Raw genomic sequence first — 115,343 nt, 5'->3', positions numbered from 1 at the left:
CGCGGGTCGAAATTCGTTGCGGTCCGAGAATTCCTCTCGTACGTTGTCGAAAGGTGCTGGACAGGGCGATCCGGTATAAGAGATCGGAACATCAGTGATGGATAGTCCGGTCATGGCATACGAATACGGACGCGTTCGGTTGGTGAGGCAATTCATGAGTGGGTCTGGATGCTCCGGAGCGCGGGCATGATTCTGAAATATGCTGCGCGATAGCTTTAAGTGGACGTAGTCGGGCTCTGTGTGCGCGGCCAAAATTTGCTTTCACTAAGAGTTGTCGGACGTTCTCATCCGTGAGCGTCGTTGGGAAATCGAGTTCCTGATAGCGACGACAGTGTGTGCGCTGTCTTCGGGATGAAGGATCATCGTTTGTATTGTGCGATCCCTGTGGTGTGGTGCCATGCTCCGGCCAGGAAATACTGTGCTCATGCAGGGGATTCGATGGCGACAACGGCCGCGGTGATGATCACGGAGGGGGTTCGACCTGCGCGAGTGTGCACGGGCCGGCAAATCAGGACGTTCTCCGTCCGAGTCTGAATGCCATCGTGCGGCGATGTCAGGGCGTGCGCCGTTCCATCATTGCTCCGTTGCCCCTGCGATCGGTGGGGCGTCGATATCGCATAAGGAACTGGATCTGTGAGCCGAAAGTTTGCTCGAGTATTAAATGTGCAATAGTTTCCGGGAGGGAACGGCCTCTTCGGTGCGTTCGCTGTGCCACAGGACATATATGGGATCGGTATCGCGGTTGATCGGCTGCGATGCCGTGATTCTGCGCGCGGACTCGAACGTGCGGTAGAGTTCCCGAGCGTGAAAGTGGGCGCAGGAAAACGCACAGCGTGGCGCACGTTGTTGCCGACCGTGGCAGTGCTGATGCTGATCAGCAGCTGCGCGGCGAACCCGCCGCCGCCCATCGAGAGCACCGACAGCCCGAAGACCACGCCGGTGAAACCCGCGGAGACGACGGTGGTCGTCGCGCTGGACACCATTGGAACGGCCTTCAATCCGCATCTGCGGTCCGACCAGTCGGCCGCCACCTCCGCGATCGCCTCGCTGGTGCTGCCGAGTCCGTTCCGGCCGGTCCCGAGCCCGACCACGCCGGGGACGACGGCGTGGGTGCCGGACTCGTCTTTGCTGGTTTCCGCCGATGTCACCGCGCAGGAACCTTTCACGATCACCTATCGGCTGCGCAACGAAGCGTCCTGGTCCGACGGGGCGCCGATCGCGGCCGAGGACTTCCGATATCTGTGGCAGGAGATGATCTCGGAACCGGGGGTCGTCGATCCGGCGGCCTATCGGCTCATCTCGGATGTGAACTCGTCGGCTGGTGGCAAGACGGTGACCGTCGTGATGTCGCAGCCCTATCCCGGCTGGCGGGAGCTGTTCACGGATCTGCTGCCCTCGCATCTGTTGAAGGACGCTCCGGGCGGGTTCGCCCGTGGGATGAACGGCCAGGTGAGCGGCGTTCGAGTATCCGGAGGACCGTTCGGGATCCGATCGGCCGACCCAGGACGGGACGAGATGTTGCTGGAACGCAACGACCGCTTCTGGGGTACCCCGGCCATGCCCGGCCAGATTCTGCTGCGCCGCGGCGGCACGACCGCTCAGCTGGCGGGCTCGCTCCGCACCGGCGATGTCCAGATGGCGCTGGTCCACGGCGGCGTGGCGACCCAAGCTCAACTCGGTGCGATTCCCTCGGTGCGGACCGCCATCATGCCGCAGTCGCGGGTGCTGCAACTGGTGCTCAACGGGCGCAGAGGCGAACTCGGTGATCCGCGGGTCCGGTCCGGGGTGCTCGCGTTGCTGGACCCAGCGTTGCTGGCGGCGGTCGGTGCGCAGACCGGTAACTGGGTGGAACCGGCGCGCGCCCAGGTGCTCGCACCGTCCGACCCCGGCTATGTCCCGACCACTCCGCCGAGGCCGTCCGCGGACGAGGCTTTCGCTTTGCTCGCCGCCGCGGGTTTCGGTCGCGCGCCGGAGCCGCCGCCGGTGACGTCGCCGACCTCGCCCGCGCCGCAGCCGAGAACGATCGGCAAGGACGGTAAGCCGCTCGCCGTGCGGATCGGCGCGGCCGACAAGGACGCCACCGCGCTCGCCGTGGCCAACACCGCCGCCGACCAATTGCGTAGCGCCGGAATCGACGCGACGGTGCGCAGCGTCGCCGCCGACGAGCTGTACGGCAAGGAATTGATCGACGGCACGGTCGACGCGATCGTCGGCTGGGAGGTGGCCGGTTCCGATCCGGCGACCGTCCTGGCGTCCCGCTACGGCTGTCCACCGCCCGCGCTGCCGGAACTCACCGGAATCGCGCAGGCCATCGCCGAGGCCGCCGCGCGCGCGCCCAGCAACCTCTCCGGTGTATGCGATCCGACCCTGCAGCCCGCGTTCGACGAAGCGCTGCGCGGTGTCGAGGTGGGCCGGGTGCTCGCCGATGCCGAGCCCAAGCTGTGGGCCATGGCCACGGTGCTGCCGATCGTGCAGGACAACGCCGTCGCGGTGTCCGGGCCACGGGTGGACGGCGCCTCGCTCAGCGGCGCCATCCAGGTCGGCATCTTCGGCGACGCCTCCATGTGGCGCAGAATTCCGTGACCGCCGCGGCGACGGGCGGACTGCTGCTGGTGCATGCCCACCCCGACGACGAATCCATCACCACCGGAGGCACGATCGCGCACTATCGCCGACTTGGTGTGCCGGTCACCGTGGTGACCTGCACCCTCGGTGAAGAGGGCGAGGTGATCGGCGAAGAGTGGGCGCAACTGGTCGCCGATCACGCCGACCAGCTCGGCGGATATCGGATCCAGGAGCTGACCCATGCGCTGTCCGCCCTGGACGCGGCGCCTCCACTGTTCCTCGGCGGGGCAGGGCGCTGGCGCGATTCCGGCATGGCGGGCACCCCCGCGGCGAATAGACCGAGGGCGTTCGTGCGGTCCGGCGACGAGGCGGTGTCGGCCCTCACGGAGCTGGTGCTGGAAGTGCGGCCGCGTGTGGTGGTCGGTTACGACCCGAACGGCGGCTATGGCCACCCCGACCACATACGGGCCCATGAGATCACCACGGCCGCCGTGCACGCCGCTGCGGTCGCGGGCTGGAACACCCCGAAGTTCTACTGGACCGTCACCGACGCCGACATGCTGCGCGTGCACACCGCCGCCCTGGCCAAGCGCACCGTCGACGGGTTGCCCGGCGGGCTGCCGCCGGGCTGGCGGCTGCCCGCGGACGGGGAACTTGCGAGCGTGCCGAGCCACACCGTGACCACGACGATCGACGTCTCCGACGCGCTCGCGGCCAAGCGCGCCGCGTTGCGGGCGCACGCCACCCAGGTCACCGTCGCGCCGTCCGGGCGCGAGTTCGCACTGTCCAACAATGTCGCTCAGCCGGTACTGCCGGAAGAGCACTTCATCCTCGTGCACGGCCGGCGTGGTCCGGTCGGGCCCGACGGCCGTGAGCACGATCTGTTCGCGGGTTTGGACTGACCGAATCACGCCCGAGTGAGTGGCGCGCGTTTCACCTTGTCCGGACAATTCGCGCAATGAACCCCCGCTTTCCGAAGTACCGTCGACCTGCGCGGATTCACACGCTCCGGGTTGCTGTCGCGACGGATCCACGCGACGGGTACCGTTCCCGTGATCTCGCGATATCGATGTGGAAGGTTCAACTTCATGACAGCGGTCGGCGATAAGGCTCACCTCAGCATCGAGGACCACGGATACCACAAGAGTCTCAAGCCGCGGCAGCTACAGATGATCGCGATCGGCGGCGCCATCGGCACCGGCTTGTTCCTCGGCGCGGGTGGACGGCTCGCCAATGCCGGACCAGGACTGTTCCTGGTCTACGCAGTGTGCGGATTATTCGCCTTCCTCATTCTGCGGGCGCTCGGTGAGCTGGTGCTGCACCGGCCTTCGTCCGGTTCGTTCGTCTCCTACGCACGCGAATTCTTCGGCGAGAAGGCCGCCTTCGTGGCCGGCTGGATGTACTTCTTGAATTGGTCGATGACCGGTATCGCCGACACCACCGCGATCGCGCAGTACTTTCACTACTGGTCCGGGTTCGGCCATGTTCCGCAGTGGGTGCTCGCGCTGATCGCGTTGGTCCTCGTGCTCGGCGTCAACCTGATCTCGGTGAAGTGGTTCGGCGAGATGGAGTTCTGGGCCGCGCTGGTGAAGGTATTCGCGCTCAGCGCGTTCCTGATCGTCGGCACGGTCTTCCTGCTCGGCCGGTTCACCGTGCAGGGCGACTCGACCGGCCCCAGTGTGATCACCGACCACGGCGGCCTGCTACCGACCGGCATCATGCCGCTGGTTGTGGTGGTCTCCGGTGTCGTGTTCGCCTATGCCGCCGTCGAACTGGTCGGGACCGCGGCGGGTGAGACGGAGAATCCGGCCAAGATCATGCCTCGTGCCATCAACTCGGTGATCGCCCGGATCGCGGTCTTCTACGTCGGCTCGCTGGTGCTGCTCGCGCTGCTGTTGCCGTACACGAAGTACACCGCCAAGGAGAGCCCGTTCGTCACCTTCTTCACCATGCTCGGCGTGCCTGGTATCGGCAGCGTGATGAATCTCGTCGTCCTGACCGCCGCGTTCTCCAGTCTGAACGCCGGCCTGTACTCGACCGGACGCATCCTGCGCTCGATGTCGATGAACGGCAGCGCGCCGAAGTTCACCGGCGTGATGGGCCGTAACGGAGTTCCCTATGGCGGCATCCTGCTCACCAGTCTGATCGCGTTGGTCGGCATCGCACTCAACGGCGTCGTCCCGGACAGTGCTTTCGAGATTGTGCTCAACATGGCCTCGCTGGGCATCGTCGCGTCCTGGGCCACCATCGTGCTGTGCCAGCTGCAGCTCTGGCGCTGGTCGACGCAGGGACGCATCGAGCGGCCCGCGTTCCGGATGTTCGGCGCGCCCTACACCGGCCTGCTCACCCTGCTGTTCTTGTTCCTCGTCGTCGTGCTCACCGGATTGGACTATCCGGTGGGGACCTGGACAGTCGCGAGCCTCGCGCTGATCATCCCGGCGCTGATCGTCGGCTGGTTCGCTACCCGAAAACGGGTGCTGGCAATTGCCGAGCAGCGCACGGGCTACACCGGCGAGTTCCCGGTCGTCGCGAACATCCCGGTGGACGGAGAGAACTGATCGTGCGCGTGGAAACGCCGGAATAGACTCGGGCCTATGTACAACTGGCAGCTCCAGGACGCGATCGTGGCGTTCGTCGACAGCATGAAGCCGCACTGGCCGGCGCAGCACGACCTGTACATGACAGTGCTGTACGGCTTCGTCGACATGCAAAGCCACCTGCTGACCCTCCTCGGCTATCCGCCGGTACCGTGACAACGAAGGTCGACGATTACGCGGGCGATAGCGCCGCCGTGGAATCCGGTGCGGGTCGCATCCTGGACGCGCTGGCACCGGTGGTCCTCGTTCTCCTGGTCCTGAACGGCCTGATCACCCTGTTTCTCGAGGTCTTGTACCTGCCGACGTATCTCGGAGCGATCGCCTTTCCGCTCTCCGGCGTCCTAGCCGGGGGGGTTAACCTCCTGCTCGTCCTGGGGGCACGTTCGGTTTCCCCTCGCACCGCGGCCATGTTCCTTCCGCTGCTCGCATGGACGCTCGGCTTCCTGATCTGCGCGAGCACCGGCCCGGGTGGCGACATCATGCTCGGCAGTGATTGGCGCACCGTGCTTCTGCTGTTCTGCGGGCTGGTGCCGCCCCTGGCGTACATCTACTTCCGAATGAACTCCGGTTTGTTCCGTAGGAGCTGAGCAGCGGGTTCCTGGAATTCAACCGAACTCCACCCCGGGGTGGCCACGCCGGACCGTCCCGGTGGGTCAGCGCGCGCCGAGCTGTCCCGGCGTGACGGCTTCGATGAGTTCCCACGCCGCGTCGAATGGAATATCGACCACCGAATAGCGCTTCTTGCCCGCGGCGGTCGCCGCGACCACCGTGGCGAGTCCGGCACGCCGCTGGAAGAAGGTCTGCCGTACGGTCCAGCCGATCACACCGGGCGCCTCCAAACAGTCCCGCTCTCGGTCCAGCGATCCGGAGCGGGTGATCAACCAGGTGGGGGTGGTCGCAGTGGCGGGCAGCACGGTGTGCCCGAGACCGCGGTAGCGGTCCTCCGCCAGCGCGATGGCGATCGGAATGGGCAGGCCGGGTACCAGCCACCACCACGGCGAATAGTCGATTCCCGCAAGTGAAGAGCCGATCAGCACCACTGCCACTACGACGAGCGGAAGGAGCGCGCGGGTATATCGGCGGCGCCGGGCCGCAGGGCCGTGCGACGTCAGCGGCGCGCTACCGGGTGCGCTGGAAGATTGTGCGTCGCGGATGGTGACAGGGCGTTGTGCGGGGGTGCTCAGTGCCGCCTCGGAGAGCGCTTCCGCGCCGGTTGCCGGGTTGCTCGGTACCGCATCCGATTGCGCTTCTCGGCCGGTTGTCGGGCCGTTGGGTGCGTTGTCTGATCGCGTTCCTGCGGTTGCCGGGACGTTCGGCGCCGCATCCGACCGTGCCCCCGCGTCGGTGGCCGGACACGACGCGGGCGAGTCGAGCTGCCGTGTACCGCTTGCCGCTCCTTTCGATGTGGTAGAAATTCCGTTGTCCCGCAGCGCCTTCGGCGCGAGCAGGTGGCTCAGGGTGCGCTCGATGGCGCCGCGCGGGGCTTGGGGCAAGATCTTCTGACGCGGGTTCTCGCCGGTCATGATCGCCTCCAGCTGGGCGGCCGCGGCCAAGCGCAGCAGCAGCGGCTCCTTCACTGTCGCACCGCGCAGCCGGGCCAGGTCGAGCGTGATTTGCCGGGTCGTGAAAAGACCGTGGCGTAGTTGCATGGTCTTTCCGTTGTCGGTGACGCGGAGCCCGAAATAGGTGGCCAGATAGTGCGCGCAGGACGAGGCGCTGACCACGATGACGACGGTGAGCAACAGTGCGGCACCGGCAATCGCCAGCACGAGGGCGCTGCCGTTCTCCACGTTCTGCACCGCGTCCGACCGGAACACTATTTCGCCGAGTCCGTACTGGAACGCTACGCCCACGATCGGCGCGATGATCGCGAATCCGGTCAGCGACAGCGGCGCGTACCGCACCCACCCCGGCTTCCAGTGTCCGATCTCGCGCACAGGGGTCCTTGCTGTCGCGAAACCGCTGTCCGCTTTCTCCGGCAGTTCGGTTCGTTCCTCGTCCTGCGCCGCCGACCCCGCGGTGTGCGCGAGCAAGGCCGTGCGCAGCTGCGGCACCACCCGGGCGTTCAGTGCGTCGAGCTTGAACTTCTCCCCCGAATCCGCTTGCTGACCGGTCCCGATCGCCAGCACGGCCAGCCCAAGCACCCGGTGCAGCAGATCCGCCTCGATGTCCACCGACCGGATCCGCGACCTCGGCACGGACAGCTTCTTACGCTGCACCAACCCGGTCCGCAGCTCGACGTGGGTCGGTCCGACCCGATACGTCGTGGTGAACCAGCGGGTGAGCGCGAATCCCACGATCAGTGTTATCGGGATGATGCTCCACACGTGATTGCCGCTGCTGGTGCCGAGGATCACCGAGCCGATCAGCACCGGGATGAACTTCACCACCTCGGTGATCGGATGGACCAGCAGCATCCGTTTGTCCAGCCGCAGCCATGGCTGGTCGGTCCGCGCGGTTTCGGTCACGACCGTGCCTCGCTGACGCTCACTCACGTCGCATCTCCGCGGTGCTGGGCGGCGATCCGGGTCAGGCGCGTCACGGTCTCCTCGGCCACGGGGAGGTCGAGGGCGCTGATCTGCACGGCGCCGGCGGAGGAGGCGGTGGTCACGGTGACCGTAGCCAGCCCGAGCAGGCGTTCCAGCGGGCCGCGTTCGGTGTCGACGGTCTGCACCCGGGAAATCGGCGCAACCCGGTTCTCCTGGGTGAGCCAGCCGACCCGGGTGTACACCGCATCGTCGGTGACCTCCCAGCGGTGCACCGCGTACCGCCACCACGGCACCACGGCGACGTTCAGCGCGGCCGGCACAAGGGTCACCAGCAAGATCCCGAGTTGCCAACCCCGATGCCCGGAGTCGACCAAGGCCCAGATGATCTGCGCCGCGAACGGAACCGCCCAAGCCAGCGCGGCCTGCACTGTCCACAGGAGCTTCGCCTTCGGGCTGGGGCGCCAGGCCGGATCGGCCATGATTGTGCGCGGCTGCGGCATAACTGCCATGGTTGCACGACCACGCGCCGGTGGGCGCCCGCAAACATCGACAGGTCAGCGTGACGCTGTGCGTCCGCGGGAACAGCCTCTCGGCGAGGGATCGGCGCCCGCCGTCGCCGATGTCTGTTCCGCTGTACGGCAAGGGCTGGCGCGCCGTGCGTTTCGACCCGCCCGGTGCGGGTCTTCGGAATAGCCGTCGGTGCTGCACAGTTGTCAACGCTCAACGGTGCCGCGCGTCCCGCTCGGGTTCCGTTGTGAGCGGATCCGTCGACCAAGTGGATCGTCGGCTTCGCGTCACTCACAAGCACTGGAGGGAGACAGTTCCGGATGTGTAGCGCATGATCGAGGGCGTGACCGACCTACCGAACCCGAGCGTCCCGTCCGCACCGCCCAGTACGTCGGCCATGCGCCGGGCGCTGCGCCGGGCCCGCGACGGTGTCACATTGAACGTGGACGAGGCGGCGGTGCTGCTGCATGCGACCGCCGATGACCTGCTGGACCTGTGCCGCAGCGCCGCGCGGGTGCGTGATGCCGGGCTGGCGTCGGCGGGTCGTCCGAAGACGATCAGCTATTCGCGCAACGTCTTCATTCCGCTGACCCGCCTCTGCCGCGACAAATGCCACTACTGCACTTTCGTCACGGTGCCGGGCAAGCTGCGTGCCGAGGGCAAGGGCATGTTCCTCGAGCCCGAGGAGGTCCTCGATATCGCACGCCGAGGCGCGGCCCTGGGTTGCAAGGAGGCGCTGTTCACGCTCGGTGATCGGCCCGAGGATCGCTGGCCGGAAGCCGCGCAATGGCTGGATGAGCGCGGATACGACTCGACGCTGGACTACCTGCGCGCCGTGTCGATCATGGTGCTGGAGGAGACCGGCCTGCTGCCGCACCTGAACCCGGGCGTGATGTCGTGGGAGGAGATCTCGCGGCTCAAGCCGGTGGCCCAGTCGATGGGCATGATGCTGGAGACCACCGCCACCCGGCTGTTCACCGAGAAGGGCAACTGCCATTACGGCAGCCCGGACAAGGATCCCGCGGTGCGGCTGCGCGCCATCACCGATGCGGGTCGGCTTTCCGTGCCCTACACCACCGGCATCCTCGTCGGCATCGGCGAGACGATGGCGGAGCGGGCCGAGTCCATCATGGCGATCCGTAAGCAGCACAAGGCTTTCGGGCACATCCAGGAAGTCATCATCCAGAACTTCCGCGCCAAGGACGACACCGTGATGCGGGATGTGCCGGACGCGGGCATCGACGAGTTCTTGGCCACCGTCGCCGTCACTCGAATCCTGCTGGGTCCAGACGTGCCGGTGCAGGCGCCGCCGAATCTGGTGTCGCACGCCGAGTGCCGTGCGCTGATCGATGCGGGCATCGATGACTGGGGTGGCGTGTCGCCCGTGACGCCGGACCACGTGAACCCGGAGCGGCCGTGGCCGAATCTGGACACGCTGCGGGAGATCACCGAGGCAGCGGGCTATCAGCTGGTCGAGCGGACCTCCGCGCACCCGAAGTATGTGCGCGCGGGCAACCCATGGGTCGATCCACGCATCGGCGCGCACGTCGCGGCGCTGACCGATCCGACGACCGGGCTGGCGAACCCGGACGCGACGCCGGTGGGCCTGCCCTGGCAGGAGCCGGACGAGTCCTGGGAGTCCGCCGGACGCGTCGACCTGAACACCTCGATCGACACCGAGGGACGCAACACCGAAAGCCGCAGCGATTCCGCGCTCAGCGACGGGCCCGGAGGCGCCAGCCTGCGTAACCACGAAGAGACCCGTGCAGGCCGCCGAGCGGACACGGACATCGTCGGCGCTTTCGGTGACTGGGACACGATCCGCGAGCAGGTGCGTGATCTCGCGGCCGCGCCGCCGCAGCGGCTGGACGCCGACGTGCTCGCCGCGCTGCGGGCGGCAGAGCGGGATCCGGCGGGACTGACCGACGCCGAGTATTTGGCTTTGGCCACCGCCGAGGGCCGTGAACTCGACGCGGTGGCCGCGCTGGCCGATCAGCTGCGCCGCGACACCGTGGGTGACGAGGTCACCTACGTGGTGAACCGGAACATCAACTTCACCAACATCTGCTACACCGGCTGCCGGTTCTGCGCGTTCGCCCAGCGCAAGGGCGATGCGGACGCATTCACCCTCAGCGTGGACGATGTCGCGGATCGAGCATGGGAGGCGCACGTCGACGGCGCCACCGAGGTATGCATGCAGGGCGGTATCGACCCGGATCTGCCGGTCACCGGGTATGCCGATCTGGTGCGGGCGGTCAAACGGCGGGTGCCGTCGATGCATGTGCACGCGTTCAGCCCGATGGAAATCGTGAACGGCGCTTCCCGCGGCGGACAGAGCATCCGGGACTGGTTGGTCGCGCTGAAGGAGGCCGGCCTGGACACCATCCCCGGTACTGCCGCGGAGATCCTGGACGACGAGGTTCGCTGGGTACTCACGAAGGGCAAACTGCCCTCCTCAGCCTGGATCGAGGTGATCACCACCGCCCACCAGGTGGGTCTGCGTTCCAGCTCCACGATGATGTACGGCCACGTGGACAATCCGAAGCACTGGGTCGGCCACCTGCGGGTACTGCGCGGAATCCAGGACGAGACCGGCGGGTTCACCGAGTTCGTGCTGCTGCCGTTCGTGCACCAGAGTGCGCCGCTGTACCTGGCGGGCGCCGCGCGGCCGGGGCCGACGAACCGGGACAATCGGGCCGCGCACGCACTCTCGCGGATCATGCTGCATGGTCGAATCCCCAATATCCAGACCAGCTGGGTCAAACTCGGCACCACCGGCACCAGGGTCATGCTCAACAGCGGTGCCAATGATCTCGGCGGTACGTTGATGGAGGAAACCATCTCCAGGATGGCCGGCTCACAGCATGGGTCGGCCAAGACCGTCGCCGACCTGGTCGAGATCGCCTCGGGTATCGGGCGTCCGGCCCGCGAGCGGACCACCACCTACGGTGTGCCGAAGCACAAGATGTCGGCGCTACCATTGACGGTGGGATAATTCCGATGGGCCGTGCTCCGCGGTGATTGCGTTGTGCCTCGGCCACCCGGTCATCGCGCCGTTCACCCGGCCCTGGACTACGATTGCCGGCACACCGTCTGGGGGTGGCCCCATAAACGCGGGCCGCCCGTGATTCCGAGCGCAACAAATGGTTTCGTGAGCACATGGGTAACTCACCGGGTACGCCCAGAACTGAGGCGGTACCGAACGCAGGACCTGAACGAAAATCCCGTGTCATCCCACTGGTACGGCCTGAAGATCCGGAGAGGCGGGGGAGCACATGGGTAACTCACCGGGTACGCCCAGAACTCGGATGGCGCTCAACGCAAGACCTGAACGCAAATCTCGCGCTACCCAACTGGTACCGCCTGAAGACCCGGAGAGGCGGAACAGGCTGCCGCTATTAGGGCAGGCTTACCAGTAGTAGCGTGGGGTGCCGGGATAGGGTTTCGGCGGGCGGACTATCCCGCAGGGCGAGGACAGACTAGGAGAGCGGCAGTGCCGTACATCATCGCTGAACCGTGCGTTGACGTGAAGGACAAGGCATGCATCGAGGAATGCCCCGTGGATTGCATCTACGAGGGTGGTCGCATGCTGTACATCCATCCCGACGAGTGCGTGGACTGTGGTGCATGTGAGCCGGTGTGCCCGGTGGAGGCGATCTTCTACGAAGACGACACCCCGGACCAGTGGAGCGGATACGTGAACGCCAACGTCGACTTCTTCGACGAGCTGGGCTCGCCGGGTGGCGCGACGAAGGTCGGCAAGGTTGATTACGATCCACCGTTCATCAAGGAACTGCCTCCGATGGCGAGTGAATGAGATCTGACGTGTCACCGCGTGGCCGGGTCAGCAGTCTGCTGCCGGATTTTCCCTGGGACACCATCGCTTCGGTGAAGGCGAAGGCGGCGGCCCATCCCGGGGGGATCGTCGATCTGTCCGTCGGTACCCCCGTCGACCCGGTCGACCCGGTGATTCGGACGGCATTGAGTTCGGTCGCCGAGGTGCCCGGGTATCCGACCACGCACGGCACACCCGAACTCCGCACGGCCGCGGTCGACGCGCTGAAGCGGCGTTACGGGATCACCGGTCTCGACCCTGCGGCGGTGCTGCCAGTGATCGGCACCAAGGAGCTGATCGCGGGAATGCCCCGCCTGCTCGGTTTCGGCGCGGGCGACCTGGTGGTCATCCCCGAGGTCGCCTACCCCACCTATGAGGTGGGTGCGCTGCTGGCTGGCGCGCAGGTGTTGCGTGCCGACGGACTGACCCGGCTCGGACCGCAGACGCCCGCGCTGATCTTCGTAAACTCCCCGTCCAACCCGACCGGCCGCGTGCTCGGCGTCGACCACTTACGCAAAGTAGTGGCCTTCGCCCGTGAGCGCGGAGCGATCGTGGCGTCCGACGAGTGCTACCTGGGGCTGTCCTGGGCGGGCCGTGCCGTATCGCTCCTGGACCCCGAGGTGTCCGAGGGTGACCACACCAACCTGCTCGCGGTGCATTCGCTGTCCAAGACCTCCAATCTCGCCAGCTACCGCGCCGGTTTCGTGGCGGGGGATCCCGCTCTGGTCGCCGAGCTGCTCGAGGTGCGCAAACACGCGGGCATGATGGTGCCTTTCCCGATCCAGGCGGCGATGACGGCCGCGCTCAGCGACGACGCGCACGAGGCGCGGCAGCGTGAGCGGTATCGGGCACGGCGTGACGTACTGCGAAAGGCACTGGTGGAGGCGGGTTTCCGCATCGATCACTCGGAGGCGGGCCTGTATCTGTGGTCGACCCGCGGCGAACCGTGCCGGACCACATTGGATTGGCTGGCCGACCGCGGTATCCTCGCCGCGCCAGGCGACTTCTACGGCCCCAGCTCAGGTGCGCACGTGCGGATCGCGCTGACCGCGACCGACGAGCGCGTCGCCACGGCTGCCGAACGGCTCAGCGCAGGCTGAAAGGCCTGGTACGCGAACCTCCACTGACGCCACGCACGCGCTGCGTCGGGCGAGCTAGCCTGAAGTGTATGGACGCTGTCACGGTTGTCCCCACGCCCGGCAACGAGCCGGTGCACTCCTACGCGCCGAGGAGTCCTGAACGGGAGCTATTGCTTGGCAAACTTGCCGAGCTGTACGCCGAACCCGTCGACGTGCCGCTGGTGATCGGCGGCAAGCACAGGCCGGGGATCGGCGAACGGCACGACATCGTCGCGCCGCATCGCCGCAGGCACGTGCTGGGGACCTACACCGACACCACACACTCGGAAGCACATGGAGCCATCGATGCCGCGATGGCGGCCGCGCCCGGTTGGCGGGCGATGCCCTTCGAGGAACGCGCCGCGGTCCTGTTGCGCGCGGCCGACCTGCTCGCCGGGCCGTGGCGGGAGACCGTTGCCGCGGCCACCATGCTCGGCCAGTCGAAATCGGTCCAGCAGGCCGAGATCGACGCGCCCTGTGAGCTGGTCGACTTCTGGCGGTTCAATGTCGCTTTCGCGCGCGGAATCCTGGAGCAGCAGCCGCAGTCCAGCGCCGGGGTGTGGAACCGCATGGACTATCGGCCGCTCGAGGGGTTCGTCTACGCCATCACGCCGTTCAACTTCACCGCGATCGCAGGGAACCTGCCGACCGCACCCGCGCTGATGGGTAATACCGTGGTGTGGAAACCTTCGCCCACGCAGACGTTGTCGGCCTTCTACACGATGCGGTTGCTGGAGGCAGCCGGCCTGCCTCCGGGTGTAATCAACATGGTGACCGGCGACGGTGTGCAGCTGTCCGAGGTGGCGCTGGCTGATCCCCGGCTGGCAGGCATTCACTTCACCGGTTCCACGAAGACATTCCAGTACCTGTGGCAGCAGGTGGGCGCGAATATCCGCCGCTACCATGGCTATCCGCGCCTGGTCGGGGAGACCGGCGGCAAGGACTTCATCGTCGCCCACTCCTCCGCCGAGCCGGACGCGTTGCGCACCGCCCTGATTCGCGGGGCTTACGAGTACCAGGGCCAGAAATGTTCGGCGGCCTCGCGCGCCTACATCGCCCGTTCGGTGTGGCGTGAGATCGGCGACGACTTCCTGCACCAGACCGACCAGCTGAGCTACGGCGACGTCGCGGATCTGTCCAATTTCGGCGGAGCCCTGATCGATCGGCGCGCGTTCGACAAGAGTGCGGCGGCGATCCGGCGGGCGAGAGAAGCGGGCATCACCATCCCGATCGGCGGCACCTACGACGACAGCGAAGGCTGGTTCGTCCGGCCGACCGTGCTGGTGGTGGACAATCCGCACGACGAGTCGTTCGCCACCGAGTACTTCGGACCCATCCTCGCGGTGTACGTCTACGACGACGCCGAACCCGGCTCCTATAGCGCGATTCTCGCCGAGGTCGAGTCGGCGGCGCCGTACGCGCTGACCGGCGCGGTGTTCGCGCAGGACCGCTACGCGATCGAACAGGCCGACGCCGCACTGCGATTCGCGGCGGGCAATTTCTACGTCAACGACAAGCCGACCGGCGCGGTGGTGGGTCAGCAGCCGTTCGGCGGTGCGCGCGCCTCCGGCACCGACGACAAGGCAGGCTCGCCGCTGAACCTGCTGCGCTGGGTCGCGCCGCGCACGATCAAGGAAACCTTCGTTCCGCCGGTGGACTACCGCTACCCGCATATGGGGACATGATGCGCGGCGCGTCGGCGGGCGGGGAGGTGGTGCGGTGAATCCGCTGCGGCCCGTGATCCTGGCCGCGTCGTCGTCGCCGCGGATGAAACGGCTGCTCACCGGGTTTCCGGTCACCGCGGAGATCGTGCGCCGCTTCGTTGCGGGTGAGACGAGGAGCGAGCTTCTCGATGTCGCTGCCGCATTGCTGGCCGGTGGCCGGATGGTCAGCGTGGACTTTCTCGGCGAGAACACCACCGATCGGGCGCAGGCGGAGGCCACGGTCGCCGAATACCGTGCGCTGATCCGGGATCTGGCCGCGCTGGACCGGCCTGCGCTGCCCGGCATCATGGCTACACCCGTGGAGGTCTCGGTGAAGCTGTCGGCGCTCGGTCAGGCGCTCCCCGCCGACGGACCCGCCGTCGCGACCGAAAATCTGCGCGTCCTGTCTGCCGAGGCCGAGCGGGCAGGGGTGTGGGTGACCGTCGACGCGGAGGACCACTCGACCACCGACGCCACATTGGCGGCGGTGCGCGAACTGCGTGCCGAATTCCCCTGGCTCGGCGCGGTGCTCCAGTCCTATCTGCACCGCACCGAGGCAGACTGCCGCGGGTTCACGCGCGCAGGATCGCGAATCCGACTGTGCAAGGGTGCTTATCGGGAGCCGCGGGAGGTGGCGTTCCAGCGTGCGGGCGAGGTGACGGAATCCTTCCTGCGCTGTCTGGATATCCTGATGCGTGGGGAAGGCTATCCGATGGTGGCCTCGCATGATCCGATATCGATCGCCGCTACCGAGCGCATGGCTGTCGAATCTCGCCGTGGCCCAAGTCGATTCGAGTATCAGATGCTGTACGGGATACGGAACGGCGAGCAGCTGCGGCTGGCGCGCGAGGGCTGGGCGGTGCGGGTCTATGTGCCCTACGGCCGCCAGTGGTACGGCTATCTGACCCGACGGCTGGCGGAACGGCCCGCGAATCTCACATTCTTCCTGCGCGCTGTGACTCACAATTCGTGACAGCACCGGAAAGTGGGCAGGGCAGATGCCCTGCCCACCTACCCTCTGGTGCAACGTATCCGACTTTTCTACACCAGTGGTCTACCCAGGCGAAGACGCCTTCTCAGGTCGAAAAGATACGCGTTCAGGGGGAACATCCGTGCTTGTTTGGGCAAACAGGTGTGTATCGCAGCGATGGCCCGCAGCACTCGATCGAATCGGTGCTGGTCGCGTTCGGTCCAGGACATGGCCATCTCGTCACGCAAGTGTTGTGGGAGAAGGCCGGTGACGAAGAAGCGCTGCAGCCTCGCGAAGGCGAACCGGACCGGGCGCGGCACCATCTTCAGATCGATCAGATCGTCGAAGTAGTCCCGGAGCGCGGGCTCGATGCTGCGCTGTGCCAGGTTCTCGTCCCAATACCGCTGGAACTCCGCACGATTCGCGGGCCACATCTCGGGCCGCATCTGCAGCGTTGTCCCGAACCGCGCGCCGTAGCGGTAGAAGGCGTCGGCGGTGGCGGGGTCCATCGGGCCGTGCATTCGGGTGTAGAGGTCTTCGATGCCCCAGTACAGGCAGGCGGCGACCCATAGTTGCAAGTTCGGGTCGAAGGCGTTGTATTGCACCGGGCTCGCCGGAGTGGAGTGCACCGGGCGGTGCGACACGTTGACCGCGTCGCGGTAGGCGGCACGTTCCTCGTCCGAACCCATCAGCGCGACCGCGAGGTAGGTCAGCGTAGTGCGCAGCCGCTTGATCGGGTGCAGGGTGATCTTGCCGCTGTCGACGGTGCTCTCCAGGACGCCGCGTCCGACCGGCCGCAAGCTCAGCTGCATGATCACATTGGCGGTGCCGCCGAGGAAAGGGGCGATTCCGTCCACATACTCTCGAGCGGTTTCCGGGGTGAGAGTCTGGCTCGGGTCCGGCTCGTTCTCGGACGCGGGCAGCGGGGCGGTCATCGTCGACCTCGTCTTTCTGTGTCCGCCCGCTCGCCGCGGAGTGGACGGTGAGAAGATTGATACGACACTCTCTCATTGCTTCGAAGGGGTGTCAACCGCGATGATGGTATGCGATGCTGGCAATATCATCGTTTCGCCGATGCGGATAGGGTGGAGGCATGGCGAGGCTGACGAGACTGCTGCCGCTGGTGCGCGGCGCGGCTCCGGAGGACCGCAATCAGGCGCGGGTGCTGGACGCGGCGTTGCTGGCGTTTCTGGATTTCGGTATCAAGCGCACCAGCATGGTCGAGGTCGCGCGCCGCTGCGGGTTGTCGCTGGCCACGTTGTACCGGCGTTTCGCGAGCAAGTCCGATCTGATCAAGGCCGTCGGGCTGCGACAGACCCGCGAGTTCATCGGGGAGGTCGATGCCGCGCTGCAACGGCAGCTCGATCGGGACGCCGGCGCGGAGGATCAAATCGTCGAGCTGTTCGCCGCGTTCATCACCGGTCTGCGCGGCAACCAGCTGATCCACCGGCTACTGGCGACCGAGCCGGAACTCGTGTTGCCCTACTTGACCACCGAGGGCGCCCCGGTCATCGAACTCGGCCGGGACTATCTCGCCGAGTTCATCACGCGGCTGCAGCAGGAAGGCAAACTGCCGGAATACGATCCGGAGCCCTTGGCGGAAATGATCGCCCGAACGGCGCTTTCGCTGGCGTTGACGCCGCAGACGGTGATCCCACTCGGTGACGACGCGGCCATCCGGCAGTTCGCTCGGGACCATGTGGTGGTGTCATTCCGGGTGCGGTAGCGGTCCCGAGGGGCGGACTGCCGCGTGAACCGCTCAGCGGAAGGACATCAGGCCAGCGGCGATCGCCGGAAGTGCGGCGAGGACGTCAGCGGTCTGCTCGGCAGCGGTGCCGCGAGTGTGCGCGGTGACCGCGAAACCTGGACCGTAGGACGCCGAAGCGACCTCGGACGCACCGAAATCGGACCAGCCCCATTTCGTCCCGAGCACCAAAGGCAATTGCGAGGTGCCCCAATCCTGTCCGGTGCCGCGGGCGGTCGATCCCGCGGAGGCCATCCACTCGAAGATCGGCGACCCTGGATCGGTGCGCAGTTTGCTCGCGAGAAAATCGGACACGTCCGCTGCGCTTGTCGTCCCGGCGCCCCAGTCGGCGCCGGGACGGGTCTCGGTGAGGCCGTATTCGTTCGCGACGGTGCCGACGGCCTCCGGATACTTGGCCGCCATCAGGCTCGCCGCGCCATCGTCGGAATAACGGATCATCCGTTCGGCGAGATCGCGGTCGCTCGCCGAGCCGTCGCCGTGCCGCAACGCGTAGTCGGCCAGATAGAGCTTGATCAGTGACAGAGCCGAGCGCTGCTCGTGTTCGTTCGCGCTGCCCCATCCGATTCCGACGACGGTGCGCACGGAGATTGCCGTGCGGGGCGGTGCGGCGGCTTCGCTGGGCTCCGCGTTCGCGACCGGCGCGACCAATGCGAGGCAAGTGCCTACCGCCAAGAGCGTGATCGCCGTCATTCGATAGCCCATAGTTCTCTCCTGGCTCTTTTTGGTGCGGCGTCAGTTGATGTTCTTCGAGATAACACTGGTGCAGGCATCATAATGCGATACGACACGCGGATGCTGAGAGATTGCTGACTAGGTGTCGTGCGAGGTGGCCGCAGTAGAGCCGTCAGGCCAGGCGGAGGCCGAGTCGTCGCCGGACGCGCATGTCCAGCAGGTAGGCGTTGAAGGGGAACATGCGGACCGGGCGTGGCAGCCTGCTCTCGACCGCGCCGAGCGTGCGCAGGATGCGGTCGAGGGTGCGGTCGTCGCGGTCGTTCCAGGTGAGCCCCATGTGGTCGCGCAGATGCTGTGGAAGCAGGCCGGTGACGAAGAAGCGGTGCAGGCGGCTGAACCCGAGTTGCACGGGGCGTGGCAGCATGCGCAGGTCGATCAGGTCGTTGAGGTAGTCGCGGACGGTCGGGTCGATAGTCGTTTTCGCCAAGTTCTTCGCCCAGTACTCGGCGAACGCGCGCCGGTCGGCGGGCCACATCTCCTCTGGCATCTGGAGGGTCGTCCCCAGTCGTGCGCCGTGCTGGTAGAAGGCATCGGCGGTGGCCTCGTCCATCGGGCCGTGCAGACGCTCGTGTAGGTCCTTCCCGCCCCAGTAGAGGCAGGCGGCGACCCACAGCTGCAAGGTGGGGTCGAAGGCGTTGTAGTGCACGGGGCTCGACGCGTTGGAGTGCACCGGGCGGTGCGAGACTTCGACCGCGGCGCGGTAGGCCGCGCGCTCCTCGTCGCTGCCGAGCATCGCCACGGAAAGGTAGGTGAGTGTGGTCCGCAGCCGTTTGATCGGGTGCAGCATGACCTTGCCGCTGGCGACCGTGCTCTCCACTACGCCGTAGCCGACCGGTGGGGCGCTGAGCTGCATGATGACGTTCGCGGTGCCACCGAGGAAACCGGCGAGGCCGTCGATGTACTGCCCGATATCGAAGGGATCCGGCGATTCGGGGTGCGTCTTCGCGTGAAGTGGACTGATCATCATGAGATCCCGCGCTCATTGAGAAGTCTATGCAACAAGTTACTCACCATCTCAATGGGGTGTCAACCGTCACAGCTGTAGGTCGCGTGCGGCGCTCGGCCGGATGCCGTGACAGTGCGCGGGGTCGGCGCAGTAGCGTGGTCGAATGTCGTTCGGTCCGCCCCTGCTGCTCAGTTCCCTTGATCCGCTCGCCGTCGCAGGCGGAGCGGACCTTCCGAATGCCGTGACGATCGACGGTGCGGCACTGTCGCGCAGCGACCTACTCGGCGCGGCGACCTCCGTGGCCGAGCGTGTCGCCAGGGCGGAGCGCGTCGCGGTGCTGGCCGAGCCGACCGTCACCACCGTGCTCGCGGTGGTCGGCTGCCTGATCGCGGGCGTGACGGTGGTACCGGTGCCGCCGGACTCGGGCACCGCCGAGCTGGCGCACATTCTCGCCGACTCAGGCGCGCAGGCGTGGCTCGGAAAGGCGCCGGAGAACACTGCGCTGCCCGTGGTCCCGGTGCGGCGGCATGCCAGGTCCTGGCACACATACCCCGAACCCGATTCCGCCACATCGGCTTTCGTGCTTTACACCTCGGGAACCACCGGCCTTCCCAAGGGGGTCGTGCTCAATCGCGGCGCCGTGGCGGCGGGTCTGGACGCGCTCGCCGACGCCTGGGCGTGGACCGCGAAAGACGTTGTGGTGCATGGTCTTCCGTTGTTCCACGTGCACGGGTTGATCCTCGGCGTGCTCGGCCCGCTGCGCGTGGGCAGCCCGCTGGTGCACACCGGCAAACCGACCCCGGCCGCGTACGCCGCGGCCAAGGGCTCGCTCTACTTCGGCGTGCCCACCGTGTGGTCGCGGATGGTCGACGACCCGGACGCGGCAAAGCAATTGGCCGACGCCAGGCTGTTGATCTCCGGCAGCGCGCCGCTGCCGGTGCCGGTCTTCGAAAAGCTGCGTGAACTCACCGGGCATGCGCCGATCGAGCGCTACGGTATGAGCGAAACCATGATCACCCTGTCCACCCGGGCCGGCGGCGAGCGCAGGCCCGGCTGGGTCGGCACGCCGGTGCGCGGCGTGCGGACCCGGCTCAGAGATGAGGCCGGCGCCACGGTGCCGCACGACGGCCAGAGTATCGGCGGCCTCCAAGTGCGCGGCCCTATGCTGTTCGACGGCTATTTGAACCGGCCGGAGGTGACCGCCGAGAGCTGGACCGACGACGGCTGGTTCAAAACCGGTGACGTCGCTGCCATCGACCCGGACGGCTTCCATCGCATTGTCGGCCGGGAATCGGTGGACCTCATCAAGTCCGGCGGCTATCGCGTTGGGGCGGGCGAGGTGGAAACCGTGCTGCTCGGGCACCCCGCGGTCGCTGAGGTCGCGGTGGTAGGGCTGCCCGACGACGATCTCGGCCAGCGCATCACCGCCTTCGTCGTGCTGCGCGACGGCGCAACCGAGCGCGCACTGATCGACCATGTCGCCGAGCAGCTTTCGGTGCACAAGCGCCCACGCGAGATTCGGGTGGTGGACACGCTGCCGCGCAACGCGATGGGCAAGGTGCAGAAGAAGCTGCTCGGCTGAGCGCCTCGATCCAACCCTGGCGCGTCCGCTGCCTCGAAATCCGCGGCAGCGCCGAAGCGCTGTCCGACATAGACCCCTACATCTCCGGCGTCTCCCGCCAAATGATCCGCATCCATCCCCACCGCATCATCGCCTTCGGCCTCGCCGCCTAGTGGGCACAAATTGATGGAGCCTGTCTCCACCCGCGCCGGACCAGGTGAAAGGGAGGTAGTCGACTGAGGGCACCGGCGTGCGGTTGACGCGGATCTGTGCTCGAGAACCGTCCCGCGCGGATCCATCGGTAATCCCGACGCACCAACTGATCTCGCGAGCACATGGGTAACTCACCGGGAACGCCTGAAACACGATCGGCACCCAACGTAGGACCTGAACGAAAATCCCGTGCCACCCAACTGGTACGGCCTGAATACCCGGAGAGGCGGAACAGCACTCAGTCGTTGGCGTGCAAATCAGCGTTGAGTTCGATGCCGGTGCCCTTGCGGGGAACGACCTCGACCGCGCCGGTGGTGGAGTTGCGGCGGAACAGCAGGTTGGCGCGGCCGCTGAGTTCGGCGGCTTTGACCAAGGTGCCGTCGGGGGTGGTGACCTTGGTGCCCGCGGTCAGGTAGAGGCCGGCCTCCACGACGCAGTCGTCGCCGAGTGGGATGCCGAGTCCGGAGTTGGCGCCGAGCAGCGAGCGCTCGCCGATCGAGACCACCGTCTTGCCGCCGCCGGACAGCGTGCCCATGATGGACGCGCCGCCGCCGATGTCGGAGCCGTCGCCGACCACGACACCCGCGGAGATGCGGCCCTCGACCATGGACGAGCCGAGAGTGCCCGCGTTGAAGTTCACGAAGCCCTCGTGCATGACCGTGGTGCCCGAGGCCAGGTGCGCACCGAGGCGAACCCGGCCGGCGTCGCCGATGCGCACACCCGAGGGAATCACGTAGTCGACCATGCGGGGGAACTTGTCGATGCTGTACACCGTGACGGGGCCGCGGGCGCGCAGCTTGGCTCGGGTGATCTCGAACCCCTCCACCGCGGCGGGCCCGTGGTTGGTCCATACGACATTGCTCAGCAAACCGAACTGGCCCTCCAGGCTCACTTCGTGTGGCTTGACCAAACGGTGGGACAGCAGGTGCAGGCGCAGGTAGACGTCGTGCGCGTCGACCGGGGCGGCGGACAGGTCGGCGATCGTCGTGCGCACAGCGACCACGTCGACCCCGCGCGCCTCGTCGAACCCGAGCAGTGCCGCGTACTCGACGGGCGCCTCGTCCAGCCTTTTGGTGCCGGTCTCGGCGAACTCGCCCAGCCGCGGGTTCGGGTACCACGTGTCCAGTACGGTCCCGTCCGCGGTCACGTTGGCGATACCGACTGCTGCTGCTCCCTCGATGCTCACGTCACAAGAGATTACTGTGTTTGTTTTGCGGCGCCTTCGAGCGGTATGTTCGCGGCTCTATATGCCCCGAACCGGTAGGTCTCCGCGCCGCGTCTCATGGGAACCAGTGCGGTCGGTAGGCGGCGCGTGGGTGGGTTTGGCAGCTGTTGCCGGGCACCAACGGCAGGTACCCGGTGGCGTAGGCAGCGGGGATCTCCTCCTCGGTAAGCGGGCGGTCGTCAACAGCGCGGAACTGCCATTTTCCGTTCTCGGAGCGGATCCAGCTGTCGGCGTCGATCTCGTAGACGCGCTGCACGGTGCCGTTGACACCGACGACGGCGTACCGGGCTCGAGCGCGCACTTCCTTGCCGATCAGCCACCACCCTCGATCACTGTCGTATTGGTCGGGGACACCGACCTCGCCGAAGGATCGGCCTGAGTCGTCGACGAATTCGTAGCTACTGTCGGGACGAAAGATGACGACGGCGGCCTTCATCCAACCCCTCGCCCGTCGGCCCCAGCGCTTCTGCACCCCTTGGCGGGTAATGCCCATCGCGGACGCCACGTCTGCTATCTGGGCGCCGCATATCATGGCGGCGTCGCCGGTATCACTGATGATTCCGTCGATATAAGTGGAGACGGCTTTTTGCACGGTTAGGCACTTCAGTGTAAAAGGTTCTCTTCTCATCTCCCGTGAGGTTTCCGCTGTGGAGTCGCTCGGTGAAGTCGCTGGGGTCGTTCGGATCGACGAGCCGGATGGCCCAGTCCTGGAGAAGAAGGTTCACTGCATCCCCCAAACCGTCGTTGTCGTCGAAGAACAACGCGGAGTCGAGTTGATCCTTTGGCAGCCAGTGACCGCCCAGCACCCGAACCCGTCCCGCCGCCGCTGCGTCCATCGCCGCCCGCCGCAGTCGCGTCACGTCGGTGTCAGTCAGATCGGTCATCAACCGCGCCTTTCCGCCGTTCGGCTCCGAGGCTTTCGCTACCACTGCTGGACTGTGAGGTCACTCCGTACGGGTAGCGTGCGGCAACGTCGCGATCGGCGCACTGCGGATAATGGTCAACTTGTCTGCGGTAGCTTGCCAGCGCCGGATTTCTTGTGACGACTTCGTTATCGACCCTGGTGACGCCGTCGGCACGGCAAGGTCGTCCGGGTACACCGTTCTTCCCCGGGGCTTCATTTCCCTGCACGACCACTAGCGTGGCGTGTAAGCAGGCACCCCACATCGGTAACCAATAGGTAGCGCGTGTGCAACCCCACCCCTGGCGCGGCGGCTCGCACGATCACGGCGCGGGTGCCATAGGCCGACTCGCCGCGAACGAGGATCTCGCCAGTGCTCCCGGCCGCCCGCGCGGTAGCGATTGCTTGGGCGACCATGCGGCCGAGCCCCTTTTCACCGAGCCGGTCTTGTCGGCACGCAACCGCCTCCTAGCGGTCACCGGCGCTGCGTGCTCGGTACTGATGACCGCCGCCAGCAGCGTCGATGCTGTCCGCGCCTGTCCCCGCGATCTGCGTCGAGCTTCGGCGTCGGGTTCGCCGAGCCGGACCTGATCTGCGGCGCGGCGATCGACACGTGATCCGGGCGGCGGCGACTGGTCCTGGTCGGACGGACCTATTCGGGGGCGGGGCGCGGTGCGGTCGGCGGGCCGTGCGCGGATGCACGGAGCGAACCCTGGATGCGTCGACCTGAAGTTAGTTCGATGCGGTGGGGTGCGCGGGTGCGGGCGCGGGCGGCCGTAGGGTGAGGGGCGTGACCATCGACCTGCATGCCGACCCGATCACGCTGACCGCCGCGCTCGTCGACATCCCGAGCGTCTCCCAGGGTGAGGCGGCGATCACCGACAGGGTCGAGCGGGCACTGCGGGAGCAGACGACCGGGTTCGAGGTGCTGCGGCACGGGAACGTGGTGCTGGCCCGGACGAATCGCGGATTGCCGACCCGGGTGATCCTGGCCGGGCACCTGGACACCGTTCCCATCGCCGACAACGTGCCGGGTCACTTCGCCGTCGGTCCGGCGGGCGAGCGGGTGCTCTACGGGTGCGGCTCGGTCGACATGAAATCCGGCAACGCGGTGTTCCTGCACCTGGCCGCGACCGTCGCCGAGCCGATGCACGATCTGACGTTGATTTTCTATGACTGCGAGGAGATCGCCGCGGAGTTCAACGGGCTGGGCCACATCGAACGCGACCACCCCAGCTGGCTGGCCGGTGATCTCGCGGTGCTCGGCGAACCGTCCGGCGGCTGGATCGAGGCGGGTTGCCAAGGAACGCTGCGGGTTCGGTTGAGCACATCCGGCGTCCGCGCGCACTCGGCGCGAGCGTGGCTCGGCGACAACGCGATTCACCGGCTCGCCCCGATTCTGCAGCGGCTGGCGGATTACCGGGCGCGTGAGGTCGACATCGACGGCTGTGTCTATCGCGAGGGGCTGTCCGGCGTCCGCGTCTCCGGTGGCGTTGCGGGCAATGTGGTACCGGACCTGGCCGAGATCGACGTCAACTTCCGCTTCGCCCCGGACCGCACGGTGGACCAGGCCGTCGATCACGTCCGCGAGGTCTTCGCCGGCCTCGACATCTCCTTCGAGGTATTCGACTTCGCGCCCGGCGCGCTCCCCGGCCTGACCGCCCCCGCCGCCAAGGACCTCGTCGCCTCGGTGCACCGCCACGGCGGCGGCGGTGTGCGTGCCAAGTTCGGCTGGACCGACGTCTCCCGTTTCGCCGCCCGCGGCATCCCCGCTGTCAACTTCGGTCCCGGCGACCCCAACCTCGCCCACAAGCGCGACGAGCACGTCCCGGTCCACCAGATCACCGATGTCACCGCGATACTGCGCAACTATCTCACCGGCGCCGCGCGCTGATACCCGGTGGCCGCTGCGCGGTGGCTGCCTGCTATCGCTCAGGCGGAACTTCGGAGTGCCGGATTCGCCAGCCGGGCCATCGATGCCTCGTTCGTTATCCGATCCCCACTCGCCCTACGACCGCAGAGTGGTGCCAGCCGGCAGACGGGCGACATCTGTGCGGCACCCGGGACCGTTGAGTGGCCCCGATTACAGTCGCCGCTGTAGGGGTTGAGTTGCGTCCTTCCCGCACGCGCAACCGGTCACGCAGCGTGTGGTGGATGCGCTGCCATCCTTATCTGCCACCTTGATTTCCGGCGGTGGCGGATTTTGCGTAAGGCCGCGCGGCTGACCTGCGGCCACGACTGTTACGCCACCGCCGAGTGCCAGTCCGAGTGGTGCCCCCGACGATTCTCGGCCGCTTGCTGGCCCTGCTGGTCGGCTCGACGCGCTGGTCGACACTCTTCTAGTTTTGGGTGCCGATGGGGTGGCGGCGGTGTTGTGGCGTCGTCGTGGGCCACCCTTCTCCTCGGTGGGAGTGCCTCCAGGGAGGCTCCTGCCAAGATGGATGCTGGCCCGAGTGTATCCAGAGGAGGTAGGGCATGCCCTACGAGCGAATCAAGGTCGATTGCGAAGCGATGGACCGCTTGGCGGACAAGCTGAGCTCGGCCGCCGAACACCTCGAGGCCGTGCACTCTCGGGTGCGGGAGGCAGAGCAGGCCAACTGGGGATCGTGGGGAAAAGACAAGGCGGGGCAACAGTTCGCCTTCGGTCCGGATGGCTACATCAAGGGATCGTCGGACATGCAGAACGTGGTCGAATCCCATGGCAAATTCCTGGGCGGAGAACTCTCGACCGGAGTCCGTGACGCGGCAATGGCTTTCCGCGCCACAGAAGACTTCTCCGCGGGAGATATCGGGCGTTCGATGGGCGGCAAGGCGTAAGTGCAGGATACAAAGACCACGCTGGATCGGGCAGCTTTCCGGTCGTAGCGGCGAGCGGGGGATCGGATGACGAACGAGGCATCGATGGCCCGGCTGGCGGATCTGCTGGATACCGTTCAGGCCGGCATGAAATCGATCGAGAAAATGCAGCAGCAGCGGGCCCTGCTGACTGGCGTCGGCACTGCGGCGAACGACCGTGTCAAGGTGACGGTCAACGCCGATGGCGCCGTGATCGAAACCAGGCTCACCGGCGACATCCACAAACTGACCTATGACCAGATCGGGGATGCCGTCACATCCGCCGCGCAGGACGCTATCGCGGAAATGCGGCGCAAAACGGCGGAACTGATGCAGCCGCTGCAGGAGCGCAACCCCTTGGTGCCGAAACTCTCAGAACTGGCTCCGGGTGCCCCGGATGTTTTCGACCTCATTCCTAAACCACCCGAGGCATCGCTCGCGCCGCCCGATTCACCGGATCGGAAGGCCAACGATCCGACATTCACCGACGTCGAGCAGCGACCCGCTGTTTCGCGGTCGCGGGTGGCGGACTTGTCCGGTTCGCCGGATCAGGTGGCTTCGGACGCCGCCGAGTTCACCGACGTCGAGCAGCGACCTGCTGTTTCGCGGTCGCGGGTGGCCGACTCGTCCTGATGAAGTTGGCAGTGGGGGTGTCACTGATGAGGAGTCGCGGGCAGATCGTGGCGTCCAGCAGGCGGCGGTGATATCAACCCTCCACGTCCTGCGGTCTACCAGAAGTATTTCGACAACATGGACCTGCGGCACGCCTTAGCCACGATCCGTGGACCGACGTCGGTGGTGGTGCCGCGGCTGGATTCGGCCGTGACGGGATGCTGGTTGGGGGTAGGGCGTAGGCGCTGGTCTGCGCCGGAGAGGATGTGGGCCAGGACCGTCGATGAGAATCGGCGAACACGGTCTCGATGATGGCGTGGCGGCGGTGGGTGATGTCGGCGTCGGCGGTGGTCTCGGTGGTGTTGCTGAAGAAGGGGTGATACCGCCAGGCCGGGAAGAGCGCGTCCGGGTAGCGGGCGTCTTTCCCCGCTGGACGATCAGTCGTGCGGTGTTGCGTTCTTTGGTGGAAGCGGAAACGGTGTAGGCGATTTCGGCGACCTCAGCATCGGAGAACCACTTACCTCGATGGCGCTTCCACGCCGGCCGTTGAACAGTTCAGTCATCCGCCGCTCCGTAGCAGGTCGATGCTGTTCGCGCCCGCCCACATCCCGCGATCAGCGCGGCCAGCTTCGGTGCCGGGTTCGCCGATCCGGCTCAGAACTGGTACGAGAACCGTTCCTGGGTGAGACGGCTCACCCGATGCTGTTGTTCGGCGACGCTGCAGGATACGAGCGCTCGGTGCCGACACAAGGTGACGCGGTTGTGGACGTTCGTTCGCACCGGAGTGGCTACTACCTACTACCTATTGGCTACGGATGCTCGGATTCCACCTATCCGCCGATACTGATTGTGGTCCCTGTCTGCGGTCGGTGAGATCTGACCGTTTTCGTGGGTTGCGTTGTGCGTTGTGACTAGGAACTGAGGCGATGGCCGGTATGACTCGTGGGGCCGTCGCTGTCGATGGGGGTCTGTTGCTGGGTCCGTTTGTCTGGTTCGCCGGTTCGGGTGGTTGCGTTTCCTGCCGGATTCACCGGTGTGGGGCACTAATGCTTTATTTCGTGGTGGTGGGTGGTCGTATTGTCTTGACGAGTTTACTTGTGGGGATGTTATCGATGGGAAAGTCGCGGGCGGGTGGTGTCCCGTGGGTGTCGGATAAGTGTGTTTTCTGTTTCTTTCAGGTGGGTTTGTTCTGCTGGGTGATGGTGTGGCGGCGGGGTGGGGACGTGGCCGTGGTTGGGGGGTTGTGGTGATTACTTTGGAGGTTCCGGGTTGGTTGGCCGGGATCGCGGTGGTATTGAATTTCGGTGAGGAGTTCCCCGAGGCTCGGGAGGCTGAGTTGGGGGACGGAATCGGGAATTCTTGGCTGGATGGCGCGGTGATGTTGCGGGAGGTGCTGCCGCTGCTGTGGGAGGTCAGGGGTGAGGCTCCGGAAGCCCTCGAGGGGGAGGCCGGGGCCGCGGTCAGGGAGTTGTTGGATGCGTTGTTGAGGGGTGAGTATTCGCTGGATGTGCTGGCGGACGCGATGGAACAGATGGGGCAGTCGGTCCGGGATAGTGCGTCGAGTTTCCAGGCGGCGAAGATCCAGCAGTTGATTTTTGCTGCGTTGACTTTATATACGATCTATCAGCTTGTGGCGTCGTTGATGGCGACGCCGGGTGGCCAAGCGTTGATTCCTGTGGTGGTGCCTGCAGTCCAGGCCACTGGCCGTGAGCTGGTGCGGTCCGCGTCGGTGAAGTTGACCGCGGATTTGGCGGCTGATGCCGCGCGGGCGTCGCTGAAGAATGTGCTGAAGCCATTGCTGAAGAAGATCAATGTGTTGAAACCGTTGTTGAACACGACCGCGGTGTCGTATCCGGCGTTGGGGAAACTCCTCGGTAATTCGGTGATGAAGGGCGCGGCGTTCGGGCTCATTCTCGAGGGCGGCGTTCAGGGCGTCCAGTGGGTGTCGGATCAGCGTGACCGGCTGGATGTGGCGGCGATGGTGAGATCCTCGGTCGCGTACGGGGTCGGTTTCGGGGCGGGGCACCGGGCTGGGGCGGTGATGGGTCGGGTGGTAGCGGGGTGGTCGGGTCCGTGGTTGGTGCGGAAGATGGCGGTGGGGGTGGTGTCCGGGCTGGCGGGGGAGGTAGGGGGATCGGTGGGGGATATCGCGGCGCAGGTAGCGATGGGTGCGTCGCGGATCGATGCGTCGTTCGATCTGCAGATGTTTCTGTCGGGTGCGGGCGAGGGGCTGCTCGAGGGGGCTCACGGGGGCAACCGCGCTCCGGGGTCGATGGATGGGTATCCGGATTTGCCGCTGGTGGAGGCGACCGCGCCGGCGTTGAAACCGGATTACGGGACTCCGGCGGAGGCGAAGGTCCTGTACCGCCAGTTGATGCTTGACGCGCATCCCGATAAGGCACAGGGTGCGGGTGCGGGGCGGGAGGAGGTCGCCTACCGCCAGGAATTCACCTCACGGGTGACCGCGGCGTACACGAGTGTGGATGCGGCGGCGAAGGCAGGCAGGCCGGTAGATCTGGCCGAGCTGAAAGGCTTGCGTAGGCAGTGGGATTCCACGTCGATCCCGCAGGAGAACCGAGCGGCCGCGGCAGGCAGCACCGCCCCATCAACCGGCAGCGGTGGCGCATCGACGGCGACGGACGCGGGTAGGTCCGGTTCGTCGGCCGGTACGAGCCGGGCCGCCGGTGGGACAGGTGCCGGGTTTGCGGGGGCAGCCGATGCAGTCCGTCCCGGCGGCGACCAGTCCACCGGCGGGCCCGGTGCGGTGGTGAATGTTGTTACCGCACAGACAGCTAGCCCGGTCACGCTGAGCGACGGGGGTTTGTCGGCGGGCGACATCGGGCCGGGGGCTGTGGCGGGCCAACAGGTGTGGAATGTCGATGGTAGCGAGGAGGTGGCCGCGCCCGCGTCGCGTCCGGCGCCGATCGTCCCGACAGGGCTGGTGCCGGAGACTGCGGATACGCGAGGCCGCGACGATGTCTCACCGGCGTATACAGGCCGAGTCGACGGGCCCGATCCGCAGCCAGTGGTTCGGGGCGAGGCCGACCCGGGGGATCGGAGCGAACCGGCCGCCGATCCACATAGTGGCGAAACAGATTCGGGGTCGGACCCGGCCCGACCGGTCGAGTCGGTGCCCGCGCCTGCCTCCGGTCCCGTGACGGGTGATGGACTCCGGCAGCGTCCGGGCCGTAGCAGCCGTCGCGACACACGCACGAGCCCGGAAGGCGATGTCGAAGGCGGGACCGCTCCCTATTCCATCCCACACCCCGGAATGTTCGACAACCCGGACAAACCTTTCGATATCACGGCGTTCGCTACTCCCGCGGGCGGACGGGCGTCGGTCCGTGGGGGCGAGGGTGCTACAGCGGTGCCGGATCTGCATGCCGTCCCCGGCTCGGCTGGTGGCGTGGTTTCCGGCCCTGCCGGTGGTGTGGTTTCCGGCGGGGAGGGCGGTCGAACTGTTGAGGGGCGTGTGCCCGTCGCCGGCATGACGGATGTGGTGGTGCGTGGTGGCGATGGTAATAGCGCGGAGTTGTCGCAGCTGGTAGGCGACGGTGCGAAGGATTGCGTTCTGTACGCGTTGCAGATCGTCCGTGAGATCACCGGAAACACCGGGATCGTGCCGGAGTTGGTGGAAGGTGATGTGGCCACGATCGGGGGGGTCGGGTCGGAGAACCTCGCGAGGGCGGCGAGCGCGGATTCGCGTCGAGTGGACTCGTTGACCGCGATGGTCCACCAGGTGAACCTCGAGGGCGGCACGGAATTGGTGGGCGTGGAGTTCCAAGGTTTGGAACACCCAGACATCACGGGCACACATGTGGTCGTGGTGGCCAAGATGGCCAAAAACAACCCGTTCCGTTACGAGCCAGGCACTCTGGTGCTCTTCGAACGGTCCGACGGCGTGGAAACTCGGACCATCGGCTACGACAACGTCCTGGCCTGGGCACGCGAACACGACACCACCACATCCGGTGTCTTCCACACACGCTGGGGCATCGACAACCAAGCCGAACACCCCCTGGCGCCCGGGCAGGAACCCTCGACCCTCCCCGGTATCAACGGCTACACCTCCCTCGCCGCCGGCTACCCACGCAACAACCCACCACCCTCTCCGCGCCGATCGGTGAATTCTGGTCGCACGGCGGGACCGCGGAAAAACCGGGGCGATCGCTTGGCTGCGAATATCGGTCAGTTGGGTCAAGGTGTGGCCGAGCATGCGATCGTTGTCGATTGGGATGCGATTGGTGCGGCATTGGGGGAGGGGGTCCCGGAAGGGCCCGAAACGGTCCGTCTTTCGGTTCCGGAGAGCGTGTTTCGCGTTCTTCCGCGGACTGATTGGTCGGAGGCGACGTCGTCGGACGGCAGGCCGGTGCTTCGCAATGGCAATTTCGAGGTCAGTGTCGGTTGGGGGCTCGCGTCACACGATGATTTGCTGAGCCGATCCTGGGTATCGCCGTCCGGTCTGGCGATCGCCGGCCTGCCCGATCTGTACGCCTGGTTGCAGGATCGGGGCTTGCCGGGGGATGAGCGGATCATCGCCTGGATCCGGGACCGGCTACTCGATCCTGAGCAACCCCCATTGCCGGAGCACATGATCGAGAGAGAGATCGCGCTCGTAGGCTCGACCCTGCCGAAGCATTTGCGCAACGATCCAGACCCCCAGGTGGCTTTGGCCGTGCGGTTGGCCGCGAGCGGGTTGTATACGGTCCAGACATTATATGGGCATCCGGATATCGGCTACTGCTGCACCTACTCCGGCGAGCTGGAGGAGGGAGCGGTCGCGACATATCACAATAGTTTCGACCTCCTCGCGGACTTGCGGAGAATGCAGGTTCAGATCGGTGCGCGCGGCGGTAGCGACCAGGATCGGCTCGATGGCATGATCGTCGTTCCCTACGGGGATATCAGAATTGGCGGCGGTCGAGGCACCGATGAATACCATTCCGGCGCGTTGGTCCGGGCTCATGCGGAAATGCTCGGATACGACAGCAGGCACAAGTGGTCGGGTGATTACGTTCCGGCAGCGTCCACACCGAGCGCCGACCGCTTGCGCGATGCCATTGTGGCGGAGACATTCGACGAGACGACGGGGATGCAAGCCGGGCAATTCGCCGACGACCCGCTGGCGCAGGATGCGTTGGCGATCGATCTCGGAGGAATTTCCGAATCCGGGGCGCTGATGGCTGTGTTCGGAATTGCAGTCGAAGACCTTACGTCCTACAGGTCGTTCTACAAAGCGATACTCATGCGTATGATGCATGCGAAGAGGGTGCGGATAAGTTCCGTGCTGGAAGCTCTGCGACTCATCGATGTAGACCCGCATTATCGAATTCCTGAGTTGGGCATGTCCGTACGCGAGGCGCTGATAGACCGTCTGGTCGGATCCAACCCCGGCGAAATAGGTGGCAACGCCAAATTCCATAATCCGTTTATCGGTTACCAATACCCTCCGAAGTACCTGCTCGAAAATCGGCTTCTACGCGGCATGAATTCAGCCGTGCTGATGACAGTGGGTGAGCGGCTACGCGACGAACTGAACTACACATTCGAGGACGCTTATCGAGATATCGAGCGATACACCGAATTCGTGGATCAGTTGTTGCGAACAGGAAATCGCGACCTACTGGAACTGTACATCGAGGCATCCGACCTCGCAGCCCGTCAGCCCAGCGCCGAGGCCGTCGACCGTGCCGCCCGGACACCGCCGGTGTGGCTGGGCCAAGGCGAGAACACGGTGAGCACGACCCAGTGGGTGACTCACGCCCTCGCCCAGCATCTGACGGACCCGCAGCGGGCGGAACTGATCGAAGGCATGGCCGCTTCCGAGCAGGGACTCGCCGCGGAGCAGCTCACGACCTCGGTCTCGGGGGCTCGGATCTGCCCTCCACCACCCGACCGGCACACCATCGAAGCCGCGCAGCGTGAATTCGACCGCAAGCTGCAAAACCGGTTCGGGGACCGTGGGCCGACCGCACTCGAATTGGAGCTCTTCTACCAGGAACACATGACGCTGGTCGAGCAGTATGCCGTTGTCGATGGGAATATCAGGCGGCTGGCGGGCGAGCTCGGTATGGATGTCGCGCAGCTGCGCGAGCATATGAGAAACGAACTACGAGAGGTACTCAGGGACAAGCCGGTTGCCATACGAGTCGATCAGGATGCGTTGCTGGGTGTTCTCTCCGAGGGAAAGGTCTTATCGCGACGCGCGCCGGGTGGTGAGCGCGCTCTCGCCGAGAACGAGTGGTTCGGGAGCGAACCGATCTACGGATTCGTCGCCGTGGACGGGGTGCGGCCGGCCGGGATCAGCCTGGTCTTCGACGCGTTGTCCGAATTCGGTTTGGAACAGATCTATTTGAAGCCCCATATTCGGGAGCGTACGACTTTTACTATCGGCGACTCGCTCATCCGCAAGTACTGTACGATTCCGTCGCCGCTCACCGATCCACTCGAATGGTCGTATGGTGCCGGCGCGGCAACCCCGGACATGACCGGCATCAACCGGAACTACGGTGATCGGCGTCTCGTCCCTGAGGCACAGTTCCACGGTGACATCACGCATGACGACATCGATTTCATTGTTCTGCACAAGGAGCCGAACGAAGAACTGCGAAGGGCACTGAGGCGGTCCGGACTCGAATGGCGTGTTCTGAACAATGAGACGATTGCCGAGCATGGCAGCCGGCAGGAGCGCGTGGCAGCGATCAGGCGGACCGAGGAGGACCTCCAGTTGCTGCGGCAGGCGCATCTCTACAATAGCGGCGATCTCGAGCTTCGAAGGATGTACCGGGAGTTGGAGCGGGGATTCCTGACAGATCTCGCGCTGCTGACGACATCCCTGGATAACACCGGCCGGGCCGCTCGCGGTGTCTCCGAACCCCAGCCGGACGAGCGCAACCATCTTTCCCCGGACCAGCCGGAAGGGCGGTTCCGCAGGCAGAGCGACGTCGAGATACAAGCACAACTGTTCCATCGCTATCTGACGCTGCGCGAAGCGGGCCGGGTAGCCATCGGGTTCCGCGAGTGGCTGAAACCGCTGGGCCCCGAAGCCTTCCGTGGCGAGAAGGTAATCGACGAGGAGCGGAGCGGCTCTTCGAAGGGCAAAAAAGCCCGGGTGCGGAACCCGCTCCGCCCGTCGGGCCTGGTTGAGCTGGGCCACCGCATCGTGCAGGCTGATCCCGAGATCGGGCCGACCCACGCGGCGTACGTTCTGCACCAGCTGAAGACCCGTCGGATACCGCCGTTGTCCTACCCGTACTCCGTCGATGGCTGGTCTCCGGAGATGACATTTGCTGCGGATTATGCGGTGAATCTGGACGCTGTGGCCACGAGGGTCTGGCTCCATCGCGACGACGAGGGTAGGTGGCGACTGACACGGGTGGGTGACGGTGCCACCCTCAATAACGTGCTGGCGGAACACTTCCGGGATCTGACCGCCAAGACCCCGAAAGAGCTGGTGAAGCGGATCGAAAAGCTGGTGAGCGGCCGGTCCGCGGAGCCGTTGGCGCGTGCCGCCACCGCGGCCGAGCAACTTCCCGGTGGCCCAGCGCACCCCGAGACTGCCGGTGGCGGGCTGCCTTCCGACGGTGGCGTGACCGCGTATCACCAGCCGGACACGGGTGCCGCTCCGGCCTTTTATGAACCCCGTACCCATGAGACGGGCGCTGTTGCCGACGCCATGCGGGAACGCGATCAAATTATCGCCACACATAGAGATCGAATATATGCCCTGAGCGAGACACTCGCTTCATTGGTTGATGAAACCGGCCAAGTTGCCCTGAGTCCAATAATGGCGGGTCTCCGCAATGAGTTCGAGACGCTGCTGAACCAGCGGATAGCCGAATATCTCGACACCGAGAAAGGCGCGCTCGACCAGGCAGTCGGAACCATGCGAGAGGCCGCCGCTCAATCGAGACTGAGCGATATCGACGTAGACGGTCTGGCCGCCGCGCTGGCCTATATGGGGCGCCCGTATGAAGACCATGCCGACGCGCAGAATATGTATCTACGCGAGCGGGGCGCGTCCGCACTGATCCCCGGAGCCAAGAACCGTGTCGCACGCCGACTGCAAGCGTTGGCTCGAGAACGCCTCGATCAAATCGACGCAGAACACTCGATATGGTCGTCGACACATGATCACGCTGACTCGTTTGCGCGGAGTTTGAGTTTCAGTATCATCGAGCCCATCGATAATCTGAAGAGAAAATTCTATGACTATAACGATAATTGGACAATAGCGGTAATGGTCGCCCGCCTGAATGAGCTGCAGGCGGTCGGTATTTCGACGGTACGGCAACAGCTAATCGATAATTGGCACGGCGGGAACCTTTCGCTGGATCCGGTGCTTTCCGATATAGTTCGTGGACTCGCTACCAAGGAAGACGTATTAGCCATATATGATTCTCTTGAGTCGGGGATTGTCTCCCTGAACCTCACCGGTGTTGTCGAAAGTGCTCTTGATGCGACGGATAAAAATGTGGTCGACATGTTTGCCGAACCATCATTGCGAGGACTTGTGTACCGTGAGAGCGAGCGGCAACAAATTGTTGCATACGAGCTTGCTGCCGCACAGCTGCGCAACATCCTCAACTTGACTGACCTATCAACGGACCTGCAATCGAAGGTGATTGAGGCGATGAACAATAGGCCGGCCGACTTCGAGGAGTATGTGGACCCAGCTGACGCGCTGTACCTACACTTCACTCCAAATATTCGCTCGATCGCCAGCACCGGCCAGCTCAAGTCGGGCGCCAGCGAAGAGATCACCAATTTCACCGGAGAACATTCTGCCGGTGTGCACTTCATTAAGCCAGGCGAGTGGCAGGGACACGAAGGCTATAAGCGGTACATCGGCTACGCCATTTCGCGTCGTACCTTCCATGGAACCGAGATTCCAAACGCTCTCGGCGCCATAATCGCAATGCCGATCGGCGCAATTATCGAGACAACACCTTTGCGTAGCGAAGTCAAAATCACCTCATTCGATAACGAGCACCGTGCCAACAATGCAACATTTCGACCGCTGGACAGGTCGGCAGAATACGCCTATTCCCTGGATGACGCCTACATCATCCCATGTTACAGTCTTTCCCAGGTCTCGCCGGAACAATTCGTTGAAATTGATCCGGTAACGGGGCAGTCACACTATCGTCCGGTCGCAGAGCCGATCCGTGAGGCATTTCGCCAGGCCGGATATGATGAGAAGTGGATTGAGCAGCATATTATCGATATCCCCGGGCAGTCGGATATAGGGGGGCCGGGTTTCCTATTGTCTGATATGGATGGATTCAGTCAGCTTTCACCTGAAGATTATGACAAGCTGCATCAGCAAATCGTTATGGCTCAACGGGATATCAAGCAACGCATAGACCGTCGAGGAACCTATCACGAGAAGTTCGTAGCCCCAGCCTGGACGAAACTTTTACAGCAGTTCGAGAGCCTCGATTCTTATGAGGCACCCCAACAAGGCGCCTCGTATGCCTCTACAGGTGCAGCGGTCGAGCGCCTCACTGTTGTGGATGAGGCAGACCTCCGCCATTACGGAATCCGACGCAACCCGGGTCTCGAGGGACAACACGGCCTTGCCCTCGAGGGGCAAGTGCCCAAGGACCCATATCCGTTTCGGATCTCGGACGACCCGGGTGAGTCCGGTGATGACGACTTCTTTGGGGTGTGGGGGACACACGGCGCCGCGGGCACTCTTGTCGGACACATAGATGAACTGGGTATCGAGCGGTTTTTCATGGTTAAGGCAGCGCCCGGGTACTCCCAGGGCAAATGGCAGTTACCTGGCGGCGCACTGATGTCCAAGGAAACACCAGCTCAAGGTTCCGCCCGCGAATTCATCGAAGAGGTTGGTGTCGACCAGGAATACCTGGGCAAATTGCGGCACATCGGCACCCACGTCACCCGCGGTCCAAAGGGATGGAAATACCATGCCCTTGTAGCCGTTGCGCCCGAGCGATTCGATCCGATCATCGACGGCGAAGAGACAGAGGATGCCGGCTGGTTCACCCGCAACGAGCTGACCACCATGGCAGCCAACGGCAGGGTGCACAACTCCCTCACCAGAACCCTCCCCGACCTGCTCGCCCTGTTCGATCGGCGAACCGTGACTGCGGATCGAACCGAACAGGAGGAAACCGACCTTGGTGCTGTTGCGGGGGCGGTTGTCGATGGTTCCGGTGGGGTGGGTGACGGTGCGCAGGAGTGGCCGGATGCTGTTGTGGTGGAGCATCTTCGGGGTGGTCCGAAGAACTGTGGGCCGTTGGTGCAGTGGATCGTCAAGGATGCATTGGGGGATGCGGGCGTCCGGATGAACCCGGCCGCGGTTGATGACGCCCGTATCGGTGTGGAGGGGATGGATCGAAAAGAGTTCGCGCGGGGATTGGATGCGGATTGGCGCGAGGAGCCGTTCGGGGTGGGGGTCGAGGGGTTGGCTGCGGTTGTCGCCCAGGTGCGAGACCGGGGGGGTCTTGTTGCGGGGACGATGGAATTCGACGCGGTGGGTGCGCATGCGTTCGCGGTGTTGGAGGTTACGGAGGAGTTTGCCCGTAGTTATCCCGAGTTGGGATTGCGGGTGGGTGAGGAGGTGGTGTTCGACAACGCCGAGGGTGGTGTGCTGCGTGGGGAGGAGGTGGATGCGTGGGTGCGGCGGGTCGGTGTGTATGCGAAGACGGTGGAGGGGATTGTCCGCCGCCGTGGTGGTGTGGCGGAGATCCCGTTGTATGGCAGGGAACCGTCGGATCGTGGCCCGGTCGAAAAAATCGGCCAGTCGCTGGGCACGTCTGAAGACCAGGTGCGTGCCCTGCTGCGCGAGGTCGAGGGAGGCGAGAAGACCGCTCCGTGGCGAAGTGTTATTTCGGTTCGGACACGCTTTGTTCCTGCTCTTCGGCCAGGTGTCGACGGCCAGTTCGCCTCGCACGAATTGATTTCCTCCGTCGCGCCGGATGACCATCTAACCCAAGCGCTTACCTTGAGGCATGAGGATGTGCATGCCGAAGAGTTCCTCGCAGGTAGAACCCCGGATATTGCCACGTTGTCCGGGGAAGAGTATGTCAGCGCGGGCATCCGGGAAGAAGCCAAAGCTTTCGCCGCGGAATTCGCGCCGAGTGTGGCGTTGCGGCAGCGAGGTTACCCGGTCCCGGAGAGTTGGGCAGAGAAGATCTACACCCCTGCCTACGACCGGGCCGTCGGGGCCGCCCGGCGTGAACTCCCGCGGCGCTCTGACACGGAGCTGACAGCTATCGGTCATCGGGCGGGTGTCCAGGCATTGTACGAGGAACTCGCGAAGCCTCAAGCCAACGGGAAACCCAGCTACTACACCAAGCACTATCGAGACAGCTGGAAGGCGTTCCACACTAACCAGGGCGCCATACAGATGCACACGCCCACCACGCCGGACGTTGCGGAGCAGCTGCGGCAGCTGGCGTTGGCGAGAACCGCCGCGGCTCGAGACCATGTCGCACTGATGAAAGAGGTCGAGACCACAGCCGAGGACCAACTTGCGGCGCGGCTCGAACCGGCATCGGACAGTGACGCGCGCCGCCGGACGCATGGCGACTTGATGCTCCGAGACCTGATCGCGGCGCGCGCACAGGCAGCGGCGCAGGTCCGCGACATCACCCGTTCTCTCGACGACCTGGCCTCATCTGATGTGTTGGATGTATACCTGCGACAGGAGCGCGGCCGATGGCTGAGCGACCATCTCGTCCTGATGGCCGACGACCGGCTTGTCGTCGCCGCCGGGAACGGCGAACACCAGCGGATCCTGGACGAGTTCGAGGCCAGTGGCTCCAGGATGGCGGAAGTGGTGCGGCGGACGAGTCGCCGCGTATACCTGAATGTCGACATCGATTATCGCGGGAGAGTCCGGTACGAAGCAGCCGAGAAACCCGAACGCAGGCGGCCGGAGCACCGCTTGCCGGAGGTCACCTGGCTGAATCTGACCGAACAGGCATCGGCGCAGCGGATAGACCAGGCCAAATTACTGCTCAGTCGGACCGAGATCGGTAAGTGGGCCAAGAAGGTTCTGGACGGGACCACCATCGTCCTGGACGAAACCATGGACGACCGACTTTTCCCGGCCAAGAACACCTTGGTTCTCGACGCCGGGGCCTCCGATGCGGAACTGGCGGTTGCCATGGTGCATGGTGCCTACCACGTCGACCAGGAACGAGTCCGCGATGCCGAAGCAGGCCCACGGAGCCGGATCATGGTGCTGTCGCGTGACGAGTATGTCGCCGGGATGGTCGATGAGGAGACCGTGGCGCACACCGGCGAAATACTGGCTTGGAAGCAGCTCCGGGCAGCGGGCGCAGGGCACGACGTACCGGAAAGCCGACAGGAGCGCATCTTTACAGTTGCGTTCGAGCGTGCTGCCGCCTCGGCACGGCAGCAGCAAGTCCCCGTTTCCGAACTTGACCGAGTCGGTTACGAAGCCGGATTCGCCGAGGTCCGGCAGCTCATCGAGCAGACGGGACCGCGGCGCTCGGGTACAACCTATCCCGAGATCTACGGTGAGGCATGGGACGTTGCACACGGCAAACTGCCGATTCCCCCCGTAGTCCTGCCGCGAAGCGAGTCGGCTGTGGCGGCTCGACTGGCGGAATTGTTCCAGGAACTGAAGTTTGCCGAGAATCGGCGGGACCTCGCGCGTGCTGGACTGGACGGGTTGTCGGATGCCGAGGTGGCGCGACGGGGACCGACGTCGGATGAGCTGGAGATATTGCGCCGCTCGTCGGATCCGCGAGCGCTCGCGATGGTCGAACGCATCGATACCTACAACAGGTGGAATGCGCGCGTCGACCGGCTCCGTGAAGTAGTCGACGCCTATCGGCAGCTGGAACTGATACGCAGCGAGCATGATCGGCTCGCTCGGCAACGGTCTTTCGATCCGGCAGAATTGCTGCCGGACTCGCCGCTCGTGCGAAGCTTGCGCGAGGCTCGGGCCGAGCTGGCACGTGTCTTGGATACCTCCCCGGAGCAGGTGACCGTGGACCGGGCGAAAGCTCTGCTCCGCCATGCAAAACGACCGGTGGGGGATCCGCGTCGACCGAAGGACGCCGACCGGCTGGCTCAGCTGTGCAGGCGTTTTCTGGATGCCGAGCCCCTCGTCCGCGCCGTAAACGCCTTCGCCGATCAGAACGCGGAAACCCGGCGACTCGACCAGCGGATCCACACCCACCCCGGATCAGGCCGAGCCGCCGCTGCCGTCGAGATGAAACCGACAGCACGCAAACGAGCGCCGGCCGCCGAACTCGCGCGGCTGCATGAAGTCGTGATCAAGGTGCCGAATCTCGATCAAGCCACCAGGGCCGCAGTCATCGAGATGGTCGGTGATGTGCTGCGTCTCGACGGCGCCCAGCTCGGGCAGACCGAGGTTGTCGGTGGCGCCCATCGTATCCAGGTCCTCGACGGGGAGGGCCTGCCCCTGACATCGGTCGACATCATGGCTGGACCGGACGCGAGGATAACGGCGCGGATGCACCTGAAGCAGGGCAGTCCGGAGCGGGTTGTCTTCGGCTGGCGCCTGATTCCCGAGATGATGCACGGCTGGCACGACGAAACGCAGGCTGGCCGAGTGTTCACCGCCGTCTCCAGTTGGAGACGGCGGCCGGTGTTCGGTAGTGACGGTGTGCTGACTGCGACAGTGCGCGGTCGCCTGGGCTACCGTGCGATGGATGTCACGGTAACAGGCGATTGGGGCGAGGGCGCTGATGTAGTTGCGTGGAGTCGGGAACAGGGCCCGGAAATGCCGAAGGCGGTCGACCGGCGTGTGCAGACCGTGCCCTCCGACGCCCGCCCGAAGCAGGAATTCCGATCCCAGAGTCCGGCCGAAATCTCAACTCCCGGCGGCGACGCTGCGCGGATTCCGGCGGTGGGTGACGGTGCGGCGGGGTGGGCGGGTGCTGTCACCCCCGCCGAGCAACCCGCCGCCGAGTCCGCCGATTCGGCCCGCCCGGCAGACGGTCGGCAAGGACGGGAGCCCTCCAGCGTCGATGCTGCTGAATCGCCTCGCCACCGGCGGGCGGCGAGCGAGGCACGGGACGCGACAACTCGCTCGGTCAGCGATGTGTATCGGAAGACCTATGAGGATCTGATCGCCGAACGAGCCGAGGCGGCGGCGGAATTGGCGAAGACGGCTGGCAACAGGGACGCCGATCTGGAGAAGAAGTCGGAGGTATACGAACGGGAGCGGGGAACTCCACTGCGGGGTTTGCCAGAACAGGGGGTAATCAACGGGGACCGAGACGATACGGACCTGCGGCCGGCGACGATTCGTTACCGCGAGGTTGCCGCCATGGTCGGTCGGCTCGAGGAATTCGGTGCCGTGTCGAAGGACGCGACGCCGTGGCGCAATGGGTTGTTGGAGAAGCATGCCCGCGCGGTGTTGCGCCGGGGGGAAGCGCTGCGAGTACTGCGGGATGCTGCCGAGGCGGCGGGCGCCGACCTGGTGGCGTTGCAGTCGGCGGCGCGGGTCGAGTCAGAATTGGCCAGGTTGAAGGGGCGGATTCGGGGCCGAGCCTATCGGGAGTTGTCCTCGGCGCTGAGAAGTTATTTCGGCACGTCGGAATCGGTTCGTTCGGCGGAGCGGAACATAGTCGTACACGACGCCGTGGTGGAAAGCCGTGTTTCCACCATGGATCCGAGCGGATCACCTCTCGTGCAACGAATTCAGAGCTTGTCGGCAGACCGGCCGGCAGTGACCGTGGAGTTGAACGGGGGTGATGGGCGGGCGGTGGAGGTGGCCGCGTTGGCGTTGGGGGACAAGCTGCGGGAGTCGGGCTGGCGTGACGAGGATCGGATCGCCGCGGCGATGGAGGTGGTGCGTAACGCCGGACTCGACACGCTGCGATTCGTGGCGGACTTCCCCGCACCGGAGGAGTTGGTCCAGTTCGAAGGCACGGAGGCGTTCGACAGAGCACTCTGGAGTGCTCGCCTCGGATTGCATCCGGAAGAAGTCACCGTCCTGCGCATGGTGTCATCGCCACGGGTGCTATTGACGGTGCGATTGTCGGCGGATGCCGATGTCCGATCGCTGCACGTGTCCGTCGAATGCGATCAATACCGCCCAATGGGGCCGCTCGATGAATCACTCGTCGAAGATCTGGAAATGTTGGTTCCGCAGCACAGTGCCAACGCGGTGGGTGCGGAGGTCTACCGGTCGCTGCAGGGTGCCGCGCGGTCGGGGGTGGAGCCGCACGGGGAAGTCTGGGCGCATTTCGAAGAGCCGCGCGTCGTGGACGAATCGGTGCGGCGTCCCGTCGACGGCGGCCAGGAGGTGGCGTCACCGGACCATCTGACACGGGATTTCGAGGCCAAGAAACGGATGGTCGAGAAACTGTACGACGATCACCATGTCCGGTTCCTCGGATGGGACGAAGGGGACGTCCGCGTGGACGCCCTGGCCTCCGCCGATCGCACATTGCGCGACCTGATCGCGGAATACGGTGGCAGGCACAATCTTCGAGAAGTGCGCTTCGTGTCGAGAGGCGGCGATGAGAAGGGATCCACGAAATCCACGGGATACGCGTATTCCTGCGGGTCCCGTTATGGCGGGAAGGACGAGAATTACTACGCGGTCATCGCGATCGATCGAAGAGCGGTGGTCGACCGGGAATGGTCGGCGGGGGCATTACAGAATGCGCAGGAGAGCTACTGGTGGGGTCGATCGCCGGGGGATTTGATCTCCGATGTCCTACGCCACGAATTCGTCCATGTAGTGGATCAATACCGCCGTATCGTGTTCGACGACAGCATGCGAGAGGGGTTGAAAAAGGCCTTCGGCGTTTATCGCAGCCGCGGGTTGATACCGTGGTACACCGGATTCGACGCTTGGGTGAAGCGGCTTCCACGCTATGTCTTCGTCGACGGTGACCCGGCGAAGGGGTGGAAGGACCCGGAGGTGCTGGCGGAGGGGAGCAAGGCCGGGGCGGTGGACGTGTCGCTGCCGTTGACTGATCCGGCGCGGGTGGTGCACGCGTTGTCGCATCGACTCGACGTGGAAGAGTTCGCGAACACCATGGCGGCGTGGGAGGAGGCGCACCGGGTCGATCGGCTGGGGGTGTCGGCTGCCGGTGAGAGCCGGGGTTCGCTGCGGCGGCTGTTCGCGAATGTGCGCGGCCCGGCGCTCGCCGGCGAGGGTGACGGGACATATCGGCGCCCGGATGTGCCGTGGCCGCATGAGCACAACCTGTGCGGTTTGTTGACGATGCGAGATATCGGCGTTGTGACGGGCAGGGACGATCTCGACGGGTTCGCCACCGGGCCCGAGGGAGTGCTGGTCAGCAGTATCGAGAAGAAGATGGGTGGGCCCAAGCAGGTTTTCACGGATATCGGTGAGGCTGTGGCCCGGCTGCGGGGATGGGGCGCACGGCTCGACGCGGAGAATCCGGTCAGTGGCCGGGAGGTGGAGAATCCGGGCAGCAGCCGGGAGGTGGGGCTTCTGGTGTTCGATCCGACGTACACCGGACAGGGCGGGGAACACGGGGATCTCGGCCACGCGTATTGGCTGGTCCGTCGGGTGGACGCGGACGGAACTGTGCGGATCGAGCAGCGCGACCCGGGCAAGGGCGTGCTCCAACCCAATTTCGTGCCTGCGCGGGAGTCGGCCGGTCGCTTGGTGTTCGGCACGTTCATCGACATCGACAACAACGGCGAGCGGGTGGAAGTCGCCGACGCCGACGGCGTCGTGCGGACCAGCGACCACGACTTCTCTGTCGGCGCGTCCGGGAAGGATCGGCCGACGGGACTAGGGCGCGACGGGGAGTCCACGCCCGGAATCCGAGACCGCCTGGGTCGATTGTTGCGTGGGAAGTCCGCGGCCACGCCGTCGGTGTCGCCTGAGCTGTTGGAGGGGGTGGCAGGGCTGCGCCGCCGCGACGACCAGCGGCTTGCTGAGTTACACCGGGAACTGCGCGCCCAGTTCGCGCGCCCCGGTAGCAGCGTGACGCAGTTGCTCGAGCCCGGATCGGAGACCCGGCGCGGCGTCGAGCGAGAACTCGGCTACTCCCGGCGGGAGCTGGCCGGGCGGCTGGGCATCCCGGAGCAGGATTTGACCATCGAGCGGCGGGTGCAGGAGGAGTACGCCGATCTGCGGCGGCGCGACGACGGCACTGCGGAGTTGCAGCGTGCCGCGGACCGGTTCCTGTCGCTCTACGAGGTCATGCGGAAGGTCGAGGACATCGACCGGTATACCACCCGCGCCCGGCGCATCGACGCGTTGGAAGACGCGCTCTACGGCGGGTATTCGCGCTACGAGCAGGGACTGGACTCGGCCGCACCGGTGCGGGCGTTGGCCAGACAGATCGCGAACCTCGGGGAGTTGGCGCGCCGAGTCCAGGAGACCGAAGACGCGATGCCGGCGATGGAGTTGGTGCGTGACCGGGACATCACCGACGTCTACTGCCTCCGCCCGAGCATGCGGGTGGGGCCGCGGACGTTGGAACAGGTGCGGGCGCGCTACGACGAGACTCGGGAGCGGCTGCGGACGTTGCTGAGCGCGGATCCGGCGGGCATGTTGCTCACCGAGCTGGAGGCGGTGACCCCGAAGCCGTGGCCGACCGGCATACGGTCGGAAAACCTGCTGCGGGAGCAGGAAAGATACGAGCTGGCCGTGTCGTTCGAAGAGTGCAGGCAGGTATTGGCCCTGGTCGAGGCGGTCGAGCAGCGCGACGCGCGACTGCAGGTGCTCACCAGCGAATTCGATCGGCAAATGAAGGCCGCGCTCGGCCCCGCTGCGGCGAACCCGGTCTCCCGAGTCGTGGTGAGCGATGCTCTGGCCAGGCTCGCCGATGTCGCCGTGGCTGAACGGAACCGGTTGGCTACGAGGCTGCGCGGTACCGGCAGGGAGTTCGACCTCGACCCGGCGGCTCTGGACGGTGATGCGCTGGAGCGGCTGCACCGCGATCGGGAGTACGTGGAACAACAGCTGCCGCGTCAGCCGCATGAGCCGGTGACGCCGGCGATGATCCGCGCGCAGGCGTGGCGGCTTCGGGATCAGGGTAGGGACCGGGCAGCGTCCAAGGTGGAAAGCCTGCCACAGCTCAACGAGGTGATCGCGGACGCGACGCGACTGCTGGACGCCCAGGCCAGGATGCGGGACATCTCCGCGCTGCAGGCGGCGCTGCGCCAGGCGCATTCCCGGACCGCGGTAGCCGCACAAGGATTCGAGTCGCGTCGGGCCGAACATGTGAGCCGGTACCCGCAAGACGAATCCGAATTGGCAGGGGCGCTGCAGGATTCGTCCCCGCTACGCGCTGAGTCGGCATCTGCGGTCGGCCGGCGGCGGCGCTCGCTGCGCGCGTTGCTCGAATTGGCCGACAACCATCGGCGTCGCAGTGAACAGGCCGCTGTGCTGGACCAGCGGGCGAACGACCTCGCGGACCTGGCCCGCCGCCGCCACGAAGCGGCGAGCCGCCGCGACCGCGCCCGGGGCGCGCTGCTGGAGTCGGCCGCCAAAGAGTTCTGGAACACCTCAACCGTCGAACTGCCCGAGGTGCTGCGCGCGAAACGTATCGCACTCCAGCGCGAACTCGCCCGTGAGCTGCACACGAAACTGGCTCGGGAAATGGGTGTTCCGGTGCCGGAGACCGACGAGCATGAGCCGCTGTCTATTGCCTTGATCGAGCAGATGGTGACCCAACCCGACGGGGTCAGCCCCCTGACTGATTCCGCGACCGGCAAGCGGGATGGCGATCTGGACGCCAAGGCCAGGGCGGTGCTGGCGCTGGACAGCGTGGTCGACGCCGCGGTCGACCATGCCACGGCCGCCGTGAAAGTCGAGTGGCTCGACGCGGCGTTGCGCACCGGACTGGCCACCCAGCACGCGCAGGCCGCGTCCGTTGATGCGACGGTCGACTACCGGCGCCCGCAAGGCGGTATCGAGCACCTGGTGGCCGAGGGGCCGAAGATCTGCGTGCCGGAGGCGCGGCGGGATATGTGGGCGGCGCTGGGGCAGGAGCCGCCCGAGGGGTTGGTCGAGGCGGATCTGGGTGGGGTGTTGTTGAGGGATGTTCCGGCAGTGGTCGGGGCGGGTTGGGATCCGGCGATCACCGAGTTGGAACAGGTGCGCGATCGGGTGGCGGCTTCCGGGAAGCCGATGGTTGCGGTGCTGGTGTACGGGGGTGTGGACGGGCGTCCGCCACAGTGGGGTCATGCGGTCAATGTGAAATTGGTCGACGGCGTGGTGATGGTGCACGAGTTCGGGGACGATGTCCCGTTCGAGGAGTGGTCGCCGTCCGCGCCTGTGGTTGCGGTGTTAGGGGTGCGGGTCGCGGAAGGCCCGCAGGATCGGGTTGTTTCGGAACTTCCGGAGCATGCCCGGGATTTCGCCGATGTCCGGGTCGGAGTCCGGTTCGACGGAAGCGAAGATCCGAATGACGAACTGCCGGCGGGCCCCGGGCGCGACGACAAGGAGGGTGCGGGGTCCGGTGTCGGATTGGGTGAACACCTGCGGTGGGTGCGTGCGGATACGGCGGCCGAGCTCGAGCGTGGTGGTGTGATCGAGGGGGCGTCGGGGTCCGATCTCGACCTGGCGCTCGAGGTCGGCGGGGTGTCATCGGCTCGGTTGCGGGAGCGTGTCGGCCGGATCGATGTCTTGGCGGCGGCGCTGGGCGAGGCGCATGTGCAGCGGCAGGGGGCCGAGGCGAACCTCACCGTACGTATAGCCGAGTGCCGAAATTTGGACGAGCTGGTCGTTCGACCTGGATCGGAAGAGCTGAACGACATGCCTCGGCTGCGCGACATGGTCCGGGACGATCTCGCGTCGCTGCTCAGCCTGAGGGGTGCCGAGCGTGTCGAGGATCTGCCAGTGAACCCGGCACGGCGCATCGCTGAGGTGCTCGAGGCCGAGTTGCGGGAGCTCGACGCGGTGGTCGTCGCCATCGAGGACTTCGAATACCGCCGAGGCCTGCTCGAGAGGCTCCGGGAGAAAGTCCAGGAGCTCGAGCAGCAGGCGAAAACCATCCGCATGGCCCGGTCGGAGCTCACCGAGGCGCAGACACCGCTCGACTCGACTCGAGGGCTGGCGGACCAGCTGCGCGTAGCCCAGAACAACTTCGAAGAGGACCTGCAGAGGGTGGTCCGGGAATTCGTGGAGCGTCGCGGGGTTGAATTGGGTAGCGAGTTGGATACGGCGCGGCGTGCGGCCGACGGTATTTCCCGGAGGCCGCTTCCCCAAATTCCCGGAATTACCCAGTCGCTCGGCCATCTCTCGATGTCCGACGATGATCTCGCGGAATTGCTGCAAGGAGACTCGCCGACTCGAGTCGAATGGGCGCGGCAGCTCGACGCGGAGCGTCGTGAGTTGGCCCAGATGATCGACGTACCTGTCGAAGGTTTGACCATTTACGAGCAAATGCTCTGGATAGTGGAAGAATTCGACCGTTTCGAGCGAGGAGAACTGCCGGCCGAGACGATCGCGACTTACAAGGATTTTGTGGCACGGTTTCGCGTGATGAACGCGGTGAACGACGTCGACCGCCACAACGTGCGTGCGCGCCGTATCGATGAGCTGGATGCGGCATTGCGAGACAACCGCACATGGCTGGATCAGGCCAGCGCCCAAGGCGTTCCCGGCGTTAGTCTGGCCAGTCGTTTCCACCGACTGGCCGCGCAGGCCCATCGACTCGACCAGGTGGCCGGTAAGCGGAATCGCCTGTCGGAACGGGATCGCGAAATGCTCGGTCAGCTGTGCGAGAAGCATGGCTTCCGGCTGTGGCGATTGCGTCCGGGTTGGGAGGAACAGGAACGGCTGGAGCGCGAACTGGCTATTGCGCGGGATGGCGTGGAATCCGTGCTCGGGCTCGATCCGGCGACGCCTGGCGATGATCCGGCGACGATCGGTGATGAGGAGCTGAGGGAACTCGCGAAACGTCAGGGCCAGCCGTCGGGTCGGCCGGGCCTGGGGGATGAACAAGGGAAGATCAAGCCGTTCCGTATCGACACGATATCGGGCCCGTTGTGGCGCTCGCTTAAAGCGAGGCTGGTGCAAGATTATGTGGAGCTTCGCCGGATAGCCGTGGATGCCGGGAAGGTCGAGGAGTCTCGGCGGCTGGACGTCGAGTTGGACAACGGTCTGGCCGACGCGGTTCGGGGCTTTGCTGGTATCCGGTCCACCGATTTCAGCGACGCCCGCGTGGGGCGGGAATTGAAGCAGCTCGGTATCGACAATCTCGACAGCGGCGAGACGCCCGCGCTGCTACGTGACGTCACCGCCGACCCACCAGTTTCGGATGGCACCACGCCGTACGATGAGTCATCATCTGATCGAGGGCCGGTCGACAGGATCAGCCAGTCCGTGGCTACGCATGATGACGGAATCAGTCCAGCCGCAACGGAGCTGGCGGAAGGTGATGTCGTCAATCGTGAGCGGCTGGCCGGCGACTGGAAGCGGTGGGCTCGATGGGGTGGGTTCGCGGAGCTGGAGTTTCTGGCGAATAATGCGACGGCGCGGGCGGTCGAGTATCGAACCCAGGCTTACTTGCAGGTGTATCGGGTGGATGACACATCCAGGCCTCATGTGGTCGAGGCGCAGCTGTATGTGGGTGATCCGGATGCCAGTGTCGTTGAGCTGCATGTCTTTCCAGGTTGTCGGCCCGCATTGTCTGCGGGTCGGGAGATACTGCCGTTCTTGTTCGCTGGTTTCGCGGCGCTGTCGGGGCGGGCTGCGGACACGCCGGTGGCGATAGTCGCGCGTTTCAGCGATGTGGTTGGGCCATCGGTGGATACGAAGCTCACCGATGCGCAGCGCAATGAGTTGTTCGCGCGTGGGTTGTTGGACGAAGTCCGGCGGCAAGCTTTCGGTGGGCGGCGTGTCCATCTGGTTCTGCACGGCGCGGCCGGCTCGGCGACGGGACATACGGCCGCGGACCTCGGCCAGCTGGTTTCGGCGGTGACCTACATGGGGACGAGGGGCGCGGGGCCGATCACCGACGCGAGCGCCTGGGGCGGCGTGCTTGTGCGTTTCGCTCGAGCCGACTGGTTTTCGGAACCGTCCAAGACGGCGGCAGTCACGGCTGGGCCTGATCCGTATGACACGAGTTTCGGTGCGCTGTCGATTTATGGGGCGCCCGGTGATTTGGCCGATGTCACCTTGGGGGCCGCGAGACCGGTGAGTCACCCGACCGAGGTGCCGCCTCTTTACCCGGTCGATCCCTGGTATGAGCGGCTCGTCGTCGGGCCGGGTGAATCTCCGGATGCCCTCGTAGAGCGGGTGAATGATGCGCTGCGTGAGCGTGGATCCGACAGCTCACCACGGCTGCTGCCTGCGACAGGCACGCTGGCATCGCTGCTGGCTTCCTACGGGTTGTCCCGGCCACGTGCCCGTGAGGTGGCTCTTTATCTGCGTACATTCCCGGTTGCGGGTGGTAACGAGATCCGTATCGAGGTCAAGGCGTTACTCGGCTTCCCCAAGCGGGGCGAGCAGAGCGTGGGAGAGTTGCGGCTGCAGGTCCCGCACGCCGGCGACGGAACAGCCGATTTCGAAGAATGGCTGCAGGTATCGCTGTGGATGAGCAGAGGGCGCCGTGGTGGGCGAGCCATCGGTGCGCTGATGAGTGGTCTCACCGACCATCTGCCGCGGGTATCGGCCGAGAAAGTGCGATCCCGGGTGGCCGGTGCGGTTGACGCCGGCCGTAGGCATTGGCACGAACCGGGGAACCGGTTCGAATTGACGATCTCCGGTTCGCGGGTAAACCAGGAATTCGCGGTGGTGGCATGGCACCGCGGGCACGGTATTTTCCCGGTTGCCGCGGACGTGGTTTTCGCCGCTGCCTCGGATACCGGAGGCCATGCGCTGGGGCAGTGCGGGCGGTTGCTGTTGCAGAGATTCCAGGAGCGCACCGGCCGCGGTGACATCGTGATACCCGACGAGATCGGCCCGGACGGTATGCCGGTCGATGTTCTCCAGAAAGAGATCGGCGGGAAGCTGAACAACGGGGGGAGGTTGCAATACTTCGCCAATCTCGGCGACCTCCTGGACCGACTGTCCGCGTTGGAACGGCAGCTGACGTCGCCGGATGGGAAGGTTCCAGCGGACTTCGAGGGGCTATCGGTGACGATTGCCGTGCCGCCCCCAGCCGGATCCGACGAGGGTCACTGCTACGAATTGGTCTTGCACGTCTCGCAGGATGGCACGCCACGGTGGGAACGAGAAGACCCGGACCCGCAAGAAGATGATGTCGAGGGTCCGGTCTGGGCTCAGCTTTCCAATCCCCAGGGCCACCCGATCTCGTTCGCAGGCGCCGATTTCCTCGATCTCGACGGCGCGGGACCACACTTCAACGTCACCCGCTCCTCCCGACCGGACGACTCTGTCGATCGGAGATGCGTTGCGGCGGTGGTAGCGGGTAATACAGCCGCCTTTGCGGAGTTGTACGACCGGCATGTCGAATCCGCCCGGGAATTGGCCAGCGCGATCGTTCACGACGAGTTCGCCGTGGATGATGTGGTGGCCGAGGGTTTCGCCGAACTGCTCGGTAGATTGCGCGACAGCGGCGATCATCCACCGATGCGCAGTTTCCGGGCGTCCTTGCGTGCGGCGATACGGCGCGCTGCCGAGAATCTGCGTCGGGAGGAGCAGTGGCTGGTCGTCACCGATGACCAACGCACATTGGACGGTGTTGTGTCGCCGGATGATTCGGTGGTGCAAGGTGCGAACGAGCGATTGGTCGCCGAGGCGTTTGAGCTGTTGCCGGAGCGATTGCGTGAGATTCTGCAACTGACGGTGGTCGCGGGGGACACGTTCGACTCGGTAGCCCAGCATTTCGGGTTGTCCGCGGGGGCTTTGTCGTCGCTGGAAAGTAAGGCGAGGGAAGAGCTACGACGAGCCTTATGGTCCAGCGCTCACGGCGGTTCCGTGGTTTCGCGGCACACATTTCTACGATCGTTCCCTCTGCTGTGGATGTGGCCCGACGAAGTGTCCGCGGTCGGCTCCGACGATGGGTATGTGCTGCTGCCGGAGGAACGGCAGCTCCTAGACGGTCGGGTATCAGAGCCAGTCCGCCAGGCCGTTATCGAGGCTGCTTTGGCGCGTACTGCACTCGAGGCTTTGGGTGTTCAAGACACATCACTTTCGCGCGGCAGCGCAGGCGAGCTGGTGTGGCCGCCGGGCATTGTCGGCACCATTGTGCGTACGCCGTATTACAGCGTGGTCGCGGTGACTTATGCGCGTTTCGTTCGGTCGATCGGCGGCGACGCCGATATCCACGAGGGATTGCCCGGCACGACACTGAACGAAATCGCGCTCCCCGATGAACGAGCCTGGCTCGACAGGCTGGGACTCGATAGCGGGGTCCGGTGGGATCGGGTGCTGCTGTCGGTGAAGCGCAGCGCTCTCGATGCCTTGCGCCCTCTGGTCCGGCGCCAGATGGACTTCAGGGATGTGCTGGTCACACCGGATCAGCTATTGGACAAGTTCGGATGGTCCGAGGGAAAGGCTCACGGCACGTTCCGGGCACGCCCGTTGGCCGGCGGTTCGACCGCGGACGGATTGCCCCTGGACGAGGTCACCGTACGGTTCATGATCCTGGATGAGAGTGTGGTGACAGCGGTCACCGCGTATCGGTCGGAGCCGAAATCTGAAATGGAGAAGCAGTTCCGACAGCTTGTAAGGTCCGGTGCTCACCGGTTGCTTACCGCTTCCATTGTCGACGAACAAGGTGCAGGCCAGGTCCCTGTTTACCCGGCCGAGAGATCACAGCCGAATCCTCGCGACCTGTCATCGGTACCGCCGCTGTATGAATTGCTCGGCGTCAGCGGCGATGCGAGCAATGATTTGGTGGCTGCGGGGAAATTTCCCGGCCGAACGTCCAGTGCCGACTACAGCCTGGTGTCGGAAATGAACCGTGTCCTCGCGGAGCGGATGGCCGGCCTGCAAGGGTTGTACCACCGGACGGCCGACCGCGAGTACTGGCTGGAAACCATCGATGTCGAAAGCTATTTGCCGGTTTCGATCAAATACCAGGCCCTCATTCACGACGGCAATTATCCAATCGGGTACTTCAAGGCCCGATTCGCGATCGAGTCCGACGCACCCCATCGGATAATCGTCCATAATCCCGAAGTGTGGCTCGAGGAATCCGCCCGTAAAAACGGCTTCTTTACCGCGTTCTCCGCAGCGATGGTTGATTGGTTTCGTCGTTCCAGAGTCGCGTGGATAACGGTCATGGTGAGCCTCGAACAGAGCCCCACGGCGGCGCGCCTCGGGTTGGACTGGCATCCCGATGGTTACGCCACTTCGGTCTCGATGGTGAGGGAGGCGATCGCCGACATCTATGCCGCGGGGTTGGCGGATCCAGAGGACTATAACTACGCCGGCGTTCACGTATCGCTTCGGAAACTCGGCCGGCTCTCCCATCACGATCGGCGATTGTTGATCGCTCTCTACTCCAGGCTCGAAGGACCGGCCGTTGGTCACCTGTCGCCGAACGAGATCGTGCGACTGAAAGGCGACGATGGGAGGCTGGGGGAGCGAATCATGGCGAGGGTGGAATGGCCAGCGGTCAAAATAGTGACCCCGGAGGCTGCCGCCGGACTCGTCATCGGCCATTCTCCGTCGTCGGATCCGCCGCCACACGGTCCCACCGACGAATGGTTACTGGCGACCACGCCTGTACCCACCGCCGACCGTGGGTTCGGTACCGACGACGGTGGAGCGCCCTATGCCCAGCCCGACAACCTTCCCGTCAACGGGTGTTGGCTGTGGGTGCTGAACGTACATAAGCGCCGGACCGGGCGGCTGGACCTCATTGTTCCCCCGTTCGGTACGCACCCGAGCGGGATGCTTCTCCGCGACTTGGTGTACCACGTGGGCGAGCCGCCGGTGCGGCAGTTCCCGACCGAGTCGGACCCGACGCCGCGCCTACACACCGGGGTCGAGGCGGCCCTTCTCGAGTTGGTGGCGGCATTCGATGACCCGAGGCAGCGTAACGGTGTCTCGGTCATCGTGGTGGAAGAGACCGACCGGACCGACGGGCTCGGGGCGAGTGCCCACGTCTGCCGGTGGGAGTACCAGTGCGACGACCGCGGGAACAACGGCCGGATCGAGGTGCAGGATCCCGGCACGCCTCAGATGATCGGTGATCCCGATCCGCCAGATCAGGCGACGCCGAAGGGCATCTGGGCGATGGCCTTCGACCAGTGGGGTGTTCCTCTGGAATTGCCGGGGGGCGAAGCGGCCGTCGGTAACTATCTGGATGTCAGGGTCGGCCGATCACCGGGTGACCGCCGCGTACCAGACCCTGCCGAAGGTCCGAAAAGGGGCACCGCTGGCGTCCCTGCCATCGGTGCCGTGTTGAACAAGCTGTATAACGAGAACGCCGCTCACATTGAGAAACTATTCGGCCAACTCGTGCAGAAATTCGAGCCGCACGACGTGCAGGTATCGGAGTTGGTGCGGCCCGGGTCGCCGACCTGGGTCGAGTGGATGAACAGGCTCAACGATGCGCGGGCGCGGCTGGCCGGCATGCCCGAAGTAAACATCCCGGCCACATACTTGGCCGACGATCTACTGGCGCAGCAGGTGCTGGCAGACCTGGCCGATCGCTACGACATGTCGCCGGAACTGCGCGAGGCACAAGAGGATTTCGAGGCGCTGCACGAGCAGATGACGAAGGTCTTGGAATACGACCGCCTCGAGAAGCAGCTCCAACGGATCGGTGCGCTGCGGGACGCATTAAAAGACGCCCATCTGCGCCGAGAGTTCGAGGCGAATATTCCAGAAGCGCAACGGAATGCCAAGATCGACCAGGAAATCCGGCGGCTGTTCGCGGCCGTCCGCGAGCTCGACCAGTTGGCTATGGACATCCTGGATGCCGAATTCCCGGATCTGCATCCGGGGCAGGTCCGGGGCCAGGTAATCAATTGGGCCGAATACAACCTGTGGGGTCAGCAGGCGCCGACGCTTCCCGGGTGGAACGCGATGGCGCGGCTGCGCGAGCTGTTCGAGCAGGTGGGGGACAGGTTGGCCGGCAAGCCGTATCTGGGTGTCGACCCCCGGCCATTGAGTCCCGAAGATCTGGTCCGATTGGCACCGGACATTCCGGAAACCGACCGGCCCATCCACGATCTCGACGAGATGTCGGCTCGGTTGTGGGATAGCGAAAAAGCACGTTTGGCGACACAATTTCAGGAGCTTCGGCAGCTGCTGGGCATTGTCGACCGAATCGTCGAACACCAGACTTGGCAACGTCGGCTCAACGACGATCTCGATGCCGGGCTGGCAGATGCGGTCACCCGATGGGATACCGAGGTGGGACGGATTCGGCCTGATTCCGCCCGCGACCAACCACGCTCCCCGCGTCGATCGGATCGGCTCGTTTCCGACACTGAGTCCACGTCGTCTTCCTCACATCCTGGTGCATCACCACATGATCCCGCCCCGGTTTCGCAGGGCTCAGCCGCAGGCACTACCCGGGGCGCCGAACCGGTAGCGGCACCGGATGCACAGACCGTGCCGGGGGATGTAGCGGCACCGCAGGGAGGAACGTCGTCGAGTGTGGCGTCGAGCCTGTCCACCACAGGTCCCGGTTCGGGTTCGGTACGGGACGACGCGACAACTCGCTCCGTCAGCGACGTCTATCGGCAGGCCTACGAGGATCTGATCGCCGAACGGGCTGAGGCAGCGGCGGAATTGGCGAAGACAGCTGGCAAGGCGGACGCCGACCTGGAGATCTTGAACTCGGATCGTTACCGCGAGGTTGCCGCCATGGTCGGTCGGCTCGAGGAATTCGGTGACGTGTCGATGTACGCGACGCCGTGGCGACACGCGCTGTTGGAGAAGCATGCCCGCGCGGTGTTGCTATGGGGGGAAGCGCTGCATGTACTGCGGGATGTCGCCGCTGCGGCGGGCGCTGATCTGGTGGCGCTGGAGTCGGGGGCCCGGGCTGAGGCCGAGATGGAGATGTGGAAGGGGCGGATTCCGGATAGCGCCTATCGGGAGTTGTCCTCGGCGCTGAGAAACTATTCCGACGCATCGGAATCTGTTCGTTCGGTGGAGCGGGATATCGCCGCACACGACGCCGTGGTGGAAAGCCGTATTGCCACCATGGATCCGAGCGAATCCCCTCTCGTGCAACGAATTCAAGGCTTGTCGGCAGAGCGGCCGGCAGCGACCGTGGCGTTCGGTTGGGGTGATGGGCGGGCGGTGGAGGTGGCCGCGTTGGCGTTGGGGGACAAGCTGCGGGAGTCGGGCTGGCGTGACGAGGATCGGATCGCCGCGGCGATGGAGGTGGTGCGTAACGCCGGACTCGACGCGCTGCGATTCGTGGCGGACTTCCCCGCACCGGAGGAGTTGAAGCAGTTCGAAGGTATGAAGGCGTTCGACTTTAGATACTTAGGTTCTCGCCCCGGAATGGATTCGGTAAAGGTCACCGTCCGCGAAATGGTGTCATCGCCACGGCTGCTGTTGACGGTGCGATTATCGGCGGATGCCGATGTCCGATCGCTGCACGTGTCCGTCGAATGCGATCAATACCGCCCACGGGGGCCGCTCGATGAATCAGTCGCCAAAGATCTGGAAGTGCTTGTTCCACACCACAGTGCCAACGCGGTGGGTGCGGAGGTCTACCGTTCGCTGAGGGCTGCCACGCGGTCGGGGGTGGAGCCGCACGGGGAAGTCTGGGCGCATTTCGAAGAGCCGCGCGTCGTGGACGAATCGGTGCGGCGTCCCGTCGACGGCGGTGAGGATGCCGAGCCATCGGACCGCCTGGCCAGGGTTTTCGAGGTCAAGAAACAGGTGGTTGAGAAACTGTACGACGATCACCATGTCCGGTTGCTCGGATGGGAGTACTCGGATGTCCGCGTGGACGCCCTGGCCTCCGCCGATCGCACATTGCGCGACCTGATCGCGGAATACGGTGGCAGGCACAATCTTCGAGAAGTGCGCTTCGTCGATAAGAATTCACTGAGACGCGACGGTGGGTGGCGTACGGCAGAAATGTATTTTTGCGGGTCCCGTTATGGCGGGAAGGACGATAATTACTACTCAGCCATCGCGATCGATCGAAGGGTGGTGGTCGACCAAAAAAGGTCGGCGAAGGCATTGCGGAAGTCGCAGGCGGCTGGCTTGTTGAGCCGATCGCCGGGGGATCTGATCGCCGCTGTCCTACGCCATGAATTCGTCCATGTAGTGGATCAATATCGCCGTATTGTGTTCGACGACAGCATGCGAGAGGGGTTGAAAAAGGCCTTCGACGTTTATTGCAGCCGCGGGTTGATACCGCGGTACACCGGATTCGACGCTTGGGTGAAGCGGCTTCCACGCTATGTCTTCGTCGGCGGTGACCCGGCGAAGGGGTGGAAGGACATGGAGGTGTTGGCGGAGGGGAGCGTGGCCGGGGCGGTGGACGTGTCGCTGCCGTTGACCGATCCGGCGCGGGTGGTGCACGCGTTGTCGCATCGACTCGACGCGGAAGAGTTCGCGAACACCATGGCGGCTTGGGCGGAGGCGCACCGGGTCGACCGGTTGGGGGTGTCGGTTGCCGACGAGAGCCGAGGTTGGCTGCGGCGGCTGTTCGCGAAAGTGCGTGGCCCGGCGCCCGCCGCCGAGGGCGACGGGAGGTACGAGCGCCCGGATGTGCCGTGGCCGCATGAGCACAACCTGTGCGGTTTGTTGACGACGCGGGACATCGGCGCTGTGACGGGCAGGGACGATCTCGACGGGTTCACCACCGGGCCCGAGGGAGTGCTGGTCAGCAGTATCGAGAAGAAGATGGGTGGGCCGAAACAGGTTTTCACGGATATCGGCGAGGCCGTGGCCCGGCTGCGGGGATGGGGTGCACGGCTCGACGCGGAGAATCCGGGCAGCGGCCGGGAGGTGGGGCTTCTGGTGTTCGATCCGACGTACACCGGACAGGGCCGGGAACACGGAGATCTCGGCCACGCGTATTGGCTGGTTCGTCGGGTGGACGCGGCAGGAACCGTGCGGATCGAGCAGCGCGACCCGGGCAAGGGTGTGCTCCAACCCAATTTCGTGCCTGCGCGGGAGTCTGCCGGTCGCCAAGTGTTCGGCACGTTCCTCGACTCCAACGGTGAGCGGGTGGAAGTCGCCGACGCCGACGGCATCGTGCGGACCAGCGACCACGACTTCTCTGTCGGCGCGTCCAGCAAGGATCGGCCGACGGAGCACGACGATGCGGATACCGTGCGGTCCGGACCCGAGACAGGCGTCGCTGTTAAGCATCCTGGAGATTTCGTTGTCACCCTCCCGAACGGGTGCAGGTTGCAGTGTCGCGTCGAAGGTCCGGAAGACGGGGCGCCGATATTCCAACTTCACGGATCGCCCGGCAGTCGCGTAGACACTGCTCCAGCCGAGCTGCTCGATCGACTGAAGGTGCGTCTGATCACGTATGACAGGCCGGGTTATGGCGGCTCGGACCCGCAGGAGGGTCTCGATGTCGCCTCGGGCGCAACGCACATCCGAGCGATCGCCGACCACCTTGGTATCGATAGGTTCGCCGTCGTCGGTCGATCGGGCGGGTCCGCGTATGCGGCGGCAGCGGCTGCCGGATTGCCCGATCGGGTCACGCGGGTCGCGCTTCTCGTCCCTAACGCGCCTGCTGCCCTGATGGGGGACAAGTACGACGTGGGCACTACTCAGCAAGCCGACAAGGGTAAGCGGCTCGACGAGGTGAGAGCGAAACGACGCGAAGACTTCTACAAAAATCCTACCGATCCGATGACGATTATCGGTATTCCTCGTGATCAACTCGGCGAGGTAGACAGGGAGATTGTCGAAAAATATTCGGAGGACCTCTGTCGAAGTTACGCTGAAGGTCTGAGGGAGGGTACTGCGGGCTGGGATGGGGACATGAACAGAAAGAATGGGGACTGGGGGTTTGAATTCAGTGACATAAAGTGTGAAGTTATCGTCTGGACTGCCAGCGGGGACGGGTTTACGCCGCCGGCGTATGCCGAGAGGATCGCCGGGCAGTTTTCGCCTGGACAAGGGCGACTTTATATGGTTCCAGGCGAAGAAGTCGGCCATTTAGGTGGGATGGATACCAAGCCCGGCGTGTATGCGTGGCTTTCCGGCCAGGGGAATTTGACGCGTTTCCCTTCCGGCCCGCCCCTCGGCCCTCCAGGGACACCTATTCTCACCACGCTCGACCAGTGGACACAGCTCGCCGATTCCGGTGACACCGGTAGCCGATCCGGCCTGGCGGTGCACCAACCCGGACTGGCCGCCCAGCACGCGCCCGGCGAATTGTTCGCTGCCTTCGATGAATCGCCGACGGTGGTGGCGGCACAATCGAAGGCGCAGGCGCCTGTTGCCGGGACTGTGGCGCGGCGTGACGATGAGGACGACCCGGTCTTCCGCCACATACGGAACCAAGTGTTCGGCTCAAATGCGGACCCTGCTGCGCGGGCAGCCTGGCTCCGCGAGCTCGTGGAATTGACGGAACTCGGCTACGGAAAATGGGCGGATTACTTTTTCGATCGCGTCGTGGAACTGCCGGAATTCGAGGATCACGACACTCCGCTGGGGGCGCGTAAAGCCGAGCCGTATGCCGATCTGTCTAGGGTGATCGAAGGGCGGCCGGAGATTAGCGGGCCGCAGCCGTCGAAGCTCGCCGCCCTGATCACGGTCTGCAGGGTACTGAACTTGACTGCCGACGATTCCGTGTGCGACATCGGCGCGGCCCGCGGTAGGGCCTGCCTGTTCTTCGCGCTGGCTACCTTGGCCCAACGGGTGGTCGGGATCGAGATCGAACCCGAATACGCGCGCGATGCCGCTGCGCGCGCAAGCAAGCTGGGCTTGTTGCACGTGGACATCGTGAACACGGACGCGCTCGATGGCGCTCTTCCTGACTGCACAGTCTTCTACCTCTACAGCCCGGTCCGCTGGACAGGGGAGGGAGAAGCAGTGGGCATGCTTGTGGATCGACTTGCGGAATTGGGTGCTCGAAAGCGTATCCGAGTTGTCGTCACGGGTTTGCCCACGCAGCTGCTCCTGTTGGAAAAGACCGGTGTATTTTCGGCGGAGCCGGTGGGGGACGCGGCCGATTGGATCGTGTTCACGAGCCAACCAGCAGCACTCGAGCTCGACCAGTCGGGGGACAGCGGCCATGATGTCGCGGATGCGGTGGCCGCTGATGGCCGCGATGGGCCCCCGCTGCCGAGCGTGAACGTCAACATGTCGGCGAATGGTCATGCCGATCGCGGGAAGCCACCAGGGGAAGACCCGTACCACGCACTTGTCCGACGTGGCGGGTTGTTTTTGTCGGGGCACCCATCCGGTGCCAGCAGTCCCGACGACGGTGTCGACGCGGTGAATTCCGCGACAGAGGGTTCTTTCGATCCGATCGGCGAGCTGGATCAGCAGGCCAGGACCCTGGAGAAGGCGCGTGCCGAGTCGAAAGGCGAACTCGATCGATTGGCCGAGATGTGGGGTTGGGATCCGCAGTCCTTGTCCCTGGGGTCGGCGGAATTGAATGCTTTGCAGCGCGAGTTCGAAATCAAGACCGTAGAGCTCACTCGGCTGTTCCGGAAGGGGTGGCCGCCACGGCAGCAGCTGTCTCGGGTGATCGATAGTCTGCAAAACGGATTGCGGACTCTGGGCCATGCGGGTTGGCAGGATTTCACGCAAAGGCTGAGAACAGGTGGGCTTGTCGATTTCGATAAGCGCACGATCGTACGCGGGGTCAATTTCGAGGTCTTGGTCTCGAAATTGCAGCTCGACTATGGGCGTACTAGTCGTGCTCACTACCATTACCCAGACTTGGCCAAACTGTTCGGGGTGACGGAGCAGAACCTGCAGCCGGGCGGTGAGGTCGTGGCGGGTGGGGATCCATTGGCCGAATGGCGGCTGCTGGGTGCGACTGCGGGATCCAGTGATATCGGGAAACTGGTCAATGCGGTAACGGCTTACCTCGAGATCGGCCGGATGCTCGAGCTTCCTTTCGAGCTCGAGCGGATGGGGATGGAGATCGGTCGGCTTCGTGCGGAGCAAGCTCGACTCGAGTTGGCCGGTCTCGAACGGCAGCGTGCGGCATCGGTCGAGGGGATCGACACGGATAATGATCTCGACTCGCAGATCAGTCGACTCGAACTGGCTCACGCCAAGGCCCGCTACCACCAGCAAGGATGCCGGTTGCGGCTGGTCGCTGCGGAGTTCGGTATCGATGCACGGCCTACCAACGCGTGGCGAATGGTGCAGCAGATCGAGGCTGTGCGAGCCGACTCGCGGTATTCGCGGAGTGACGTCGAGAAGTTGGTCAGTGCTTTCGAGGACTATAAAGATGTGGCTGCGACCCTCGACCCACGTGTTCGTGAGTCGATGGCCATATCGTCGTTGGAGCGGGTCGATTCCGGTGCTACAGAGAACGAAATAAGGCAGCCACAGCGACAGTCGAACGCCATCGAGCCTGTCGAGGACGTGGATGCGACGGTTCGTTGGCTCGACGAGCTGACTCGGGTCCGGAACCTGCGGGACAGATGGGCCGAACTGTGCGTCGTGAAGCCGGCGGAGTTGAATTCGAGGCTCGAGTCGTTACGTCGTGAGTTCGCAGCGCTGACAGAGCAACTGGCCGGTACCTCCCCCACGGGTAGACCCACTGTTGGATCGGTGCAGCGAGCCAAGGATGAGTGGGATACCGAATGGCGGCGACCGACGGGCGGAACGAGAAAGGATTGGGACCGGGCTTCTGAGATCTACCAGAAGCGACACGATGCGGTGCGCTACCGAAATCTGCACTTCCTACTCCAGTACGCCGACGAGTGCGTGCGCTTGGGTGCACAGCTGGGGCAGGTTCTTCCTGTGCACGATCAGATGGTCGAAGAGCTAGGAGGGAATTCAGCGGAACGCCAACGCGGGCGCCCTGACTGGGTGTCGGTAGGTGATCCGCGGGTATATGAACCGACCCAGGCGGCCAACGCCGAGTTGCATAAGTGGGGCCGGCGGATCACCGAAGCCGCGACCAAGCGCAGGCGGGTGTTCGACCATATTGTCGAGCGGGCTCGCCTGCTCGGAGTGGAGGATCCGGACAACCTGAGCCTGCGTGAGCTGAAGACGGCTGTTGCTCGCCTGATCGCCGAGTACCAGGCCCGGGCCCACACATTCCGGGATCAGCCGCCGCTGTCCAACCAGAAAGAGAGGGCGGAAGCCGAAGCCTTCCACGTCGAAAATCTCGGCAATGACATTCTGGGGTGCTTCATATTATTCGATTACGCGTACGCCGCCGAACGCACCGTGCGCGCCGAGGCGGCAACGGCGATCGCGCATGAGTTGATCCAGCGGGACGTAATCGAGGCGCAGGGGGGACGACAACTGGCCCCTGGTGTGGCGGTAGTGGAGGCCGATGGCGAACCGCCGCAGGTGTTCGTGGTGGGGCCGGTGTCGGGTCTGGATCGAGTACTGGAAACGGTGGCGCCCGAGATTCGCGAAGAGCTGACACGCCGCAACGCCCGATTCCACTACCGCCATGTCGTCATCGACGCGCACGGTGGGCCGTTCGTCCACGCTGTTCGGCCGACCCACCACCACGTGGAGCCGGGCCCGCATATCGTGCCCGAATCGCAGACCTCGCACGTCGCGGAGGCCGGTGGCGAGGAGGTGGGGAATGCGGCGCATGTCATCGAGCGGGAGTCCGCCGAGGGCTCGGTCCATCGTTCCCTTCCGCGGGTGGTGTTGTCGCCGGAAGGGCTTCGTGAGTACGAGGACGTGGTGCGGCTTGTGGACAATGCCGCCGAACAGCTGCGGGTGTGGCGACAGAAGCGCGATGCCCTCGCCGACCGGCTCGGTGTGTCGAATCCGGGCCGGCTGGGCTTGGGTGCTGATCCCGAAGCCCGCCGACAGGCATTCGTGGAGCTGTGGGAGCCGGTGACGGTCCGTCGGGAAGCTGTGGCCGGCGAACTCGGTATAGACCCGATGGAGTTGGAATCGGTCTCCATGTCGGACGCTGATGCCTCGGTCCGAGCCGAAATTCTTCAGCGGGAGTCCGACATTCGGGAGTTCTTCGATCTCGTCGAGCAGCATGAACAGGTGGCAACCGCTATGTCGGATGCCCGGAGCGCGCGAGACGCGGTGCTCACGAGCCGCGTCGTCGCGGCGGAGCTCGACAGCAGGGGCGACGGGCAGCAGTGGAACAACGGCGTCGGATATTTCCCGGATCCGGCGGGCGGTGCGGGCGGCGTGCTGGTGGTCGCCGTGCCGAAGGGCGAGCATATGACGACCCTGCTCGCTTTGGCGGAGGATAATCCGCAGTTCGCGAATGCGTTGTCAGCGCACGCGGCGACGCTTCTGCTGTCGTACGGGTCGAGCGTTCCGGATGCTAGCCGTGTGATGTTCATGGTGTCGCACGCGGCGGCCGAAGGATCGACCGATTTCCATGCTGCGGTCGTAGCGCTACGGGAGCGAGGCGGGCATCGGCTTGCGGGAACGGTGAGACTGCGTATCCCACATGGCGACAACGCGGGGTCCGACGAGGGTGCGCAGTTGCTTGTGGTGTTGTGCGGCGGACCCACTCGAGTCCAGGACCTGAACCTTGTGATCGAGGGGCTGGCCGGCCACTTGTCGGAAATCTCGGCCGCTGAGATGCAGGCTGGTGTCGCCCAGGTTCTGCAGGCGGGTAAAGCCTCCGTGGGCGGAATCGAGACCGGGCGACTGGAAATCGATATATCCGGACCAGCGGGACAACGGGAAGTCGGCATATCGGTATTCCACTACAACGAACCCGATATGGACGATTCACCGGTCGCCCATGTGGTCATCCGCGAGCGGACCGATGTTTCGGCGTCGGTTGCCGTCTTATCCCACAACGACAGTCCCCTGGATGACGTGGCTGTCAAATGGCGTACGCGCGCCCTTGATCTGGTGAATGGGGAGGTCGACTCCGACGGCCGCGTGTTGGAGCGGACGCCGACGCAGGGCGCGGCGGCCCAGCTCGAGTTGATGAAGTTGGGCCATGAGCACCTGGTGAGTGTTTCGGCGGTCGTCTGGGGTTCTGACGAAGCTTTAATTTTAGCTGCCCGCGCTCAGGCGGAGGCTGTCGAGCGGTTGTATCAGGAGCTGAAGAGCAGCAAAACGAGCGCCGCCGCAAGCGGGTTGGTGTTCGATTACGCCCGCATATTGGGCAATCTGCCGGGCATTCCGACGTCAGTGCGAAATGCGATCAATCGGTGGCAACTACATCAGGATGTGAGTCGATGGGGGGATGCGCCGGGGCGAGGGTTCGAAGACGCGAAAGGTCTTGTTCAGGAGGCAGAGGCGCGTTGTCCGCTCGGTACGCAGGTCAGTGTGTTGTCTTATCGAGTGAGTCACGAAGCCGAGCCGCGGGTGACCGAGCTGACGATAGTCATCGGAGACTTCGACGCTGCCCATTGTGAGGTGCATGTCCTGCAGGGGAAATCGTGTCCCGATCTGCTCGAGTATGCCCGCCGGACACTTGTACCACGCGCGATTGACGGGTACGCGGAGATGCAGCGCGGGCAGGAGTCGGGGGCGGTGGTGCTGCGAATCGGTGCGGAGGTTCCACCGCAGCACGAGGGCAGGAAGCTGCGTGGCGCCGAGGCCGCCAGATTGTTCGGGCGAGGTCTGTTGGGCGAGTTGGTTGGCTGGCAGGTCCTGCGGGAGGGGACGATTCACCTGGTTGCGTATGGCTTGGCAGGGCCTGCGGTGGGTTACGCGGCCGAACACGGCGGCCTACCGGGCGTGACAGCGGTGACGTTCATGGGAACGACAGTAGGCCCGGCAACCGATCGGGACGGTTTGGCTGGCCTGCACCTGTCGGTCGCATCCAAGCAAGGCGTGCCTGCAGAGGCATCGCCCAAGCCCACCGGTGTCGATCCGACAAAACTGGGGGCAGACAAGATCGACGGCGACCCACAACAGTTGGCGCGGATCACCATGGGCGAACTGCCGCCTGCTGGGCAGAAACGTGGTGGTCCGGTGGCTCCGCCTGCTTCGTTTGGGCCGCATGATGGGTTGCGGCCGGCGGCGCAGATCGGTGCTCGGTCGATGGAGCCCGATGATGGGGTTGCCGACTATCGATCATCTGAAGAGCCTCGCCTCAATTGCGTTGTCTGGTCGGTCAACCACATCGCCGAGGCCACCGGCAGTGCTGTGATGAACGTGCCGCCGACCGGGACTGCCCTGGCCGGTGAGGTGTGGTGGTGGGACGCGGAGCAATGGGCCGGTGGGCCGATGCGCCGGGTCGAACGCTTCGAGGAGATCGCGGATTGGGTTGTCGCCCGGCCTGATCCGGGAGACCGAGCGGAGAAGAAACATGTTCTGGTGGTTGTCGAGTACCGTCGTCGTCCCTGGGAGCGGTTGAAAGGTCTGTTGCCGGGGAAGGGGGGCAAGGCTGTGGGAAGTCATGCCTTCGTCATCGAGGCTGGCGAGGACGGGTCGGCGGCGGTTGCGGATGGTGCGTTGGGAGGCAATCCCATTCCGTTCGCGGATTGGCTGCAGCAGCAGGCACCATCCACCTCCGATTTGACCGGAATGTGGGGAATTCACACCGTGAACGGTATCCCGGTGGATTCGCCGCAGCCGATCACACTGCCGGAGGCCTGTCTTGGGGGACGAGCGGGCCGACCGAAATGGGCCGATCGACGGCCGGCGTCGCCCATCGACGGGTTGCCGCAGCCGCCGGAGGACGAACCACCGGCCTCTGCACCCGCCGAAGATCTCGGCATGTCTGTCCGTACGCCGGGTCTCGGGGGAACCGACGGTCTCGCGGTGGCGAAGAAGGTGCCGTTCGACGAGCAGGCGAAAGCTCACACAGGGGGTGAGGCCGACCCGGTCTTCCTCAAAATACGGGCCGATGAAGTGCGTCGGTTGGTCCCAGACGAATGGCATGTGAACAGGGTCTTTTCGAAGAGAAGCATCGAACAGGATCCGCTTCCGTACGACTTCACCGCCACCCTCGCAGGAGTGGAAAGCAAGACCGAGCAGGACTACCGAAACGAATTCAACAACAGGGAGACTTTCGTCGCGTTCCACAACGGCAAGTCAATTGGGCGAGTTCGTCTGGCCTTTGGAGAGGACCAGCAGGTACCGGAGCTGAAAGCGGTGAGGGTCGATCCAGTGGCTCGTGGCACAGGCACTGGAGATCTACTGATACATACTGCCTTGGAGTGGGCCCATGACCGTGACTACCGCGCCGTCAATCTCTGGGTACGCGAGAACAACGAGCACGCCATAAACCTATATCTGCGGACAGGGTTCCGACCCACCGGAGAGTCACAACTCCACTGGGTGGAAGGCGCCCCACAACTGATCGAGATGAAGCACGACCTCTCCGATATCGGATCGGTGAGGCCTTCGGCGGCTTCGTCCGCGCAAGCGCAGAGCTCAATCCCCGGAAAAGCCCCTGCCGCAGCAGTCATTGACCCCCGAGCAAGCCAGGCAGATAATCGTCCGGCTACTGGGAACCCGAAATCCATTTACCCTGGTGACAGTGGTCGTGTCCACACGACCCTGCCGCGTGCCGTCAGGCCGGAACCGGTTCCGACGGTCGGCGACGGCAGCGTGACCGTTGTCGCGCGGTCGCCATTAGAAGTGCTCCGAAAGCAGTTGGAGAAGTCAGGGCAGGATCTGGATATCACTGTGGATTTCTTTCCGGGACAGGCACGGTGGGTGACAGACGTCGCTTCCGAGCTGGCCGGAGCCTTGCGTGGGCGGGGATGGCATGACCCGGCGCAGATCGAAACGACCACCGAGTTCGTACGCACAGCGATGCTCGACGGGTTGAATTATCTCGACAGGTATGCCGTTACGGCAGCCGAGCACAATTTTGTCGACAATGGTTTGCTCGTGCGGCTTGGGATATTGACGGCCACGATGGCGGACGGCTCCGAAAAGCTGAACGTATCTGTGCAGGTAGGCCAAGAATCCCCGTTTCGGCACCCCTACAAGAAGAAGACGACATGGTTTGCCCCACTGTACAGTCGCAGCGAGGTGGGAACAGATGTCGTCGACCTGCTCGAGTCGGCCGCAGGCAGATCGGTAGTTCAGAAATGGGGTATCGAAGCGGGCGAGGTGTGGGCAGATTTCCACGAACCTCGACCGTCGGAATCGTTGTCCGGAACCGGAGAAGCCGACGGGAAGGATATCGGTACGCGCGAGCTTTCCGGCGCGAAGCAGTTGGCCGATCCGCAGGAGGAGAAGGCTCGTATCGTTCGCGATCTATTCCTCGACCACCACATCAGGTTCAGAGGGTGGGAGCACGAGGAGGTTTCGGTGACAACCGTGGCCGCCATCGACCGCGCTCTTCGCGACCGAATCGCCGAATATGGCGGACGGTACAACCTCACACGCATCTACATTCAAGACCAGGTCCCAGGCGGACGCGAAGTCATTGCCGCCGTTTCGAGTTTCGGAACAACGACTTCGGACATCCCGGATCATAACCTTTCGATGGCTTTCGCCAGGAATCATGTCAATGTTCTCGATTTTGCTGAGATCGACCGCGTGGTCGGGCATGAATGGGTCCACGTGGTGGACGATGACGGTGGCTGGGCACTCAGCCGAGGCACGCAGGCAGCGCTGACGGCGGCGTACAAATATTATCGTGCGCAGGGTGTGATTCCGCCCGAGATCACGTTCAGAAAATGGCAAAGCCAACTTCCTTCCTACGGGTTCAAGAAATTTGGTCTTCTCGGGCTTCCGCTCGGTCGCCGGTTGCTGCCCCTCGAGGCCCTGCCCGAGGGGGCGCAGGTCGGCCGACGCGATTCGTCGTTGCCGCTGACGCGACCGGAGCGGGTGCTGTACGGGTTTTCGATGACGGGCGAGGTGTCGTCGCATGCGGAGACGTATGCCAGCTGGGCGAGGATGCGTGCCGGTTATCCGATCCTCGAGCACCGCGGGTCGGTGCCTGACGGTGAGTTGGCACTGTACCGGCAGCCGGGGTCGCAGCCGCATGAGCAGCATCAGTGTGGGTCGTTGCTGGTCGAGGATGTCCGGACGGTATACGGCCGCAGTGATATCGCGAGCATGCTGGGCACGCACGGCCCGAATGGTGTGTTGGTGAGTGCCATCGAGGGTGTGATGGGCGGCCGGTCGCGGGAGCGCGCCGATATCCATGAGGTCGTGGATCGGTTGCGGGCTCGGGGGCGGTTGTTGGATGCCCGGGGTCCGGGGTCGGGCGCGAATATCGGGGTGATGGTGTTCGATCCGACGGTGACGGCGTCGGGTGAGCACGGTTGGATGGGGCATGGTAAATGGTTGATACGTCGGTTGTCCGCGGACGGGATCGAGCGGATTGAGTTGCGGGATCCCGGTAAGGGGGTATTGAAGCCGAATTATGTTCCGCCGCCGGAATTGTCTGGTGTTGCTGTGCGGGAGTTGTCCTTGGACAACACCGGACGGGTCGTCGAGGACGACGGGCCGGTTCCGCTCGATTCGGGCACTCCCGCCGACTTCTTCATCGGAGAATCCTCGGAGGGCGAAGCTGCGCCTTCGGGTTCGATGAGTCCGAAGGCGCCGTTCAGCGAGCAGGCGGCTCGGATTCAGGCGCAAGATGGCGGTGGCCGACCGGATGTATCTCTGAAAGGAAATGGGCCGCAACCAGTTCCGGCAGTCGGCGACGGCACAACTGGCGGCCAAAGCAGGGTCGGCGCATCGGCCTCTGGTGTCGAGTCGAGCCTCTCAGGCGGTGACTTGCCCGAGCTGGCAGCAGCCCGTGGTTTCGGTTCGAGCAGTGCTACCGACCTCCGGCGGCCCCTACGTACCGGTACCTGGAATATCGCCGGACTGCAGACCGTCTATTCCCATGGCATGTGGGCTTACAATCCGCGGGACATCGGTTACTTCGTCAGGGTGCTCGAAAGTGTGGACCCGATGCCCGATGTCCTCCTTCTTCAGGAAGGGCAAGTAGGTCGCGTTTTCTATGAGGGGCAACCAGGTCTGGCCAAGTCTGACCTCCGAGATCTGGCGAAGGCGCTCGGCTACCCTTACATACACGAGACCGTAATATCCATATCGCATATGTCGGATGACAAAGACTTGTCCATGGCGATCATGAGCAAATTGCCGTTCGAGCAAACATGGACGCGAAGGATTCCGGATCCTGACCTCCCGCTCACATTGTTCGGCGAGCCGGTAAAAGCGCTTCCGCGGTATGTGCAGGGTGCCAAGATCGCTGGTATTACATTCGTCAATATGTTTCCGATACCGCTAGGTGTTCTCGGGCATAGTTACGAGGCAGGCGGAGGCATTCAGCACGCCGCGGAGATCGCGCAGATACTGCGACTGATGATCGAAGGGCCTGCAGTGATCGGCGGTGATATCAATACCCCGCGCCCTGACGTGGTGTACAAGAAGCACTTCGAGGCTATGGGCCTGCTGCCCGCCTTGCCACCTGGTACGCAATCTGTGCCCGGTTGGGACGGCTCACCCGACGGGGTGTACTTTACGCGAGAATTCCTCACGGTATACGGCCTTGTCGTACCCACCCGTACCGACCATCACCTGATCCTGACCGATCTCGCTGTCGCAGACCAGGGCGTGCTGGAATCCCTCAGCCAAAGACGAGAACTGAATGCCGAGACCCCTACTAGCGGCTTGGTGAAACGGATCGAAAAGGGACCCCAGTGGAACTCAGGCCGAACCGCCGATGACAGCACTGGCTCGGACCGCTCAGCCGACGCGCACGTTTCAGGCAGGAATCTCCGGATCCCGGACCTGTCGTCTATGCCGCCGATCGGTGAATTCATCCATGGGTCGGCTGCCGATGGCAAAAAACTTCTGGGTACGCTGTCTGGGCTGAATCGAAGATATGGTCGGTACGATGTACACATCGCTCGGGCAAACTATCTGGAGGATGCCGTGGGATTTACATATCATGCCTCGATTCGCGACCCGGACAAGGGGATGGTCGGCATTCTCGAACGAAAAATTTACGAAGACCGGGGTCGAATCGTTGTCGATAATCGTGTGATGGACCTCGACGAGGATGCCATCGGGCAGGGGTTCGCCACCGCATTCAACTCCGCGATGGAGGGCTACTATCGTAGGTCCGGCGTGGATCGGATCAAAGTGTTTGCGACGGACGACGGGGGATACGCTTGGGCACGTGCAGGATACGACTTCGATACGAGTCCAGAACTCCTTGCTTGGTCCATTTCCTCGATCACGGATAAGATCCGAAGGATGTATGATAATTGTTCGCCCGATGACCAGGCGCAACTCGATGACATACTTCGTAGATTCGGCGGGCGAGTGATCGAATATCCGTCGCCGAACGAACTCGCAAGCATGACCGGTGACGACCGTGAACTCGGCAAGACGTTGATGAAAGGTACAGCATGGTATGGAGTGCGGGTCCTGTGAACGTGACTCCTGAGGAGGAAGAATTCATCCGCGCACGCAGCAAGGCCATGGCCGACGAGTTCATGGCGTTTGTGACTTCACGCGAACTGGACATGGACATGGACACGTGGCCGGATTCCGACCGCCGAGAATTCGAGATCCACAACCGTACCCTGATAGAGGAATGGAAACGCAAGGCACGAGAGTTGCGGTAGTGGTGTTGGCGGGTGGATTCCGCCTTGGCGATTCATGACGTCCAGTGGTGGTGATGGTGTCGGCGATATCGAGTGATGCCGGTGTTTGCAGCGCCGGGATGCCGTTTGTGGTGTCGGTTCCGGCCGGTGATGGACTAGGTGTCGTTGCCGACGAGCGCGGCTGGTGTACTGGCGCCGGGGTGTCGCCACACAAGGTGAGGCGGTTGTGGACAGGTGTGCCCGGTTGGTCGCTGCGGCCGGGCTTGTCATGGGGTTCCAGTGGTTGGTTCTCACGGGAGTAGCCACTACCTATTGGCTACGGATGTTCGAGCCTTACCTATGCACCCATACTTGTCGTGGTCCCTATCTGCGTAGGTGAGGCCCAACCCTTTTCGTGGATTGCGCTGTGACAAGGAACTGAGGCGATGGTCGATATGACTCCCTGGCGTCGTCGCTGTGTGCGGCGCGAGTCTGTAGGAGTCGCGGTGCGTCGCCGAGTTTCGGTGGATCTCGCGTCGGAGAGTGACTTTCATCGTCGCCGACTGGTGGGTATCTGCTGGCGCAGCGGTGGTATCACCATGTCAACGCGATCCTCGGTGAGGCGTACGGCATCGCAGGGGATTCGGTCATCGGTGCTGCCGGTGAATTGCGGTAGGTAGGTGTCGATTTGCGCGTCGAATTCTTGCCTGATCCGTCTGCGTGTTCTCGAAGTCAACTGCGTCCCCGCGCCGGATCGCCCGAACGCCGACCCGCCTGCGACGCGCGGCGTTTCATCCCACGCGACGGCTATCCGATCCTCGTGGTCATCATTCGCGTGCACGTCACCGCCGAGTACGCCGTACCTGCGGATTCGCGGCTGGTCGTGAGCAAAGCCAACGTGGCGACCGACGTCGTCGTGAACGATGCCCGCGGGCTGGCCGGTGGCGACCGGCTACTGAATCGCTCCGAGAGCAGCTGGCCGATCATCTGTGCGAATACCCCAGATCCTACGGCTCCACTCAGGATCGAGGGCGACCGTCTCGATCGCGAGGAGACGCAGCACCTGTAGATCCTTGGCGGCGTGTTGGAATCCGGGCTGAACGTGACCACACATATCGTGACACTTGCCGACGGGGAGCCGGGCAATCGCAGACCCGGCAAGGAATGAACACCGAGAGAGAAAAGATAGTCAGGAGTAGGACCGATGGGTGAACTCGACGATCTGCGGAAGCGCTGGTCGACACTGGTGGGACAGGCGTCGTCCGGCGAGCTCGAATTCGACGAGAACCATGCCCGGGTGTGTGTCCACGCGTGCGAAACCGCGCTTTCCGGCCTGAAAGCGATCCAGGGCTACATTTCGGCTCCGCCGTCCGACGGTCAGCCGCTGGATACCCTGCTAGAATTCGGCAACCTGCCTTCCGGCATCAGTATGGCAGGAACGTTTTATCGCAGGGCAACACATCTGAGCAATGTACTGGGGTCACATTTGTCCATCGTGACCGAAATGGCAACGACATTCGCCCTGGCCGAAAAACAATACGCTAATGCTGAAGAGGAGTCCCGGAACAGCTTCGCCGACATCGCCCCGGCAAAGCTTTCGGGCAAGCCGGAAAGGCTCTTTGCGAAGGGGCTCAGGGAGCACAATACAAAGTCTCTGATCCCCGCCAGCGTCGGCGTCCGCGACAGCGGTATCCCATCCCCCGAGGCCGGCGAGTCGCTCAGCTACACGGCTCTGTACCACCTCGGCCAAAGCATCAGACCCCAGCCGGTCGCCGATGCCGCCAGCGGGTGGCTCTACCTGGCTGAACAACTGAAGGATGTGTTCTCGGGCCTGAGGGAAAAGATCGTCGCAACCCAGAACTCGTGGTCGGGACTCGGTGGAGATGCTGCCCGCAAGGCCGTTTCGGACTATGATGCGACGACAAAGCCCCTGGTCGACAATATGACAACGATCGGCAATAATCTCCATTACGCTTCGGCTTGGCTGTACACAGCGAAATGGACCATGCCGACGTCCGCGACAATCCCGGACAGCGGCGCCGTGGCGGTCGATCTCTCCGGGGTCGGGCTCGAACCAGCCGCTTGGGGAGACGATCCTCTTCCTCGATTCCGGAATCGCTACGAGGTTTCCTATCGGGTCGGTTTTTCCGAATCGGCAGTAAACATCCCTGTGTTGCCAGTGCCCGATCCGGTCACCGACAGCGCAGGCGACGCCGAGCCGGGGGGAAGCGCTGACGCATCCGGCGTCAGCAGCGGTTATCCCGGCGGGGTCGGAGGCCCTGGGCTCAGCAGTGGTTACCCCGGCGGCGTCGGAGGCCCTGGACTCACCGCCGCCAGTGTGGACACTTCCGGTCTTACTGGTGCGCTGCCAACTGCCGGTGGCGGTCCCGCACCGGTCTCCGGCATCGGCGAACCGTCGGCCCAGCTGCCGACCTCGCCATCGGGTTCGGATCTCGGCCAATTGTCGAATATTGCCCAGCAGGCTATGTCGGGTGCCCAAACCGCCGCTCAGGCTGCTCAGGCGGCAGGTCACCCGGCCATACCACCTGTGGGCAGCATGAATGCGCCCAATGCGGCCGCGGATGCGGCCAAAGCGAGTCGGCTAGCCGGTCTGAAGGGGGGAGGGCCGGGCGGTCCCGCAGCGGCGCTTGCCAAGGAAGCGGCCTTGGCGAGGGATGCGGCGCAGTCGAAGCTGTTTCCGCGGGCGGGCCTTCCCGGAACGGCTGCCGGCACGCCGATCGGACGTACGGGTATGGCTCCGATGGCCGGGGCGCCGGGCACACCGGGTTCGGCAGGGGCGCCGCAGGGTGCGGGCAACAAAGACCAGGGCAAGGAACACAAGCGCCCCGACTTCCTCGACTCGGCAGAGCATCTGGAGGAAGCGATCGGCGAGCCGATGGCCGTCAAACCTGTTCTGGACCAATGAGCCGTACCTGGAGCTTCACCGATCTCGAGTTCGTCGTTCTCTGGGAGAGACTCGAGGAGGATCTTCTTCCGCATCCGCTCATGTTCACCAGCCGCATTCGGCTGCACGATGACCTTGCCCGGGAAAAGGCGCAGATCTGGGATCGGTTGCGCTCGACGGTGGACGGCTCGCTCGGGGACGCGCTCGCTGCTATTGCCCGCCCGGACGTCCGCCTGGCTGTGCAGGGCCGCAACGGCAAAGACCTCGACGACCCGGCAGGCAGTATTCGTATCCTCGCGACCAGAAGCGGCGACATCGGGTATGTCGTGAAGCAACGTCCTGGCGAAACCATCCGGCACAGTGCCGGATTCACGATCACCGAATGCAGTGCGGTAGGTCTCGCCGACGCGGTCGTTGCCGAGCTTCCCGAGAGAGAGCCGGGCAAACTCGCCGACATCACGTTGGTCCCCGAACGTTCGGCCGACGACATGGATTACTCATACGGTAGATCCAGGGTGGAGCAGGCTACCTTCGAGAATTCGGTCGGACAGCGGTCGCAACGGTTTCTCGAGTCTTCGTTGTCCGTCATCGGAGCGATCGAGATCATTCAGGGCCGATCGCGATTCGGACCCCGCGGTGTCACACGGCATGTGCTCCAGTGGCGGGATGTGGAAGGCGACGGTCGCTACGTGATAGCCGTGCAGAATCCATTGGCCGCGGTGGCCGCGGACCGAAAACGCCTGACCGCCATGATCAATACCAAGATCGCCGAAGTAGTCCGCGTCATCAAGGACGAAGGCGGCGTCTGACACGCGACCGGGCCGGGTCGGGCGTGTCGCCCGACGTGTGGGTTCGAAGAGCGATGCAATCGAACCCGGATCCGATCGCGCTGCGGTAACGAGCTTCTTCGCATACCTCAGGAAACAACTGGACAAGGGCCTGAGGTCCCGTTGTCGTGGCTATTGCCCTGGGGGCAGTTGGCGGATCTCGGCGGCCAGGGGGCCCGGTAGTTTTCGCGGAAAAAACAACGAAGGCCGGTACTTCTTTGCGCCGATGTTCCTCGAGCCCCGGGAAGTGGCTACCTCCATCAGCGGACGCGCGCATGCCGGGGGATTTGAGGAGCAGGGCAGCGAGCCCGAGTATGCTCACCTGATCCCGAAACGCTACGGCCTGAGGGGGTTCCGAGGTCCGTGTGGTTCGTTTCTGTTGTGTCCTGCTCTGTCTTGGGAGGTCGTCGTGCGTGTCGGTCGATTGGTTTCGGTTATTGCCGCGGTGATGCTCGCCGCGCTCGTCACCGGCGGGGGCCCTGCCGCCGGACAGAGCGATTACGCGCAGACCGGGCTCACCCTGCACAACAACTACCGGGCCAAGCACGGTTCCCCGGCCATGACCTTGACCCAGAACCTGAACAACCAGGCCCAGAAATGCGCGCAGTACTACGCCCAAAACCGCGTGATCGATCACAGCTGCCCCTACAAGAACGGGGCCGGGGAGAACCTCGTCGGAGGAGAGGGCAGCTGGGACGCTGTCTCCTTTGTCAAGATTGGCACGAAGCTGTGGTACGACGAGATCAAGGACTACGACTTCAACAACCCCGGGTTCGGCATGTCGACGGGTCATTTCACGCAGTTGGTGTGGAAGGCCAGCACCCGACTCGGTATCGGGTACGCCTCGGAGGGCGGCTGGACTGCCGTCGTCGGTCTCTACAACCCAGCCGGCAACGTAGAGGGGCAGTTCCCCCAGAACGTGGCACGCCCGCGCTGAGCCAGGCCTGTCCACGGCGATCTTCTCGGCCGTAGCGTGACTTTTCTCGTGGATGTTCCTCGACCCCGAGGTACGAGCGCAACGGTTGCCGTGTACGCGGCGGCGTCAGCTAGGCGGTGTCTCGAAGTAGGTGTCGAGGTTCATAGCCATTGGTCGGTGGCGGCGATCTGGATGATGGCGAGGTAGCGGGTGGCGAGTTTCTCGTAGCGGGTGGCGACGGCGCGGTGTTGTTTGAGCCGGTTGATGCCGCGTTCGATGGTGTTGCGGTGCCGGTAGATCTCACGATCGAACGCCGGTGGTCGTCCGCCCCGGCGGCCGCGATTGCGGCGGTGTCCTGCTTGATCTGCCGGGACCGGAATCGTGGCGGGAATGCCACACTCGCGCAGGTAGGCGCGGTTGGCGGCCGATGAATACGCTTTGTCCGCCAACACCCGGTCCGGACGCAGGCGTGCCCGTCCACGTCCCAGGCGAGGGACCCGGATGCCGACGAGGACCGCGGCGAACTGGGGGCTGTCGCCGGCTTGACCGGCGGGGAGCAGCAGTGACAACGGACGCAGGCCGTGTTCGCAGGCCAGATCAAGTTTGGTTCCGGCATGGGGGGCCCAGTGGCGCGAAAAGTCGCGCTAAGCCTGCCCGGTTCGGCTGATTTGGTGTGGTTACTGAGCGTCGTTGTGGCGCTGGTGGTTTCATGAGCGGCTGTGCGTGATGAGGGTGTCGTGCCGGGGTACGGCCAGTACGGGGTGCTGACGCGGGCCGAGCTGGAACGGTTTTTCCATCTCGACGAGCAGGGCCGGGAGCTGGTTGCCGAGCGCCGCCGCGACAGCAATCGACTGGGGTTCGCCGTCCAGCTCGTGACGGTCCGCTATTTGGGGATGTTCCTGCCGGACCCGCTGGAGGTGCCGGTATAGCGAGGTCGTGTCGGACATTCAGCAAGACCGCCGTCGTCGTCATCACCGCGAAGTCCGCTGGGCGTAAGGTCTCGGCCTCGCCACCGCAGGCGTCCGTCTCGCTTGACCTCTTGCGCGTCAGTCCGGCAGCCAGTGCAGCTCGTGCGCCAGGGTTTTGGCGACGGCACGGATGCGGCGGTGTAGTGGCGACTGATCGCGTGGGAGGACCAGGTGGAACGTCAGGCTGGGCGCGCCCCGCAGCGGTCGCCAGGTGAGACCGGCCGGTTGTGCCGTGGCCGCGGTTTCTCCGGCCGGGGCGAGGGTGACCCCGTCGTGTAGGTCGCGCTGAGACATGTCGAAAGAGACTGCGGGCGTGTGGAATCGGGGGTTTGGTCGGGTGTCGCGGAACAGTGCGGACAGCTGATCGTGGATCACGGGGTTGGCCGCGCGGCCCGGGAGTCGCAGCGGATACGCGGCCGCGTCGGCGATCTCGATCTCCGGGTGTTCGGCCAGCGGATGGTGCTGCGCCAGCTGGACCCCGATGCGCTCACGCCGCAGCAGGAACCGGCGCACGCCACGGCCCGGCTGTTCACCGCGGGTGATCCCGGCATCGATGCGGCCGTCGGCGACCGCGGGGGAGATCTCCGGTGTCGCCATCGGGACCGCGCCGACCTCGAGTCCGCTGTTGCCGCGAATGAGCCTGTCCACCAGGGCCGGTGCCGTCCCGGCCCCCGCGCTGAGGCTGTATCCGATGCGCAGCGTGCCCAGTTCACCGGCCCCCGCGCTCCGGGCGGTGTCCCATGCCCGGTCCAGCGCCGCCAGCGCGGGCGGCGCGGACTCCGCCAAAGCCACACCGGCCGTGGTCAATACGACGCTACGCGTGTCACGGACCAGCAGGGCCGTACCGAGTTCCGCCTCCAATCGGCGCATCCGGGCACTGAGTGCGGGCTGTGCGATACCGATCCGTGCAGCCGCGCGGGTGAAGTTCAACTCCTGCGCCAGCACCAGAAAGTACCGCAGGCTCACCGTATCCGGCGCCACATGCCCTCCCCGCCGATTGATAACGATCCGTTCTGAGCCTATCGCGTACCGGTCTTTCCCTCGACCGCACATCAAGCCCTAACCTGCGCATATGACGATTCAACCGACCGCAGTACCGGTCGCCGGGATCGATCGATCTGAGTGTCGATTCGAAGTCGGACGTGTCCGGCCGAACACAGGAGGTTTCCATGGCTAAGGGCTACTGGGTCAGTGTCTACCCCGCCATTTCCGACCCTGAGAGGCTGACTGCCTACGACAAGCTGGCCGGTCCGGCTGTCCAGGCTGGGGGCGGGCGCACCCTGTCCCTCCTCCCGTCCCGTGGCGGTCGAGTCGTCGCCCACGAGGCCGGAATCACGCAACGCGTCGTTCTGATCGAGTTCGACAGCTTTGAACAGGCCGTCGCGGCATACGAGAGCGAGGCATACCAGAAGGCGCTGGTGGCCCTCCCCGACGGCGTCGAGCGCGACTTCCGCATCATCGAAGGCATCGACTGACCGGCGGGCCCAGCCATCGCTGAGCATCTGTCACCTGATACGCACACGGTGCTGAACGACGACTCACGTCGCACCTTCATCGACAAGGCCTCCGGCAAGGACACCGCTCGCCCGCAGCTGGAGGAGCTGGTCGGGTTCGTCCGCGACGGCGACACCGTGATCGTGCATTCCATGGATCGCCTGGCCCGCAATCTCGATGATCTGCGGCAGTTGGTGCGCACCCTGACCGGCGACAATTCGCTGGCCAGGACGTGGCAGCGTCGAGCCGCAAGTACGCGTAGACGGTTTCGCGGCTGACGCCGAACTCCTTGGCCAGCGCCGCTTTCGACTCCCCGCCGGCCGCCTGGACACGCAACTGGGCGGCCTGCTCGGCGGTGAGCGCTGGTTTGCGGCCGGTGTAGGCGCCGCGGGCCTTCGCCGCCGCGATGCCCTCACGCTTCGTGTTGCGAATGCCGGTGGAGCCGTCGGGTATCAGTCAGTGTCTGTTCGATCGGTGCGCCGATCTGACGTCACCATGCGTCGCACTCCGGAAGCGAGACTTCGCAGAATTCACCCGTATCGGGTGAGTTGGGTCTGGGTCAGCTGCTCATACGCTCACTGTGCGAACGAGAAGAGTTTTGGAGCCGCCGCGCTGGTCACTGTTCTCGGTGATCTGACCGGTCGGCTCGGATACCAGGCAGCGTGAGCTTCGGCGATCCGATCGGGCTCGCGTGGACCCGACTACCTGCGCGGTCAACGCATCGACTGTTGGAGGGCACATGACCAGAATGGAAATGCCGGTCAAGCAAATGACCGTGTCTATGTCCGAGGCCAAAGAGCCTGTTGAGCGGAGCTTGGGCTCGTACACGCTGCACAACGACACCGATTCCCACGCCTCGATCTACATCGGCGACGGGCCGCAGGGCTATCCGAAGCACCTCATCACGTTGGCTCCTGGTGCTACCAGCGACTCCTTCGATGACGGCTCATGGGCAGCCCTGTTGTGGATAGAGAGCGGCTCCCATCAGCAGATCCAGTGGGATCCTGACAGCTTTATGTTCACCAATTACTACCAGGCCGCGCTGACCCTGCGGCCGAACCAGAACAACGTGAGTTCCTTCGCCTGATCCGAGAGCTTCGAGGCGGGCTGGACACCGCGATGGCACTGAGGACTGGACCGCGTCAGGCCTCGGGCGCCGAAACCAATGCGCCACCGTGCATTGCGCTGTGAGCGGAAGAACTGTGGGGCAGCTGCCTCTCCGGAAGGAATCAGCAGCACACCGATAGGAGATGCGAATGACTCAGCAGAGCAGCGAGATCACCGAAGTCGAGCGTGCAGCACAGAATGAAGCGAAAGCGATCCTCACGAACATTCTGTCGTCCCTGTTCTCACCGCCGGCGCCGGAGGGGGCAGAGGGTGGCTACGACGGTCCGTTTCCCAACAACCCCGCAGTGAAAGGCCACCCGGAGGTCCAAGCGGCCCTGATGGACATGGTCCGCAAGGGCACCATGTGGAAACTCGTCGGCCTCTGCTGGGGCCATGCCAACGACCGGGATGGTGGCCTTCTGGCGGCTCTGCGGCAATTGGGCTACAAGGTCTGACCAGCGGGACCCACACTGGTCCTGGTTCGCTCGGCACTACCGCAGCGTCCATGAATACGAACCGCGCTTGTCCGTTGATTTCGACGGCAGTGGCGGCTTGTTGGGGTCGCCGCAGCATCGGCCGAATTCTGGGCGGATATGGGGCCTACGCACGGGATGCCCGGAAGTCGGTCGTGAAACACGTTTGGTTCACCGGCGCTTTGTGCTGGATGAACTCTTCCAGCTGCTGCTGAACCCATTCGACGCTGATGCATCGATCCGGTGCTGAGCCGAGGTCGTTGCCTCTTTTGCCGGGATTTGAACCCATGTCTGGCGCGAAATGCGACGATAACGACTGTCACAACTCCATTCGCTCGATGTCCAACGCCGAACACAAAGGACAGACCCCGAGGTCGCCCGGCCTCGGAAGCAGTCCGCACACCGACCGGCCAGCGGCAGCGCTACGGCCCGCGGTGATCAACCGTTCGAGACGAAGGAGATCACATGCCCGACCAGTACGCGCCTCTCGACGAAACCGGCAGGGCTCCCGAGCCGGTGACTCCCGACCTCTCCGCGGCGGCCGAGACCTCCGAATCAGGCGCCGCTTCCAACGGATACCTCCAATTCCGCCATCGCAACGTCAAGCGCCCGCTCAAAGGTGGACAGCGGTTTCTGCTGTACTGGAACCCCCAGGGCAACAGTTGGTTCTATCCCATGGGCGTAGAGAGCCACTTGGATTTCAGCCCCAAGGATGAGGTCGCCAGAGCCGATGTGCTGGAGTTCATGTTCGATCCGGGTAGCGACAAGTGGGATCAAAACCTCACCGCAGGCGACATCAAGGGCTCGATCCTGTTCTGCGGGAGACGAAGAGACGAATGGCGGAATCCGGCGCAGCGCTTAGGGCAGAACTTCTACATCAGCCGGGGCAGCGGCGACCCTATGCGCGTCGTCGAACGCTGCAACGTCTACGACGACCAGATCCGATTCGCGTTGCGGATGGACATCGCCCACCGCGGTGACGCCTGGATCTCCGACCAGCACACCACCGGAAGCGTTCGAATGCAGGACAAGGTCGAGCGCAGGGCCTACATGGTGGCTGTCCACTACGGCGATGGCTGGGACCCGTTCGGATCGGAAACCACATTCAGGAAACGCAGCTGGAGCGACCTGGTCGACGGATAAGGCGCCCGGACCACCTCCCCACCACCCCACTTCGCCGTCTCATTTTGAAGGTGTCCGGTCCCGGCCCGAACCGGTTGTCTCGACCACCCTTGATTCGGCCAGTGGGGTCCAAGTCCGTCAGATCTGGCGGTAAGCCTTACCGCACACAATTTCCGGAGTCGTCGCACCCCGGTAAGGGTCGTTTCCCTGCTGCATCTTGCGTTCGGCGGCACCGAATTTCGCCGAGATCGCCTGATCGAACAACGCCACGACCTCGTCGAGCACGTCGGTGCCGGACTGGGCGAGCACGGTGAGCAGGATCGGATACCGGCCGGCGCTGCGGGTCGCGGCGTTCGAGGGCTTGCGGGGTCAGCCGGCGGCCCATGCCCGCCAGCAACCGGCGCCGCTCAGCGGGCAGCACCGACATATCCAGGCGATCAGCACCCCAGGCCGCGCAGAAACGCCAGTTTGTCGACCTCGGCGCGCACCGCGGCCGCCGAGGCCTCCACCGGCCCGGTCGACAGCCACCGCAACCGCGAGATCCCCAGCGAGGCATCGGTCACCAGCAGCGCGTCCAGCTCCCCGCAGCGGGGCGGGGTGAATGGCGGGGTGAACTCGTGGGCCAAGCGGGCGTAGGTCTCGCGCTGGGCCTGTTCTCTGGAGTGCGCGACGCGCCGGACCAGGGTGTCGGGGCTGGGCCGGATCACCCGCGCCGAGATCAGGTACTCGCGTGCCAACCGGAACAGCAGGGTCGGGGAATCGTGCTCCATCGCCCGCGCGAGCAGGAATTCGTCGAGTTCCTTGAAAACTCCATCGTCCCGCGGAGCGCCAGCCCGGGTATCGCGCGACCAGCCGCAGGTGCTCGGTGCGGGTCTGGGCGCGGCGGCCGTAGGAACCGATCTCGGTGCTGTCGATCTTCAGCTGCTCGGCCAGCCGTGCCACCGCCACCGGCGGGGCGGTCACCACGCGATCAGGCACGAACCCCAGCCACGGCAGCGTGCACAACGCGATCGCGATACCCAGCCGATCGGCCGGACCGCGGCCGCGCCCAGGATGGATGAACGCGGCATCGGCCGGGCTCAGCGTGAAGCACCGGAACAACTCCTCGCGGCTGATCTCCGGGAGTCCCCGCAGACGTTCGAGTTCTTCGTCTGTGAACACCCGCGTCGCCAGGAACTCTCACTTCCAGCGCCGATCAACAACATCGGCAAGCCAAGCACCAACCAGTCCGACCCGCTCCCCGAACGTGGAAACTGCCTACCAGCAAGGCATTAGGCCATATCCGTTGTTTTTCGCGCGGTTACTACCGGGACCCCGGCCAGCGGCATGGCCCGTCTATTTCGGCAGCGCTGAATGTATCCGGTAGGTGTTACACCGCTGAACTTCCGAAAGTCGCGGTTGAGATGCGATTGGTCCGCGTAACCACACTCGGCCGCGATCTCGTGCAGTGGAATCCTGGATTGCTTGACGAGAAGATCGCGGGCGCGGTCGAAACGAATGATCCGTGCTGCTGTTTTCGGAGTCAGGCCGATTTGCCGGGTGAACTTCGTTATGAGGTGTTTATGACTCCATCCCACCTCGTCCGCAATCCAGGAAATCGGTGCCGTCCCCCCGGAGCTCGTCAGCAGCATCCATGCTCGGCGAATTTCTGGGAGTACGTGTGGAAGTGATTGGAAACTGTTGAGCAGAAAGTTGTCGAGGAGGGCGAATCGGCCACTCCACGTCGGCTCGTCACGGATTCGACCCACCAGCTCACGGCCACCTGGCCCCAGGGCATCACCGAGGTCGGTGATAGGTTCGTTCAGCTTGATATCGCGAGTGCCGCGCAACCTGTAAGCCGCAAGAGGGTCCAGCCACAGTTCGAGATACGATGCGGCGAAGGAGCTGTCGAGTGTTACCGGCGAATCCCTCGGCCTGATAACGAATTCGGCAGGGTAACAAGCCGTTCCCTTCAGGTTCACAACGATCAGCACCGCGGTGGTGGCGGCGAAAACAATACCTACACCTTTGTCTGGATGCCCCTGGTGGACCGCGTAGTCTCTCGCCATCATCGGCGCTATTTTTCGATGTGGAGACGCGGTAATTTGAGGTGATCGGAACTCTTCTGGCCGGCCACGGAATAGTCGCGGTGCTCGATGGGGTGCAACACACTTTTCGGCAACGTTATCAGGATCGGTTGCCAACACGAAATACTCCTTTGAGTCAGTTCTCGTACCGAGTACTATGATTCAGAGCCCCACTCGCCGATCCTGGATTGACGGGAAGCGGCAGATGATCGCCGAAAGATTCTTATCGAGTCGCAAGAACGGCAGTGAGCTGTGACCATTTAGCCATGGCTCTTCGCGGGGGGTATAGGACTATTTTCACCAAACGCGGGGAAGTGGTACACAACACTCCAGAATTCTTTGTAGAATGCGAATTCAAGCACGTAACGGTACGCCAGTGGAATTGGAGTGTTGTGGCGTCGAGTTCTCGACTCGGGTTCGGCCGCGCTCGGGCTATACGGTGCGCATGGCCCCGGTGGGTGATGGCGGGAAGCCGTCATAGCCCCACACTCCCAACGGTACGGGCAGCAGTCCCTTCCGGTGCCTTGCGGGCGATTTTCCGGAGCCTGTACAAGCCCCTCGGCTGCACTGGTCGGACTGTGTTTCACCCCCGTCGCCACTGCAGCGCCGAGGGTTCCCGGTGCGGCTGCTCATCGGGGCAACCCCCGCTCATCATGTCCACTCTCTCAGGCTGGCTCAGTCATCGAGTCTGCGCATCGGTGTGGAATAGGTAGGGCCTTCGGCGTCGAGGTTGAACGGTGCGGGGTGGCCGGGTTCTTTCGCCGGTCGGGTAAGGTCGAGGCCTGGCGAGCCGGGCGGCTGGAGGCCAATCCGAGTGGGCGCCTGTTTCGCTGATTCGGTCTTCGATTGGTGGCTCGCATTCCTACCTGCGCATCCAGCCGACCTTTCCTGTCCGAGCAGGTTTATTCAAGGGTGATTGCTCGGCGGCTCCCGGTCGCGGAAGCGTATTCGATGGCGTCGAGCAGGTGATGCTGGCGCAGCCCGATGGCGAAGTCCGGCTGTGCCGCCCGGCCTTCGGTGATGGCGCTGGCGGTCTCGCGGTAGATACCGGCCACGTGCGCGGTAGGCCCCGGCGGTAGGGTTGCCGGTGCTGTGCGGTATACGTCGGGCACCGCGAGCCTGCTGATATGTCCATCCACGGTCCGTAAGCGGATATTCCAGTCGGCCCAGTGCAGGTACATCCCCGTCTGTACCGGTGTCACTGTGATCGTGCCTTCCGAACCTCGGATGTGGAGGTAGAACCCATCGGGCTGATCGTCGTGGCCGCCGTGGAGGGTTAGTGCGACCAGCCCGCCGTCGGCCAGTCGACCCGCCAGAGCCAGCTGACCAGCCTGCGAGTTGGCGATGCGCTGCCCGGTTTCGAGCACGGTGATGGTCTCGTGCAGGTTGGTGAGTTCCGCGGATACCTCGACCAGCCCTCCGGCAAGGTGTTCCACTGTTGCCAGCACGTGGCCGGCCATGATGGTGAGCAGGCCGCTACCCTTGGTCGGGTCGGTGGTCCATGCGAGGTTTTGCGGAATGCTGCTGCCGCCGAAGGGATCCCCGGCTGCGATGATCGTGATGGAGGCGATTCGGCCGATTCGGCCTGCCGCGAGCAAGTCTTTGACGTAGTTGACCGACGGCGAGTAGTAACCCTGTAGCACGACGGTGTTGACGACGCCGGCCGTCTGCGCCGCGGCTGTCAGCTCTGCTGCTTCGGCGGTGCCTGCACCCAGAGGCCATTCACATACGACGTGCTTGCCGGCGGCGAGGGCTGCGCGAACAATTTCCGCCTGTCCGGATGATTTGACTGCGGCGACGACGAGATCCACCTCGGTGTGTGCGACGAGTTCGTCGCTGTTGGTGAAGGCCAGTCGAGCTCCGGTGGCGGCGGCCGCCGCTGCGGCCGACTCGGCCCGAGTGGTCGCCACCGCTGTGATCATGAATTCCCGCAATTGGGCGAGAGCGGGTAGATGGGTCGCGGCGGCCCAACTCCCTGCGGGATTCGCGCCGACGATACCGACGCGGATCGGATCCGGAACAAGACCGGGCATAGCGAGCCTCCTAGATATGTACCATTCGGTAAGAAACTATCGGGCTCGCGCCGACCAGGTCAAGGAGTAAAGTACCGATAGGTAAAAAAACTGGGAGGTCAACCATGCCGGGAGGTCGGCCACGGGCCTTCGACATCGATGCCGCACTGGATCGCGCGCTGGATGTGTTCTGGCGACACGGATACGAAGGCGCCGCACTGTCGGAACTGACAGCAGCGATGGGAATCAACCGGCCGAGCATGTATGCCACCTTCGGCAACAAGGCGGAACTGTTCGGCACTGTGCTGGACCGGTATATCGCCGGCCCAGGCAGCTACGCTGCCGAAGCGCTACGGCTCTCATCCGCCCGGGAAGTCGCGGCAGCTCTGCTGTACGGCGCGATCGAACTGACCACCAGCGGCAGTGCACCCGGCTGCCTGTCCGTGCGAAGTGTGCAAGTCTGTGGTCCGGACGCCGAACCGAGCCGCGCACAGGCGATCGCCCGACGGCTCGCCGCCGAGGCTGCCCTGCGCCTGCGACTCGATCAGGCACACGCCGACGGCGACCTACCCCACGACAGCGACCCCGGCGACTTGGCCCGATTCCTCATGACCATCTCCGATGGCATCGCCGTCCAGGCAGTCGCTGGCACGTCGCCCGATCAACTCCGCAGGATCGTGGAGATCGCGTTGCAGGCGTGGCCTCCACCAACACGTTAGCCCGTAGGTTCCGCGCCTCCGCAAGATCATCCTCGTCGACGTTCGAGAATGACGAGTACAACCAGAACAAGAACGCGATACGGCGAACACAGTCGCGCCCGTCGGCTAACCTCCGAGCGGATGGGGTGGCGCTCGGCCGATGCCGTGAATCGAGGACCGTGGTTACGGGCGAGTGTTTCCGCCGTTGGCGGTGACGGCCCGTTCGAGCAGCGCCGGGTCGGCCAGCCTGTCAGGGTGTTCGAGCATGAACGTCACGTCCCGAAACACCTGCGCGACCTGCTGATCGGTCACGCTGGCGGCCATGATTTGCTCGAGCGCCCACCGCCGGCGCCGCACTTCCTCGGGTACCTCGGCACCGTTGAGCGCATCGAGCCGCGCCGCGTCGCTTCCGGCCGACACCTGCCAGGCCGCGTCCACCACGACCTGTTGCAGTTCGAAGAACTCTCGCGCTGGCGAGTTCAGGTCCGGCTCTGCGCGAAGGTACTCGGATAAACAAGAACTGTGCAACGCCGCCGACGACATACCTTGCCCGAACGCCGGGTTGAACGAGGCCACGGCATCACCCACGCTCACCAGGCGGGCCGGCAGGTTCAGCGGTCCGGTGAAATCCCTTCGGCGGCTGTCCCCCTGGTGGTAGGTGACGATTTCGCGCACGAGCGTCCCGCCGACCGCCTCCGGGAAGGGGGGCGGCATGTGAGCGCACAACTCGCGGAACTCTTCGACGGTCCGCGGCGGTTTGACCGGGTGGTGCGCCATCAGCATCACAATCCAGCGCCCGCTCTCGACCGCGCTCGTCACCGACAGCGCGATACCCCGCGGCCCGCGTTCCGCTGAGTGCTGCACCAGCGTGGTGGCCCAGGAGAGCTCGTCGTCGCGCTCGCGTTCGAACAATGCTGTGGCGTAGTTGATTCCACTGTGCAACCGTTGCAGCCGTGGACGGTCGAACCCGGCCTGCTCGAGCCAGTCGGAAAGCTTGCTGCTACGCCCCATGGCGTCGACCACGAAGTCGGTGGTGAGCAGGTTTTCGGCTCCGTCGACCAGGTACCGTACGCCGGAGACCGCGCCGTCTCGGCAGTCCAGCCCGACCGCCCGCCCCCGCTCGACCACGACGTTGGGCAGCGCCAGCACCCGTGTACGTATCCGGGATTCCAGAAACGGCCGGGTCGCCAGCATCAGCGGTTCGTGCCGGGTCTGCAGGGCTGGGCGATCGTCGAAGTGCAGGCGGGCCCTCTCCGGCTCGGCGGGCACCGCGCCCAGCGCATATGCCTCAGCGGCAAAGCCGGGTAGCAGGCGCTCGATCCGCACTAATCCGGCGGGTAGCAGCACATGCACCTGCTGGTCTTGCGGGACACCGGAGCGAATCCGGTCGTACGCACCGACATCGTCCCGCTCGATCACGACCACCCGCCGCGCATAGTCGGAAAGCACACGCGCGGCAAGGAGGCCGGCGATACTGCCGCCGAGGACGCATACGGTACCGAATCGGGACTCGGGTGCTTCGGGCGGTTTCGCCCACAGCAGGCGCTCGAAGCTATTGCGCGCAGAATCACTCACACGGTACCCCTCTGCACGCAGCAGCAGTGATGTGCGGCGAGGAGCCACCACTATCGATGGCCTGCATCATGGGATCCCGCCCCCGCTCGACCCTGGATCAGCCGCCGATCGACCAGGTGACTAGATCCCATCTGTCGCGGACCTCGACGCGGATGCAGCTAGCCCCCAGATCGCTGCTACGCCAGCCGGCTGCCTCGCGCTCGCAGGCCGCCCCGCTTGCCACCGATCCGCCGTATTGGTCGTCGTCGAAATACGCCTTCCAATCCGCGGCTGCGGTGCCGGTGGCCGCACCGAGCGCGATGCCCGTCGCCGCTGTCAAATATGCAAGGGCTCCAAATAACTTCTTCACAACGGGATCTTTTCACTTTTGGAAACCGCGTCCTAGAACAGAATTTACCTTCATCCTTGCGCCGCCGGCGTCCTACCGGCAAGCGGTCCCGCCCTCGCTTACCTCGGGGTAACCACACACTTCGAAGTACGTACTTGTTCGTCATAGAACGAGTGTGCGAGCGTGATCCGGTTCGTCAACCGCCGAGCCGGTCGACGAGCGAGAGTGACAATCAAGTCGGGTCCGGATACCTAGGAATGGAGTGGCGTATGACAGGCAACGATCGAATGCCGGTTACGGTCATCGGTTTGGGGCTGATGGGGAGGGCATTGGCTGCCGCGTTCTTGAAGGCGGGACACCCGACGACGGTATGGAACCGATCACCGGACAAGGCCGATGAGCTTGTCGGTCAGGGGGCGGTCCTCGCTGCCACGGCTGCCGAGGCGGTGACCGCCAGTGATCTGGTTGTCATCTGCCTGACAACCTACGAGGTGGTGCACACTATCCTCGATCCGCTCAGCGGCATCTTGTCGGGCCGAGTGATCGCGAATCTGACCTCCGGATCCTCGGAACAGGCGCGTGCGACCGCGGTATGGGCCGAGGAGCGGAGCGCCGAATACCTCGACGGGGCAATCATGACCGTGCCCGCGGGCATCGGGCGCGCGGACGCGGTGCTGTTCTACAGCGGATCGGAGACAGCCTTCATAACCCATGAGCCGTCACTGAGACTGCTGGGCGGCCACACCACATATGTGGGCGCGGATCCCGGCCTTGCGGTGCTGTATGACGTTGCCCTGCTCGGGGTTATGTGGGGAACATTGAACAGCTTCATCCACGGCGCTGCGCTGCTGAAATCCGCCAACATCGATACCATGGCTTTTCTGCCGTGGGCTACCGGATGGGTCGATGCTGTCAAGACCTTCGCCGCCGACTACGCGGCTCAGATCGATGCCGGTGACGGTGCGTACCCGGCGAACGACGCCAAGTTGTCGACCCATTTCGCGTCGATGGAGCATCTACTGCATGAGAGTCGAGCGCAGGGAATCAACACCGAGCTACCCGCTTTTGCCCATGACTTGGCGGAGCGGGTCATCGCCAAGGGGTACGCCGACAACAGCTACGCAGCCATGATCGAGTTGTTCGCCGATCCGAGGCCGTAATCAATGACGGGTACTTCACGCTGCGGATGAGCATGAAAGACCCGGGCCCCGACGAGTCAGCCGCCGCGGCAACCCGGATAGCAGCGCCGACCACGAACGGTTCGTAGCTGTCGAGTGTGTCCCCGAATATCCCACCCAGGCGGATCGCTTTCGGGGAGACAACCGCTGGTCTATGACTTCGGGGCCTCGCGTCGGCTTGCCCATCGGGCAGCTTCATTCCGCACTGCGGCAGTTCGACTTTCGGGAACCAGCTCCGCGATTTCGCGTCGGGATCCGAGCGCGAGTTTATGCAGGATGGCGGCAAGTTGTGCTTCGACGGTGCGCAGCGATGTTCCGCGACGCTCAGCGATTGCCGCGTTCGTCCATCCCGCGGCGGCGAGTATCGCGACGTCCTGTTCGGCCTGGGTCAGTTCGCTCCAGGGCGAGCGTCTTCGGGATTCGACGGGCTTTGCGGTAGGTGGCTCGGGGCGGGGGATTCGCAGCCTGCCGAGCGCCAGCTGCTGCACTTCGTCCAGCTCGGGACGCAACTGGGCGCCGCGCTCCTGCGCGCTCGTGAATGCGTCGGCACCGAGCAGATCGCGAGCACGGGCGATCGCCTCGGCGGTCCGTTCGGTGAATTCCGGTGGTGTTTGGATGTTGCTCCCGTATCGTGCCCGCAGCGTGCCCAATCCGCCTGCGAGGTAGGCGATCTCGGTGGCCACTCCGGCCAGTGTGTGACGGTCGGCGTCGTCGGTGACGGTCGCGGCCAACGCCACTATGCGCAGCTGCACCGCCCACATGCTGCCCCATTCATCTGTGGAGACGTAGTAGGCCAACGAGTCTCGAACCAGGTCCAGCGCTGGGGAGTCATCCCCGCGTCTCATGTGGATTACCGCCCGGGTGAGTCCGGCCCACGCCGTGGCCCATGGTGACCCGGCCGTGGTGGCGTGATCCAGGAAGGATTCGGTCAGGTGGTCGGCGGAGTTCGCACCGAGCATTGCCGCCGCGCCCGCAGCGGACATCTCGCAGTACGCGGATAAGCCGCGGTCACCGTTGTGACCGGCCTTCGCGGCGGCGCGGGTAAGCACGGTGACCGCCCGGACATCGTATCCGACCAGCCACAGCTCCAGGCCCCATGCCAGTTCGACCGCGGCGGGCAATCCGATGTCGGTCTCCATGGTGTCGCGCCAGTGTCGCTTGTTATCGGGTTCGACCGAGCTGGCGGCGACGCAGTTCTCGAGCATCCTTTCGGCGTCGTCCTGGGCACCTTGGCGCAACAGGACCACCACCAGCAACGCCATCGCGGTAAGGCGCGATTCGGTGGGGCGGTCCATCACCGCATCGGTGGCGGCCAGCATGCGTTCGGTCCATAGCCGGACGTCCCGGAATGAACTGATGAACGGGACGGGCAGTGCCAGCAAGCCGACGCAGATCTGCAGGCCCAATCCAGAGCGTGCCGGGTCTTCCACACTGGTCCGAAGTGCGGTGAGTACGTTTTCCCACGATGCGCGGATCCAACTCATGAGTTCCTGCTCCCGCGGACCGAACCAGTGGGTCGCGGTGTCGACGACTTTGTCGCGGTAGTAACTCAGGTGCCGCTCGGCGACCAGTGTCGACTCGTCCGGGGTATGTCTGGTGCGCTCTTCGTGTTGCTGCCGCGCGAACACTTGGAGGGACTCGAGCAAAGAATAGCGCGCGGTCGTCCGCGTGAAATGTACGGACACCAACGAACGGTTGGCAAGCCGATCGAGGATGTCCTGGATACGGTGCGGCGCCAGCCGGCCCGGATCGGCACAGACGGCCTGGATCGCTTCGAGATCGATTCCGACGTCGCGGGTGGCGTGGTTGGCATCGTCGTCGGAAGTGACCGGACATCCCGGTGCGAAGACCGACATTCGCTCGAACAGCAGCCGTTCGTCGTCCGGACACAGATCGTATGACCAGGTAATGGCGTCGCCGATGCCACGGTGGCGGGGCCCATCACCCATCCTGGTGCCGTGCGACCACCGCAACCGCTGGTCGTCGTCTGTGCCATTCAACTCCTGCAGGAGTACTGCGATAGGGCGGCGCAGCAGCCGGGCGGCCGCCAGCTTGATGAACAACGGGTTGTTGTGCAGATGGCGGCAAATGCTCTGTGCCGTAGCGATATCACCGGCATCGGTGAGGCGTCGCCCGGCAGCCTCGGCGCGTTCGAGAAACAGCGCCGCCGCTTCGCGGTGTTGCAGCGGCGGAACATTCACCAGGTACTCATCGGCCCATCCGATGGCTTCGCGGCTGGTGGCCAGAACCGTCAACCCCGGCGCCGCGTCGAGCAGGTCGGTGATCACCTCGGCAACGGCATCCAGTACATGTTCGCAGTTGTCCAGCACCAGCACCGTCGGCCACACCCGGCCCGTCGAATCGCTACGGGTGAGGGCGTCCACAATCGCATACCAGGAGGACCGTTCCGGGCAGTTGAAGTCGACCACCGCGTGGGCGATCGTCTCCTCGATCGCAGACCGGTCACAGCCCCTCGCCAGCCGCGCGAGCCGGGCCCACCGCACCGGAACTCGGCGGGCCCGGTGATAACGCCGCGCCACCTCCGCGGCGAGTCGGGTCTTTCCGATCCCGCCCGCGCCGACCAACGTGATCAGCCGTGCCTGGCCGGGCAGCAGCGTGAAGACTGTGTCCAGCTCCCTGTCACGACCGATGAACCCGCCCGCATCCGCGGTCGACTCCACCTCGGGAGCAAGCTGTGTCATCTATTCTCCAGTAGTTCGACAGGCTCAGGAACTCAACGACTGTCGAGCGCCCGACGGTTCAATATTCAAGTAAATAGTCGATGATCCTGGTCGGGTTCGACAAGGCAACGAGGTGACCACCGGGGACGACGCCGGCTTCGAGTCCGAGCCGCTCCCGTGCGACGCGTTGCTGCAGGGCGACCGGAAAGAAGCGGTCATCGGCACCGGCCAGGACATGAATCGGCGCCTGCGGCCACGCGTCGAAAGGACACGGCTCGCCGAAGACCCGATCGGACTCGGGGCGTTGATACTGCTCTCCTTCGAGCGCGATCTCCCGTCCGACGTCGTGGAGAAAGTATGTCTCCAAGTCGAATTCGCGGCTATAGCCGTTGGCGTCGGCTGCGGCGTGACGGGCGTCGAGTGATCCGACGTTGTCCCACCACTGTCCCGCCGTTTCACCGGGCATGGGAATCATCGCGTTGACGAATACCAGCGCAGACGGGGTGATCTGTTCGCACACGGGGCCCGCAGTGAACGCACCGAGCGAGTGGGCCACGATCACGTCGCCGTCTACCGCGTGCTCGAGCACGACATCGCGGTATTCCGCGAGCCCCGAGCCCTCGTCGTCACCAGGTAAATCGACAGGGATTGCGCAGTGGCCGGCGCCGGTCAAACCGGCCGCCACGCGGCTCCAGTACCACCCGGCCCCGCCGGCACCCGGGATCAAGACAAATCTGCGCGCCTTCGTGATCATATCGAGGTAGACGAAGCATGGCCGCGAAAATCATCGCGGCGTGATCGAGCGCTACGCCGCGTCCGTCGGCCATCCGGACGAAGATGTGGGGACAGCGCCGCTTGCGCCGCGGCAGTGGGAGCCTCCGCCAGACCGGCAGTAGTAGTCACCACGAGTGCGGAAAGCCCTAGGAGGGCAGGACGGGTTGCGTGCATCAAGGCCCTTTCGAAATCGAAATCACTGTCGCGATAGGAAGCGACTTTCGGTCTCGTAATCCGAGTTCGGTGAAATCCATAAGTAGACGCTGGTTCCACGATCACCCTCGCCGATCGGACTTAAGGAAGGCTTAAGGAAGGCTTAGGCAGGTAAGCGTGGCCGACCGGTCACTGCTCTCGCGCGAGCATTTTCCGGCATCAGCGTATCGAGACCGCCCGAGGAGGGCATGTGGTCTGCTGTCAGAATCAACCGCCGAGCTTGCGGAGATCACCCAGTTATGACCGATATTTGTTGATCGAGTTCAAGTGGTCGTCGCAACGCTGTCTTGTCGAGTGAGCGTAGGCTCTAGTTTTCCCTCAGTCGAATCATGAATCTCCATATGGGCGAGGAAGACTACCCGATCCGTGCGCACAGGAGTGGGGGTTCACCTGTGTACTCGCGCGAGGTTCGATCAATAATCGTCCATGCCCCGTCGCCGACCGGGCAATTCGGCGTAGCCACGGATATGGGCCATCACTTGCGGTCGCGTACGGGTCTGTGATCGAGATCGACACACACGGCTTCCGTGTGAGGTTGCGAACCTTGCGTGACCTGGGCGAAGTCATGAAGGCGATACCGATCACCCTCCAAGCCAGCAACCACCGGAACGCCGGCGGCGGCCCAGGACCGATGAGTTTGGGCGCTCTCCCGGATCTATATCGGTGAATGGTATCGACCTGGAGGAGTTCGACGTGAGCAGAACAGTAGTGGTGCAGTACCGGACACGGGACGAGGCGATTGCGGAGAATCAGCGGCTGGTCGAGGCGGTGTTCGCGCAACTGCATCGAGAGCGGCCCCCCGGACTGGAGTACACCGCCTTCCAGCTCGACGACGGGGCGGAGTTCGTGCACACCGCGACCACCACCGACGCGGAGGTTTTGCCGGGCCTCAGCTCATTCGCGCAGTTCCAGCGCGATATCGGAGCGCGGGTGCTGGGCGAGCCGGAGGTCTGCGAGGCCGCAGTGATCGGTTCCTACCGTCCGGTCGCGGTGGGCGTCGCGGTCGCGGTCGCGTTCGTCGAGGCGTTCGGCAAGCGGGACATGTCCGCGGTGGCGGGCCTGCTGCACGAGGATGTCGTGTTCGAGAGCCCGCGCACCCGGCTCACGGGCGCCGCGGCGGTTTTGGCCGCGCTCACCGAGTTCGCCGACGTCGTTACCGGGGTCGACATCATCGACGCCTTCGGCGACGAGGAGCGCGCGCTGGTCTACTACGACATGCACACCGGCCCGTTCGGGACGCTGCGCACCGTGGACCACGTCGTCCTGCGGAGCGGCCGGGTCGCCTCGGATACCGTGGTGTTCGACTCCCGTCAGGTCACTCCGTGACGCAGGCGCAGGAGCTTTTCGGGATCGCCGCCAACCAGTACCGGGGCGAACTGTTCGGGTACTGCTACCGCATGCTCGGCTCACCACACGACGCCGAGGACGCGGTCCAGGAGACATATCTGCGGGCTTGGCGCGGCTACGACGGGTTCCAGGGCCGTGCAGCGCTACGCACATGGCTGTACCGGATCGCCACCCGAGCCTGTTTGCACGCGATGCAACGCCGGACACGGCGGGCGCTGCCCTCCGGGCTGGGTGGTCCGACCACTGACCCGACCGGCCCGTTGGAGCCGCGGCGCGCCGAAACCCTCTGGATCGAACCGGTTTCCGATGCCGAACTGGATCCGGCGACCCTCGTCGAGGCTCGCCACACCATCCGGTTGGCCTTCGTCGCCGCACTCCAGCACCTACCCGGGCGGCAGCGGGCGGTGCTGGTCCTGCGCGATGTACTGATGTTTCGCGCCGACGAGGTCGCCGACCTCCTGGATACCACGACCGCCGCCGTCAACAGCGCGTTGCAGCGCGCCCGCGCCCAGCTGGCCAAGACCGCACCCCTCGGCTACAACCTCACCGAACCGGCGGACCCGCTGCGCCGCGCGCTGCTCGAGCGCTATGCCACCGCCTTCGAAAACGCCGATATCAATGAGCTGGTGCAGATTCTGGCCGAGGACGCGGTGCTGGAAATGCCGCCGGTGCCGACCTGGTTCCGCGGACGCGACGACATCGCGCGGTTCCTGCGTACCCGGCTCACCCAGCCCGGCGCGCTGCGGCTGGTGCCGATCACTGCGAACGGCCAAGCGGCTTATGGCCTTTACGTGCGCGGACATGGCGGCGTCCACCGCGCCCACGCGCTGCAACTGCTGACCATCGCCCCGGCAGGGGTGGCCCGGATCGACATGATCCACGATCCGACGCTGTTCCCCCGCTTCGGACTGCCCCATCTCACACCTGGCAAAGACTCGGTCGACTAGGAAAGTAGAACGACAATGCGACTTCTAACAGGTGCCACCGGACACGCTGGCTCAATCGTGCTGCGCGAGTTCGTCCGCCAACAGATCCCGGTTCGAGTACTCGTCCGTGATCCGGGCAAAGCGGCATGGATCCGCGACCTGCCGACGGTCGAGGTAGTGCACGGTGACATGCTCGTACCGGAATCCCTCACCGACGCGTTCGACGATGTCGATCGTGTACTGATGATCTCCTCACCCCGCGACAATATGGTGCAGACCCAATGTCGCTTCATCGACGCCGCCCAGTCGGCCGGCGTCGGCCATATCGTCAAGTTCGGTGGCAAGGAATCCGGAACTACCTTCGACCCCAACGCCTTCCGCGGCACCCGCTGGCACCTCGAGATCGAGAAGTACCTCGAGAACTCCGGTGTGGCCTGGACACACCTGCGGCCCAGCCAGTTCATGCAGTTCTACCTTCCCGGCACGCTCACCGGCGTGGACCCGCACCGGCAGGCGCTGGTCATGCCGATCAGCGAGAGCCGATTGTCCCCGGTCGACATCACGGACATCGCGCAGGTCGCGGTGGCGATGATGCAGGCCGAGGGCATCGAGGGCAAGGCCTACGACCTGACCGGACCGGAAGCGCTCACCATGACCGAAATCACCGACCGGATCAGCGAGGCCACCGGCCGCACGTTCCGCTACGAATCGGTGACGCCGGAGCGCAAGCGCGCCCTGCATGCAGCCGAAGGCCTGCCGCCCGAGGTGCTCGACCTACTCGACGAGATCTACCGCGGTCGGCTCGCTTCCCCGGATTCCCGGGTCGATCTCGGTGCGCACCGAGAATTCGGTGTCGAGCCGACGACCTTCGCCGAGTTCGCCCGGCGGCATGCGGCGGACTTCACCGTCGGGAACGGCAACGGTACCCGCCGCTGAGGTATCCGGTTGTCCCCTCGGTGACGACCTCCCACCGCCCTGCCGCTGAAGATGAGCCACCCTCGTCACCATGAGCTGCTGCGGAACCGATCGGACGAAAGCCGTTGGGGCCAGGACGCTGCGCCTGCTCGGACCTGCCGTCCAGGTGTCTACCGCGTCGGGAGTGAGCGCGGAAGCCCGAACCAGGGCCACACTGCGTTGTCGAATCGGGTCATGGCGCGGATTCGGTCGCCGGCGAGGGTGAGAACGTAGAGGCCTGTTCCGTGGCTGATGCCGTTGGGGGCGCGCAGGTACGCGCCGAACGCCGGCTGGCCGTTGGCTCGGCCGATCGCGCATCGCGGAAATTTCGAGTGGACCGTCGAACGGAATTGGTGAATGGTGGGGGCAATCTGATGCAGCCGGGTGTCTCGACAGTCCCGGCTGCTGAGCGGTGGGGTCTTGGCATGACGGCAGGACGCAGAATCAACGGGGAGTGAGATGCAGTCCAGGACTCTATGGTTAGCAGCGCGAGCACGCGACGGCCTGTTGTTGCTCGCAGCCTGGGGGTGGCTCGTCGCCAAGGTCGAGGTCACGGATGTCCCCACCACGATCCAGGGAGTCGTGGACACCCGGCACGTGTGGGACGGCCCCCGGTTTCGCAGCACCGCGACGATATTCCTGATCATCGCGATCGCGGCGGCGATCGGTGGTTGGCGGCTGTGGCGTGCGGTGGAAAGCACGCCCCGGCGGCGCTGGCAGAATCTCGCGGCCGCGGTGATCGTCGATGTCGTCGTGTGGGCGGCGGCGATCACGGTGTTGCTGGCCGTGTGGGGCGTGCTGGACAGCAGCGGTTATATCCCGTTGAACGAGTTGCCCTCGTCGCCCAGATACGGATTGCTGATGCTGTGGCTGGTCGCCGGAGTGCTGCTCGGCGTCGCGGCGCTGACGACCGTCATCACGCTGTCGGAGGCCATTCGCGCAGACGTGAAGGACGACGAGCGGTCCGGCGTTGCTCGTGCGGTCGGCACGGGAGCGTTCGCGGTGGCGGCGGCACTGGTGTGCGCGGTGGTCACCGTCGTCAGCGTGAAACCCGCCGGAGTGGTCGACTCCACGGTCACCGCGGACGCGCTGCCCGCGCCCATATCGGCGGCCCCGGTCCTGGATCTCACCCGGATCACCCTCGCCCACCACGTCGGCGGTCCCGACAGCATCGGCGTGACCGCCTATGGTCTGTACACCACGCACGTCGGCCAGTTGACCGGCATCGATCCGCGTACCGGAGCGACTCGCTGGTATGTCCGCCGTCCAGCGCTGCAGCCCGCGGTGAGTACCGTCGACACGGGCCGCGTCCTTGTGGTCCGGTGGACGAACCCGTACTGCGGCAACGACTCCTGCGCTGAAAGCCGGGTACACGCCTATGCCGCCGACACCGGGCGGGAACTGTGGAGCCGCGACATCGGAAAGGTGCCGGACCGGCAGCAGGGCTGGTCGGAATATCCCGACCCGAACCAGCCCAGTCCGGATCGATTGACGCGCAACGACCCTCGCATCGGGGCGCCGATGTGGACGGTCCAAGCCAAGGACCTCGGTTGCGCACCCGGCCGGGTCATTTTTGGAAAGCTCGTGTGGACTGTCCGGGCCGGCGCTGTGCAGTTCAGCTGCGCGACATCGAATCACGCCGATGTCGATGAGCCGAGGATCGTCGGTGCGTTGGACCCCGAATCGGGACAGGTGCTGTGGACCCGCATGTCGGCTCCCAACGAACAGCTGACTCTCCCGAACGTCCCCGACGATCCCACCGACCCCGTCGCTACGGTCCTGCGAAGCGATTTCAGGTCCAGCTCCAAAACCCGCAACTTCGACATCCTGGATGCACGCACTGGCCGACCGCTCGGCACCCAGAAACTCGGCGACAACATCGGATCCGACGCAAGGGACGAGTATCCGCTGGCGCACGGCTATCTGTTGACGGTCACCGGCAACACCGCCCATCTGACCGCGCCTGACGGGCACGAGCTGTGGATGGCGCCGCTGCCGGCGCCGCTGCGGATCTCCGGGACAATGACGCCGTCCGGCCCGGCCTGGACCAGTGGCAACGCACTACTCGTCACCGTCGGTACCGCGGATCGGAACTGGATCATCGCCTACGACCTGGCCAGCGGTCACTCCACCGTGCTGGCCGGGCCCGATCCCGCGCCCGCGGGAGACCGCCCGCTGATCAATGTTCCGGTCGGAACGACGCTCATCACGCAGCCGGACCCACCGTCCTCCATCTTCGCTCAACTCTCGAGCGCTCCCTGGGGCGCACTGGTTTCCGGCTACAACTGTCACCTGCTCATCCCGACCCGCTGAACATGCGCCCGCCGCGGCAGCGCGCCCGCCGCGCTCACCCTACTTATGAGACACGGCTAGGCCGCGAAATCGACACCGTCGTCACCGCTGGCCCGATGCCCCTCACTCACCGGGCAGTCGAATCCCACGACAGGCACGCCCGCGTCACCGCCCGCGGTGCGTCCTCGAGCTGCTCCGGCGTCTCACGCTGATATGCATACCGAGTCGGCTGATCGAGGTTCGCACCGATGCGCCGGACCTGAATGGCGGACTACTTCTCGCGTCGACTCCGGCATGCGCGCCGCCGGACGGTAGCGTGGAACGCATGTCCACCGACGCCGCCGACCGTGAGGTCGCCAACAAGCCGAAGTCGACAGCGAAGTTCCGCGGACCGATAATGTTCCGCCGCGAACGCAAGGACGGTCTCGGTACCGCCGACCGGAATCTGCTGGACCAGCGCGGCGATACCGACTGGGTACACACCGACCCGTGGCGCGTGCTGCGCATTCAAGCCGAGTTCGTCGAGGGTTTCGGCGCGCTGGCCGAGGTGCCGCGCGCGGTGACCGTTTTCGGTTCCGCGCGCACCTCCGTCGACCATCCCGAGTACCAGGCGGGCCGGGCGATCGGCGCGGCGCTGGCTCGGGCGGGCTTCGCGGTGATCACCGGCGGCGGGCCCGGAGCGATGGAGGCGGCCAACCGCGGCGCCTGCGAGGCCGGTGGCTACTCGATCGGCCTCGGCATCGAGCTGCCGTTCGAGCAGGGCCTCAATGAGTGGGTCGATCTGGGCATCAACTTCCGCTACTTCTTCGTCCGCAAGACGATGTTCGTGAAGTATTCCCAAGCGTTCGTCTGCCTGCCCGGTGGTTTCGGGACCCTCGACGAGTTGTTCGAGGCGCTCACGCTGGTGCAGACCCGCAAGATCACCCGTTTCCCGATCATCCTGTTCGGCAGCAGGTACTGGTCCGGACTGGTCGACTGGCTGCGCGATTCGCTCGGCGGTTCCGGCAAGATCTCCCCGGGTGAGCTCAGCCTGCTGCACGTCACCGACAGCGTCGAAGACGTGGTCGGGATCATCCAGGCCAACGCGGAGGCCGGCGCCGCCGAGGACGCGATCGGCACGGAGGACCAGTGGTGAGCGAGCGAATCATGGCACAGCGCGCATCGCGCAGGCCGGAGCCGAGCGCCAGCGAGGCGCAGGCATGAGCGAACAGCCCTTCGCCGTCTGCGTGTACTGCTCGGCGAGCACCATGCACCCCGATTACCTCACGCTGGCCGCCCGGGTCGGTACCGAAATTGCCCGGCGCGGTTGGCAATTGGTTTCCGGTGGTGGTCACGTCTCGATGATGGGAGCGGTGGCGACGGCGGCTCGCGCCGGCGGCGCGAACACCGTCGGTGTGATCCCGAAACACCTGGTGCACCGGGAGGTCGCCGACGTCGACGCCGACGAGCTGGTGGTCACCGACACCATGCGCCAGCGCAAACAGGTCATGGAGGATCGCGCCGACGCGTTCCTGACGCTGCCGGGCGGCATCGGCACCCTCGAGGAGTTCTTCGAGACCTGGACCGGTGGCTATCTGGGGCAGCATGAGAAGCCCGTTGTCGTGCTGGATCCCAATGGATTCTTCGCAGGGTTGTTTTCCTGGCTGGACGAGCTATACGACCGGAAGTTCGTGCCCCGAACAGCCTTGTCCCGGATCACCGTGGTGACCGATCTCCCGTCCGCGTTCGAGGCACTGGAGGCGCCGCGTCCCGCCTGATCCGGTGAGCCGACGACGTGAGCACCGACGCCCGCGACGGTGAGTTCGGCTAGTACGGTCTGAGTCGCGGAGAGGCGGGGGAGCGAGTCCCGTGCCACCGACCAGTACGGCCTGAAGCCCCGGAGAGGCGGACTAGCTACAGTCGTGGACATGTTCAGCTCCACCGCGGCGCCGCTTCCCACCCTGTGCGGCAGGCCGGTGGCGACGGATCGTGCCCTGGTGATGGCTATCGTGAATCGCACGCCGGACTCCTTTTACGACCAGGGTGCGACCTTCACCGACGCGGCGGCCTTGGACGCCGTGGCGCGCGCGGTGGACGAGGGCGCCGACCTGGTCGACATCGGTGGCGTGAAGGCAGGGCCTGGTGCCATGGTCGACGCGACCGAGGAGGCCGCGCGGGTGGTCCCATTCGTTGCGGCCATTCGTGCGAAGTACCCGCAGCTACTGATCAGCGTCGACACCTGGCGCGCGGACGTGGCGCTGGCCGCTGTCGGTGCGGGCGCAGACCTGATCAACGACACGTGGGCGGGCGCCGACCCGGACTTGGTGCTCGTCGCCGCCGAGCACGGCGCCGGGGTGGTGTGTAGCCACACCGGCGGTGCGGTGCCGCGGACCAGGCCGCACCGGGTTCGCTACGCGGACGCCGTGGGCGAAGTCGCCGATACCGTGGTGCGTGCCGCCGAGAACGCGCACGCGGCGGGGGTGCGCGAGGACTCGATACTGATCGATCCGACGCATGATTTCGGCAAAAACACCTATCACGGGCTCGAGTTGTTGCGCGGAGTCGACGTTCTTGTAAATACCGGATGGCCAGTCTTGATGGCGCTGAGCAACAAGGATTTCATCGGGGAGACTTTAGGTGTCGATCTTTCCGAACGGCTGGAGGGCACATTGGCAGCAACAGCATGGTCGGCGGCCGCCGGCGCCCGAGTCTTCCGAGTGCACGAAGTCGCCGCGACCCGGCGGGTCGTGGACATGATCGCCGCGATCCAGGGCATCCGGCCCCCCGCACGAACCTTGCGAGGTCTGGTATGAAAATCCAACACCGTGAGCCCGCCTGGGCGACGACCAATACCTGGGACAGCCCGGACTGGACGGTGGACGGGCTCGTCGCCGCCAAAGCGGGCCGCACTGTGTCGGTGGTGCTGCCCGCACTGAACGAAGAACGCACCGTGGCCGAGGTGGTGGCGAGCATCCGGCCGCTGCTCGGCACGCTGGTCGACGAACTGATCGTGCTCGACTCCGGCTCGACGGACGCGACGGCGCAGCGCGCCCGCGCAGCGGGGGCCGAGGTGATCAGTCGCGAGCAGGCGGTACCCGAGCTGGAGCCGGTGGGGGGCAAGGGCGAGGTGCTGTGGCGCTCGCTGGCTGTGACCAGCGGCGACCTGGTTGCCTTTGTCGACTCCGATCTCATCGATCCGGATCCGGCTTTCGTGCCGAAACTGCTCGGCCCGCTGCTCACGGTCGACGACGTGCAGCTGGCCAAGGCTTACTACCGCAGACCGCTGCGGCACGGCGGCGCGGTGGACGCGCACGGCGGCGGCCGCGTCACCGAGCTGGTCGCGCGTCCGCTGCTCGCGGCGCTGCGGCCCGAGTTGTCGCAGGTGCTGCAGCCGCTGGGCGGTGAATACGCGGGCACCCGCGATCTGCTCACCTCGGTGCCGTTCGCCCCTGGCTACGGCGTGGAGATCGGGCTGCTGCTCGACACCTATGACCGGCTCGGCATGTCCGCGATCGGACAGGTCAACCTGGGCGTCCGCACGCATCGCAACCGGCCCCTGTCCGACCTGGGTGTGATGAGCCGCCAAATCCTGGGCACCGCGCTAGGTCGCAGCGGCGTGCAGGACTCCGGCGCGGCGCTCACCCAGTTCCCGCTCATCGGCGATGAATTCACCGCACACAGTATCGAGGTGTCGCTGACCGACCGTCCGCCGATGAACACGCTGCGGCCCGCGCGGGCGGCCGCCTGAACCTCGAGTGTTTCGGGGCACGAGCCGCGCGGAGGTGTCGGGCGGCCGCGTAGCGGTGAGGTGCGCTGCCCACCGGCACGGGTCGGGTAGCCGCGGTGCGTGTCGAATCTACTTCGGCTGGTGCGCCTTTCGGTGCCGATGAGCGGCGAGTCGCTGGGCAGGCTCGGGCTCAGCGGTGGATGGGGCCCTCCGTGTCGTCCAGTGGGCGGGCGGAGGCGCCGCCGCGCTCCGCCAGGATCTGGGCAGCGATGGAGATCGCGGTCTCGTCCGGTGTCCGCGCGTTGAGGTCCAGCCCCACTGGGCTTTTCAGCCGGGCCAGCTGCTCGTCGGCTACACCGGCGGCCCGGAGGCGTTCGACGCGCTCGGTATGGGTGCGGCGGGACCCGAGAGCGCCGACGAAGCCGAGCTCCGCGCACTTCAGTGCTGCGACCACGGTCGGCACGTCGAACTTGGCGTCGTGGGTGAGAACACAGACCACGGTGCGGCGGTCGAGCCGTCCCGCCTCGTTCTCCGCGCGCAGATAGCGGTGCGGCCAGTCCACGACCACCTCGTTGGCGGAGGGGAATCGGGCCGCGGTGGCGAAGGTTTCGCGCGCGTCGACCACGGTCACCCGGTAGCCGAGCTGGCGGCCGGTGCGGCTCAGTGCGCGAACGAAGTCGTTGGCGCCCGCCAGGATCATCCGGGCCGGTGCCGCGAAGACCTGTACGAAAGTTCGGGGGCGCGGCGAGCTGTCTGCTTCGCACTCGTCGGCGCCCACGACGCCGCTGCGGCCAGCGACCAGCAGCGCCCGCGCGTCGCGGTCCACGCCGTGCCACGGATCGGTACCGCCGGGCAGCAGCAGCTTCCATTCCGGCCGGGCGTCCATCGTGGTGGCGACCCCGACCGGGGAACCATCGCCGATCCGCTGCCTCAGGGAGGAAAGGAGCGGAAGCCGATCGGGGCGGATCCGCTCGACGAAAACCTCGATCTCGCCGCCACAGGTCAATCCGACGGCGAAACCGTCGCCATCGGAGTAGCCGAACCTGTCGGTCACCGCGTGGCCGGTCGCCAATACCTCGCGCGCCGACGCTACGACCGCGGCCTCGACGCAACCGCCCGACAACGAGCCGTGAACCTCGCCGGATTCGGTGACGATCATCGCAGCTCCCGGCTCGCGAGGGCCGGGCCCGGTTGTGTCCACCACGCGCGCCAGCGCGACCGGACCACGCGGCAGCAGGGTGATCAATTGCCCGAGTATCGCGCGCACAGGAACCGGTCCTCTCCCGAGCGGGTCCGGCCGCCGTGCATCAGGCCGGAGACGAACGGCGGATTTCCGCCGACATCTCCACCCTAATGCGGCCGCGCCGGGAAGTTCGCCTGCGGCCTGCGCCGGGTCGAGCGAAGCAGCCGCCTGCCCGGAGGCTATTCGGCGCGACGGCGCTGCTCGGGAAGCGGCTCGGCCACCGCGGGCCCGACCTGCGGCTCGTCGTCGGCGGCGTTCGCGGGCGGCGCTACGGCCGCCTCCTTCGCGAGGCGGCCCTGCAGCTCGGCGACGGTCAGCTGCCGGTGCGAGGCCGTCGGCCGCAGCAGCACGGCGACGACCAGGGTGAGCAGCCCGGTCGCCAGCCCGGCGATACCGACGAGCACGAGCGAGTTCACCGTTTCCCCCTCGAAGAGGGCATCACGCGGTCGTCTCGCGGAGCTGAAGGTACGGCAGGACGTCACCGGTCTCGAAGTACGCTGTGAAGATCTCGGCCGCCTGCTCGGCGGTGAACAACTCGTCCGGATAGATCAGCGGAGCGGGTACACCGGCCGGCACTGGGACGTCGATGCTCGGTGCGCCGATCCGGTCGCCGGGCAGACCGACGGCGAACTGGCGCGGCGCGGCGCCGACGGTGCTGCGCAATTCGATGGCAAGCGCCCCGGCCGAGCCGGTGCACTGCAGATAGTTCCGCCCAGGCGCGGAGCTGATCACTGGGCTGATGTCGGCGGGCCGCATGGCCGCGGCGAGCCGAGTCATATTCACCGAGTAGCGGTGGTAGCCGTCGAGCCTGCGCAGCGGGCGCAGGAAGCTGTCGACCGTCTCGCCGGGGCCGAGGAAGACCTTCAGCCGGTCGCTGTAGGTGACCCGGTGGGTGATCAGCGCCGGGTCGGCGGTACGCAGCGCGGCCCCGGGATCGAGCTGGTCGCGCCGCAGCGGGGAAAGTGTGGACACCGAACTCTCAGATATTGAACCTCGAACACGCATCAGAGCCCGCCCATCGAAATAGTTATCTTTCGGCAATTTAAGCATCGGCGCAGGAGGCACCCTACCCGAGGGCGTTATCACGTGTCGCATCCCCTTGGGGCCCTGCGTGTCACAAGCTCTTCGAAATAAGGTTTGCGCAGGTGGATGCCATTAGTTGGCCGTGGCCGGGCTATCTATCCCTCGGACCGGCAGTGGAACCCTGGGCTCCGGGTGGGCCTCGGGGGACGATCCAATCAGGGCCGACCGACGATGATCGCCGTGGCCCTGAAGTTCTCAGCCGCTCTTCGGCATTCGGCACGTTACCGCCGAATCGCGCCGAGACCCCACGCAACTCGTCGTTACGGGCCCGTGATGCCCTCTGGCTCGAGTGATCGCGGTTCGCCGTGGGTCAGCGGCGCACACCTTTTGCGGGAAACCGGGTTTCGGCGTCATGGCGATACACCGGCGTGAGCAAATCGGCCTCCAACGGCTCGCCGGTGGCCCGGTCGAACCGGCAGGTGACCAGCACAGAGAACAGGTGTGTGCTCGCACGCTCGTGCAGGGTTGCCAGACGGGTGGCGAGCAGCCGTATGGCGCCGAGCGATCCGGGCGGATGCATGCCGTCGATCATCAATACGCTGCCACGCCCATCGGGTCTGGGCAGCCTGGCCAGATAGGCGATGTCGTGCGGTTCCGGCCCGCCGGGCCGGTACACCCGGCGTGCCGCCCGGTCTTCGATGCCCCGGCGAGTGTCGCCTGCCCTGGCCACCGCGCGCCGCAGCCGCGGATCGGCGGTGATCAGCTGGCGCAGGCTGGGGGAGAGTTCCGGGCCACCCAACACGATCAACCCGTTGCGCTTCAGGTCGATCAGGCGGCCGGGTAGGAAGTGTTCGATCGTGACGGTGAAGCCGAGTTCGCGGAGTAGTTCGGCAAGACGGTGCGGCGCAGCCGGGTCCGGCGCACCGACTACCCGCCCGGCCCGCACCTCCGGGACCAGAACGGTGAGCGAACCGTGCCCGAAGAACAGCCCCTCCGGCGATGGTCCCTGCGTACTCACCTGATGGATCCGGGCGCGGGAAAGCCCCGCCGCCGCACCGATTCTGGCGAACGTCCAGCCATCGGCATGGAGCTCCCTGATCACGGCACGGCGAATCCTGGTCAGTTCGTTGATGGTCTGCTGGGCCGCCGCCACCCCGTCGGTGGCCGCCTTCAGTCGCTCGACCCTGTCCTCGATCGCGAACACGCGCGCCACGTCATCGGCCGACATGTGCGAAGTCTAGACAGCTGAACTGGTCATGGTGTCTAGACTTCTTGACAGATCAGGTGGCGTCCGTGTCGATCGGCGGACGTTCGTTGCGCTCCAACGGCTTATCGACCTCAGGCATCGGATAGTTGGGCATTCCGCTGTTCGTGCTGTACAGGTCCTTTTTGTCGAGCAGCGTGCCTTCCCAATCCTTGAACAGCGAATCGTCGCCGTTGAGAAGGTGTTTGGTCACCATCCCGCGCGGAGTCATACCGCGCAGTTCGTTCAGGTCGGCCAGCGGCTTGCGTAGATCCTCGAACTCGGGACCGAGCTCCTGCTTCAGCTGTGAGGTCGCACCACTGGCATAGTCGCGCACCTGGCGCAGGCTGCGAGTGGTCCACCGCACCGCACCGGGCAGGCGCTCCGGTCCGAGAATCACTAGGGCGGCGACGAGCAGAATGACCATTTCGCTCCAGCCGATGTTGCTGAACACGTAATCAGGCTACCCGGGAGTCCGACCAGCGGGTCAGTCGGATTCCAGCGTGACCGGCACGTCCACCTGTCGCCCATCACGGATCAAGACCACGTTCACCGTCTCTCCGATCTTGCGCGACTGCACCGCGACGACCAGCTCCTCCGGGCCGGTCACCTCGCGATCGCCGATCTTCACAATGACGTCGCCCTCGACGATCCCTGCCTTGGCCGCAGGGCTGCCGGGTGCTACATCGGCCACTTCCGCGCCGCTCGTCGTCTCATTCGCCACCTGTTTGGTGCGCGGGCTGATGCCCAGTCTCGGATGATGAATCACACCATCGCGGATCAGAGTCTGGGCAACTTGGGTCATCATGTCTACCGGGATGGCGAAGCCGAGACCGACCGATCCACCGGTCTCGCTGCGAATGGCGGAGTTGATACCGATGACTCGGCCCTCCATGTCCACCAGTGCGCCACCGGAGTTACCCGGGTTGATCGACGCGTCCGTCTGCACGGCGTCGATCACGGCGTTCGTGTCGCTGCCCTCGCCCTGCAACTTCACCGGGCGGTGCAGCGCGCTGACGATGCCGGAGGTGACCGTCTTGCTCAGTCCTAGGGGCGAGCCGATAGCCAAGACATCGTCGCCGACCTGGACGTCGCCGGACTTACCCAGCTTGGCGACAGTGAGATTCTTCACATCGACCTTCAGCACCGCGAGGTCGGTCTTCGGGTCGCGGCCGACGGTCTGAGCGGGCACCCGGGTGCCGTCGGAGAACTGGACCTGGATCGTGGCGCGATTGCTCTTGTCCTGCGCGGCCATCGAGATGACGTGGTTGTTCGTGACGACGTAGCCTCCGCCGTCGATCACCACACCGGACCCGGTGGCGCCATTGTCGCCGACGGTGACCCGGATCGAAACGACCGAGGGCAATACAGCGTTCGCGACCTGCGCGATCAGTCCGTGCGGACGGTCGACATCGCTGCTCTGCTCCAAGGCGACCTTGCGCGAGGTGAGCGTGGAAGCCGTCTCCGCGGTCAGCCTGCCGACCAGACCGCCGAGCAGGCCGATCACGAGCGCGACGAGCGCGAGCAGAGCCAGCGCCTTGGGTGCGACCCGGGACCCGAACAGCACCTGGCGTGCGGTGAGCTTCTCGGCCTGGGGCAGCGGCTGTGGTGTGGGCGTCGGCACCGCGGGCGCGCCGAGGCGCACGGCGGCATCGGGATCACGCCACGGATCAGCCGGCCCCGCGACTGGGGCTGTGCTGTCGGCGGCGTCGGGATCGCGCTGCAGCAGCTCGCTGGAACCTTCGGGGCGGCCGAACGCCTCCGCGAGCACCGCGTCCGGGGGGCGGTTGTGCAGTTCCGGGCCCACCTGCGGTGCCGCACCCGCGGTGCGGATCGGCAGAGGATCGGCGAACGAACCGGACAGGCCCGACGGCCTGCGGAAGGCGCGTGCGGTGTGCGTGTCGACATGGGGCCGGTAGACCGGGCGCGGACCGAGCACGGGCGCGTCCGATGGACGGAGATTCCCGCGGTTGGCCGCCGAATCCGAGGTGTCGGCCGATCCGGAATTCGTAGATTCGGTGGTCACTCGGGAAACTCTACTTCCGCCACCATGTTGTCCACCGGGTCGCGGTGAACGAATCGGTCAGAAAGCCGAAAACCGCCTCGTTGCGCGGGGTCCCGTCGGAACCCGAGGCGGGGGTCCGCCCGTTGCTCGCGCCACCCGGCAGTTCGGCGAGGGGAATCCTGGTCAGACTGTCGTGCAGCCCGGTGGGTATCGCGACATGGCCCGCATGGCGCAACGCGATGCGCGCCTGTTGCTGTGCGTCGACTTCCGCCGCACATTCGGGGCACAGAGACAGATGCTGGGCGGCACGCAGATAGGCGTTCATCCGCAACTCGCCATCCACATAGGCCGCGATCGCCTCGCTCGCCAGATGCTCGGTGGGGCTGAAACGAGGCGGACGACGACCGGCCGTACTGGAGTCGCCACTCATTCGGTGCTCACCCTTTCAACCGACATCATCCGATTTGTTGGGCAATGCCGGCTTCCGACGGATCACCCGATGTTGTTCGCTTCAGCGGCGAACCGCTGCTCACTTCCATTATGCGCAAGGTAGTCGCGCAGTGCCTGGCGCCCACGGTGAATCCGACTGCGCACGGTGCCCAGTTTCACGCCGAGCGTAGCGCCGATCTCCTCGTAGGACAGCCCTTCGATGTCACACAGCACGACGGCGGCGCGGAACTCGGGTGCCAGCGAATCCAGCGCGGATTGCAGGTCGGGATCCAGCCGGGCATCGTGGTACGCCTGCTCGGGGCCCGGGCCCTCAGCGGGCACGCGGTCGTAGTCCTCGGGCAGCGCTTCCATCCTGATCCGGTTGCGTCTGCGAACCATGTCCAGGAACAGGTTGGTGGTGATGCGGTGCAGCCAGCCCTCGAAGGTGCCCGGCTGGTAGTTCGACAGCGAGCGAAACACCCGGATGAACGTCTCCTGGGTGAGGTCGTCGGCGTCCTGGGCGTCGCCGGAGAGTCGGTAGGCTAGGCGGTAGACCCGATCGGCATGCTCGCGGACCAGCTCGTCCCAGGACGGCATGGCCGACCGGTCACCGGTGGCATCGAAGGCAGCAGTACCGCTCAGCTCGACGGACTCGACGGACTCGGTGGAATCCTCGGAGGCCTCGGCTTCGATCGGCAGGATCTGCTCGGGCAGGGTGGCGTACTGGTGCGCCGCATCGACCATGTGGATGGAGCTACCTCCTACTAGGGACCGCAAACGTCGGAACTCGCGGTGGCCCGGATCTATGGACCGTCGCGTACGGATACAACCGACGACCTGTATGTCGTTGTTCCCGCGTCCCGTGTTAGACACGGTCGGTGGTCTTGCGTTGCCCATACTCTCTCCTGTCCTGATATGGCCGGGGTATGGAGATCCTGAGGGACACCTGAGAAAATTGGCCGCGAGAATGGCGGGCGGCGCGTGTTGTACGGAACGCCGAGACCAGCCGCCCGGCGTTAGCCTCATACCCGTGGCATCGAATCTGGAGCGAAATCTCGCCTACGTGGAGCAATCCGTCGTGGAAGACGAGATCCTCGTCAGTGCGCGCGAACGGGCCACCGAACTCGGCGTGGCACCCGTGCCGCCTTCGGTGGGGGCGCTGCTGAGTATCTACGCACAGTTGCTCGGGGCACGTGCCGTAGTGGAGGTGGGCACCGGCGCGGGCATCAGCGGGCTGTGGCTGCTCGACGGTATGCGCGAGGACGGAACGCTGACCACCATCGATTCCGAGCCGGAGCACCAGCGCGCGGCCAGGGAGGCGTTCCGCGCCGCCGAGATCCCGCCCGCACGGACCCGGCTGATCAACGGACGCGCGCTCGATGTGCTGCCGCGCCTGGCCGACGGCGCCTACGATCTGGTCTTCATCGACGCGGCGCCGCTGGAGCATCCGGAGTATGTCGCCCAAGCGGTGCGGCTGCTGCGTGACGGCGGGGCCATCGTGCTGCACAATGCGCTGCTCGGCGGACGGGTTCCTGACACGGCGCAACGCGATCCGGCAACACAGGCCGTGCGCGCGGCCACCCGCGCCATCGCAGAGCACCCCGAACTCACCAGCGTGCTGATCCCGGTCGGGGACGGATTGCTCTGCGCCTCACGTGGTTAGCGATTCACGCCATGTTCGATACGAGCTGATTTCATAGCCGAATCGCGGGTACCCGCTGGGAAACAAGTCAGCGAGGTTGTCAAAATGCGTGAACTCGATGCCGTCGAGGTTGTTTACATGGGTGATGTCGTCGTGGAGCGACGATCGAGTTGGCTGCGGCCGACCGTAATCGCCTTCCTGTTCGTAATCCTGGGTGCTGTTCTGGTGCTGCTCGTGGTCAGCAATGCCGATTTCGACAGCGGACCTCCGAAAGTTACTCCGACACAGGGGCCATGCGAGCCATTCTGCACGCAGACTGTCGCGCCGCCGGGACCGTAAGCCGCCTTCGAACGCCCGCCTCCGAGATCGGGTGTACACGCAGGCTCGAAGGGCCGATCCCGTCGCTTCTGCACTTTTCATCAGGCCGTGATCGGCCAACCCATCGAATACCCCGACACGCGCCGGCTGTCCGGCGCATTCTTCAGGAAGCATGCGCGAACGAGGTACTAGCGGGTTGATCCTCCGAGCGAGGCATCCGGAAGAAGGTGCAGTGTGGTGATGTTCCTCTGGGACGACGACGAGCGCCGCCCCCGCCCGATCCACTGGGGTCGGACGATGGTAGCCCTCGCCGGAGTGCTTCTGTTGGCGGTGCTGGCGGTATATCTGGTCAGCACAGCCGATTTCGGCACCTCGAAGACGACCGTGCCGCGCACGCCGGGCCCATGCGCACCGTTCTGCACCGGAGCCCCCGCCCCAGACCCGGGCGAGCCCTGATCACGCTCGCCACGCAACCATTGATTTCGCAAGGATATGGGTGACTCGTCGGGCACACCCAGAACTCGAGCGGCACCCGCGTATGGCCTGAACGCAAATCCCGCGTCACCTCTGACTGGTACGGCCTGAAGACCCAGAGAGGCGGGCCGGCGGACCAGTCCTAGACCCACACGCCCTTGCCCACCGTGACCACGCCGCCGTTGCTCACGGCGAACCGGCTGCGGTCGCGTTCCAGGTCCACCCCGATGATCTCGCCCTCACTGACCACCACGTTCTTGTCCAGAATGGCGTGCCGCACCACCGCGCCGCGCCCGATGCGGACACCGGGCATGAGCACGCAGCCTTCCACGGTGGCGCCGTCGTCGACCATGACATTGAAACTGAGCACCGAATTGCGTACGGTGGCCGCGGACAGGATGCTGCCCGCGGCGACGATGCACTCCTGCGCCAACCCGCCCTGGGCGAATTTGGCCGGCGGCCAGTTCTCGACCGCGCCACGGAGCGGCCAGTGCCGGTTGTAGAGGTTGAACACCGGGTGCACCGAGACCAGATCCATGTGCGCGTCGTAGAACGCGTCGATCGTTCCTACATCGCGCCAGTAGCCGCGGTCGCGTTCGGTGGCGCCGGGCACGTCGTTGTGGGCGAAGTCGTAGACGCCCGCCTGGCCCGCGGCAACCAGCGACGGGATGATGTCGCCGCCCATGTCGTGGTCGGAGTCGGAGTTGTCCGCGTCCGCCTTGATCGAATCCACAAGCACCTTGGTGGTGAAGACGTAATTGCCCATAGACGCGAATGTGACGTTCGGGTCGTCGGGGGTGCCCGGCGGGTGCGCAGGCTTCTCCAGGAACTGGGTGATCCGGCCCGAGTCGTCGGTATCGATGCAGCCGAACGCGCTCGCCTCGCTGCGTGGCACCCGGATGCCCGCCACGGTCACGCCCGCCCCGGAGTCGATGTGATGGCGCACCATCTGCTCCGGATCCATCCGATAGACGTGATCGGCGCCGAACACCACGATGTAGTCCGGGTCCTCGTCGTAGATCAGGTTCAGCGACTGCATGATCGCATCCGCGCTACCGGTGTACCAGCGTGGCCCGAGCCGCTGCTGCGCAGGAACCGGGGTGATGTACTCGCCCGCGAAGCCGGACAGCCGCCAGGTTTGCGAGATGTGCCGGTCCAGCGAGTGCGACTTGTACTGGGTGAGCACGCACAGCCGCAGAAAACCCGCGTTGACCAGATTGCTGAGCACGAAGTCGATGAGGCGATAGGCGCCGCCGAACGGGACCGCTGGTTTGGCGCGGTCCGCCGTGAGTGGAAAGAGTCGCTTGCCCTCGCCACCGGCGAGCACGATCCCGAGTACGTGCGGCTGGCTCCTCACACCTGCCAAACTACCGGGTAAAGCGCCCGGGAGTGGCCTCAGCCGAACCGAACGTCTACTTTGAACCGGTGAGTTTCGGCACTTACGGTGGGCACTCGGCGGTGGATTCCGGCGAGCGGGACCGGCTTCGGGTCGCAATGCTGACCCGCGAGTATCCGCCCGAGGTGTACGGCGGAGCCGGGGTACACGTAACGCAGTTGACCGCGCGTTTGCGCGAGCTGTGCGAAGTGACCGTGCACTGCATGGGCGTCGCACGCACTGACGCCGTAGTACACCAACCGGATCCGGCGCTGCACGCCGCCAACACCGCGTTGCGGATGATGTCCGCGCAGCTGCGGATGGCCGATGCCGCGGGCGAGTTCGACGTGGTGCACTCGCACACCTGGTACACCGGCCTGGCGGGGCACCTGGCCGCGACGCTCTACGGGATCCCGCACGTCTTGACCGCGCATTCGCTGGAACCGCGCAGGCCATGGAAGGCCGAGCAGCTCGGCGGGGGCTACCGGCTCTCGTCCTGGTCGGAACGTACCGCCGTCGAACACGCCGACGCCCTCATCGCGGTGAGCGAGGGCATGCGCCGTGACGTGCTCGACGCCTACCCGGCCGTCGACCCGGATCGGGTACACGTTGTGCACAACGGCATCGACGGGAGCATCTGGCATCCGGAGCAGGGGGCAGCGGGCACATCGTCGGTACTCGATACGCTCGGCGTGCGCACCGACCAGCCCATCGTGGCGTTCGTCGGCCGCATCACGCGGCAGAAGGGCGTCAGCCATCTGCTGGCCGCCGCCAGGGACTTCAACCGCGACATCCAGCTCGTGCTGTGCGCGGGCGCCCCTGACACGCCGGAGTTGGCGCAGGAGGTCGCCGCCGCGGTGGACGAGTTGCGGCGGCGGCGTGGCAACGTGTACTGGGTTCGCGAGATGCTGCCGACCGAGCAGATCCGCCAAATCCTAGCGGCCGCGGCCGTGTTCGTGTGCCCGTCGGTTTACGAGCCGCTCGGCATCGTGAACCTGGAGGCGATGGCTTGCGCGACCGCGGTGGTCGCCTCCGACGTCGGCGGCATTCCCGAGGTGGTCGAGGACGGCCGCAACGGACGGCTGGTGCATTACGACGCGGGCGCCGCCGAGGACTATGAGCGCGACCTGGCCGCCGCCGTCAACGAGGTCGCCTGCGATCCCGGGCTGGCCGCCGAGTTCGGCGCGGCGGGCCGCGCGCGGGCGGTCTCCGAGTTCGACTGGGGGCAGGTTGCGGCGCGCACCATCGAGGTCTACGACAAGATCCGAAGGATGTGACTCCGCGCCGGGAGCGGCGCGGTCACGACACCGGGCGGTAGGTGCCCACGGCAACCGACGCGGTCACCTCGACGGTATCCGGCAGATTCGCCAGGCGCGCGTCCGCGCCGGCCGCGTGATGCGCGGACGGTCCCATGCCCACCACGTTCGCGACCTCGCTCCGGCCGAGTTTCATCGGATACTCGACAAGTGCGCTCTCGACCGCCTCGAAGTGACCCGACAGCGCGGCCTCGAGCCTGCGATCCTTGTCCGGGTCCACCCGCACCATGTCCAGCGGCCCGATCAACTCGCCCAGGTGGCGTTCGGTGGGTGTGGCGACGACGAAACGGCCGTGGTCGCCGAGCACCCGGGCTACCTCGCCGGGATTGCGTGGCGCGAAGACGGAGAGGACGCCGTCGAGCACGCCGTCGCGGATCGGCAACCCGCGCCATGCGTCTGCCAGCACAGCCGCGGCGCGCGGGTGGGCGCGGGCGCACCGCCGGACGGCGGGCTTGGCCACGTCCAGGGCGATGCCGACAGCCGGAGGGGCGGCGTCGAGCACATGGGCGAGGTAGTAGCCCGTGCCCGCGCCGACTTCCAGCACCGCACCGTCGGGTCGTCGGGTCGCCGTGACGGCGCGAGCCACCACATCGACGATCGGCGCGAAGTGCCCCCCGCTCTGGAAAGCGGCGCGCGCGTCCAGCATGGCCGCGGTGTCACCGGTCATTTTGCTCGACGCGCCGGTCTGGAGGCTGACATAGCCCTGCCGTGCGACGTCGAAGCTGTGCCCTCGCCCGCAGCGCAGCGCCCGATCGCGCGATTCGAGCATGAGCGCCGAGGCATCCTCGTGCGACCGCGGCGAACGCACGCATTCGGGACAGGCCAGCAGACCGGCCACCGCGGCGAGGGCCGGGTGTTCAGCTGGTGACACTCAGCTGGTGACGCTCTTCAGTTCGTCACCCAGCGCCGCTGCCTCGTCCGGCGTGAGTTCGACGACCAGCCGCCCGCCACCCTCGAGTGGAACCCGCATGACAATTCCACGCCCTTCCTTGGTTGCCTCGAGGGGACCGTCCCCGGTGCGGGGCTTCATGGCCGCCATCCTCTGCTCCCTCCAGATCTGCGCGGTCTGCTGCGCACTTTCTTGGAACTCCAGTTGTCACCAACTAGTGAGCTCGCCGGCATTTGGCGAGCTACACCCGTCCCATTCTTCCCTATCGCGGATGTGGACGGATACCTGAGTTCAAAAAGTGACCGGTCGGCCCGGGTCCGGCAGGTCACTGCCCACCCAGCAATCGGCCAGGTGATCGTCGACCATTCCAGTCGCCTGCATCAGCGCGTAAGCGGTGGTAGGTCCGACGAATCGGAACCCGCGCCGTTTCAATTCTTTTGCCAGAGCCAAGGATTCGGTGGTGCTGGTGGGCACGTCCGCGCCGGTGCGCGGCCGCGGTCGCGGCGGCGGTGCGAATGACCAGAGCAGTTCGTCCAGTCCGATGTCGAGCGTGCGGGCGACCCTGGCGTTCGCGATGGCGGCCTCGATCTTGAGCCGATTGCGAACGATGCCCGCGTCGGCCAGCAGCCTGGCGACGTCGGCGTCACCGAACTCCGCGACGCGCTCGATCGAGAACCCGGCGAACGCCGCGCGGAACGCGGGCCGTTTCCGCAGGATGGTAATCCAGGACAGCCCCGACTGAAACGCCTCCAGACACAGCCGCTCGAACAGGGCGTCGTCGCCGTGCAGCGGCATGCCCCACTCGTAATCGTGGTAATCCCGGTACAGTTCGGACTCCAGCGGCCACGCGCACCGAATTCGGCCGTCGTCGGCGGGTGCGCTCATTTCGACTCCGGCGCGACCGGTGTCTGCCATCTGATGGCCTGCGCCTCGGCCATTTGGCGCTGAAGTTCGTCGATCCTGGCGGCCAGCCTGGCCAGCGCCCAGTCCACCTCTGCGGCCTTGTACCCCCGCACCACCTGCTGAAAGCGCAGCGCGCGTACGTCCGCTCCGGTGATTCCCTCAGCGGGCAGCAGCGTGGCCGTCGTTCCCTCCGGCAACGGCCCCAACTCCTCGGACCGCCCGAAGACCGCACTGGCAAGCAGGAACAGCACCGCGGCGACCAAGCCGACGATCAGCACGTACAGCAGTATCGTGAGCATGCTGGAATTTTTCCAGCGCCTGCGGCGCTGGGTGTTCGCGGCCCCCTGTTGGCTCGTGTCCGAGCGACCGCCGCTGGCGACTTCGTCGCGGCCGCGACGGCCGCTCGGACGCGAGCCGGGCCGCGAACGGGCAATGGAAGGTCTCGCTTCGCTCGGAAGCGGGAGTGGGCCGATGTGTTGCATCAGGCGTGTGCGCGGTGGTTCGGCCTGTTTCTGCGTGCTGCGCAGGCCGTTATCCCTCGCAAACTGCTCGGTGTCGCTTTGCTCGGGGGTGCGGCCGATGCGGTCGGTGGGAAGGTAGCTGAGTGGTTGTTCGGTAGCCGTGGACGGATGGATGGCTGCCAGCTAGCTGTATGACGCCGCGAACACACAGTGCCGCAGGTGCCGCGAATCAAGCACGGGTTGTATCGATGCCGAGCGACATGCCCGCGAGGCCGCGGCGGCGGACGGCGAGTTTGTCGGCGACATCCTGCAGCGCCTTCGCGGCCGGGTTGTCGGGATCGCGCAGCACGATCGGGGTGCCCTCGTCGCCCGACTCACGCAGTGCCTGTTCGATCGGGATCTGACCGAGCAGCGGCACGTTCGCGCCGACGGCGCGGGTCAGCCGGTCGGCGACGGCTTGGCCACCGCCGGAGCCGTACAGGTCCATCCGGGTCCCGTCCGGCAGGTCCAGCCAGGACATGTTCTCCACCACGCCCGCGATCCGCTGACGGGTTTGCAGAGCGATTGCTCCCGCGCGCTCGGCCACCTCCGCGGCGGCTGGCTGCGGAGTGGTGACGACCAGGATCTCCGCGTTCGGGATCAGCTGCGCGATGGAGATGGCGACGTCGCCGGTGCCTGGCGGCAGGTCGAGCAGCAGGATGTCCAGGTCACCCCAGAACACGTCGGCGAGGAATTGTTGCAACGCTCGGTGCAACATCGGCCCGCGCCACACCACAGGGGTGTTGCCCTTGGTGAACTGCGCGATCGAAATCAGCTTCACGTCGTGCGCGACCGGCGGCATGATCATCCGCTCGACCTGGGTCGGCCTGGCGTCGGTGCCGAGCATGCGCGGGATCGAGTGCCCGTAGATATCGGCGTCCAGCACGCCCACCGAGAGGCCGCGCGCGGCCATGGCGGCGGCGAGGTTCACCGTGACACTGGATTTTCCGACGCCGCCCTTGCCCGACGCGACCGCGTAGACGCGGGTCAGCGAGCCGGGCTGGGCGAACGGGATAACCGGGTCGGCCGAGTCGCCGCGCAATTGCTTGCGCAGATCGGTGCGCTGCTCGTCGCTCATCACGTCGAGTTCGACGGTCACCGCGCCGGCACCTGGCACGTCGGCGATGGCCCTGGTGACTCGCTGCGTGATCTCGGTGCGCAGCGGGCAGCCCGCCGTCGTCAGGTAGATCTCCACGTGGACATTGCTGTCGGCGCCGATCGCGACGCTTTTCACCATGCCCAGCTCGGTGATCGGCCTGCGGATTTCCGGGTCGTCGACCTTCGCGAGTGCGCCCCGCACATCCGATTCCGTAACCAATGGCATGGCAGGAATTTTAGGCGTGTCAAATTCTGGGCAGGTCTCCGGGCCGGGGTGCGACCCCGGTGCCGTAGGAGGTTTCCCAGGCCATGACGTTCGCGACGTAGGCCATGGAGTGGTTGTACCGCAGGATCGCGCGCGACTGTTGGGCCAGGTCGCGCATGTTCAATCCGCCTTCACACAGGTATTTTCCCGCGGTCAGGGCGGCGTCGAAAAGATTCTGCGGATCGGCGATGCCGTCGCCGTTGCCGTCGGCGGCGTAGCGCTTCCAGGTTTGCGGCAGGAACTGCATCGGGCCGATCGCGCGGTCGTATCCGGCCAGGCCGTCCAGCGCACCGTCGTCGGAGTCGCGGACGACGTGGTTGCCGGCCAGCGATCCGTCCAGCACCGGGCCGTAGACCGGGGTCAGCGGATTGCCGTCGGAGTCGGCCTTGCCGCCGAACGCGTGCGTCGACTCGACCCGGCCGATGCCCGCCAGCAGCGACCACGGCATCCCACACACCGGGTTCTCCGCGGCCAGAACACGTTCGGCGTTCTGATAGGCCGCGACAGCCACGCCGGGTACACCGACCGGCCCGGCCGGCAACGCGGCGAGTTGCCTTCCGTTCGGCAGCGCAACGGTTTTCACCACCGGCGCCACGGTGGGCGCGGGCTTCGCCATTGCGTGAGCGACGAATTCACCCGTCGCGACGGGTTCCGCGATGGTCCGGGGTCTGGCGCCCTGCACGTCCTGATCGGCTCCCGGTGCCTGAACCACGGACGCGGACGCGGTCACGCTGCCCACATCGGACGCGGCCGTGACGGCCACGAGTCCAGCGGGAACCAATCCGGTCAATGCGATAACGGAGCTCCGTCTGGCAGTGGCAGGCGGCTGTTTTCGATGACGTCCCACGGTGCGGTGACCCTCCAATGGCTCGTCGTGAGCCCTTCGCGATGGACGAAGGAAGGTTACCGCATTCGAGATTGTTTTGTTACTGCTTCGTGATCAGCTGTGGGTTTAGGTCACATTTGGGGGTGTGGGTAGGGGGATGACGATGCCGAAGGGGAGGGTGATGCCGGGTGGTGGGGTGGGTGTGGGTGGGGTGGATTCTGCGGGTTCGACGGGT

69 protein-coding genes and 7 pseudogenes are annotated in these 115,343 nt (G+C 65.2%); 41 read left to right on the top strand and 35 right to left on the bottom strand.

Features of this window, described 5'->3' with window-relative positions; genetic code table 11:
* Positions 1-867 precede the first annotated feature (867 nt).
* The 5 genes from AB0H00_RS13060 (at position 868) to AB0H00_RS13040 (ending at position 5,749) form a co-directional block, all read left to right on the top strand.
* A complete protein-coding gene (locus AB0H00_RS13060) occupies positions 868-2,583 on the top strand; it encodes an ABC transporter family substrate-binding protein (protein WP_357265547.1) in 1,716 nt (571 codons plus the stop codon).
* On the top strand, positions 2,580-3,467 hold the full coding sequence (mshB, locus tag AB0H00_RS13055) for an N-acetyl-1-D-myo-inositol-2-amino-2-deoxy-alpha-D-glucopyranoside deacetylase (protein WP_357265545.1): 888 nt from the start codon (positions 2,580-2,582) through the stop codon (positions 3,465-3,467). Before AB0H00_RS13060 ends, mshB begins: the two co-directional genes overlap by 4 nt.
* 186 nt (positions 3,468-3,653) lie before the next feature.
* On the top strand, positions 3,654-5,123 hold the full coding sequence (locus AB0H00_RS13050; protein WP_357265221.1) for an amino acid permease: 1,470 nt from the start codon (positions 3,654-3,656) through the stop codon (positions 5,121-5,123).
* A 36-nt stretch (positions 5,124-5,159) separates the two neighbouring features.
* The gene (locus AB0H00_RS13045; RefSeq protein ID WP_327109995.1) at positions 5,160-5,318 is read left to right on the top strand and encodes a hypothetical protein; all 159 of its coding nucleotides are present in this window, start codon (positions 5,160-5,162) and stop codon (positions 5,316-5,318) included.
* On the top strand, positions 5,315-5,749 hold the full coding sequence (locus AB0H00_RS13040) for a hypothetical protein (RefSeq protein WP_357265219.1): 435 nt from the start codon (positions 5,315-5,317) through the stop codon (positions 5,747-5,749). The genes AB0H00_RS13045 and AB0H00_RS13040 overlap by 4 nt, the downstream gene beginning before the upstream one ends.
* A gap of 66 nt (positions 5,750-5,815) precedes the next feature.
* On the opposite strand, the gene AB0H00_RS13035 is transcribed toward AB0H00_RS13040, so the two are convergent.
* On the bottom strand, positions 5,816-7,579 hold the full coding sequence (locus AB0H00_RS13035) for a PH domain-containing protein (protein ID WP_357265543.1): 1,764 nt from the start codon (positions 7,577-7,579) through the stop codon (positions 5,816-5,818).
* 74 nt (positions 7,580-7,653) lie between these two features.
* A complete protein-coding gene (locus AB0H00_RS13030) occupies positions 7,654-8,151 on the bottom strand; it encodes a PH domain-containing protein (protein WP_357265217.1) in 498 nt (165 codons plus the stop codon).
* Between the two features lie 338 nt (positions 8,152-8,489).
* Between AB0H00_RS13030 and cofH the strand changes: the two genes are divergently transcribed.
* The 5 genes from cofH to AB0H00_RS13005 all read left to right on the top strand — a co-directional run bounded on the left by cofH (position 8,490) and on the right by AB0H00_RS13005 (position 15,787).
* Complete coding sequence (gene cofH, locus AB0H00_RS13025) at positions 8,490-11,153, top strand: 5-amino-6-(D-ribitylamino)uracil--L-tyrosine 4-hydroxyphenyl transferase CofH (RefSeq protein WP_357265215.1); 2,664 nt, start codon at positions 8,490-8,492, stop codon at positions 11,151-11,153.
* Positions 11,154-11,651: 498 nt separating this feature from the next.
* Positions 11,652-11,975: a ferredoxin gene (gene fdxA / locus AB0H00_RS13020; RefSeq protein ID WP_014987978.1), complete on the top strand. Its 324-nt coding sequence runs from the start codon at positions 11,652-11,654 to the stop codon at positions 11,973-11,975.
* On the top strand, positions 11,972-13,093 hold the full coding sequence (dapC, locus tag AB0H00_RS13015) for a succinyldiaminopimelate transaminase (RefSeq protein WP_357265213.1): 1,122 nt from the start codon (positions 11,972-11,974) through the stop codon (positions 13,091-13,093). Before fdxA ends, dapC begins: the two co-directional genes overlap by 4 nt.
* A gap of 68 nt (positions 13,094-13,161) precedes the next feature.
* Positions 13,162-14,796, top strand: coding sequence for an L-glutamate gamma-semialdehyde dehydrogenase (gene pruA / locus AB0H00_RS13010; RefSeq protein WP_357265211.1), 1,635 nt, complete (start codon positions 13,162-13,164; stop codon positions 14,794-14,796).
* Positions 14,797-14,878: 82 nt separating this feature from the next.
* The gene (locus tag AB0H00_RS13005; protein WP_357265541.1) at positions 14,879-15,787 is read left to right on the top strand and encodes a proline dehydrogenase family protein; all 909 of its coding nucleotides are present in this window, start codon (positions 14,879-14,881) and stop codon (positions 15,785-15,787) included.
* Between the two features lie 68 nt (positions 15,788-15,855).
* On the opposite strand, the gene AB0H00_RS13000 is transcribed toward AB0H00_RS13005, so the two are convergent.
* Positions 15,856-16,719 (bottom strand): oxygenase MpaB family protein, encoded by an 864-nt coding sequence (locus tag AB0H00_RS13000; protein WP_357265209.1) that lies wholly within the window; start codon positions 16,717-16,719, stop codon positions 15,856-15,858.
* Between the two features lie 158 nt (positions 16,720-16,877).
* Between AB0H00_RS13000 and AB0H00_RS12995 the strand changes: the two genes are divergently transcribed.
* Positions 16,878-17,510, top strand: a complete 633-nt coding sequence (locus AB0H00_RS12995; RefSeq protein ID WP_357265207.1) for a TetR/AcrR family transcriptional regulator — start codon at positions 16,878-16,880, stop codon at positions 17,508-17,510.
* A 33-nt stretch (positions 17,511-17,543) separates the two neighbouring features.
* Here the strand turns inward: AB0H00_RS12995 and AB0H00_RS12990 are convergent, their stop codons facing one another.
* Together AB0H00_RS12990 and AB0H00_RS12985 are read right to left on the bottom strand one after the other, a co-directional pair.
* Entirely contained in the window at positions 17,544-18,251 is a 708-nt protein-coding gene (locus tag AB0H00_RS12990; protein WP_357265205.1) for a hypothetical protein, read from the bottom strand.
* A 142-nt stretch (positions 18,252-18,393) separates the two neighbouring features.
* A complete protein-coding gene (locus tag AB0H00_RS12985) occupies positions 18,394-19,245 on the bottom strand; it encodes an oxygenase MpaB family protein (protein WP_357265539.1) in 852 nt (283 codons plus the stop codon).
* Positions 19,246-19,390: 145 nt separating this feature from the next.
* On the opposite strand from AB0H00_RS12985, the gene AB0H00_RS12980 reads away from it, so the two are divergent.
* Entirely contained in the window at positions 19,391-20,809 is a 1,419-nt protein-coding gene (locus AB0H00_RS12980; protein ID WP_357265203.1) for an acyl-CoA synthetase, read from the top strand.
* Between the two features lie 430 nt (positions 20,810-21,239).
* On the opposite strand, the gene dapD is transcribed toward AB0H00_RS12980, so the two are convergent.
* From dapD to AB0H00_RS12960, 4 genes and pseudogenes are all read right to left on the bottom strand, one after another.
* Positions 21,240-22,187, bottom strand: coding sequence for a 2,3,4,5-tetrahydropyridine-2,6-dicarboxylate N-succinyltransferase (gene dapD, locus AB0H00_RS12975; RefSeq protein WP_357265201.1), 948 nt, complete (start codon positions 22,185-22,187; stop codon positions 21,240-21,242).
* Positions 22,188-22,281: 94 nt separating this feature from the next.
* A complete protein-coding gene (locus AB0H00_RS12970) occupies positions 22,282-22,818 on the bottom strand; it encodes a hypothetical protein (RefSeq protein WP_357265199.1) in 537 nt (178 codons plus the stop codon).
* Complete coding sequence (locus AB0H00_RS12965) at positions 22,775-23,110, bottom strand: hypothetical protein (RefSeq protein WP_357265197.1); 336 nt, start codon at positions 23,108-23,110, stop codon at positions 22,775-22,777. The genes AB0H00_RS12970 and AB0H00_RS12965 overlap by 44 nt, the downstream gene beginning before the upstream one ends.
* Positions 23,111-23,448: 338 nt before the next feature.
* Positions 23,449-23,630 (bottom strand): annotated as a pseudogene (locus AB0H00_RS12960) (IS1380 family transposase); the annotation flags it as partial.
* Positions 23,631-23,917: 287 nt separating this feature from the next.
* On the opposite strand from AB0H00_RS12960, the gene dapE reads away from it, so the two are divergent.
* From dapE to AB0H00_RS12945, 3 genes are all read left to right on the top strand, one after another.
* Entirely contained in the window at positions 23,918-25,021 is a 1,104-nt protein-coding gene (gene dapE, locus AB0H00_RS12955) for a succinyl-diaminopimelate desuccinylase (protein WP_357265195.1), read from the top strand.
* Between the two features lie 581 nt (positions 25,022-25,602).
* A complete protein-coding gene (locus AB0H00_RS12950) occupies positions 25,603-25,944 on the top strand; it encodes a hypothetical protein (RefSeq protein ID WP_357265193.1) in 342 nt (113 codons plus the stop codon).
* Between the two features lie 66 nt (positions 25,945-26,010).
* Positions 26,011-26,595: a YbaB/EbfC family nucleoid-associated protein gene (locus AB0H00_RS12945; protein ID WP_357265191.1), complete on the top strand. Its 585-nt coding sequence runs from the start codon at positions 26,011-26,013 to the stop codon at positions 26,593-26,595.
* A gap of 252 nt (positions 26,596-26,847) precedes the next feature.
* Here the strand turns inward: AB0H00_RS12945 and AB0H00_RS12940 are convergent.
* Positions 26,848-27,096: pseudogene (locus AB0H00_RS12940) on the bottom strand (IS1380 family transposase); the annotation flags it as partial.
* A 721-nt stretch (positions 27,097-27,817) separates the two neighbouring features.
* On the opposite strand from AB0H00_RS12940, the gene AB0H00_RS12935 reads away from it, so the two are divergent.
* The 6 genes from AB0H00_RS12935 (at position 27,818) to AB0H00_RS12910 (ending at position 73,666) form a co-directional block, all read left to right on the top strand.
* A complete protein-coding gene (locus AB0H00_RS12935; protein ID WP_357265189.1) occupies positions 27,818-68,845 on the top strand; it encodes a GNAT family N-acetyltransferase in 41,028 nt (13,675 codons plus the stop codon).
* A complete protein-coding gene (locus AB0H00_RS12930) occupies positions 68,842-69,039 on the top strand; it encodes a hypothetical protein (protein ID WP_357265187.1) in 198 nt (65 codons plus the stop codon). The genes AB0H00_RS12935 and AB0H00_RS12930 overlap by 4 nt, the downstream gene beginning before the upstream one ends.
* A 778-nt stretch (positions 69,040-69,817) precedes the next feature.
* Positions 69,818-70,066, top strand: a complete 249-nt coding sequence (locus tag AB0H00_RS12925; RefSeq protein ID WP_357265185.1) for a hypothetical protein — start codon at positions 69,818-69,820, stop codon at positions 70,064-70,066.
* A 135-nt stretch (positions 70,067-70,201) separates the two neighbouring features.
* A complete protein-coding gene (locus tag AB0H00_RS12920; protein ID WP_357265183.1) occupies positions 70,202-71,923 on the top strand; it encodes a hypothetical protein in 1,722 nt (573 codons plus the stop codon).
* Positions 71,920-72,711 carry an ESX secretion-associated protein EspG gene (locus AB0H00_RS12915; protein WP_357265181.1) on the top strand — a complete coding sequence of 264 codons (792 nt, stop codon included), beginning with the start codon at positions 71,920-71,922 and terminating at the stop codon, positions 72,709-72,711. The genes AB0H00_RS12920 and AB0H00_RS12915 overlap by 4 nt, the downstream gene beginning before the upstream one ends.
* A 427-nt stretch (positions 72,712-73,138) precedes the next feature.
* The gene (locus tag AB0H00_RS12910; protein ID WP_357265179.1) at positions 73,139-73,666 is read left to right on the top strand and encodes a CAP family protein; all 528 of its coding nucleotides are present in this window, start codon (positions 73,139-73,141) and stop codon (positions 73,664-73,666) included.
* A 140-nt stretch (positions 73,667-73,806) separates the two neighbouring features.
* On the opposite strand, the pseudogene AB0H00_RS12905 reads toward AB0H00_RS12910, so the two are convergent.
* Positions 73,807-74,250 (bottom strand): annotated as a pseudogene (locus AB0H00_RS12905) (transposase); the annotation flags it as partial.
* 114 nt (positions 74,251-74,364) lie between these two features.
* Between AB0H00_RS12905 and AB0H00_RS12900 the strand changes: the two are divergent.
* Positions 74,365-74,568, top strand: a pseudogene (locus AB0H00_RS12900) (DUF4158 domain-containing protein); the annotation flags it as partial.
* A gap of 123 nt (positions 74,569-74,691) precedes the next feature.
* Here the strand turns inward: AB0H00_RS12900 and AB0H00_RS12895 are convergent.
* Positions 74,692-75,594: a LysR family transcriptional regulator gene (locus AB0H00_RS12895; RefSeq protein WP_357265177.1), complete on the bottom strand. Its 903-nt coding sequence runs from the start codon at positions 75,592-75,594 to the stop codon at positions 74,692-74,694.
* Positions 75,595-75,782: 188 nt separating this feature from the next.
* On the opposite strand from AB0H00_RS12895, the gene AB0H00_RS12890 reads away from it, so the two are divergent.
* Together AB0H00_RS12890 and AB0H00_RS12885 are read left to right on the top strand one after the other, a co-directional pair.
* Entirely contained in the window at positions 75,783-76,088 is a 306-nt protein-coding gene (locus AB0H00_RS12890) for a DUF1330 domain-containing protein (protein WP_357265176.1), read from the top strand.
* 75 nt (positions 76,089-76,163) lie between these two features.
* Positions 76,164-76,316 (top strand): annotated as a pseudogene (locus AB0H00_RS12885) (recombinase family protein); the annotation flags it as partial.
* A gap of 31 nt (positions 76,317-76,347) precedes the next feature.
* Here the strand turns inward: AB0H00_RS12885 and AB0H00_RS12880 are convergent.
* Positions 76,348-76,539, bottom strand: a pseudogene (locus AB0H00_RS12880) (helix-turn-helix domain-containing protein); the annotation flags it as partial.
* A gap of 307 nt (positions 76,540-76,846) precedes the next feature.
* Between AB0H00_RS12880 and AB0H00_RS12875 the strand changes: the two are divergent.
* From AB0H00_RS12875 to AB0H00_RS12865, 3 genes are all read left to right on the top strand, one after another.
* Positions 76,847-77,194, top strand: coding sequence for a hypothetical protein (locus tag AB0H00_RS12875; RefSeq protein ID WP_357265174.1), 348 nt, complete (start codon positions 76,847-76,849; stop codon positions 77,192-77,194).
* 169 nt (positions 77,195-77,363) lie between these two features.
* Positions 77,364-77,669: a hypothetical protein gene (locus AB0H00_RS12870; RefSeq protein ID WP_357265172.1), complete on the top strand. Its 306-nt coding sequence runs from the start codon at positions 77,364-77,366 to the stop codon at positions 77,667-77,669.
* A 483-nt stretch (positions 77,670-78,152) separates the two neighbouring features.
* The gene (locus AB0H00_RS12865; RefSeq protein ID WP_357265170.1) at positions 78,153-78,830 is read left to right on the top strand and encodes a hypothetical protein; all 678 of its coding nucleotides are present in this window, start codon (positions 78,153-78,155) and stop codon (positions 78,828-78,830) included.
* A gap of 186 nt (positions 78,831-79,016) precedes the next feature.
* On the opposite strand, the pseudogene AB0H00_RS12860 reads toward AB0H00_RS12865, so the two are convergent.
* The 3 genes and pseudogenes from AB0H00_RS12860 to AB0H00_RS12850 all read right to left on the bottom strand — a co-directional run.
* A pseudogene (locus AB0H00_RS12860) lies at positions 79,017-79,982 on the bottom strand (DUF4158 domain-containing protein); the annotation flags it as partial.
* Positions 79,983-80,080: 98 nt separating this feature from the next.
* On the bottom strand, positions 80,081-80,860 hold the full coding sequence (locus AB0H00_RS12855) for a helix-turn-helix domain-containing protein (RefSeq protein ID WP_357265168.1): 780 nt from the start codon (positions 80,858-80,860) through the stop codon (positions 80,081-80,083).
* Between the two features lie 917 nt (positions 80,861-81,777).
* Positions 81,778-82,908, bottom strand: coding sequence for a Gfo/Idh/MocA family oxidoreductase (locus AB0H00_RS12850; RefSeq protein ID WP_357265166.1), 1,131 nt, complete (start codon positions 82,906-82,908; stop codon positions 81,778-81,780).
* Between the two features lie 104 nt (positions 82,909-83,012).
* On the opposite strand from AB0H00_RS12850, the gene AB0H00_RS12845 reads away from it, so the two are divergent.
* Complete coding sequence (locus tag AB0H00_RS12845; protein WP_357265164.1) at positions 83,013-83,606, top strand: TetR/AcrR family transcriptional regulator; 594 nt, start codon at positions 83,013-83,015, stop codon at positions 83,604-83,606.
* A gap of 162 nt (positions 83,607-83,768) precedes the next feature.
* Here AB0H00_RS12845 and AB0H00_RS12840 read toward each other — a convergent pair whose 3' ends face one another.
* Entirely contained in the window at positions 83,769-85,160 is a 1,392-nt protein-coding gene (locus AB0H00_RS12840; RefSeq protein ID WP_357265162.1) for an FAD-dependent monooxygenase, read from the bottom strand.
* A gap of 97 nt (positions 85,161-85,257) precedes the next feature.
* On the bottom strand, positions 85,258-85,479 hold the full coding sequence (locus tag AB0H00_RS12835; protein ID WP_357265159.1) for a hypothetical protein: 222 nt from the start codon (positions 85,477-85,479) through the stop codon (positions 85,258-85,260).
* A 278-nt stretch (positions 85,480-85,757) separates the two neighbouring features.
* Between AB0H00_RS12835 and AB0H00_RS12830 the strand changes: the two genes are divergently transcribed.
* The gene (locus AB0H00_RS12830) at positions 85,758-86,648 is read left to right on the top strand and encodes an NAD(P)-binding domain-containing protein (protein ID WP_357265157.1); all 891 of its coding nucleotides are present in this window, start codon (positions 85,758-85,760) and stop codon (positions 86,646-86,648) included.
* Between the two features lie 170 nt (positions 86,649-86,818).
* Here AB0H00_RS12830 and AB0H00_RS12825 read toward each other — a convergent pair whose 3' ends face one another.
* Positions 86,819-89,368: an AAA family ATPase gene (locus AB0H00_RS12825; RefSeq protein ID WP_357265155.1), complete on the bottom strand. Its 2,550-nt coding sequence runs from the start codon at positions 89,366-89,368 to the stop codon at positions 86,819-86,821.
* A gap of 58 nt (positions 89,369-89,426) precedes the next feature.
* Positions 89,427-90,101, bottom strand: coding sequence for an alpha/beta hydrolase (locus AB0H00_RS12820; RefSeq protein WP_357265153.1), 675 nt, complete (start codon positions 90,099-90,101; stop codon positions 89,427-89,429).
* A 926-nt stretch (positions 90,102-91,027) separates the two neighbouring features.
* On the opposite strand from AB0H00_RS12820, the gene AB0H00_RS12815 reads away from it, so the two are divergent.
* The 8 genes from AB0H00_RS12815 (at position 91,028) to AB0H00_RS12780 (ending at position 99,580) form a co-directional block, all read left to right on the top strand.
* On the top strand, positions 91,028-91,660 hold the full coding sequence (locus tag AB0H00_RS12815) for a nuclear transport factor 2 family protein (RefSeq protein WP_357265151.1): 633 nt from the start codon (positions 91,028-91,030) through the stop codon (positions 91,658-91,660).
* On the top strand, positions 91,657-92,628 hold the full coding sequence (locus AB0H00_RS12810; RefSeq protein ID WP_357265149.1) for a sigma-70 family RNA polymerase sigma factor: 972 nt from the start codon (positions 91,657-91,659) through the stop codon (positions 92,626-92,628). Before AB0H00_RS12815 ends, AB0H00_RS12810 begins: the two co-directional genes overlap by 4 nt.
* A gap of 15 nt (positions 92,629-92,643) precedes the next feature.
* Positions 92,644-93,543: an SDR family oxidoreductase gene (locus AB0H00_RS12805; RefSeq protein ID WP_357265147.1), complete on the top strand. Its 900-nt coding sequence runs from the start codon at positions 92,644-92,646 to the stop codon at positions 93,541-93,543.
* A 477-nt stretch (positions 93,544-94,020) separates the two neighbouring features.
* Positions 94,021-95,874 (top strand): PQQ-binding-like beta-propeller repeat protein, encoded by a 1,854-nt coding sequence (locus tag AB0H00_RS12800; RefSeq protein WP_357265146.1) that lies wholly within the window; start codon positions 94,021-94,023, stop codon positions 95,872-95,874.
* A gap of 304 nt (positions 95,875-96,178) precedes the next feature.
* Positions 96,179-96,988 (top strand): TIGR00730 family Rossman fold protein, encoded by an 810-nt coding sequence (locus AB0H00_RS12795; RefSeq protein WP_357265144.1) that lies wholly within the window; start codon positions 96,179-96,181, stop codon positions 96,986-96,988.
* Between the two features lie 64 nt (positions 96,989-97,052).
* The gene (locus AB0H00_RS12790; RefSeq protein ID WP_357265142.1) at positions 97,053-97,610 is read left to right on the top strand and encodes a TIGR00730 family Rossman fold protein; all 558 of its coding nucleotides are present in this window, start codon (positions 97,053-97,055) and stop codon (positions 97,608-97,610) included.
* A 150-nt stretch (positions 97,611-97,760) separates the two neighbouring features.
* Positions 97,761-98,645, top strand: coding sequence for a dihydropteroate synthase (gene folP, locus AB0H00_RS12785; RefSeq protein WP_357265140.1), 885 nt, complete (start codon positions 97,761-97,763; stop codon positions 98,643-98,645).
* On the top strand, positions 98,642-99,580 hold the full coding sequence (locus AB0H00_RS12780; protein ID WP_357265138.1) for a glucosyl-3-phosphoglycerate synthase: 939 nt from the start codon (positions 98,642-98,644) through the stop codon (positions 99,578-99,580). The genes folP and AB0H00_RS12780 overlap by 4 nt, the downstream gene beginning before the upstream one ends.
* 169 nt (positions 99,581-99,749) lie before the next feature.
* On the opposite strand, the gene AB0H00_RS12775 is transcribed toward AB0H00_RS12780, so the two are convergent.
* The 8 genes from AB0H00_RS12775 to sigE all read right to left on the bottom strand — a co-directional run bounded on the left by AB0H00_RS12775 (position 99,750) and on the right by sigE (position 106,201).
* Positions 99,750-100,826 carry an XdhC/CoxI family protein gene (locus tag AB0H00_RS12775; protein WP_357265136.1) on the bottom strand — a complete coding sequence of 359 codons (1,077 nt, stop codon included), beginning with the start codon at positions 100,824-100,826 and terminating at the stop codon, positions 99,750-99,752.
* Positions 100,827-100,981: 155 nt separating this feature from the next.
* Positions 100,982-101,218, bottom strand: coding sequence for a hypothetical protein (locus AB0H00_RS12770; RefSeq protein WP_357265134.1), 237 nt, complete (start codon positions 101,216-101,218; stop codon positions 100,982-100,984).
* Positions 101,219-101,240: 22 nt separating this feature from the next.
* Positions 101,241-101,774 carry a hypothetical protein gene (locus AB0H00_RS12765; RefSeq protein WP_357265132.1) on the bottom strand — a complete coding sequence of 178 codons (534 nt, stop codon included), beginning with the start codon at positions 101,772-101,774 and terminating at the stop codon, positions 101,241-101,243.
* A gap of 421 nt (positions 101,775-102,195) precedes the next feature.
* Positions 102,196-103,053: a hypothetical protein gene (locus tag AB0H00_RS12760; protein ID WP_357265130.1), complete on the bottom strand. Its 858-nt coding sequence runs from the start codon at positions 103,051-103,053 to the stop codon at positions 102,196-102,198.
* 52 nt (positions 103,054-103,105) lie between these two features.
* Entirely contained in the window at positions 103,106-103,522 is a 417-nt protein-coding gene (gene tatB, locus AB0H00_RS12755; RefSeq protein ID WP_357265128.1) for a Sec-independent protein translocase protein TatB, read from the bottom strand.
* 33 nt (positions 103,523-103,555) lie between these two features.
* Positions 103,556-105,094 carry a trypsin-like peptidase domain-containing protein gene (locus AB0H00_RS12750; protein WP_357265126.1) on the bottom strand — a complete coding sequence of 513 codons (1,539 nt, stop codon included), beginning with the start codon at positions 105,092-105,094 and terminating at the stop codon, positions 103,556-103,558.
* 10 nt (positions 105,095-105,104) lie between these two features.
* Positions 105,105-105,503: a hypothetical protein gene (locus AB0H00_RS12745; protein WP_357265124.1), complete on the bottom strand. Its 399-nt coding sequence runs from the start codon at positions 105,501-105,503 to the stop codon at positions 105,105-105,107.
* Positions 105,504-105,565: 62 nt separating this feature from the next.
* Positions 105,566-106,201, bottom strand: a complete 636-nt coding sequence (sigE, locus tag AB0H00_RS12740; protein WP_357265537.1) for an RNA polymerase sigma factor SigE — start codon at positions 106,199-106,201, stop codon at positions 105,566-105,568.
* 325 nt (positions 106,202-106,526) lie between these two features.
* On the opposite strand from sigE, the gene AB0H00_RS12735 reads away from it, so the two are divergent.
* The 3 genes from AB0H00_RS12735 to AB0H00_RS12725 all read left to right on the top strand — a co-directional run bounded on the left by AB0H00_RS12735 (position 106,527) and on the right by AB0H00_RS12725 (position 107,918).
* Positions 106,527-107,165, top strand: a complete 639-nt coding sequence (locus AB0H00_RS12735) for an O-methyltransferase (RefSeq protein ID WP_357265535.1) — start codon at positions 106,527-106,529, stop codon at positions 107,163-107,165.
* An 84-nt stretch (positions 107,166-107,249) separates the two neighbouring features.
* On the top strand, positions 107,250-107,483 hold the full coding sequence (locus tag AB0H00_RS12730) for a hypothetical protein (protein WP_357265122.1): 234 nt from the start codon (positions 107,250-107,252) through the stop codon (positions 107,481-107,483).
* Between the two features lie 213 nt (positions 107,484-107,696).
* Positions 107,697-107,918, top strand: coding sequence for a hypothetical protein (locus tag AB0H00_RS12725; RefSeq protein WP_357265120.1), 222 nt, complete (start codon positions 107,697-107,699; stop codon positions 107,916-107,918).
* Between the two features lie 160 nt (positions 107,919-108,078).
* On the opposite strand, the gene glgC is transcribed toward AB0H00_RS12725, so the two are convergent.
* Positions 108,079-109,293, bottom strand: coding sequence for a glucose-1-phosphate adenylyltransferase (gene glgC / locus AB0H00_RS12720; RefSeq protein WP_357265118.1), 1,215 nt, complete (start codon positions 109,291-109,293; stop codon positions 108,079-108,081).
* 137 nt (positions 109,294-109,430) lie between these two features.
* Here glgC and glgA point away from each other — a divergent pair, with 137 nt between their 5' ends.
* On the top strand, positions 109,431-110,588 hold the full coding sequence (gene glgA / locus AB0H00_RS12715) for a glycogen synthase (protein ID WP_357265533.1): 1,158 nt from the start codon (positions 109,431-109,433) through the stop codon (positions 110,586-110,588).
* 22 nt (positions 110,589-110,610) lie between these two features.
* Here the strand turns inward: glgA and AB0H00_RS12710 are convergent, their stop codons facing one another.
* From AB0H00_RS12710 to AB0H00_RS12685, 6 genes are all read right to left on the bottom strand, one after another.
* Complete coding sequence (locus AB0H00_RS12710) at positions 110,611-111,396, bottom strand: methyltransferase domain-containing protein (protein ID WP_357265531.1); 786 nt, start codon at positions 111,394-111,396, stop codon at positions 110,611-110,613.
* 102 nt (positions 111,397-111,498) lie between these two features.
* Complete coding sequence (locus tag AB0H00_RS12705) at positions 111,499-111,666, bottom strand: DUF3117 domain-containing protein (RefSeq protein WP_011211259.1); 168 nt, start codon at positions 111,664-111,666, stop codon at positions 111,499-111,501.
* Positions 111,667-111,807: 141 nt separating this feature from the next.
* Positions 111,808-112,401 (bottom strand): DNA-3-methyladenine glycosylase I, encoded by a 594-nt coding sequence (locus AB0H00_RS12700; protein ID WP_357265116.1) that lies wholly within the window; start codon positions 112,399-112,401, stop codon positions 111,808-111,810.
* A complete protein-coding gene (locus AB0H00_RS12695) occupies positions 112,398-112,718 on the bottom strand; it encodes a DivIVA domain-containing protein (RefSeq protein WP_357265115.1) in 321 nt (106 codons plus the stop codon). The genes AB0H00_RS12700 and AB0H00_RS12695 overlap by 4 nt, the downstream gene beginning before the upstream one ends.
* Before the next feature lie 391 nt (positions 112,719-113,109).
* Positions 113,110-114,243 (bottom strand): P-loop NTPase, encoded by a 1,134-nt coding sequence (locus tag AB0H00_RS12690; RefSeq protein ID WP_357265113.1) that lies wholly within the window; start codon positions 114,241-114,243, stop codon positions 113,110-113,112.
* 19 nt (positions 114,244-114,262) lie between these two features.
* Positions 114,263-115,129: a lytic murein transglycosylase gene (locus tag AB0H00_RS12685; protein ID WP_357265111.1), complete on the bottom strand. Its 867-nt coding sequence runs from the start codon at positions 115,127-115,129 to the stop codon at positions 114,263-114,265.
* Positions 115,130-115,343 lie beyond the last annotated feature (214 nt).

The sequence above is a fragment of the Nocardia sp. NPDC023852 genome, from assembly GCF_040639505.1.
In the GTDB taxonomy this organism is placed as follows: domain Bacteria; phylum Actinomycetota; class Actinomycetes; order Mycobacteriales; family Mycobacteriaceae; genus Nocardia.
This window is presented reverse-complemented; position numbering and strand designations above follow the sequence as displayed.

Excerpts from the sequence above, each read along its gene's own strand:
- AB0H00_RS12920 (WP_357265183.1), top strand. The coding sequence starts at position 70,202 with ATGGGTGAACTCGACGATCTGCGGAAGCGCTGGTCGACACTGGTGGGA.
- AB0H00_RS12845 (WP_357265164.1), top strand. The coding sequence starts at position 83,013 with ATGCCGGGAGGTCGGCCACGGGCCTTCGACATCGATGCCGCACTGGAT.
- AB0H00_RS12965 (WP_357265197.1), bottom strand. The coding sequence starts at position 23,110 with ATGACCGATCTGACTGACACCGACGTGACGCGACTGCGGCGGGCGGCG.
- AB0H00_RS12825 (WP_357265155.1), bottom strand. The coding sequence starts at position 89,368 with ATGACACAGCTTGCTCCCGAGGTGGAGTCGACCGCGGATGCGGGCGGG.
- AB0H00_RS13005 (WP_357265541.1), top strand. The coding sequence starts at position 14,879 with ATGAAACGGCTGCTCACCGGGTTTCCGGTCACCGCGGAGATCGTGCGC.
- AB0H00_RS12915 (WP_357265181.1), top strand. The coding sequence starts at position 71,920 with ATGAGCCGTACCTGGAGCTTCACCGATCTCGAGTTCGTCGTTCTCTGG.
- AB0H00_RS13030 (WP_357265217.1), bottom strand. The coding sequence starts at position 8,151 with ATGCCGCAGCCGCGCACAATCATGGCCGATCCGGCCTGGCGCCCCAGC.
- AB0H00_RS12700 (WP_357265116.1), bottom strand. The coding sequence starts at position 112,401 with ATGAGCGCACCCGCCGACGACGGCCGAATTCGGTGCGCGTGGCCGCTG.
- AB0H00_RS13060 (WP_357265547.1), top strand. The coding sequence starts at position 868 with ATGCTGATCAGCAGCTGCGCGGCGAACCCGCCGCCGCCCATCGAGAGC.
- AB0H00_RS12855 (WP_357265168.1), bottom strand. The coding sequence starts at position 80,860 with ATGATGGCGAGAGACTACGCGGTCCACCAGGGGCATCCAGACAAAGGT.
- AB0H00_RS12865 (WP_357265170.1), top strand. The coding sequence starts at position 78,153 with ATGCCCGACCAGTACGCGCCTCTCGACGAAACCGGCAGGGCTCCCGAG.
- AB0H00_RS12950 (WP_357265193.1), top strand. The coding sequence starts at position 25,603 with ATGCCCTACGAGCGAATCAAGGTCGATTGCGAAGCGATGGACCGCTTG.
- AB0H00_RS13050 (WP_357265221.1), top strand. The coding sequence starts at position 3,654 with ATGACAGCGGTCGGCGATAAGGCTCACCTCAGCATCGAGGACCACGGA.
- AB0H00_RS12690 (WP_357265113.1), bottom strand. The coding sequence starts at position 114,243 with ATGCCATTGGTTACGGAATCGGATGTGCGGGGCGCACTCGCGAAGGTC.
- AB0H00_RS12985 (WP_357265539.1), bottom strand. The coding sequence starts at position 19,245 with ATGATCAGTCCACTTCACGCGAAGACGCACCCCGAATCGCCGGATCCC.
- dapC (WP_357265213.1), top strand. The coding sequence starts at position 11,972 with ATGAGATCTGACGTGTCACCGCGTGGCCGGGTCAGCAGTCTGCTGCCG.
- folP (WP_357265140.1), top strand. The coding sequence starts at position 97,761 with ATGTTCAGCTCCACCGCGGCGCCGCTTCCCACCCTGTGCGGCAGGCCG.
- cofH (WP_357265215.1), top strand. The coding sequence starts at position 8,490 with ATGATCGAGGGCGTGACCGACCTACCGAACCCGAGCGTCCCGTCCGCA.
- AB0H00_RS12760 (WP_357265130.1), bottom strand. The coding sequence starts at position 103,053 with ATGTCGGCCGATGACGTGGCGCGCGTGTTCGCGATCGAGGACAGGGTC.
- AB0H00_RS12730 (WP_357265122.1), top strand. The coding sequence starts at position 107,250 with ATGCGTGAACTCGATGCCGTCGAGGTTGTTTACATGGGTGATGTCGTC.
- AB0H00_RS13045 (WP_327109995.1), top strand. The coding sequence starts at position 5,160 with ATGTACAACTGGCAGCTCCAGGACGCGATCGTGGCGTTCGTCGACAGC.
- AB0H00_RS12705 (WP_011211259.1), bottom strand. The coding sequence starts at position 111,666 with ATGGCGGCCATGAAGCCCCGCACCGGGGACGGTCCCCTCGAGGCAACC.
- AB0H00_RS12820 (WP_357265153.1), bottom strand. The coding sequence starts at position 90,101 with ATGATCACGAAGGCGCGCAGATTTGTCTTGATCCCGGGTGCCGGCGGG.
- AB0H00_RS12745 (WP_357265124.1), bottom strand. The coding sequence starts at position 105,503 with ATGAGTGGCGACTCCAGTACGGCCGGTCGTCGTCCGCCTCGTTTCAGC.
- AB0H00_RS12805 (WP_357265147.1), top strand. The coding sequence starts at position 92,644 with ATGCGACTTCTAACAGGTGCCACCGGACACGCTGGCTCAATCGTGCTG.
- AB0H00_RS12780 (WP_357265138.1), top strand. The coding sequence starts at position 98,642 with ATGAAAATCCAACACCGTGAGCCCGCCTGGGCGACGACCAATACCTGG.
- glgA (WP_357265533.1), top strand. The coding sequence starts at position 109,431 with ATGCTGACCCGCGAGTATCCGCCCGAGGTGTACGGCGGAGCCGGGGTA.
- AB0H00_RS12890 (WP_357265176.1), top strand. The coding sequence starts at position 75,783 with ATGGCTAAGGGCTACTGGGTCAGTGTCTACCCCGCCATTTCCGACCCT.
- AB0H00_RS13035 (WP_357265543.1), bottom strand. The coding sequence starts at position 7,579 with ATGCTGCTGGTCCATCCGATCACCGAGGTGGTGAAGTTCATCCCGGTG.
- AB0H00_RS12710 (WP_357265531.1), bottom strand. The coding sequence starts at position 111,396 with ATGCTCGAATCGCGCGATCGGGCGCTGCGCTGCGGGCGAGGGCACAGC.
- AB0H00_RS12790 (WP_357265142.1), top strand. The coding sequence starts at position 97,053 with ATGAGCGAACAGCCCTTCGCCGTCTGCGTGTACTGCTCGGCGAGCACC.
- AB0H00_RS12830 (WP_357265157.1), top strand. The coding sequence starts at position 85,758 with ATGACAGGCAACGATCGAATGCCGGTTACGGTCATCGGTTTGGGGCTG.
- AB0H00_RS12800 (WP_357265146.1), top strand. The coding sequence starts at position 94,021 with ATGCAGTCCAGGACTCTATGGTTAGCAGCGCGAGCACGCGACGGCCTG.
- AB0H00_RS12795 (WP_357265144.1), top strand. The coding sequence starts at position 96,179 with ATGTCCACCGACGCCGCCGACCGTGAGGTCGCCAACAAGCCGAAGTCG.
- pruA (WP_357265211.1), top strand. The coding sequence starts at position 13,162 with ATGGACGCTGTCACGGTTGTCCCCACGCCCGGCAACGAGCCGGTGCAC.
- AB0H00_RS12870 (WP_357265172.1), top strand. The coding sequence starts at position 77,364 with ATGACTCAGCAGAGCAGCGAGATCACCGAAGTCGAGCGTGCAGCACAG.
- AB0H00_RS12850 (WP_357265166.1), bottom strand. The coding sequence starts at position 82,908 with ATGCCCGGTCTTGTTCCGGATCCGATCCGCGTCGGTATCGTCGGCGCG.
- AB0H00_RS13000 (WP_357265209.1), bottom strand. The coding sequence starts at position 16,719 with ATGACCGCCCCGCTGCCCGCGTCCGAGAACGAGCCGGACCCGAGCCAG.
- AB0H00_RS12980 (WP_357265203.1), top strand. The coding sequence starts at position 19,391 with ATGTCGTTCGGTCCGCCCCTGCTGCTCAGTTCCCTTGATCCGCTCGCC.
- AB0H00_RS12695 (WP_357265115.1), bottom strand. The coding sequence starts at position 112,718 with ATGCTCACGATACTGCTGTACGTGCTGATCGTCGGCTTGGTCGCCGCG.
- AB0H00_RS12990 (WP_357265205.1), bottom strand. The coding sequence starts at position 18,251 with ATGGGCTATCGAATGACGGCGATCACGCTCTTGGCGGTAGGCACTTGC.
- AB0H00_RS12995 (WP_357265207.1), top strand. The coding sequence starts at position 16,878 with ATGGCGAGGCTGACGAGACTGCTGCCGCTGGTGCGCGGCGCGGCTCCG.
- AB0H00_RS12945 (WP_357265191.1), top strand. The coding sequence starts at position 26,011 with ATGACGAACGAGGCATCGATGGCCCGGCTGGCGGATCTGCTGGATACC.
- AB0H00_RS12875 (WP_357265174.1), top strand. The coding sequence starts at position 76,847 with ATGACCAGAATGGAAATGCCGGTCAAGCAAATGACCGTGTCTATGTCC.